Annotated in this window: 117 protein-coding genes and 1 tRNA gene (2 of these 118 only partly in view); 69 read left to right on the forward strand and 49 right to left on the reverse strand. The window is 59.7% G+C overall.

Annotated features, from left to right (window positions below; translation table 11 throughout):
• On the forward strand, nt 1–686 hold the end of the coding sequence (locus tag H096_RS30430; protein ID WP_033902910.1) for an arylsulfatase. Its footprint begins 901 nt before the window's first position; only the last 686 of its 1,587 coding nucleotides appear in the window; the start codon falls outside the window, past its left edge; its stop codon occupies nt 684–686.
• A gap of 58 nt (nt 687–744) precedes the next feature.
• Nucleotides 745–3,237: a fused MFS/spermidine synthase gene (locus tag H096_RS30435; protein ID WP_033902911.1), complete on the forward strand. Its 2,493-nt coding sequence runs from the start codon at nt 745–747 to the stop codon at nt 3,235–3,237.
• A 43-nt stretch (nt 3,238–3,280) separates the two neighbouring features.
• On the opposite strand, the gene H096_RS30440 is transcribed toward H096_RS30435, so the two are convergent.
• A complete protein-coding gene (locus H096_RS30440) occupies nt 3,281–3,949 on the reverse strand; it encodes a DUF3313 domain-containing protein (protein ID WP_033902912.1) in 669 nt (222 codons plus the stop codon).
• A 172-nt stretch (nt 3,950–4,121) separates the two neighbouring features.
• On the opposite strand from H096_RS30440, the gene H096_RS30445 reads away from it, so the two are divergent.
• Nucleotides 4,122–6,314, forward strand: coding sequence for a tetratricopeptide repeat protein (locus H096_RS30445; RefSeq protein ID WP_033902913.1), 2,193 nt, complete (start codon nt 4,122–4,124; stop codon nt 6,312–6,314).
• A gap of 20 nt (nt 6,315–6,334) precedes the next feature.
• Here H096_RS30445 and H096_RS30450 read toward each other — a convergent pair whose 3' ends face one another.
• Nucleotides 6,335–6,829, reverse strand: coding sequence for a hypothetical protein (locus H096_RS30450; RefSeq protein WP_033902914.1), 495 nt, complete (start codon nt 6,827–6,829; stop codon nt 6,335–6,337).
• 166 nt (nt 6,830–6,995) lie between these two features.
• Between H096_RS30450 and ccoN the strand changes: the two genes are divergently transcribed.
• From ccoN to H096_RS30465, 3 genes are all read left to right on the forward strand, one after another.
• A complete protein-coding gene (ccoN, locus tag H096_RS30455; protein ID WP_033902915.1) occupies nt 6,996–8,423 on the forward strand; it encodes a cytochrome-c oxidase, cbb3-type subunit I in 1,428 nt (475 codons plus the stop codon).
• Between the two features lies 1 nt (nt 8,424).
• Nucleotides 8,425–8,634 carry a cbb3-type cytochrome c oxidase subunit 3 gene (locus H096_RS30460; protein WP_033902916.1) on the forward strand — a complete coding sequence of 70 codons (210 nt, stop codon included), beginning with the start codon at nt 8,425–8,427 and terminating at the stop codon, nt 8,632–8,634.
• Nucleotides 8,635–8,724: 90 nt separating this feature from the next.
• Nucleotides 8,725–9,414 carry an aspartate/glutamate racemase family protein gene (locus H096_RS30465; RefSeq protein ID WP_033902917.1) on the forward strand — a complete coding sequence of 230 codons (690 nt, stop codon included), beginning with the start codon at nt 8,725–8,727 and terminating at the stop codon, nt 9,412–9,414.
• Here H096_RS30465 and H096_RS30470 read toward each other — a convergent pair.
• From H096_RS30470 to H096_RS30485, 4 genes are all read right to left on the reverse strand, one after another.
• Complete coding sequence (locus H096_RS30470; RefSeq protein ID WP_033902918.1) at nt 9,411–9,923, reverse strand: GNAT family N-acetyltransferase; 513 nt, start codon at nt 9,921–9,923, stop codon at nt 9,411–9,413. The genes H096_RS30465 and H096_RS30470 overlap by 4 nt on opposite strands.
• Nucleotides 9,924–9,984: 61 nt before the next feature.
• Complete coding sequence (locus H096_RS30475; RefSeq protein WP_033902919.1) at nt 9,985–11,049, reverse strand: DUF1176 domain-containing protein; 1,065 nt, start codon at nt 11,047–11,049, stop codon at nt 9,985–9,987.
• A gap of 54 nt (nt 11,050–11,103) precedes the next feature.
• Entirely contained in the window at nt 11,104–12,243 is a 1,140-nt protein-coding gene (locus H096_RS30480) for a glycerate kinase (protein ID WP_033902920.1), read from the reverse strand.
• A gap of 91 nt (nt 12,244–12,334) precedes the next feature.
• Complete coding sequence (locus tag H096_RS30485; RefSeq protein WP_033902921.1) at nt 12,335–13,441, reverse strand: sugar diacid recognition domain-containing protein; 1,107 nt, start codon at nt 13,439–13,441, stop codon at nt 12,335–12,337.
• Between the two features lie 162 nt (nt 13,442–13,603).
• Here H096_RS30485 and H096_RS30490 point away from each other — a divergent pair, with 162 nt between their 5' ends.
• Nucleotides 13,604–14,914, forward strand: a complete 1,311-nt coding sequence (locus H096_RS30490; RefSeq protein ID WP_016974773.1) for an MFS transporter — start codon at nt 13,604–13,606, stop codon at nt 14,912–14,914.
• 13 nt (nt 14,915–14,927) lie between these two features.
• Here the strand turns inward: H096_RS30490 and H096_RS30495 are convergent, their stop codons facing one another.
• Nucleotides 14,928–15,632, reverse strand: a complete 705-nt coding sequence (locus tag H096_RS30495) for an SDR family oxidoreductase (RefSeq protein ID WP_033902922.1) — start codon at nt 15,630–15,632, stop codon at nt 14,928–14,930.
• Between the two features lie 101 nt (nt 15,633–15,733).
• Here H096_RS30495 and H096_RS30500 point away from each other — a divergent pair, with 101 nt between their 5' ends.
• The 3 genes from H096_RS30500 (at nt 15,734) to rarD (ending at nt 18,866) form a co-directional block, all read left to right on the forward strand.
• Entirely contained in the window at nt 15,734–16,636 is a 903-nt protein-coding gene (locus H096_RS30500) for a LysR family transcriptional regulator (protein WP_033902923.1), read from the forward strand.
• A gap of 79 nt (nt 16,637–16,715) precedes the next feature.
• A complete protein-coding gene (locus H096_RS30505) occupies nt 16,716–17,726 on the forward strand; it encodes an aldo/keto reductase (protein WP_033902924.1) in 1,011 nt (336 codons plus the stop codon).
• A gap of 258 nt (nt 17,727–17,984) precedes the next feature.
• A complete protein-coding gene (rarD, locus tag H096_RS30510) occupies nt 17,985–18,866 on the forward strand; it encodes an EamA family transporter RarD (protein WP_033903036.1) in 882 nt (293 codons plus the stop codon).
• 55 nt (nt 18,867–18,921) lie between these two features.
• On the opposite strand, the gene hppD is transcribed toward rarD, so the two are convergent.
• Both hppD and H096_RS30520 read right to left on the reverse strand, forming a co-directional pair.
• Nucleotides 18,922–19,998 carry a 4-hydroxyphenylpyruvate dioxygenase gene (gene hppD, locus H096_RS30515; RefSeq protein WP_033902925.1) on the reverse strand — a complete coding sequence of 359 codons (1,077 nt, stop codon included), beginning with the start codon at nt 19,996–19,998 and terminating at the stop codon, nt 18,922–18,924.
• A gap of 245 nt (nt 19,999–20,243) precedes the next feature.
• Entirely contained in the window at nt 20,244–21,167 is a 924-nt protein-coding gene (locus H096_RS30520) for an EamA family transporter (protein WP_156487822.1), read from the reverse strand.
• A 77-nt stretch (nt 21,168–21,244) separates the two neighbouring features.
• On the opposite strand from H096_RS30520, the gene H096_RS30525 reads away from it, so the two are divergent.
• The 3 genes from H096_RS30525 to H096_RS30535 all read left to right on the forward strand — a co-directional run bounded on the left by H096_RS30525 (nt 21,245) and on the right by H096_RS30535 (nt 24,317).
• A complete protein-coding gene (locus H096_RS30525; protein WP_033902928.1) occupies nt 21,245–22,114 on the forward strand; it encodes a LysR family transcriptional regulator in 870 nt (289 codons plus the stop codon).
• 97 nt (nt 22,115–22,211) lie between these two features.
• Nucleotides 22,212–23,753: an EAL domain-containing protein gene (locus tag H096_RS30530; RefSeq protein ID WP_033902929.1), complete on the forward strand. Its 1,542-nt coding sequence runs from the start codon at nt 22,212–22,214 to the stop codon at nt 23,751–23,753.
• A 198-nt stretch (nt 23,754–23,951) separates the two neighbouring features.
• Nucleotides 23,952–24,317: a histone-like nucleoid-structuring protein, MvaT/MvaU family gene (locus H096_RS30535; RefSeq protein WP_033902930.1), complete on the forward strand. Its 366-nt coding sequence runs from the start codon at nt 23,952–23,954 to the stop codon at nt 24,315–24,317.
• Nucleotides 24,318–24,429: 112 nt separating this feature from the next.
• Here the strand turns inward: H096_RS30535 and H096_RS30540 are convergent, their stop codons facing one another.
• A complete protein-coding gene (locus tag H096_RS30540) occupies nt 24,430–24,966 on the reverse strand; it encodes a DUF4946 domain-containing protein (protein ID WP_033903037.1) in 537 nt (178 codons plus the stop codon).
• Between the two features lie 196 nt (nt 24,967–25,162).
• On the opposite strand from H096_RS30540, the gene gloA reads away from it, so the two are divergent.
• Nucleotides 25,163–25,684: a lactoylglutathione lyase gene (gene gloA, locus H096_RS30545; RefSeq protein ID WP_016974784.1), complete on the forward strand. Its 522-nt coding sequence runs from the start codon at nt 25,163–25,165 to the stop codon at nt 25,682–25,684.
• Nucleotides 25,685–25,734: 50 nt separating this feature from the next.
• Here gloA and ahpF read toward each other — a convergent pair whose 3' ends face one another.
• The 3 genes from ahpF to H096_RS30560 all read right to left on the reverse strand — a co-directional run bounded on the left by ahpF (nt 25,735) and on the right by H096_RS30560 (nt 29,064).
• On the reverse strand, nt 25,735–27,300 hold the full coding sequence (gene ahpF / locus H096_RS30550; protein ID WP_033902931.1) for an alkyl hydroperoxide reductase subunit F: 1,566 nt from the start codon (nt 27,298–27,300) through the stop codon (nt 25,735–25,737).
• Nucleotides 27,301–27,429: 129 nt separating this feature from the next.
• Nucleotides 27,430–27,993 carry an alkyl hydroperoxide reductase subunit C gene (ahpC, locus tag H096_RS30555; protein WP_010210361.1) on the reverse strand — a complete coding sequence of 188 codons (564 nt, stop codon included), beginning with the start codon at nt 27,991–27,993 and terminating at the stop codon, nt 27,430–27,432.
• A gap of 144 nt (nt 27,994–28,137) precedes the next feature.
• A complete protein-coding gene (locus tag H096_RS30560; RefSeq protein ID WP_033902932.1) occupies nt 28,138–29,064 on the reverse strand; it encodes a site-specific integrase in 927 nt (308 codons plus the stop codon).
• A gap of 170 nt (nt 29,065–29,234) precedes the next feature.
• Here H096_RS30560 and H096_RS30565 point away from each other — a divergent pair, with 170 nt between their 5' ends.
• Nucleotides 29,235–30,242, forward strand: coding sequence for a DNA-binding protein (locus tag H096_RS30565; protein ID WP_033902933.1), 1,008 nt, complete (start codon nt 29,235–29,237; stop codon nt 30,240–30,242).
• Here the strand turns inward: H096_RS30565 and gorA are convergent, their stop codons facing one another.
• Both gorA and galU read right to left on the reverse strand, forming a co-directional pair.
• Nucleotides 30,243–31,601 carry a glutathione-disulfide reductase gene (gorA, locus tag H096_RS30570; protein WP_033902934.1) on the reverse strand — a complete coding sequence of 453 codons (1,359 nt, stop codon included), beginning with the start codon at nt 31,599–31,601 and terminating at the stop codon, nt 30,243–30,245.
• A gap of 105 nt (nt 31,602–31,706) precedes the next feature.
• Nucleotides 31,707–32,546, reverse strand: a complete 840-nt coding sequence (gene galU, locus H096_RS30575) for a UTP--glucose-1-phosphate uridylyltransferase GalU (protein WP_028616217.1) — start codon at nt 32,544–32,546, stop codon at nt 31,707–31,709.
• A gap of 307 nt (nt 32,547–32,853) precedes the next feature.
• Between galU and H096_RS30580 the strand changes: the two genes are divergently transcribed.
• The 11 genes from H096_RS30580 to H096_RS30630 all read left to right on the forward strand — a co-directional run bounded on the left by H096_RS30580 (nt 32,854) and on the right by H096_RS30630 (nt 41,671).
• A complete protein-coding gene (locus H096_RS30580) occupies nt 32,854–33,039 on the forward strand; it encodes a hypothetical protein (protein WP_033902935.1) in 186 nt (61 codons plus the stop codon).
• Between the two features lie 509 nt (nt 33,040–33,548).
• On the forward strand, nt 33,549–34,070 hold the full coding sequence (locus H096_RS30585) for a fimbrial protein (RefSeq protein ID WP_033902936.1): 522 nt from the start codon (nt 33,549–33,551) through the stop codon (nt 34,068–34,070).
• Between the two features lie 50 nt (nt 34,071–34,120).
• On the forward strand, nt 34,121–34,678 hold the full coding sequence (locus H096_RS30590) for a fimbrial protein (protein WP_033902937.1): 558 nt from the start codon (nt 34,121–34,123) through the stop codon (nt 34,676–34,678).
• 19 nt (nt 34,679–34,697) lie between these two features.
• Nucleotides 34,698–37,301: an outer membrane usher protein gene (locus H096_RS30595; RefSeq protein ID WP_082461978.1), complete on the forward strand. Its 2,604-nt coding sequence runs from the start codon at nt 34,698–34,700 to the stop codon at nt 37,299–37,301.
• The gene (locus H096_RS30600) at nt 37,298–38,056 is read left to right on the forward strand and encodes a fimbria/pilus periplasmic chaperone (protein WP_033902938.1); all 759 of its coding nucleotides are present in this window, start codon (nt 37,298–37,300) and stop codon (nt 38,054–38,056) included. Before H096_RS30595 ends, H096_RS30600 begins: the two co-directional genes overlap by 4 nt.
• A 21-nt stretch (nt 38,057–38,077) precedes the next feature.
• Nucleotides 38,078–38,650 carry a fimbrial protein gene (locus H096_RS30605; RefSeq protein WP_033902939.1) on the forward strand — a complete coding sequence of 191 codons (573 nt, stop codon included), beginning with the start codon at nt 38,078–38,080 and terminating at the stop codon, nt 38,648–38,650.
• Between the two features lie 10 nt (nt 38,651–38,660).
• Entirely contained in the window at nt 38,661–39,155 is a 495-nt protein-coding gene (locus tag H096_RS30610) for a fimbrial protein (RefSeq protein WP_033902940.1), read from the forward strand.
• A 13-nt stretch (nt 39,156–39,168) separates the two neighbouring features.
• The gene (locus H096_RS30615; protein WP_033902941.1) at nt 39,169–39,648 is read left to right on the forward strand and encodes a fimbrial protein; all 480 of its coding nucleotides are present in this window, start codon (nt 39,169–39,171) and stop codon (nt 39,646–39,648) included.
• An 11-nt stretch (nt 39,649–39,659) separates the two neighbouring features.
• Nucleotides 39,660–40,208, forward strand: a complete 549-nt coding sequence (locus tag H096_RS30620) for a fimbrial protein (protein ID WP_033902942.1) — start codon at nt 39,660–39,662, stop codon at nt 40,206–40,208.
• A gap of 64 nt (nt 40,209–40,272) precedes the next feature.
• Nucleotides 40,273–41,244 carry a fimbrial protein gene (locus H096_RS30625; RefSeq protein WP_033902943.1) on the forward strand — a complete coding sequence of 324 codons (972 nt, stop codon included), beginning with the start codon at nt 40,273–40,275 and terminating at the stop codon, nt 41,242–41,244.
• Between the two features lie 145 nt (nt 41,245–41,389).
• On the forward strand, nt 41,390–41,671 hold the full coding sequence (locus H096_RS30630; RefSeq protein WP_033902944.1) for a hypothetical protein: 282 nt from the start codon (nt 41,390–41,392) through the stop codon (nt 41,669–41,671).
• A gap of 9 nt (nt 41,672–41,680) precedes the next feature.
• On the opposite strand, the gene H096_RS30635 is transcribed toward H096_RS30630, so the two are convergent.
• From H096_RS30635 to H096_RS30650, 4 genes are all read right to left on the reverse strand, one after another.
• Nucleotides 41,681–41,911 carry a hypothetical protein gene (locus H096_RS30635; RefSeq protein ID WP_033902945.1) on the reverse strand — a complete coding sequence of 77 codons (231 nt, stop codon included), beginning with the start codon at nt 41,909–41,911 and terminating at the stop codon, nt 41,681–41,683.
• Between the two features lie 76 nt (nt 41,912–41,987).
• Complete coding sequence (locus H096_RS30640) at nt 41,988–42,902, reverse strand: c-type cytochrome (protein WP_033902946.1); 915 nt, start codon at nt 42,900–42,902, stop codon at nt 41,988–41,990.
• Nucleotides 42,899–43,546: a c-type cytochrome gene (locus tag H096_RS30645; protein WP_033902947.1), complete on the reverse strand. Its 648-nt coding sequence runs from the start codon at nt 43,544–43,546 to the stop codon at nt 42,899–42,901. Before H096_RS30645 ends, H096_RS30640 begins: the two co-directional genes overlap by 4 nt.
• A gap of 175 nt (nt 43,547–43,721) precedes the next feature.
• Nucleotides 43,722–44,075: a hypothetical protein gene (locus H096_RS30650; protein WP_033902948.1), complete on the reverse strand. Its 354-nt coding sequence runs from the start codon at nt 44,073–44,075 to the stop codon at nt 43,722–43,724.
• Between the two features lie 214 nt (nt 44,076–44,289).
• On the opposite strand from H096_RS30650, the gene H096_RS30655 reads away from it, so the two are divergent.
• The 4 genes from H096_RS30655 (at nt 44,290) to ada (ending at nt 46,582) form a co-directional block, all read left to right on the forward strand.
• Nucleotides 44,290–44,592 (forward strand): DUF1883 domain-containing protein, encoded by a 303-nt coding sequence (locus H096_RS30655; protein ID WP_003191319.1) that lies wholly within the window; start codon nt 44,290–44,292, stop codon nt 44,590–44,592.
• Nucleotides 44,593–44,622: 30 nt separating this feature from the next.
• On the forward strand, nt 44,623–44,790 hold the full coding sequence (locus H096_RS34320; RefSeq protein ID WP_016974793.1) for a hypothetical protein: 168 nt from the start codon (nt 44,623–44,625) through the stop codon (nt 44,788–44,790).
• A gap of 4 nt (nt 44,791–44,794) precedes the next feature.
• Entirely contained in the window at nt 44,795–45,460 is a 666-nt protein-coding gene (alkB, locus tag H096_RS30660; protein WP_033902949.1) for a DNA oxidative demethylase AlkB, read from the forward strand.
• Between the two features lie 75 nt (nt 45,461–45,535).
• Nucleotides 45,536–46,582, forward strand: coding sequence for a bifunctional DNA-binding transcriptional regulator/O6-methylguanine-DNA methyltransferase Ada (gene ada, locus H096_RS30665; RefSeq protein ID WP_033902950.1), 1,047 nt, complete (start codon nt 45,536–45,538; stop codon nt 46,580–46,582).
• On the opposite strand, the gene H096_RS30670 is transcribed toward ada, so the two are convergent.
• Entirely contained in the window at nt 46,579–47,163 is a 585-nt protein-coding gene (locus H096_RS30670) for an ABATE domain-containing protein (RefSeq protein WP_241495549.1), read from the reverse strand. The two genes, ada and H096_RS30670, sit on opposite strands and share 4 nt — an antisense overlap.
• 167 nt (nt 47,164–47,330) lie before the next feature.
• Here H096_RS30670 and H096_RS30675 point away from each other — a divergent pair, with 167 nt between their 5' ends.
• The 8 genes from H096_RS30675 to H096_RS30710 all read left to right on the forward strand — a co-directional run bounded on the left by H096_RS30675 (nt 47,331) and on the right by H096_RS30710 (nt 55,655).
• A complete protein-coding gene (locus tag H096_RS30675) occupies nt 47,331–48,209 on the forward strand; it encodes an alpha/beta hydrolase (protein WP_191983031.1) in 879 nt (292 codons plus the stop codon).
• A 109-nt stretch (nt 48,210–48,318) separates the two neighbouring features.
• Entirely contained in the window at nt 48,319–49,380 is a 1,062-nt protein-coding gene (locus H096_RS30680; protein ID WP_033902953.1) for a nitronate monooxygenase, read from the forward strand.
• Nucleotides 49,381–49,493: 113 nt separating this feature from the next.
• Complete coding sequence (gene modA, locus H096_RS30685; RefSeq protein WP_016974799.1) at nt 49,494–50,252, forward strand: molybdate ABC transporter substrate-binding protein; 759 nt, start codon at nt 49,494–49,496, stop codon at nt 50,250–50,252.
• Nucleotides 50,253–50,933, forward strand: a complete 681-nt coding sequence (gene modB / locus H096_RS30690; protein ID WP_033902954.1) for a molybdate ABC transporter permease subunit — start codon at nt 50,253–50,255, stop codon at nt 50,931–50,933.
• A gap of 5 nt (nt 50,934–50,938) precedes the next feature.
• Nucleotides 50,939–52,018 (forward strand): molybdenum ABC transporter ATP-binding protein, encoded by a 1,080-nt coding sequence (modC, locus tag H096_RS30695; protein WP_033903039.1) that lies wholly within the window; start codon nt 50,939–50,941, stop codon nt 52,016–52,018.
• Between the two features lie 78 nt (nt 52,019–52,096).
• Nucleotides 52,097–53,134, forward strand: coding sequence for a DNA topoisomerase IB (locus H096_RS30700; protein ID WP_033902955.1), 1,038 nt, complete (start codon nt 52,097–52,099; stop codon nt 53,132–53,134).
• A 124-nt stretch (nt 53,135–53,258) separates the two neighbouring features.
• Nucleotides 53,259–54,881 carry an ATP-binding cassette domain-containing protein gene (locus H096_RS30705; protein ID WP_033902956.1) on the forward strand — a complete coding sequence of 541 codons (1,623 nt, stop codon included), beginning with the start codon at nt 53,259–53,261 and terminating at the stop codon, nt 54,879–54,881.
• Nucleotides 54,882–54,950: 69 nt separating this feature from the next.
• Nucleotides 54,951–55,655, forward strand: a complete 705-nt coding sequence (locus tag H096_RS30710; RefSeq protein WP_033902957.1) for a YoaK family protein — start codon at nt 54,951–54,953, stop codon at nt 55,653–55,655.
• Nucleotides 55,656–55,801: 146 nt separating this feature from the next.
• Here H096_RS30710 and H096_RS30715 read toward each other — a convergent pair whose 3' ends face one another.
• The 4 genes from H096_RS30715 to H096_RS30730 form a co-directional block, all read right to left on the reverse strand.
• Nucleotides 55,802–56,155 carry a hypothetical protein gene (locus H096_RS30715; protein ID WP_033902958.1) on the reverse strand — a complete coding sequence of 118 codons (354 nt, stop codon included), beginning with the start codon at nt 56,153–56,155 and terminating at the stop codon, nt 55,802–55,804.
• Between the two features lie 172 nt (nt 56,156–56,327).
• A complete protein-coding gene (locus H096_RS30720) occupies nt 56,328–56,639 on the reverse strand; it encodes an AzlD domain-containing protein (RefSeq protein WP_033902959.1) in 312 nt (103 codons plus the stop codon).
• Nucleotides 56,636–57,331: an AzlC family ABC transporter permease gene (locus H096_RS30725; RefSeq protein ID WP_033902960.1), complete on the reverse strand. Its 696-nt coding sequence runs from the start codon at nt 57,329–57,331 to the stop codon at nt 56,636–56,638. The genes H096_RS30720 and H096_RS30725 overlap by 4 nt, the downstream gene beginning before the upstream one ends.
• Nucleotides 57,332–57,402: 71 nt before the next feature.
• Nucleotides 57,403–57,618, reverse strand: a complete 216-nt coding sequence (locus tag H096_RS30730) for a hypothetical protein (RefSeq protein ID WP_005788169.1) — start codon at nt 57,616–57,618, stop codon at nt 57,403–57,405.
• A 177-nt stretch (nt 57,619–57,795) separates the two neighbouring features.
• On the opposite strand from H096_RS30730, the gene H096_RS30735 reads away from it, so the two are divergent.
• The 10 genes from H096_RS30735 to H096_RS30780 all read left to right on the forward strand — a co-directional run bounded on the left by H096_RS30735 (nt 57,796) and on the right by H096_RS30780 (nt 66,969).
• On the forward strand, nt 57,796–58,152 hold the full coding sequence (locus H096_RS30735; RefSeq protein WP_033902961.1) for a metalloregulator ArsR/SmtB family transcription factor: 357 nt from the start codon (nt 57,796–57,798) through the stop codon (nt 58,150–58,152).
• Nucleotides 58,153–58,171: 19 nt separating this feature from the next.
• Nucleotides 58,172–59,455 (forward strand): arsenic transporter, encoded by a 1,284-nt coding sequence (locus tag H096_RS30740; RefSeq protein WP_033902962.1) that lies wholly within the window; start codon nt 58,172–58,174, stop codon nt 59,453–59,455.
• Between the two features lie 2 nt (nt 59,456–59,457).
• Nucleotides 59,458–59,928 carry an arsenate reductase ArsC gene (locus H096_RS30745; RefSeq protein WP_033902963.1) on the forward strand — a complete coding sequence of 157 codons (471 nt, stop codon included), beginning with the start codon at nt 59,458–59,460 and terminating at the stop codon, nt 59,926–59,928.
• 11 nt (nt 59,929–59,939) lie between these two features.
• Nucleotides 59,940–60,626, forward strand: coding sequence for an arsenical resistance protein ArsH (arsH, locus tag H096_RS30750; RefSeq protein ID WP_033902965.1), 687 nt, complete (start codon nt 59,940–59,942; stop codon nt 60,624–60,626).
• Between the two features lie 50 nt (nt 60,627–60,676).
• On the forward strand, nt 60,677–61,468 hold the full coding sequence (locus tag H096_RS30755; RefSeq protein WP_033902966.1) for an AraC family transcriptional regulator: 792 nt from the start codon (nt 60,677–60,679) through the stop codon (nt 61,466–61,468).
• A 74-nt stretch (nt 61,469–61,542) separates the two neighbouring features.
• On the forward strand, nt 61,543–62,154 hold the full coding sequence (locus H096_RS30760; protein WP_033902967.1) for a LysE family transporter: 612 nt from the start codon (nt 61,543–61,545) through the stop codon (nt 62,152–62,154).
• Between the two features lie 318 nt (nt 62,155–62,472).
• Nucleotides 62,473–62,766 carry a hypothetical protein gene (locus H096_RS30765; RefSeq protein ID WP_033902968.1) on the forward strand — a complete coding sequence of 98 codons (294 nt, stop codon included), beginning with the start codon at nt 62,473–62,475 and terminating at the stop codon, nt 62,764–62,766.
• Nucleotides 62,767–63,001: 235 nt separating this feature from the next.
• Complete coding sequence (gene mgtA, locus H096_RS30770) at nt 63,002–65,716, forward strand: magnesium-translocating P-type ATPase (protein ID WP_033902969.1); 2,715 nt, start codon at nt 63,002–63,004, stop codon at nt 65,714–65,716.
• A 65-nt stretch (nt 65,717–65,781) separates the two neighbouring features.
• Nucleotides 65,782–66,129 (forward strand): DUF2493 domain-containing protein, encoded by a 348-nt coding sequence (locus H096_RS30775; protein ID WP_025999705.1) that lies wholly within the window; start codon nt 65,782–65,784, stop codon nt 66,127–66,129.
• 18 nt (nt 66,130–66,147) lie between these two features.
• Complete coding sequence (locus tag H096_RS30780) at nt 66,148–66,969, forward strand: hypothetical protein (RefSeq protein WP_033902970.1); 822 nt, start codon at nt 66,148–66,150, stop codon at nt 66,967–66,969.
• Here the strand turns inward: H096_RS30780 and H096_RS30785 are convergent.
• Nucleotides 66,966–67,655, reverse strand: a complete 690-nt coding sequence (locus H096_RS30785) for a tellurite resistance TerB family protein (RefSeq protein WP_033902972.1) — start codon at nt 67,653–67,655, stop codon at nt 66,966–66,968. The genes H096_RS30780 and H096_RS30785 overlap by 4 nt on opposite strands.
• A 125-nt stretch (nt 67,656–67,780) precedes the next feature.
• Here H096_RS30785 and H096_RS30790 point away from each other — a divergent pair, with 125 nt between their 5' ends.
• Nucleotides 67,781–68,308, forward strand: a complete 528-nt coding sequence (locus tag H096_RS30790) for a DinB family protein (RefSeq protein WP_033902974.1) — start codon at nt 67,781–67,783, stop codon at nt 68,306–68,308.
• On the opposite strand, the gene H096_RS30795 is transcribed toward H096_RS30790, so the two are convergent.
• Nucleotides 68,280–68,753 (reverse strand): GFA family protein, encoded by a 474-nt coding sequence (locus tag H096_RS30795; RefSeq protein WP_033902975.1) that lies wholly within the window; start codon nt 68,751–68,753, stop codon nt 68,280–68,282. The genes H096_RS30790 and H096_RS30795 overlap by 29 nt on opposite strands.
• 195 nt (nt 68,754–68,948) lie before the next feature.
• Between H096_RS30795 and H096_RS30800 the strand changes: the two genes are divergently transcribed.
• On the forward strand, nt 68,949–69,230 hold the full coding sequence (locus tag H096_RS30800; protein ID WP_028616250.1) for a hypothetical protein: 282 nt from the start codon (nt 68,949–68,951) through the stop codon (nt 69,228–69,230).
• Here H096_RS30800 and H096_RS30805 read toward each other — a convergent pair whose 3' ends face one another.
• From H096_RS30805 to H096_RS30820, 4 genes are all read right to left on the reverse strand, one after another.
• On the reverse strand, nt 69,231–69,878 hold the full coding sequence (locus H096_RS30805) for a DsbA family oxidoreductase (protein WP_033902977.1): 648 nt from the start codon (nt 69,876–69,878) through the stop codon (nt 69,231–69,233).
• Between the two features lie 172 nt (nt 69,879–70,050).
• Nucleotides 70,051–70,419, reverse strand: a complete 369-nt coding sequence (locus H096_RS30810; protein WP_061437024.1) for a hypothetical protein — start codon at nt 70,417–70,419, stop codon at nt 70,051–70,053.
• A 160-nt stretch (nt 70,420–70,579) separates the two neighbouring features.
• Nucleotides 70,580–72,025 carry an MFS transporter gene (locus H096_RS30815; RefSeq protein ID WP_033902979.1) on the reverse strand — a complete coding sequence of 482 codons (1,446 nt, stop codon included), beginning with the start codon at nt 72,023–72,025 and terminating at the stop codon, nt 70,580–70,582.
• A gap of 84 nt (nt 72,026–72,109) precedes the next feature.
• The gene (locus H096_RS30820; protein ID WP_033902981.1) at nt 72,110–72,583 is read right to left on the reverse strand and encodes a nuclear transport factor 2 family protein; all 474 of its coding nucleotides are present in this window, start codon (nt 72,581–72,583) and stop codon (nt 72,110–72,112) included.
• A 127-nt stretch (nt 72,584–72,710) separates the two neighbouring features.
• Between H096_RS30820 and H096_RS30825 the strand changes: the two genes are divergently transcribed.
• Nucleotides 72,711–73,565: a LysR family transcriptional regulator gene (locus H096_RS30825; RefSeq protein ID WP_033902983.1), complete on the forward strand. Its 855-nt coding sequence runs from the start codon at nt 72,711–72,713 to the stop codon at nt 73,563–73,565.
• Between the two features lie 91 nt (nt 73,566–73,656).
• Here the strand turns inward: H096_RS30825 and H096_RS30830 are convergent.
• Nucleotides 73,657–73,743 (reverse strand) — tRNA-Leu (locus tag H096_RS30830).
• Between the two features lie 214 nt (nt 73,744–73,957).
• Between H096_RS30830 and H096_RS33765 the strand changes: the two genes are divergently transcribed.
• The gene (locus H096_RS33765; RefSeq protein ID WP_191983032.1) at nt 73,958–74,212 is read left to right on the forward strand and encodes a hypothetical protein; all 255 of its coding nucleotides are present in this window, start codon (nt 73,958–73,960) and stop codon (nt 74,210–74,212) included.
• On the opposite strand, the gene H096_RS30835 is transcribed toward H096_RS33765, so the two are convergent.
• Nucleotides 74,172–74,501 carry a hypothetical protein gene (locus H096_RS30835; protein ID WP_033902984.1) on the reverse strand — a complete coding sequence of 110 codons (330 nt, stop codon included), beginning with the start codon at nt 74,499–74,501 and terminating at the stop codon, nt 74,172–74,174. The genes H096_RS33765 and H096_RS30835 overlap by 41 nt on opposite strands.
• A gap of 77 nt (nt 74,502–74,578) precedes the next feature.
• Here H096_RS30835 and H096_RS30840 point away from each other — a divergent pair, with 77 nt between their 5' ends.
• A complete protein-coding gene (locus H096_RS30840; RefSeq protein WP_033902986.1) occupies nt 74,579–75,184 on the forward strand; it encodes a cysteine hydrolase in 606 nt (201 codons plus the stop codon).
• A 53-nt stretch (nt 75,185–75,237) separates the two neighbouring features.
• On the opposite strand, the gene H096_RS30845 is transcribed toward H096_RS30840, so the two are convergent.
• From H096_RS30845 to pstS, 7 genes are all read right to left on the reverse strand, one after another.
• Nucleotides 75,238–75,654, reverse strand: a complete 417-nt coding sequence (locus H096_RS30845; protein WP_033902987.1) for a hypothetical protein — start codon at nt 75,652–75,654, stop codon at nt 75,238–75,240.
• A gap of 99 nt (nt 75,655–75,753) precedes the next feature.
• Nucleotides 75,754–76,347 (reverse strand): hypothetical protein, encoded by a 594-nt coding sequence (locus H096_RS30850; protein WP_033902988.1) that lies wholly within the window; start codon nt 76,345–76,347, stop codon nt 75,754–75,756.
• Nucleotides 76,347–77,045: a hypothetical protein gene (locus H096_RS30855; protein ID WP_033902989.1), complete on the reverse strand. Its 699-nt coding sequence runs from the start codon at nt 77,043–77,045 to the stop codon at nt 76,347–76,349. The genes H096_RS30850 and H096_RS30855 overlap by 1 nt, the downstream gene beginning before the upstream one ends.
• A gap of 27 nt (nt 77,046–77,072) precedes the next feature.
• A complete protein-coding gene (gene pstB, locus H096_RS30860; protein ID WP_033902990.1) occupies nt 77,073–77,834 on the reverse strand; it encodes a phosphate ABC transporter ATP-binding protein PstB in 762 nt (253 codons plus the stop codon).
• 76 nt (nt 77,835–77,910) lie between these two features.
• Nucleotides 77,911–78,804, reverse strand: coding sequence for a phosphate ABC transporter permease PstA (gene pstA, locus H096_RS30865; RefSeq protein WP_033902991.1), 894 nt, complete (start codon nt 78,802–78,804; stop codon nt 77,911–77,913).
• Nucleotides 78,804–79,769, reverse strand: coding sequence for a phosphate ABC transporter permease subunit PstC (gene pstC / locus H096_RS30870; protein WP_016978032.1), 966 nt, complete (start codon nt 79,767–79,769; stop codon nt 78,804–78,806). Before pstC ends, pstA begins: the two co-directional genes overlap by 1 nt.
• A gap of 73 nt (nt 79,770–79,842) precedes the next feature.
• A complete protein-coding gene (pstS, locus tag H096_RS30875) occupies nt 79,843–80,871 on the reverse strand; it encodes a phosphate ABC transporter substrate-binding protein PstS (protein ID WP_016978033.1) in 1,029 nt (342 codons plus the stop codon).
• Between the two features lie 186 nt (nt 80,872–81,057).
• Between pstS and ppk2 the strand changes: the two genes are divergently transcribed.
• Nucleotides 81,058–81,975: a polyphosphate kinase 2 gene (ppk2, locus tag H096_RS30880; RefSeq protein ID WP_025999860.1), complete on the forward strand. Its 918-nt coding sequence runs from the start codon at nt 81,058–81,060 to the stop codon at nt 81,973–81,975.
• On the opposite strand, the gene H096_RS30885 is transcribed toward ppk2, so the two are convergent.
• The 4 genes from H096_RS30885 to H096_RS30900 all read right to left on the reverse strand — a co-directional run bounded on the left by H096_RS30885 (nt 81,972) and on the right by H096_RS30900 (nt 86,912).
• Entirely contained in the window at nt 81,972–83,039 is a 1,068-nt protein-coding gene (locus H096_RS30885) for an acyl-CoA dehydrogenase family protein (RefSeq protein WP_033902992.1), read from the reverse strand. The genes ppk2 and H096_RS30885 overlap by 4 nt on opposite strands.
• A 67-nt stretch (nt 83,040–83,106) precedes the next feature.
• Nucleotides 83,107–83,880, reverse strand: coding sequence for a GNAT family N-acyltransferase (locus tag H096_RS30890; RefSeq protein ID WP_033902993.1), 774 nt, complete (start codon nt 83,878–83,880; stop codon nt 83,107–83,109).
• Nucleotides 83,881–84,003: 123 nt separating this feature from the next.
• On the reverse strand, nt 84,004–86,067 hold the full coding sequence (gene treS, locus H096_RS30895) for a maltose alpha-D-glucosyltransferase (RefSeq protein WP_033902994.1): 2,064 nt from the start codon (nt 86,065–86,067) through the stop codon (nt 84,004–84,006).
• 86 nt (nt 86,068–86,153) lie between these two features.
• Complete coding sequence (locus tag H096_RS30900; RefSeq protein ID WP_033902995.1) at nt 86,154–86,912, reverse strand: AraC family transcriptional regulator; 759 nt, start codon at nt 86,910–86,912, stop codon at nt 86,154–86,156.
• A gap of 186 nt (nt 86,913–87,098) precedes the next feature.
• Here H096_RS30900 and H096_RS30905 point away from each other — a divergent pair, with 186 nt between their 5' ends.
• From H096_RS30905 to H096_RS30960, 12 genes are all read left to right on the forward strand, one after another.
• Complete coding sequence (locus H096_RS30905; RefSeq protein WP_033902996.1) at nt 87,099–88,718, forward strand: APC family permease; 1,620 nt, start codon at nt 87,099–87,101, stop codon at nt 88,716–88,718.
• Between the two features lie 14 nt (nt 88,719–88,732).
• Nucleotides 88,733–89,659, forward strand: a complete 927-nt coding sequence (locus tag H096_RS30910; RefSeq protein ID WP_033902997.1) for a 4-hydroxyproline epimerase — start codon at nt 88,733–88,735, stop codon at nt 89,657–89,659.
• Nucleotides 89,660–89,701: 42 nt separating this feature from the next.
• Nucleotides 89,702–90,649 (forward strand): dihydrodipicolinate synthase family protein, encoded by a 948-nt coding sequence (locus tag H096_RS30915; RefSeq protein ID WP_033902998.1) that lies wholly within the window; start codon nt 89,702–89,704, stop codon nt 90,647–90,649.
• 61 nt (nt 90,650–90,710) lie between these two features.
• On the forward strand, nt 90,711–92,282 hold the full coding sequence (locus H096_RS30920) for an aldehyde dehydrogenase (NADP(+)) (RefSeq protein ID WP_033902999.1): 1,572 nt from the start codon (nt 90,711–90,713) through the stop codon (nt 92,280–92,282).
• A gap of 3 nt (nt 92,283–92,285) precedes the next feature.
• A complete protein-coding gene (locus tag H096_RS30925; RefSeq protein ID WP_033903000.1) occupies nt 92,286–93,524 on the forward strand; it encodes an FAD-dependent oxidoreductase in 1,239 nt (412 codons plus the stop codon).
• Between the two features lie 234 nt (nt 93,525–93,758).
• On the forward strand, nt 93,759–96,386 hold the full coding sequence (locus H096_RS30930) for a LuxR C-terminal-related transcriptional regulator (protein ID WP_241495550.1): 2,628 nt from the start codon (nt 93,759–93,761) through the stop codon (nt 96,384–96,386).
• Nucleotides 96,387–96,550: 164 nt separating this feature from the next.
• Entirely contained in the window at nt 96,551–98,629 is a 2,079-nt protein-coding gene (locus H096_RS30935) for a hydantoinase/oxoprolinase family protein (RefSeq protein ID WP_033903001.1), read from the forward strand.
• A gap of 12 nt (nt 98,630–98,641) precedes the next feature.
• Nucleotides 98,642–100,300, forward strand: a complete 1,659-nt coding sequence (locus tag H096_RS30940; RefSeq protein ID WP_033903002.1) for a hydantoinase B/oxoprolinase family protein — start codon at nt 98,642–98,644, stop codon at nt 100,298–100,300.
• Nucleotides 100,301–100,347: 47 nt separating this feature from the next.
• Nucleotides 100,348–101,238, forward strand: a complete 891-nt coding sequence (locus H096_RS30945) for a hypothetical protein (protein ID WP_033903003.1) — start codon at nt 100,348–100,350, stop codon at nt 101,236–101,238.
• Between the two features lie 32 nt (nt 101,239–101,270).
• Nucleotides 101,271–102,089 carry an aspartate/glutamate racemase family protein gene (locus tag H096_RS30950; RefSeq protein WP_033903004.1) on the forward strand — a complete coding sequence of 273 codons (819 nt, stop codon included), beginning with the start codon at nt 101,271–101,273 and terminating at the stop codon, nt 102,087–102,089.
• Nucleotides 102,090–102,109: 20 nt separating this feature from the next.
• Complete coding sequence (locus H096_RS30955) at nt 102,110–103,468, forward strand: MFS transporter (RefSeq protein WP_033903005.1); 1,359 nt, start codon at nt 102,110–102,112, stop codon at nt 103,466–103,468.
• Between the two features lie 150 nt (nt 103,469–103,618).
• On the forward strand, nt 103,619–105,550 hold the full coding sequence (locus H096_RS30960) for an avidin/streptavidin family protein (protein WP_033903006.1): 1,932 nt from the start codon (nt 103,619–103,621) through the stop codon (nt 105,548–105,550).
• 72 nt (nt 105,551–105,622) lie between these two features.
• Here H096_RS30960 and H096_RS30965 read toward each other — a convergent pair whose 3' ends face one another.
• The 5 genes from H096_RS30965 to H096_RS30980 form a co-directional block, all read right to left on the reverse strand.
• Nucleotides 105,623–106,537, reverse strand: coding sequence for an ADP-ribosylglycohydrolase family protein (locus H096_RS30965; protein WP_033903007.1), 915 nt, complete (start codon nt 106,535–106,537; stop codon nt 105,623–105,625).
• Between the two features lie 34 nt (nt 106,538–106,571).
• A complete protein-coding gene (locus H096_RS30970) occupies nt 106,572–107,579 on the reverse strand; it encodes a GlxA family transcriptional regulator (protein WP_033903008.1) in 1,008 nt (335 codons plus the stop codon).
• Nucleotides 107,580–107,893: 314 nt separating this feature from the next.
• On the reverse strand, nt 107,894–108,502 hold the full coding sequence (locus H096_RS30975; protein WP_033903009.1) for a LysE family translocator: 609 nt from the start codon (nt 108,500–108,502) through the stop codon (nt 107,894–107,896).
• 268 nt (nt 108,503–108,770) lie between these two features.
• On the reverse strand, nt 108,771–108,926 hold the full coding sequence (locus H096_RS34325) for a hypothetical protein (RefSeq protein WP_177074976.1): 156 nt from the start codon (nt 108,924–108,926) through the stop codon (nt 108,771–108,773).
• 123 nt (nt 108,927–109,049) lie between these two features.
• Nucleotides 109,050–109,514, reverse strand: a complete 465-nt coding sequence (locus H096_RS30980; RefSeq protein ID WP_033903010.1) for a hypothetical protein — start codon at nt 109,512–109,514, stop codon at nt 109,050–109,052.
• A 237-nt stretch (nt 109,515–109,751) separates the two neighbouring features.
• Here H096_RS30980 and H096_RS30985 point away from each other — a divergent pair, with 237 nt between their 5' ends.
• Nucleotides 109,752–110,552 carry a serine protease gene (locus H096_RS30985; protein WP_033903011.1) on the forward strand — a complete coding sequence of 267 codons (801 nt, stop codon included), beginning with the start codon at nt 109,752–109,754 and terminating at the stop codon, nt 110,550–110,552.
• Nucleotides 110,553–110,559: 7 nt separating this feature from the next.
• Here H096_RS30985 and H096_RS30990 read toward each other — a convergent pair whose 3' ends face one another.
• On the reverse strand, nt 110,560–111,270 hold the full coding sequence (locus H096_RS30990) for a CerR family C-terminal domain-containing protein (protein ID WP_033903012.1): 711 nt from the start codon (nt 111,268–111,270) through the stop codon (nt 110,560–110,562).
• Nucleotides 111,271–111,369: 99 nt separating this feature from the next.
• On the opposite strand from H096_RS30990, the gene H096_RS30995 reads away from it, so the two are divergent.
• Nucleotides 111,370–112,479: an HlyD family secretion protein gene (locus tag H096_RS30995; RefSeq protein ID WP_033903013.1), complete on the forward strand. Its 1,110-nt coding sequence runs from the start codon at nt 111,370–111,372 to the stop codon at nt 112,477–112,479.
• Nucleotides 112,472–112,900, forward strand: partial view of a DHA2 family efflux MFS transporter permease subunit gene (locus H096_RS31000; RefSeq protein ID WP_082461983.1) — the beginning only. Its footprint extends 1,140 nt past the window's final position; 429 of the gene's 1,569 nt are visible here — the first part of the coding sequence; it begins with the start codon at nt 112,472–112,474; its stop codon lies off the right edge, out of view. The genes H096_RS30995 and H096_RS31000 overlap by 8 nt, the downstream gene beginning before the upstream one ends.

A 112,900-nucleotide genomic window follows, 5' to 3' on the forward strand; every position in this document is an offset into this window, starting at 1 on the left:
TCTCTTGGCCGGACGCGGCGACGACGCCGTTCCGTAACGAGAAGAACTCCAACTGGGAAGGTGCCTATCGAGTGCCGGCGATGATTCGTTGGCCGGGCAAGATCAAGCCCGCCGAGGTCTCCAACGAGATGTTCTCGGGCATGGACTGGTTCCCCACGCTGCTGGCCGCAGCCGGTGACAGTGACGTGAAAGGCAAGTTGCTCAAGGGCTGGGCTCCCGTGACCGGAGGCAGCAACTTCAAGGTGCATCTGGATGGGTTCAACCAACTGCCCTACCTGACCGGCCAAGAACCGAAGGGCGCACGCGACGAGTTCTACTACTTCAACGATGACGGGGTCTTGGTGTCCGCGCGTTTTGGCAACTGGAAGGCGGTGTATTGCGAACAGCGGGCACCGGGTGGGTTCAAGGTGTGGAGCGAGCCGTTCGTGTGCCTGCGGGTGCCGAAGATCCTCAACCTGCGCATGGACCCTTATGAGCGGGCTGATGTGGTCTCCGATCAGTATTACGACTGGAGCACCAAAAACGTCTATCTGGTCGCGGTGGCGGTGACCAAATCGGCCAAGTTCCTCGAAACCTTTATCGAGTACCCGCCCAGCCAGAAACCGGCCAGCTTCAGTATCGACCAGATTCGAGCGGGCGTGGATGCGAAGATTGCCGAGAAGATGAAAGCGCAACCTGCGCCATAGTGATCCAAGGCCGCCCACTCGGGCGGCCTTCTTTAGGGTTGATAGAAGGTTCATCGCAATGTTGTCACGCACCGCCAGCAAGCCCATTGAAACCACCGCAACCCTCTCGATCCTGATCCCCGCCCTCCTCCTGTTCCTCTCCGGCGGTGCGGCCTTGGTGTATCAGGTGCTATGGATCAAGCAACTGTCCCTGGTGGTGGGCGTCGAGGTGTATGCAATTACCGCTGGCATCAGTGCGTTTTTTGCCGGGCTGGCATTGGGCGGCTGGCTGTTCGGACGTTTGGCGGACCGCTTCGCGCGGCCGCTGTTGTTGTATGCAGGTCTGGAATTACTGGTTGCTTTGCTCGGGGTGGGTGCAACGCTGGCCCTGGGCGTGGCGGCCGAACCGTTTGCCTGGTTGGAACACCGCATTGGCCTGCTGGCCTGGGCGTTGCCGTTTGCCCTGGTCGGGCTGCCGGCGGTGTTGATGGGCGGCACGTTGCCGGTACTGGTGCGCTCGCTGGGCATCGACGCCAAGGGCTTGAGCCAGGCGGGTGGACGCCTCTACGCGGCCAACACCGCCGGGGCGATTGTCGGGACGTTGCTCACGGCATTTGTATTGATTGCCCAGTTTGGCGTGCGCGGCAGTGCGCTGGTGGCGGCGGCGTTGAATCTGCTCGCTGCGGTGGGGGCAGTGTTGGCGGTGCGTCATCAAGCGCCTGTTGAGATCGCGCCGGCGCGCCTTGTGCAACCGGCGCGACTGGCATTGGTGCTGTACGCCATCGCCGGTGGCGTTGCCCTCGGGTATGAAGTGGTGTGGTCGCAGTCCATCGTGCAATTCATGAGTACCCGCACGTATGCGTTCGCCGTGGTACTTGCCACCTACCTCACCGGGTTGTTCATCGGCAGCCAGTTGATGTCAGGTCGTGTAGAACGTCTTCGCGATCCCTGGGGCGTGTTCGGCCTGCTGATCGCGGGTGCAGGCTTGGTGGCGCTGCTGGAAATCGCCCTGTTGGGGCGCTGGCTGGTACTGCTGCAAACCCAGGCTGAAGCACTGGTGCTGGGCCTGGGCGCAAGCGAACTGCCGGGCATGAGCGCACGTTTTGCGGTGGCGGCACTGTGCATCGTGTTTGTGCCGACCTTGCTGCTGGGCGCAGCGTTTCCCGTGGCGTTGCGCTTGAGTGTGGGCAATCGGCATGTCGGCCGTGACGTCGGCGCGGTGGTGGCCTTCAACACCTTGGGCGGGATTATCGGGGTGATGCTGTGCGGCTTTGTGCTGATCCCGTGGTTGGGGTTGGTACGGACCTTGGGCGTGTTGGCGGTGGTGGCTGGCGTCGTGGGGTATCTGGCGGTACGCCGTGGCCAGGGTGTTAAAAAAGGTCGGCGGCAAGCGGTGATTGCACTGGGGTTGGTGTCGCTGGCGGTCGCACTGCTGACCCCAATGGATCGCTTGGCCAAATTGCTGCCTGGTGCACGCAACGCCAGCCTGGCGTTTTACCAGGAAGGCCGTGGCGCGACGGTGGCAGTCGTTACCCAGGGCCAAGGAGCGCGGGCGTTTCAGCGGCTGTATATCCAGGGCGTCTCCAACACGGGAGACGCCATGCCGTCGCTGCGTTATATGCGGGTCCAGGCGCTGTTGCCGCTGCTGATTCACAACGCCGAGCCCAAGTCTGCACTGGTGATCGGCTTCGGCACCGGCATCACGGCGGGTGCGCTATTGCGCTATCCAGGCCTGGAACATCGGGTGGTCGCTGAACTCCTGCCAGCGGTGGTGCAAGCCGCCCCCTTGTTCAAAGGCAACTTCAATGCCGCCAGCGATCCAGGCATCGACTTGCGCTTGCGCGACGGTCGCCAGGAACTGCTGCGCAACCCGCAAGCCTACGACCTGATCACCCTGGAACCCCCGCCACCCTCCGCTGCCGGCGTGGTGAACCTGTATTCTCAGGACTTCTACCAATTAGCGGCCACGCGCCTCGAGAAAAACGGCTTGCTCGCCCAATGGCTGCCGCTGCCGACGCAAAACATCGACGACTCCCGCGCCTTGGTGCGCAGCTTCCTCAACGTGTTCCCGTACGCGTCGCTGTGGACCAGCGAGTTCCATGAGATGCTGCTGGTGGGCTCCCTGGAGCCGATCACCCTGGATGTACAACGCATACGCCAACGATTTGAGGATCAGGGCGTGCGCAGCGCCCTGGCGGACGTGGGTATCGATTCGGCGGCGACTCTGCTGGCAACCTGGGTCACTGATCGCCAGGGCCTTGAACGATTTGCCGGGGATACGTTGCCGGTCACCGACGATCAACCGCGCATTGAGTACGCGCCGTGGGTGCGCAGCAAGGAAATCACCCGCGTACTGCCGGCCTTGCTCGATCTGCGCGTGCCCGTGCCGCTGATCCATGCGGATGAGACTTTCGCTCGCACACTGGTTGCCGAGCAGCAACGCCTGATGCAGTTCTACCGCGCCAGCCTGCATGCCTACGACGGCGACCGGGATGCCTGGGGGCGGGATATGCGAGAGGTCATACGCTGGGACGGCGCCAATCCCTATTTCCGTTGGTTTGGCGGTCAGTGAAGCGGTGGTGAGGGCGCGTAGGCCCTCACCTCTTAAGGACTTTCTAGTGTTTGAGCTTGACGTATGACTGATGCAAGTCCGACGCCCAGCCGTCGATCACGCTTTTCACATCGTCGGCCTTCATTACCTGGGACTCATTGGCCAGCGGCTTGCCAGTGCCTTTGCGCACCACCTGAGCGATCACCTTGCCGTTGGCGCCGTCGAGGAACTGCGCCTCGGTGCCCAGGGTGGTTTCCTGGTCACGATGGCCGGACGCGGTGCTGACCGTCGCGACGACCAGCGCTACGGGGATGTATTCATACGGAGCAAGGCCTTCGGTCTTGCTGCTCACGGCGGTGATCGCCGCCCGCACGACGATGACACCCGGCCCGGGCGCATTGGCCAGCGGCAAGGATTTTTCCAGCTCACGCTTGAGCGCCTGGTTGTAATAGGTGTTGATGCCGTTCAGGGTGCTTTCCGGGATTTTCGCGGTGGCCTGGGGCTTGGGGTAGAACTGGGTCGGTTCGACGAACACCGCGTGGTAGCGGCTGAGGTCCAGCTTGGGATCGACCCAACGCATCACCTCGGCTCCCGAAGGCGACTTGGCTTCCTTGAGTTGGCTGTAGTCGGAGAGAAAGCCGGAGTACTCATCCGGTGAAGTGACCTTGCTGGCACAACCTGCCATGGCGACCGACGCCACGCACAGCGTGCTGATCATTAGCCTTAGTTTCATCATTGAACTCCCTGGCGATCATCATCGAAACAGTGAGCTGTAGGTATAGCCAATCCTGGGGAATTAACCTCATTTGCGCGGCCTGTTTGACAGACCAGCACCCAGCGTCAAAGCTGCACAGAGCTTAAGCGCGCCAATAGAGCGTCCACGCATCAAGACAACGGAAGTCGGAATGCCCAAGCCCAAAAAACAACACGCCGCGCCCCACCGTGAATCACCCCGTCGCTACCTCTACCCCGTTTTGATTGTGTTGCTGTTGTTGGCCATGGCAGGGGTCTGGTTCTTCCTGCAGGCCAGTACGCCTCGATTGCCGACGCCGGTGGTGGCCGCCAAGCCGGTGGTCATGCCCCCGGCCACCCAGGTCGATGAGCAGCAGTGCCAGGGCTGCCACCAGGCCCAGGCCAAGGATTGGCAAGGCTCGCACCATCAACTGGCGATGCAATTGGCCACGCCGCAGACCGTGCCGGCGGACTTCAACGATGCGAGCTTTACCGGCGAAGGTGAGACCACGCGGTTCTTCCGCCGGGGCGATGATTTCTGGGTCAACACACCAGGCAGCGACGGCAAGCTGGCCGACTTCAAGGTGGCCTACACCTTTGGCATCGCACCGTTACAGCAATACCTGATCGACGTCGGCGGCGGTCGCCTGCAAGCCCTCGGCGTGGCTTGGGATACCCCACAAAACCGCTGGTTTCACCTGTATCCCGGCCAGGGCGTGAACTTCAAGAACCCGCTGCACTGGAGCAAACCCAGCCAGAACGCCAACTTCATGTGCGTGGAATGCCACACCACTGGCTACAAACGTAATTTCGATGCACAGAACAACACCTTCGACAGTCAATGGAACAGCCTCGGTGTCGGCTGCCAGGCGTGCCATGGCCCGGCGTCCAACCACCTGCAATGGGCCGCGAAAAAAGGCGACCTGCTGCACGCAGGCTTCGCCGTGGACCTCAAAGACAAGGACGCCACCGTCGAACTGGAAACCTGCGCCCGCTGCCATGCACGCCGTGCGCCCCTGGGCGATGGCTATACCGTGGGCAAACGCCTGATGGACGACTACCTGCCCAGCGTGCTGACCCGTGAGCTGTATGCCCTGGACGGCAAAATCAAGGATGAGGTGTTCGAACACGGCTCCTTCGCTCAAAGCAAAATGGCCGAGAAAGGCGTGCGTTGCAGCAACTGCCATAACCCCCACAGCAATGAACTCAAGGCGCCAGGCAATGCGGTGTGCCTGCAATGCCATAACACCGCCGGCAAAACCTCGATCACCACAGTGGATGGGCGCGGGCTACAGGCCAAAAACTACGATTCTCCTGAACACACCGGTAAACCGGGCGCGTTCTGCGTTGACTGCCATATGCCAGGCAAAGTCTATATGGGCAACGACTTGCGTCATGACCACAGCTTCAGCATCCCTGCCGGGGCAAGGGATGTACTCAAGGCACCCACTTACGCCGAGAGCATGGTGTTGATTCGCGGCGGCCAAACCGGTGCGGCCCAGGCGCTGTATGACCAACTGGCTCGTAGCAATATACCGGCCATCCAACGCGCGACGCTGTTGGTCGAACTGCCCAACTATCCCAGTGAACAGGCATTGACACTGGCGACCAAGGACCTCCTCCACCCTGCCCCGCAAGTGCGGGAAAGTGCCGTGCGTGCCGTCAGCGCCCTGCTGCCGCCAGCGGAACGCGTCACCCTGTACGCGCCCTTGCTCAGGGATCCCGTGCGCGCCGTGCGGATCATTGCCGCGCGGGACCTGTTGAGCGTGCCCGGCCAAGGCCCCGCCTGGGACAGCGCCATTACTGAATATGAACAGGTGCAATCAAGCCTGCTCGAACGCGCCGAAGCCAACCTCAACCTGGCGATGCTCTACCAGGCCAGCGGCCGTGGCGACAAAGTGGAAGCGCAATTGCGCACGGCGCTGCTACGCGACCCGGATTTCTTCCCGGCGCTGGTCACCCTGGCGCAGTGGCTGGAAGCCAACGGCCGTACGCCAGAAGCACGCGGCCTGATTGCTGATGAGTTGGCCCGGCACCCAGACGCCGCACTGTTACAGCACACCCAGGGCTTGATGCTGATTCGCTCGGGCGACACGGCAAAAGCCATGCCCCACCTGCGCAACGCCGCCCGCCTGGAGTCTGCCAACGGTCAGTTCACCTTTGTGCTGGCGGTGGCGTTGCATGACAGCGGCCGTGTCGACGAAGCCTGCCAGCAACTGGAAAACCTGCTCAAGCGCCAGCCGTATCACCGTAATGCGCGGCTGTCGTTGATCCAGTACTACCTGGAAAACGGTCAGGAGCCCAAGGCGCAGGTAGTGATGCAACGTTGGAAAAAGCTCAACCCTGGTGATCCAGCGCTTAAATAAACTTGCCCACAACCGACAGTTCAGACACGTTCGCGTGGAATCAGGCTCTGCAACTGCGAGGCCAGGAAATTCGCGTCGAAGCCAAAGGTGTCCGGGTCTTTCAGGCCATTGGTCTTCTTCCACAACCAATCGTTTTTGTCCGCCGGCAGCACCAGCGAAACGCTGCCGTGGCGTGCAGCGGTCAAGCCCATGACCGATACGGAGATCAACCCGCCCACACCCATCACGTCCGGCACGAATTCCACCGGTTTACCGGTGATATTCACGGTTAGTTTCTCGGTCTTGAACGTCGATGTCTCCACCGGCACGCTGGGCCCGCTGGCGACATAGGCTTCACGATGCACCTCCAGCAAGCCGATCGTCTTCACCGGCGCAAGCCACTGCTCAATCTGGCCGAACAACTCATCGAGCTTTTGCGTCCAACGGGCTGACTGCACATCGAATTGCTGTTTTTTATGCGCTTCGCTGTCGGCGTAATGACGAAGCATCTCGCCCAGTTGCTGTACATCGTCCATTGCGGATTTCCTTGGGTGAGCCAGGTTGCGAAGCCTGATCATGGCAGATGCAGTCGTTCAACGTACGGCTTAAAACTGATCCGCAACAATGAGGTTTTACTGAGCCTGTTTTGTTTTGCCCACGCTTCCTACAGTGCCGCCACTTGGAACCGTGGGAGGACTGAGCATGAGCACAGCAACAATCGGGCAGGCCTATAACTATAAAGTCGTCCGCCAATTTGTTATCGCCACTATCGTCTGGGGCGTGGTGGGCATGGCCATGGGCGTGTGGATCGCCTCGCAACTGGTGTGGCCGGAAATGAACCTGGACCTGCCCTGGACCACCTTTGGCCGTTTGCGGCCCTTACACACCAGCCTGGTGATCTTCGGTTTTGCCGGCAGCGCGCAGTTTGCCGCCAGCTACTACGCGGTACAGCGCACCTGCCAGGTGCGCTTGTTTTCCGACAAGCTGGCAGCCTTTACCTTCTGGGGCTGGCAGTCAGTGATCGTGATCATGCTGATCAGCTTGCCGCTGGGCTACACCACCACCAAGGAATACGCCGAGATCGAGTTCTCCGGCGCGGTGTGGATGGCTGTGGTTTGGGTGGCCTATGCCATTGTGTTTTTCACCACCGTGGTGCGACGCAAAACCCAACATATTTACGTGGGCAACTGGTTTTTCGGCGCCTTTATCCTGGTGATCGCCATGTTGCACGTGGTCAACCACTTGGCGATCCCGGTGGATTGGTTCAAGTCGTACCCGGTGTATTCCGGGGCCACCGATGCGATGGTGCAGTGGTGGTACGGACACAACGCCGTAGGGTTTTTCCTGACCACCGGTTTTTTGGGGATGATGTATTACTTCGTGCCGAAACAAGTCGGACGCCCGGTGTACTCCTATCGTCTTTCCATCGTGCACTTCTGGGCGTTGATCACCCTGTATATCTGGGCTGGCCCGCATCACCTGCACTACACCGCCCTGCCGGATTGGGCGCAGTCATTGGGCATGGCCATGTCGCTGATTCTGCTGGCACCGAGCTGGGGCGGGATGATCAACGGCATGATGACCTTGTCCGGCGCCTGGCATAAGTTGCGCACCGACCCGATCCTGCGGTTCCTGGTGCTGTCCCTGGCGTTCTACGGCATGTCGACGTTCGAAGGGCCGATGATGGCGATCAAGACCGTCAACGCCCTGTCCCACTACACCGACTGGACCATCGGCCACGTACACGCCGGGGCCCTGGGATGGGTGGCGATGATCACCTTTGGCTCGCTGTACCACATGATCCCCAAAGTGTTCGGGCGCGAGCAGATGCACAGTGTGCCGCTGATCAACCTGCACTTCTGGCTCGCGACTATCGGCACCGTGCTGTACATCGCGTCGATGTGGGTCAACGGCATCACCCAAGGCCTGATGTGGCGGGCGGTCAACGATGACGGCACCCTCACCTATTCCTTTGTCGAAGCCTTGCAGGCCAGCCATCCGGGGTTTGTGGTGCGGTTTGCCGGGGGCGTGTTCTTTCTTACGGGGATGGTGCTGATGGCCTACAACACTTGGCGCACGGTGCGAGTCGCGGACGTGAAAATGGCGCAGCGCGATGCGCGGATCGCCTGAGATGTGGGGCCTGCTGATGGTGGTGTGCCTGTACGGCGCGGTGGAGTATTGCCTGCGCGGCCAGTCGGACAAAAGCCTGGACGACGCCAGCCTGATGCCCTTTGCCGATGACCCGGAGGTGGCGCGGCGCGTGGAGCGGGCGACCGGCAAGCGGATCAACGCGGTGGCACCGGAGGAAGCCAAGCCGGGTTGGATCAACCTGGACATGTGAAACTGCACCGGTCATTTCGCGGCCAACTGCGTATGACTAATCCCCGGCCGATGGGTAAGGTGAAGCGACTTTCGTTGTCAGGAGCATCGCATGCGCACCATCGGCCTTATCGGCGGCATGAGCTGGGAGTCCAGCGCCGAGTATTACCGCATCATCAACCAGCGCGTGCGCGACCAGCTCGGCCCGCTGCGCTCGGCGCAACTGTTGATGTACAGCGTGGACTTCGGTCCGGTGGAACAGGCCCAGCACGCCGGCCGTTGGGATGACACCGCGCTGATCCTCGAAGACGCCGCGCGCCGTCTGCAAGCCGGTGGCGCCGAGTGTGTGGTGCTGTGTACCAACACCATGCATTTGGTAGCGCCGCGCATTGAAGCGGCGGTGTCGATTCCGTTCCTGCACATCGCCGATGCGGCAGGTGCAGCGGCAGTAGAGGCCGGCACGCTGACCGTCGGCCTGCTCGGCACCGCGTTTACCATGGAGCAGGACTTCCTCAAATCGCGCCTGGCGGCCCAGGGCCTGACCGTGCTGGTGCCCGAGGCGGACGAGCGCCAAGCCGTGCACCGGATTATCTATGAGGAGTTGTGCGTCGGCGTGATCAGCGATGCGTCACGCAAGGTCTACCAAGCGGTGATCGAGTCCCTGGCCGCACGCGGCGCCCAGGCGATCATCCTCGGTTGCACGGAAATCAGCCTGTTGATCAAGCCCGAGCACAGCGACCTGCCGCTGCTGGACACCACCGAGCTGCATGCGCAGGCTGCGGTGGCGTTTGCCCTGGGCTAAGCCGACTGGCGCAGGCGCGCCATGCTGAGGGTGTCGACAAACTGGCCGTCACGCAGCGCGTAGTCGCGCAACACGCCTTCGACCTCAAAGCCGAACTTGCGGTACAGCCTCTGTGCCGCTTCGTTGTCGGCGTACACCGTGAGTTCCACCCGGCGCAGGTTCATCCAGTTGTCGGCCACGTCCAGCGCGGCCGTCAGCAGGCGCGAGCCAACCCCTTTGCCCTGCCACGCCGTGGCCACGCCCATGCCGAATGAACCGACATGGGCCTGGCGTACCCGCAGGTACTGTTCCAGGCCAAGCTGGCCGATCACCTCTCCACCGTGCAAGGCCACCAGTTGCAGGCGCCGCTCGTTGTCCTGTACCAGTTTATTACGCCACGCCTCGACCGACTGGAAAGGCATTTGCAGCACCTGACGGCACACGGCCGGTTCGTTATAGAGCGCAGCGACGCCTTCAAGGTGGGCCTCAGTGAAGCGCTGGATCACGATATGGGGCTCAGGTGTATGCATTGTGTTTCATCCTTTGAAAGACAAGTGGCCTGCCAGTGTAGAGGCGCTGTGGGCCCGATGGCTAGGGTGCTGGCATGGTCGTCCACAACGCTGGCCAATCACCGTAGCCGACGCCGGTGCAGCGCGGCATTCTGTGGAACTCGCTGAGCTGGAAACGCTTGCCATCGAACACCCAGGAAGCACCGCCGCCGCAATCCCCGATCCCACGCTGCTTGTAGAAATAACTCAGGGTCCCGGACGCTTCGTCATACCCGACCGAGCCTTGCAGCGCGGCGTCTTCCAGGGGCAGCGGCTGCAGGTCCATTGGCGTTTGCTTGTAAGGCGCCTGGCGCTCACGGCTGCTCACATCGAACTCGCAGTTATAGGCCGCACAGTCATAACGCGTCACCGTCATGGCCTGTTGCGCTGTCAGCGCGCCAACTTTTGCCTCGGGCTCGCCTTCCTCAGGCTTTACGGCCTGCAAGGCAGCAGCCACCAGACCCGTCTGCTCCTGGGCAGTCAGCGGCGGCGCCACTGCAAACTTGCGCAGCACCGGCACCGGCACGCGTGGCGCAACCTCACTGGCGGCGCCCTTTCCGGGCCGTGCCAGGGCCGTCACGTTGTCCACACGGCCCTGCACGGCATCCATCAACAGCAACGAAGCACTCAGGCCGCTGAGCGATACGTGGGCCGCCTCGTCGCCCGGTAACTGCAAACGCTGGCCATTGCGCAAGCGTTGCAACCAACGCCGCGCGGCCGCGTCCTCGATCACCCCGAAGGACTGCACCTCGGGGTCGCCGCCCTGGTCATCCAGCTCGACGTGCAAGTCCTGCGTCAGTTCCAGGCCCAGCGGCTTGCCATCCAGCAGCAAATCAGACAGGTCCACCTCCTCGCCTCGATGGTCAAAACGCAAACGCAGATACCCTTGAGGACCGGCCTGGTGCCAGAGGTGCAGGGTCAGCGAGCTGTAATCCTCTTCATTGACGCCGCTGGGCGCGCTGAGGGCGTGGCAATTACGCAGGTTGTCGCAACCGATGACCCATTGCTTGATCTCCCGCAGCAGCGGGACCGATTCGGTAGGAGGTTGAGCGAAGGCTGGGGCGGTGGCGCCTGCCAGAGACAGAGCCAGGAGTGCGGGGCGCAGCATAGGGACTCTCCGTGTCGAAAAAGGCGCGGATTGTCCCATGCCTGGGGTTTTACGTCAGCGCCGTGTTGCCACGCGCCACACCCGCGCAATATCCGCCGCCCGCTCCTGCAATAAACGCGGTGCCTCGTTGCATGCCTGTTCCAGGCTCATCGGGCCGCAAGGCAAGGCGAAGGCGGCGTCCACGCCGTGGGCGTACATCTGTTCGTAGCCATCGCCCAAGGTGCCGGCAATCACGATCACCGGTACGTTGTGTTGTTGGGCAATGCGTGCCACGCCAAACGGGGTTTTTCCGCGCAAGGTCTGGGCGTCGAAGCGGCCTTCGCCGGTGATCACCAGGTCGGCGCCACGTACGGCTTCGGCCAGGCCGACCAGCTCGGCCACCACCTCGACACCCGCGCGGAACTGCGCGCCCAGGAAGGCCTTGGCGGCGAAACCCAGGCCACCTGCAGCGCCGCTGCCAGGTTCGTCGCGTACATCGTTGGGCAGGACCTTGGCGCAGTGGTCGGCGAAGTGGCCGAGTGCAGCGTCCAGTTGTTGGACTTGCTCGGGGCTCGCGCCTTTTTGCGGGCCAAAAATCGCTGAGGCGCCGTGGGGGCCGCACAGCGGGTTGTTCACGTCGGCGGCGATTTCAAAGCGCACCTGGGCCAGGCGTGGGTCGAGGTTTTCAAGGTTGATCTGCGCCAGGCGGGCCAACGCCAGGCCACCGGGTGGCAGTGCTTGGTGTTCGGCATCGAACAGTTGCACGCCGAGCGCCTGCATCGCCCCTGCGCCGCCATCGTTGGTAGCACTGCCGCCAATCGCCAGGATGATGCGCCGGGCGCCCGCATCCAGGGCGGCGCGGATCAGTTCGCCGGTGCCATAGGTGGTGGTTTTGCACGCGTCGCGCTGGCCGGCCGGAACCAGTTGCAAGCCGCTGGCTTCAGCCATTTCGATGATTGCGGTGTGGCTGTCGGCCAACCAGCCCCAATGCGCTTCAACTGCGACACCCAGCGGGCCGCGTACGCTGTGGTGACGCAATTCGCCATTACAGGCGGCCAGCACCGAATCCACCGTACCTTCACCGCCATCCGCCATCGGGCACTGGATCAATTGCGCATCCGGCCAGACCTGGGCCAACCCGGCAGCAATGGCCTGGGCGACGCCTTCGGCACTCAGGCTATCCTTGAACGAGTCGGGGGCGATGATGATTTTCATGGGCTTTCTCCGGTTTTTATAACGCCCATGCTGCCAGTTGCCACGGCCGATGACGCCGGTCCGATGCACAAGTACCGCGGCGCTTTGTTGTTCATTCCGACAAAGGCTGGGGCAGCAGCTGTACGCCCAGGTAGAGCGCGAGCATGCCGTCCAGGGTCAAGGGGTCGACGCCACTGAGTTCGGCAATCCGTTCCATGCGGTAACGCAGGCTGTTGCGGTGAATACCCAGGGCATCGGCACAGGCCTGGCTTTGCCCGTCGTGTTCACACCAACTGCGCAATGTGGCTTGCAGCTGACCATTGCTGTCCTTGGCCAGCACTTTGCGCAAAGGGTTGAGCAGTTCGTCGAGCGCATCGTCATTGCGATGGCGCCAGAGCATCACGGGCAAGCGATAGCGATTGAGGGTCAACAGCCGCGACTGCGGCAGTACATCACGGCCATAGGCGAGCAGATCACCCACGCGTCGATAGCAACGGCGCAGCCCGGCCAGACCATCCGCTTGCCCGCCCACGGCGACACGCAGGATGTTCCAACCGAGACCTTCGAGTTTTTCCAGCAAACGCGGGTTGTCGACCGGCACTGCCGCTGGCCGGCACCACAGCAATGAGTATTGCGCCGAGCTGACACACCAGCTGTCCGGATAACGCGAGGTCAGCCAGGCACTCAGGGCTTCCGCCGATTGCCCTGCGCCCAGTTCAAACAGGTACGGCGTGCGTGCCAGTTGCGGCTTGAGCCCCAGTTGCTGCGCTTCGTCCACCAGGCGCGGCGAATCGCCAGCTTCCGCCAACAGCAAGGCCAGCAGATCATCACAACGCTGGCGCCGCCATTGTTGCTCGGCCTGCTGGTGGCGATGGCTGACCAGCATCTCGGCGGTCATGCGTACCAGTTCGGCGTACGTACGCAGGCCTTCGGGTTCGCCAGTGATGCCAAGCACGCCGATCAGGCGCCCGTCGTGCAGCAACGGCAGGTTGATGCCCGGTTGCACCCCCTTGAGGTGCTTGGCGGTCTGGCCGTCGATTTCCACTACGCGACCATTGGCCAGCACCAGTTGTGCGCCTTCATGGCGGGTGTTGATGCGCTCGGGCTCGCCGCTGCCGAGGATCAGGCCCTGGCTGTCCATGACGTTGACGTTGTAGGGCAGGATCGCCATGGTCCGATCGACGATATCCTGCGCCAGGTCATGATCCAGCTCGAACATGGGGCTAAATTCCTTGAAAGCGATGGGTTGTTCATAGGCACAGCGCAAAGCCGGGTTCGCTGTGCGCAAGCACAAAGACAGCAACCTGCCAGGTGGCTGAGACTCAGTGGGCGATCAACGTTACCCTCGCATCGCGAAAAATCATAATAAAGAGAGACTGCCATGTCACAGAGCGCCACGACCCCACTGGCCACCGATGACGATAAAAACGCCATCTACAAGCGCATTACCCTGCGCCTGATCCCCTTCATTTTCATCTGCTATCTGTTCAATTACCTCGACCGGGTAAACGTTGGCTTTGCCAAGTTGCAGATGCTCGATGCGTTGAAATTCAGCGAAACCGTATACGGCCTCGGTGCCGGGATCTTCTTCATCGGCTACGTGCTGTGTGGCGTACCGAGCAACCTGGCGCTGACCAAGTTCGGTCCACGGCGCTGGATTGCGTTGATGATGATCGTCTGGGGCACGCTGTCCACCTGCCTGCTGTTCGTCACCACGCCGACACACTTCTACACTTTGCGCCTGTTCACCGGTGCCGCCGAGGCGGGCTTCTTCCCCGGCGTGGTGCTGTACCTCTCGCAGTGGTTCCCGACCTTCCGCCGTGGGCGGATCATGGCGCTGTTCATGTCGGCGATCCCGGTTTCCGGGTTGCTCGGCAGCCCGTTCTCCGGCTGGATCCTCAACCACTTCGCCGCTGGCCAAGGCGGCCTCGCGGGCTGGCAGTGGATGTTCCTGCTGCAAGGTATTCCGACCGTCGTGCTGGGCGCCCTCGCCTACTTCCTGCTCAGCGACAGCTTTGCCAACGCCAAGTGGCTCAAGCCCCACGAACGCGCAGTACTGGAAGCCGATCAGGCGACCGACCTGGCGAACAAGCCGAAGACCACCACCGATTCCCTCGCGGAGGTGTTCAAGAACCCTGCCATCTGGGCGTTCGGCCTGATCTACTTCTGCATCCAGAGCGGCGTGTACGCCATCAACTTCTGGCTGCCGTCGATCATCAAGAACCTGGGGTTCAGCGATAACCTGGTGATCGGCTGGCTGAGTGCGATCCCTTACCTGCTGGCGGCAGTCTTCATGTTGCTGGTGGGCCGCTCCGCCGACTTGCGCAAGGAGCGTCGCTGGCACTTGGTGGTACCAATGCTGATGGGCGCTGTCGGCCTGGTGATCGCAGTGAACTTCGCGACCACACCGGCCATTGCGATCCTCGGCCTGACCATCGCCACCATGGGCGCCCTCACCGGCCTGCCGATGTTCTGGCCGGTGCCGACCGCCATGCTCAGTGCCGGCGCGGCGGCAGGTGGCCTGGCGTTGATCAACTCCATGGGCCAGATGGCCGGCTTCCTCAGCCCGTACATCGTCGGCTTCGTGAAGGATGCCACCGGGTCCACGGACGTGGCGTTGTACCTGCTGGCGGCGGTGATCGTGGCCGGTAGTGTGTTGGCGCTGCGAATGACGCGCACCCTGAAGGCTTAAAACGCTCCAGCCATCAGAGCAGACCGCCGCCGTCGATATCAATGACGGTGGCGGTCATAAAGCCATTTTCCATGACCAGTACATACCCCGCCGCAACCTCCTCCGCCTGCCCCACTCGCCCCACCGGCAGCGCACCGCCGGCCTTGGCAAACATCGCCAAGCGCTGATCGTCTGCAAGCCCGGCATAGGCCGGCGTATCAATCACCCCCGGACTGATCGCATTGACCCGGCGTGGCGCCAGTTCCTTGGCCAATTGCTTGACCAGCGCTTCGGTCGCAGCGTTGATACCGGTCTTGATGAATTGCCCCGCCACGGATTTACGCCCCAATTGCCCGGAGGTCAGGCTGATACTGCCGTGCTCGCTCAAAAATGGCAGTGCCAACTGGATGGCCCGCAGTGAGCCCCACAGTTTTACGTTGAAGTTTTCCTGGGCTTCGCTCAGGTCGGTTTCGATCAAGGTCTTGGCGCGCACGCTTGGCCCTGAGGTGTAGACCAAGTGATCAAAGCGCCCCACCGTTTCGAACAGACGTTGCAGGGAGGCCGCATCAGTGACGTCAACCGGCTCGCTGCGCAAGCCGTTTTCGACGCCGGACACCAAGCGCCGCCCGGCCAACACCACCTGCGCACCCCGCGCGGCAGCAGCCTTAGCCACGGCGGCACCGATGCCGCTGCTGCCGCCGATCACGATGACGGTTTTGCCATTGAGGGAAGAAGTCATGGAAGAGATTCCTGATTGAGAAAGTGAGTGTTTATCTTCCCAGCTTGGCAATCCGCGAAAAATCCCGGTAAAACGACAAGATCTTTAAAGGATTTTTACAAATGAGCTCGATCCTCGATCTTGAAGTCTTCGTGCGCACCGCCGATACCGGTAGCTTGTCCGCCGCCGCCCGTGGCCTGGGCTTGACGCCGGCGGCAGCGAGCATCGCCCTCAAGCGCCTGGAAACCCGCCTGGGTATTCGCTTGCTGGCACGCTCCACGCGCAGCATGCGCCTGACCGAGGAAGGCCGGCGTTACCTCGACAGCGTGCGCGTGGCACTGGCGGCGTTGTCCGAAGGCGAACAAGCGCTCAAACAGCAAAGCCAGGGCTTGAGTGGGTTGCTGCAACTGGCCGCGCCATCGGATTTCGGGCGCAATGTGGTGCTGGGCTGGCTGGACGAGTTCAAGGCGGAGCACCCGAATATCCGCCTGCAGTTGATGCTGAACGACAGCAATGCCGACCTGTTCCGCGAAACCGTGGACATCGCCCTGCGCTTTGGCGTGCCCCAGGACTCCAGCCTGGTTGCTTTGCCGATTGCCCCAGATCACCACCGCGTCGCCTGCGCCAGCCCCGCTTACCTGGCACGCCACGGCACACCGCGCGAGCCCATGGAATTGTCCGCGCACAGTACGCTGCGGTACATGCGCCAGGGCCAGGTGAGCAAGACGTGGCGGTTTCGCCAGGTTGATCAGCTACAGGAGGTGGAAGTCTCAGGTGATTTCCTCAGCAACGACGGAGAAATCGTCCGCCGTTGGGCGCTTGGCGGGCATGGTATCGCCTACAAGGCCAGGCTCGACGTGATCGGCGATATCGCGGCCGGTCGACTGGTGCCGCTGTTTGAGGATTGGCAAGGCGAGCCTGCCCCGTTCAACCTGATGTGCCCTCACCGCCTGCAGGTGTCGGAACGGGTGAAGGTGCTGCATCGATTTCTACAGGCACGTTGCCAGGCGTTGCTGGGTTCATGAAGAAACGCGCGCGGGGCTTGTCCCAGAGCGGCTGAGTCTGGTATTGCAGGGGTACATTTCCCGCCTTGAGGAGTTATCCATGATTTACCGCACATTGGGCCAGTCCGGGTTGAAGGTCAGCGCCTTGACCCTGGGCACCATGATGTTTGGCGAACAGACCAACACCGAGGACTCGCTGCGCATCATCGACAAGGCCTGGGACCAGGGCATCAATTTTATCGACACGGCGGACGTCTACACCGGTGGGCGTTCCGAGGAAATCGTCGGCGAAGCCATTGTGCGCAATCGCCAGGATTGGGTGGTGGCATCCAAGGTCGGCATCGGCCCGGCGGACGGCTTGCCCAACCGCAGCGGCTTGAGCCGCAAGCGTATTTTCAATGCGCTGGAAGCCAGCCTGACACGCCTCGATACCGACTACCTGGACATTTACTACCTGCACCGCGAAGACCACAACACGCCGCTGGAAGTGACGGTGTCGGCGATTGGCGACCTGATCCGCCAGGGCAAGATCCGTTATTGGGGCCTGTCCAATTATCGTGGCTGGCGCATTGCCGAGGTGATTCGTGTGGCGGAGCGCCTGGGCGTCGACAAGCCGGTGATCAGCCAACCGCTTTACAACATCGTCAACCGCCAGGCCGAGGTGGAGCAGATTACCGCGGCAGCCGCCTACGGCCTCGGCGTGGTGCCTTACAGCCCACTGGCCCGCGGCGTGCTCAGCGGTAAATACGCCCCGGACGTTACCCCCGAGGCCGGCAGCCGCGCGGCGCGCCAGGACAAACGCATCCTGGAAACCGAATGGCGTGTGGAGTCGCTGCGCATCGCCCAGCAGATCCAGCAGTACACCCAAGGACGTGGCGTAGGGATTGTTGAGTTTGCGATTGCCTGGGTATTGAACAACTCGGCGGTCAGTTCGGCGATTGTCGGGCCGCGTACCGAGGCGCAATGGGACGCTTACATCGGCGCGCTGGAGGTGAAGATCAGCGCAGAAGATGAGGCGTTTATCGATTCGCTGGTGACGCCAGGGCATTCGTCCACGCCGGGGTTCAATGATGTCGGGCATTTTGTATCGGGGCGTGTGGCGCACCTTTAAGCCTGAAAAACTGGTGTGGCGAGGGAGCTTGCTCCCGCTGGGTCGCGAAGCGGCCCCGGCTTTTTTGAAAGACTGGGGCTGCTACGCAGTCCAGCGGGAGCAAGCTCCCTCGCCACAAGGTTTGATCTGAACCGGTACTCCGCGATAAGCCCTCTGAAAAACGCCCCAAAACAGCGCAACCTTCTCCCGCCAAAAAGCTCCATAATCCCCTCCTGAAATTCCCCTTCTTTTGTATCAATGGTTTTTCGCGAGGACAGTGTGTCTAAAGGTGTTGTTTTATCGGTCTTGGCCTCGGTGCTGTTTGCCGTGATGTATTACTTCACGTCATTGCTCACGCCCTTGAGCGGCCTTGAGATTTTCGGCTGGCGCATGTTGCTGACCGTGCCGTGCATGACGATCTTCATGATCGTCAGCGGCGAATGGCGGCGCGTGTGGGAGTTGGTACAGCTGTTGGCGGCCAAGCCGCGTTTGATTGCGGGTGTGTTGTTGTCTTCCGCGTTGTTGGGTGTGCAATTGTGGCTGTTCATGTGGGCGCCGCTGAATGGGCGCAGTCTGGATGTGTCGGTGGGTTACTTCTTGTTGCCGCTGACCATGGTGCTGACCGGGCGCCTGGCGTGGGGTGAACAGCTGTCCTACCTGCAACGGATCGCCGTGTTTTTTGCCGCCCTCGGTGTACTCAACGAGTTGTACCAGGCCGGTGGATTCTCCTGGGCAACGCTGGTGGTGATCATTGGTTATCCGGTTTACTTCATCGTGCGCAAATACCTCAAGACCGACCATCTGGGCGGGCTCTGGCTGGATATGGCGCTGATGCTGCCGGTGGCCTGGTGGTTTGTGCAGAGTGGCGAGCAAGGCTTTGCGGTCATGGATGCCCACCCAAAACTGTACGCACTGATCCCGATGCTGGGGCTGATCAGTGCCTCGGCGCTGGTGAGCTACATCATCGCCAGCCGCTTGCTGGCGTTCAGCCTGTTCGGGTTGCTCAGCTACGTTGAGCCGGTCCTGCTGTTAGGCGTGGCGCTGATCTTGGGTGAAGGGATCAAGGGTGGCGAATGGTTCACCTACATCCCGATCTGGCTGGCGGTGATGGTGCTGGTGTTTGAAGGCTTCAAACACTTGGTGCGCCAACGCAAAGCCTGATGCGCAGGCAATAAAAAGCCCGGCCGGGGTCGCCCTCGGCCGGGCTTTTCTACGCTTAGTCGGCGGTCAATACACCACGACGCACTTGGTCGCGTTCGATGGACTCGAACAGCGCCTTGAAGTTGCCCTCGCCAAACCCATCATCGCCCTTGCGCTGGATGAATTCGAAGAACACCGGGCCCATCAGGGTTTCCGAGAAAATCTGCAGCAGCAGGCGCTTGTCGCCTTCAACTGAAGAACCGTCCAGCAGGATACCGCGTGCCTGTAATTGATCCACCGGCTCGCCGTGGTTCGGCAGGCGGCCTTCGAGCATTTCGTAATAGGTGTCCGGCGGTGCGGTCATGAAGCGCATGCCGATCTTCTTCAACGCGTCCCAGGTCTTGACCAGGTCGTCGGTGAGGAACGCCACGTGCTGGATGCCTTCGCCGTTGAACTGCATCAAAAACTCTTCGATCTGCCCCGCGCCCTTGGACGACTCTTCGTTGAGCGGGATGCGGATCATGCCGTCCGGCGCACTCATGGCCTTGGAGGTCAGGCCGGTGTATTCGCCCTTGATGTCGAAGTAGCGCGCTTCACGGAAGTTGAACAGTTTTTCGTAGAAGTTGGCCCAGTAGGCCATGCGACCGCGATAAACGTTGTGGGTCAGATGGTCGATGACCTTGAGGTTTGCACCGACCGGGTTGCGCTCCACGCCTTCGAGGTATACGAAGTCGATGTCATAGATCGAGCTGCCTTCGCCAAAACGGTCGATCAGGTACAGCGGCGCACCACCGATGCCCTTGATCGCCGGCAGGTTCAATTCCATCGGGCCGGTTTCGATATGGATCGGTTGGGCACCCAGTTCCAGGGCGCGGTTGTAGGCTTTTTGCGAGTCCTTGACGCGGAACGCCATGCCGCACACCGATGGGCCATGTTCGGCCGCAAAGTAGGAGGCGATGCTGTTGGGCTCGTTGTTGAGGATCAGGTTGATCTCGCCCTGGCGGTACAGGTGCACGTTCTTGGAGCGGTGGGTCGCGACTTTGGTAAAGCCCATGATCTCGAAGATCGGCTCCAGGGTGCCCGGCGTCGGCGACGCGAATTCGATGAATTCAAAGCCCATCAGGCCCATTGGGTTTTCGTATAGATCTGCCATGGTGGCACCTCATCATTCTTGTAATAGACACAGTATTAGTGGCGAGCAAGGATGAGGTTGCAGGGTGGCGCACAGGAAAGGCCTCGCACGCTGCGGGCGAGGAAGTCACCAAAGATGAGGGGGGAGCCGAGTAGCTTCATGGGGTCATCAGTCTCTGACGGCTTAGGCTTGCGTGAGCGCAAGTCCATATTCTTGTATGCGTAAATCGATTCTACACAGCGTAACCACGTTTGTCCGTACTCTTATCAAATCCCCATTGCCCTCGCGCGTGCAAGGGGTTTGTTGCACAGGTAGATGCCCAGCAGGATCAGCGCACCGCCGGTCAGCATGGAAAGGGTCAACTGTTCGTCCAGCAACAAGGCGCCACAGATCACCGCTGTCAGCGGATTCAGCGCGATGAAGACGCCGGAGCGCGTCGCGCCGATACGCCGGATGCCATCGTAGTAGCCGATATAGGCCAGCGCCGAACCCAGCACGCCGAGGTATATCAGGCTCAGCCCTTGCGCGAGATGCACGCGGCCCATCGCCTCCAGCGTAAAGCGCCCCATGACCAGTGTGGTGACGGTCAGCATGAGCGTGCCCAGCAGTATCGACCACGTAACCGTCTGCAGCGGCCCCAGGCTCTGATTCAAACCACGGGAAAACAGTGAGTAGATGCCCCACCCCGCGACACACCCGAATATCAGCACATCCCCACGCCAAGTGCTGGTTGCGTCGTTAAATACCTGGGGGTTGCGACTGACGATGACCACGGCGGCCCCCGCCAGACACAGCACGATCCCTGCGATTTTGCCGACACCGAGGCGCTCCTTGAACAACCACCAGGACGCCAGGCCGATCACCGCCGGGTTCAGCGCCACGATCAATGAAGCGCGCGACGCGTTGATGAACTGCAACCCGTAGAAGAAACACAGGTTGTAGAAAAAGATGCCGAAGAAACCCAGCATCGCCAGTTGCAGTAGCTGCCGAGGGTTTGGCCGGACCAACCGGATGCGTGCCAAGCCCAGGAAGGCCAGCAACGCCAGGCTGGCCAGCGCAAACCGCAGGCTGGCCGCCAGCAAAGGGTCGAGCGTCCCGCTCAGGTAGCGACCGGCCACAAAGGTGCCGCCCCAGATCATGGTGACGGCGGCCAGCTTCATATAAGTGATGCGATCTGAACTTGAATGCACGGGACAGGGCTCTGATGGCTTGAGAATGCCTGCATTCTTCTGGTAATACGGTGTCATCGTAAAATGAGTGATTGCTCATGACCCTGACTCAACTCGAAATCTTCTCACTCGTTGCCGAGCTGCAAGGCTTTACCAGCGCCGCGCACCGCCTCGGCATCAGCCAATCAGCGGTTTCCCACGCGATCAAAGGCCTGGAACAGGAACTGGGGGTGGCGCTGTTCAGGCGCCATCAGGCCCAGGTTGAACTCAGCGACATCGGCACACAGTTGCTGGGGCGTGCACGGGCGATGCTGGGGCTGGCCAACACGCTGCAACAGGAAGCGGCGGATGCGCGCGGCATGAAATGCGGGACACTGCGAATCGGCTCCTTTGGCCCCACCTCCTCGACCTACCTGCTGCCAAAGATCCTCAACCGGTTCCGCCTGGAGTATCCGGGCATTGAAGTCCACGTGGACGAAGGACCCGACAGGCAGGTCATCCAATGGCTCGACGAACGTAGGATCGATGTTGGTTTCGTGGTGCTCGACCAGGAACGCTTCGACACTTTCCCACTGTTCGAGGACCAGATGGTCGCACTGCTGCCGGCCGAGCATAAGCTGGCTGCCCGTGAACACGTGAGCCTCAAGGATTTGTGCAGCGATCCTTTCGCGCTGACCGAGGCCGGCTCTACTGAATTGGTGATGCGCCTGTTCAACCAGGCGCGGCTGACCCCGAAGGTACGTTATCGCTGTTCGCAATTGCTGAGCACCCTGGAGACCGTCAGCCGGGGTGATGCGGTCAGCGTGGTGGCACAGGCCTCATTGCCGGCTGGACGCGATCCTCGGTATGTACAGCGCGCATTATCTCCCCGTGTGCTGCGCCAAGTTGGCCTCGCCGTGCTCGATCGACGCCAGTCTTCCCCTGCTGCACTCGCCTTTATTCGCATTGCCCAAGGCCTGGAGCTATAGCGGCGCATACTGGCCAAATGGCTAGGCTCGCGAGCTTATTTCAGTCGAGCCATCTATCATCGACTCAATCTGATCCCTGTAACAGGCCGTTCACCCCATGCCCCTGACCGTCAACGGCCCGCGAAAACGCGCCACTCGCTACTTGATCACCTCGCTGAGTGCGCTGCTGCCGATTGCGCTTGGGGTCGTGATCCTGCACTGGCAAGCCGAACGTACCTTGCAGCAAAGCACGGCCCAGACCGCCCAGGAGGCGGTGCGCCAATTCGACCTGATGCTCGACAACACCGCACTTGCCGCCAAGGCCTTGCTGCCACTGGCGGGGCAACCCTGTGATAACGGCGCACAACTGGCCCTGCGCGAACAAGTCACACGTCGCCCGTTTGTGCGTGCGACCACCCTGTCCTGGCAAAAAAACATCTATTGCAGCTCGTTGTTTGGCAGCAACTACGAATCGCCGGTCAACCCGGATGATTACGTAGATGGCCGCTTATGGCTGATGAACGGCAACCCGGTGACACCCGATACCGCGCTGCTGGTCTACCGGTTGGTTGAGGGCGACAAGGCGGCTTTTGCGTCGATTGATGGCTACCACCTGACCAACGCCCTGCGCCTGATCAGCCGATACGCCCACCTGGTGCTGCAAGTGGGCCCCAATTGGCTCGGGGCTGATGGCAACGTGCATGACACTGCGGTGCCAGCGTTCGCAGTGGCCCACCATCACTTGGCGTCCGCACGCTATCACTACAGCGTCGACGCAGGCATGCCGGCCGGTGAAGTGTGGCGCTACATGCAGGCCCGATACCCGGCAATGTTCAGCCTGATCGTGTTTTTTGGCGTGCTGGCAGGCCTTTTGGCGCACTGGCTGCAAAAGCGCTCATCGGCGCCGACTCACGAATTGCAGCGGGCATTGGGCGCCAATGAATTCATTCCGTATTTCCAACCGGTGGTCCGAGGCGATACTCGCGAGTGGGCGGGATGTGAAGTGCTGATGCGCTGGCAACACCCTAAAGAAGGCCTGGTACGCCCTGACCTGTTTATCCCCCTGGCCGAGCATTCGGGCCTGATCGTACCGATGACCCGCGCCCTGCTGCGCCAGACCGCCGCGCAACTGGCGCCCCATGCGTCGCGCTTCAGTCCGGGGTTTCATATCGGCGTGAATATCACCGCACGCCATTGCCAGGATTTGGCCTTGGTGGATGACTGCCGTGAGTTTCTGGCCGCCTTTCCCGTGGGCCAGGTGACGTTGGTGCTGGAGTTGACCGAGCGCGAGCTGATCGTGCCCACTGACATTACCCGCCAGCTGTTCGACGCCCTGCATCAACTGGGGGTAATGATCGCTATTGATGACTTCGGCACCGGCCACTCCAGCCTGGGCTATTTGCGTAACTTCAATGTCGACTACTTGAAGATCGACCAGAGTTTTGTCGCCATGATCGGTGCAGATGCACTCTCGCGGCATATTCTCGACAGCATCATTGAACTGTCCGGCAAACTCGATTTGGGCATTGTTGCAGAAGGTGTGGAAACGCCTGAACAGTCCGATTACCTGGCCGCTCAAGGCGTGGATTTCCTGCAGGGTTACCTGTTTGGAAAGCCTTTGCCGTGCGATGAATTTATTAAATCACTGGCCAGCCATTGAATAGCCATGCACTACCTGCTCTGAAATAATGTTATTTAGACAAAAGACATGATTTACTCGTAGCAAATTAACTACTACAATTTTTCCAGCCTGTGCAGAACTCGCGGGACGGCTTCTTTCTTGAGTCGCCTTAAAGCGCTTGGCTTATAGCTTTGTCTGCAGTTGATATCAGCCAAACACACTATTGGAGTACCTATTTTGTCCAGACTCGCCGAATTTCGCGCAGCCGAAAAAGCCCTTCAAGAGCAGCTTGCCCAGCTGGAATCCCTGAAAAACGACGCCGGCCTGAAGAAAGAAATCGAATTCGAAGAAAAGCTCCAGGGCCTGATGAAGACCTACGGCAAAGGCCTGCGCGACATCATTTCCATCCTTGATCCAAACCCGGGCAAGTCCAGTGCTACTGCCGTCAGCGCACCAAAACAGCGCCGCGCACGTGTGGTCAAGGTTTACCAGAACCCGCACACTGGTGAGCTGATCGAAACCAAAGGTGGCAACCACCGCGGCCTCAAGGCCTGGAAAGAACAGTACGGTGCAGCCACTGTAGATTCCTGGCTTCGCGGCTGATTGCACGGCACTAACAAAGAGCCCCGCTTATGCGGGGCTTTTTTAATTCTGCGGTTCGAAAGCGAACTTAAATAACGTTTCATTATGTTCACAATCGACAGGCATTACACACTTAAAGTTTCAGGCTATCGCGCACCGAACTGACCTCATCCTTGCTTGCTTCGTACGCCTCGGCCTGCCCTGCGTATGAAAAAACATAGGCCTTATCGGCATCAACCGCGCCCACCAATGTTTGCGAAAGCACGTGACGCCCATTTTCGGTTATCACACAAGTAGTTTCCAACGCCTCAAGACGGCTCAATGTTGTAGGGTGCATCTTGCTGCACACACTTTGATAACCGCCCTGGGCAAAATCTTTCTGGATGGACTTGCGCATCTCCAGCAATACACCTTGAAGATTAACCTTATGCCCCGCTTCAATCGGTGTACCGGTCAACTCCATTACCATCAAGGTCGTGCCATTTTCATCATTCTTGATTGCACGCTGGCGCGACACCGCCTGGGGTTTAACAGGTGCTTCATCATCCGGTACCACCTCTTCAACCTGCCAGCCACTGGGCCAGTGAATTTCGGGGTCCGCCGCCAGTACGCAGGAACTGCCGACCAACAAACACACAGCGCTCAACAGCGGTTTACGAAATGCGATCATTGCGAAAAATACCCAAGGTTCAAGCGTCAAAGTTTGAGCCCCGGCGCCCCTGTGTCGCAAGGCCTGCATGGTCTTTTTCATTTGGCGCCTGGGGCGAGCCTTGCGTATCATGGACCGGCTGCACGGATGCCAGCCGCAAGCCAAGGAACCGCTCACATTTCAGAGCTGCGTTTGCCCCATTTTTTCTGGAGGGCCCATGAGCCTGCACGAACTGAACACTTTCCCGGGCGTTACCGCCCAACCGGACACCGCCACCACGAACTTCGTGTTCAACCACACCATGCTGCGGGTCAAGGACATCACCAAGTCGCTGGACTTCTACACCCGCGTCCTGGGTTTTTCCCTGGTTGAAAAGCGCGACTTCCCGGAAGCCGAATTCAGCCTGTACTTCCTGGCCCTGGTGGACAAATCCCAGATCCCGGCCGATGCCGCCGAGCGCACCCAGTGGATGAAGTCGATCCCAGGCATCCTGGAGCTGACCCACAACCACGGCACCGAAAACGATGCCGACTTTGCCTACCACAACGGTAATACCGACCCACGCGGTTTTGGCCATATTTGCATCTCGGTGCCGGATATCGTCGCTGCCTGCGAACGTTTCGAAGCCCTGGGCTGCGACTTCCAGAAGCGCCTGAGCGATGGCCGCATGAAGAGCCTGGCCTTCATCAAGGACCCGGACGCTTACTGGGTCGAGATTATCCAGCCTGCACCGCTGTAACGAAAAAACCCCATGATCACTCATGGGGTTTTTCATTTCCGTCTGCGGATTTACGCCGGGGCGGAAGTCCGGATCAAGTGATCGAAAGCACTCAGCGAAGCCTTGGCGCCCTCGCCCACTGCAATCACGATCTGCTTGTACGGCACCGTCGTCACGTCGCCGGCGGCGAATACGCCTGGCAGTGAAGTCTCACCCCGCGCATCGACGATAATCTCGCCGCGTGGCGTCAGTTCCACGGTGCCTTTGAGCCAATCGGTGTTGGGCAGCAAACCGATCTGTACAAAGATCCCTTCCAGCTCGATGGTCTTGAACTCGCCGCTGTCGCGATCCTTATACGCCAGGCCGGTGACTTTCTGGCCATCGCCTTTCACTTCGCTAGTCAACGCACTGGTGATCACGTCAACGTTCGGCAGGCTGTAGAGCTTGCGTTGCAGCACGGCGTCGGCGCGCAATTTGCTGTCGAACTCAAGCAAGGTCACGTGGCTGACGATACCGGCCAGGTCGATGGCCGCCTCAACGCCGGAGTTACCACCGCCGATCACCGCCACACGCTTGCCCTTGAACAGCGGACCGTCGCAGTGTGGGCAGAAGCACACGCCTTTAGCCTTGTATTCCTGCTCGCCCGGCACACCCATTTCGCGCCAGCGGGCGCCGGTGGCCAGGATCACGGTCTTGGACTTCAGGGTCGCACCGCTTTCAAAACGAATTTCGTGCAAGTCGCCGGCGTTTTTCGCAGGCACCAGGCTGCTGGCGCGCTGCAGGTTCATGATGTCCACGTCGTATTGACGCACGTGGGCTTCCAGTGCGCTGGCCAGTTTCGGCCCTTCGGTCTCTTGTACCGAGATGAAGTTCTCGATGGACATGGTGTCCAGCACTTGGCCGCCAAAACGCTCGGCAGCAACGCCGGTACGGATGCCTTTACGTGCAGCGTAGATCGCGGCCGCAGAACCGGCTGGGCCGCCGCCGACGACAAGTACATCAAAGGCGTCTTTGGCGCTGATTTTCTCGGCGGCTTTTTCAATGCCACTGGTGTCGAGCTTGGCAAGAATCTCTTCCAGGCCCATACGGCCCTGACCGAAGTTCACACCGTTCAAGTAAACACTCGGTACCGCCATGATCTGGCGCTCGTCGACTTCAGCCTGGAACAGCGCGCCGTCGATGGCGACGTGGCGGATGTTCGGGTTGAGCACGGCCATCAGGTTCAGCGCCTGGACCACGTCCGGGCAGTTCTGGCAGGACAGCGAGAAGTAAGTCTCGAAGCTGAACTCACCTTTGAGGGCGCGGATCTGTTCAACGACTTCGACACTGGCCTTCGACGGGTGGCCACCGACTTGCAGCAGGGCCAGCACCAACGAAGTGAATTCATGGCCCATCGGGATGCCAGCGAAACGCAGGCTGATCTCGGCACCTGGGCGGTTGATGGAGAACGACGGCTTGCGCGCATCATCACCATCGGTTTTCAGGGTAATCAGCGTCGTGAGGCTGACCACATCCTGCAAAAGGGCAAGCATTTCCTGGGATTTCGCACCGTCGTCGAGGGAGGCGACGATCTCGATCGGCTGGGTGACCCGTTCCAGGTATGACTTCAACTGAGCTTTAAGATTGGCGTCCAACATACGGGCGATTTCCTATAAATTTCGGTTTATTGCAGACAAAAAAACGCCCGAGCGAATCTCGCCCGGGCGTTTTTGGGGGCGGATGCAGCTTACTTCAGTGCGGAATACCGCCCTTGAGACTTCACAGACTTAGATCTTGCCGACCAGGTCCAGGGATGGAGCCAGGGTGGCTTCGCCTTCTTTCCACTTGGCTGGGCATACTTCGCCTGGGTGGGCAGCAACGTATTGAGCGGCCTTGATTTTGCGCAGCAGCTCGGAAGCGTCACGGCCAACACCGCCGTCGTTCAGCTCAACGATCTTGATCTGACCTTCTGGGTTGATCACGAAAGTACCGCGATCTGCCAGGCCAGCTTCTTCGATCAGTACGTCGAAGTTGCGGGAGATGGTCAGGGTTGGGTCGCCGATCATGGTGTACTGGATCTTGCCGATGGCTGGCGAAGTGTTGTGCCAGGCAGCGTGGGCGAAGTGGGTGTCGGTGGAAACGCTGTAGATCTCGACGCCCAGCTTCTGGAATTCGGCGTAGTTGTCAGCCAGGTCTTCCAGCTCGGTTGGGCAAACGAAGGTGAAGTCGGCTGGGTAGAAGAACACAACGGACCACTTGCCTTTCAGGTCGGCGTCGGACACATCGACGAAGTTGCCGTTTTTGTAGGCGGTAGCTTTGAACGGTTTTACTTGGCTGTTGATGATAGGCATCGTTGACTCTCCGTCAGGTTTGTAGAAGGGCTTAGTAAGTTGATGAGGTGAATCCTACCCACTCTCTCGACCGATGGCTCATTGGCAAACCTGATGCTGACGATTGGTTTTCCCTATCAGGTGACTGTATTAATAGAAGAAATCTCAAAGCAGCGGTTGCGTCGCCAGGGTCATGCCAAGAAAGGGCGTCGCTTCAACATAGCGCATGGCGGATTTCATGTCGCTCCAGCCGACGTAACTCATCAATGACTTCAAATCCCAGCCACTGCGGTGAGCCCACGTGGCAAACCCACGGCGCAGCGAGTGACTGGTGTAGTGCTCGGCGGGGATGCCGGCGCGCCTCAGCGCCTGGCGCAGCAACGGGATCACACTGTTGGGGTGCAACCCCTCCTCCCCCAGGTTGCCCCAACGATCAATGCCGCGAAACACCGGGCCACGCACCAATGCCGAGGCGCTGAGCCATTCGCTGTAGGCCTGCACCGGGCACAGGCGCAGCAACGCCGGGGTGTGATAGGTCTTGCCGAGGTTGTCACGGTCGCTTTTGCTGCGCGGCAGATACAGGCTGATCCCGGCACCGGGCGTCGCCTGCACATGCTCAATCTCGAGCCGACACAGTTCATCGCTGCGAAAGCCGCGCCAGAAGCCCAGCAGGATCAGTGCAGTGTCGCGCTTGGCGCGCAGTAGCCGAGGCAAGTCGTGGGCCGCCTCTTTCGCCTCGCTTTCAAGGGAGGCCACCACCTGTTCAAGGTGTTTGAGCTGCAACGGCTCGGCTTGCTTCTCCCGCACCGGATGCACGGCGCGAATGCCCTTGAGCACTTTGCGCACCACCGGCGCCTTGGTCGGGTCGGGAAAGCCTTGGCTCGTATGCCACTGCGCCAGTGCCGAAAGCCGTAGCTTCAGCGTGTTGACCGCCAAGACGCCGGCATGTGCCACCAGATAACGCGCCACGCTGTCGCTGGTCGCGGGCAGGAACCCTCCCCAGCTCACTTCGAAATGCTCGATGGCCGCACGGTAACTGCGTCGCGTGTTATCGCGGGTGGCGGCGTTGAGGTAACGATCCAAATCGCTCATTAAAGGCCTATTCGTACTGCTGGCGGTGGCTTTCGCGGGCCCAACCCGCATGACACGGGATAATACGCCAATATCCCATCTGTTAAATCATGAATTCAAACGATATTTTATTCATGATATAGTATGTATATACATAATACGTACCACAGTACTAAATCGACGGAGACCCCATGGCTCGCGGCGGCATTAATAAAGCAGTAGTTCAAACGGCACGCCTGGCGATCCTCGCTCGCGGCGAAAACCCCAGCATCGACGCTGTACGCATCGAAATGGGCAACACCGGCTCGAAAACCACGATTCATCGCTATCTGAAGGAGCTGGATGAGAGCGAAACCCGAGTCACCATCACCGAGGCCCCCATCGACGACGAGCTTGGCGAGCTGGTGGCGCGCCTGGCGCAACGCCTGAAGGACAAAGCCCAGGAGCCTATCGACCTGGCTTTGGCGCAGTTCGAGCAACAGAAAGGCGCCCTGCTCGCCCAGCTGGAGTCCCTTGATGAAACCCATGGTCAACTCAAGCAACAATTTGATATCCAGGCCGCCGCCCTGGCAGAAGAAAGCGCGGCCCTGCAAACCACCAGCACCAGCCTGCAGACCGAACAAACCCGTAACGCCGGGTTGAGCCAGGCGTGCAGTGATTACGAGCTACGGATCAACGACAAGGACGAGCAGATCCGTTCGCTGGAAGAAAAGCACCTGCACGCAAGGGACGCCTTGGAGCATTACCGTAATGCGATCAAGGAGCAGCGCGAGCAGGAACAGCGTCGCCATGAAGGCCAGTTGCAACAGGTACAGGCAGAATTGCGCCAGGCCCAGCAGAGCGTCATGGTGCGTCAGGATGAAATCACCCAACTGCATCGCGACAACGAGCGGCTGCTGATCGAGCATCGGATGACATCGAAAGAGTTGACGGCGCTGCAGGAACAATCCCGCAAAGACCAGGCCCAGCAGCTCAAGCTGAGCGAACAGGTGAGCCTGATTGACAGCGAGCGCACCCTGCTTCAGGAGCGCCTGCGCGTTGCCGTGCTGGAAAGTCAGTCACGCCAGGAAGCGTTGACCGAACACCAGCACTCCAACAAAACCCTGGAATTGGAACTGATCAAAGCCCAGGCCAGTATCGAGGCATTGCGCCTGGCGGCCGCCGTTGCGACGGCGCCAGAGGCAACGCCCGAACGCTGATCAGCCCGCCACAGGCGTGCGCATGGTGACGAACTCTTCCGCCGCCGTAGGGTGCACGCCGATGGTGTCGTCGAAATGCTGCTTGGTCGCGCCCGCCTTGAGCGCGATCGCCAGGCCCTGGACGATCTCGCCAGCATCCGGGCCGACCATGTGGCAACCCAGCACCTGGTCGGTGTCAGCGTCGACCACCAGCTTCATCAGGGTTTTTTCCTGGCACTCGGTCAGGGTCAGCTTCATTGGCCGGAAACGGCTTTCGAAGATCTGCACTTTATGGCCCTTCTCTTTCGCCTCTTCTTCAGTCAGGCCAACCGTGCCGATGTTGGGCAGGCTGAACACCGCCGTCGGGATCATGGCGTAATCCACCGGACGATACTGCTCAGGCTTGAACAGCCGACGCGCCACGGCCATGCCTTCGGCCAACGCAACAGGTGTCAGTTGCACGCGCCCGATCACGTCGCCGATGGCCAGGATTGACGATTCGGCGGTCTGGTACAGATCGTCCACTTCGACGAAACCACGCTTATCGAGCTTCACGCCGGTGCTTTCCAACCCAAGGTTGTCCAGCATCGGGCGGCGACCCGTGGCGTAGAACACACAGTCCGCTTCCAGCACGCGACCGTCTTTTAGCGTGGCTTTGAGGCTGCCATCGGCTTGCTTGTCGATACGCTCGATATCGGCATTGAATTGCAGGTCGAGGCCACGCTTGGTCAGCTCTTCTTTCAGATGTGTACGCACCGAACCGTCGAAGCCACGCAGGAACAAGTCACCGCGATACAGCAGGGTTGTCTGTGCGCCCAAGCCATGGAAAATCCCTGCGAACTCGACGGCAATATAGCCACCACCGACCACCAGTACACGCTTTGGTAATTCCTTGAGGAAGAACGCCTCATTGGAGCCGATAGCGTGTTCACGCCCTGGAATCTCCGGAATCTGCGGCCAGCCACCCGTCGCGATGAGGATGTGCTTGGCGGTAAAGCGCTCGCCATTGATCTCGACTTGATGCGCATCTACCAGGCGCGCATGCCCTTCATGCAGCGTCACACCACTGTTAACCAGCAGGTTGCGGTAGATGCCATTGAGGCGATTGATCTCGCGATCTTTATTGGCGATCAGAGTGGCCCAATCAAAATTCGCCTCGCCCAGTGACCAACCAAACCCGCTGGCCTGATCAAAATCCTCGGCAAAGTGTGCGCCATACACCAACAGTTTTTTCGGCACGCAGCCGACGTTGACGCAGGTACCACCCAGGTAGCGGCTTTCCGCCACGGCCACTTTGGCACCAAAGCCTGCGGCAAAACGCGCCGCACGAACACCGCCGGAACCGGCGCCAATCACATACAGGTCAAAATCGTAAGCCATTTCACTCTCCTCGGCAGGCAACCAGCATACCGACTTACATGGGGCTGAAAAACGAAAAAGCCACCCGAAGGTGGCTTTTTTGGAACAGGCCGCTTACAGCGTGAATCAGTAAGCCTTGCCAGTCTTGTAGAAGTGCTCGTAGCAGAAGTTGGTCGCCTCGATGTAGCCTTCAGCGCCACCGCAGTCGAAACGCTGGCCCTTGAACTTGTAGGCAATGACGCAGCCGTCTTTAGCTTGCTTGAGCAGAGCGTCGGTGATCTGGATTTCGCCGCCCTTGCCTGGCTCGGTTTCTTCGATCAACTTGAAGATGTCCGGGGTCAGGATGTAACGGCCGATGATCGCCAGGTTCGACGGGGCATCTTCCGGCGCTGGCTTTTCAACCATGTCACGTACGCGGATCAGGCCATCGCCGATTTCGTCGCCCGCGATCACGCCGTATTTGTTGGTTTCCTGTGGGTCCACTTCCTGGACTGCCACGATGGTGCAACGGTATTTCTTGTACAGATCAACCATCTGCTCCAGAACACCCTTGCCTTCCAGATTGACGCACAGGTCATCCGCCAGCACCACGGCGAACGGTTCGTCGCCGATCAGCGGGCGGCCAGTCAGGATGGCGTGGCCGAGGCCTTTCATCTGGGTCTGGCGGGTGTAAGAGAACGAGCACTCGTCCAGCAGCTTGCGGATGCCGACCAGGTATTTTTCCTTGTCGGTGCCCTTGATCTGGTTTTCCAGCTCATAGCTGATGTCAAAGTGGTCTTCCAGCGCGCGCTTACCACGGCCGGTCACGATGGAGATTTCGTTCAGACCGGCATCCAGTGCCTCTTCGACGCCGTACTGAATCAGTGGCTTGTTCACCACCGGCAGCATCTCTTTGGGCATGGCCTTGGTCGCTGGCAAGAAGCGAGTGCCGTAACCGGCTGCTGGGAACAAGCATTTCTTGATCATATGGGTCCTTACAAAGGGCTGTGCGTACGGAATTCGGCGCAGTCTAATCAGGCCGCAGTCACCTTACAATGGGTCCTGCTGGCGTTGCGATGTCATCATAGAGAAAAAATGTCGGCGTAAGTTCCGCTGGTCTCGCGAAGAGCCTCCACACCGGCACGGCAAAAACTGCCTGCACCTCAGGATTTCAAAGGGCTGCACCCTTTTTAGCACGCTTTTGCACCCAGGACACTGACCTAGAATAACCTGCGCGCACCTGCCGCATTTGGCGCTATCATTACGCCCTTGAATCACACCATGAGATTGATAGATGTCAGAACCAAAAGGCGTAAACGGCTACTTGATCACGAAGCGAGCGGACGGCTGGCACCTGATCAACTTCCACGGTGACAGCGTCGCCGGGGTCTTCCCCACCGAGAGCCAGGCGATCGCCGTGGCCGAAGTGTTTGTGGACGAAGCAGGCCATGCGTCGAGCAAACGACCGAAAACCAAGTAAGCTCTGCTGCCCTGTCATCAAGCCCCGTTCACCGGGGCTTTTTTGTGGGCGCTCATTTCATGCAAGCGGCCCGCTGAAACCGCGCCGTGGCCGTTACATAGCGACATCTATCGATGTTTGCATCATTAATCTCTGTAATTCTATTCTTACAGAAATCATAACGTTCAAAACACCCTCTCCCTTAATGATGGTAGTCCATCTCTTACAGCTAATTATTGTTTTTTGGCAAAATGCCATATCCCTCTTACACATCCTGACATAACCGGCTACGCAACTAGGCGAATCAGGCGACTTACTTTTGTCCACGCAAGCCCAACAATGGCCTGAGTTCGAACGCCGCTGAAACTTGCAATGCAAATAGTTGGAAAAATCAAATTCCTCCTCGCTGCAACTTGGTCGGCGTCGAACCAAATTCCCTGCGTGCGTTACATGTCAGTAATGAACGGTAGGTGCACACCTGCCTGCGGGGTTTCTTTATGACGTTCGTTAATATAGATGGGTCTTAGCTGATGAAAACTGAAATCAAAACTGCACTGTTGTCTATTGGGCTGCTGATGGGGTCGATGTCCGTCGCGCAAGCCGCAGATGGCACTATCACCTTCTTAGGATCGGTCCACTCAGGTGCTTGTTCTATCAAGCCAGACTCTGTCGATCAGTCCGTTCATCTGGGTGCAATCGCAAAACATCAATTGCAAACGGGAGGCAAGTCCGAAGCCCGCCGCGTATTGATCGAGCTTGAAGGTTGCGATCTCACCGGCCTGACCGACAACACCGTAACCACCACCTTCACGGCTGCGCCATCGTCCGTTGTTCCGGGTGCAATCGGCACCGTGGGTGGCGCGGGCAACATCGGCATCATGATGACCCACGGCAGCAAACTCGTTGAATTGGGTGTACCTACCACCCCTCAGGCCATCGTCGCTGGTGATAACACGTTGGAGTTCGGGGCCTACGTTCAAGGTGCAGCGACGGGCAACGTCGTGCCTGGCGATTTCAGTGCGACCACCAATTTCACCCTGGCTTATCAGTAAGCAATTCCCCCCCGCCACCAACGTGGCGGGGGAACTGATGGGAGATAACGGTGAAAACATTAATAAGCCTCGCAATTACCTCTTCGTTGGCGGTCATCAGCCCCGGGGTTGTCGCGAAGACATCCGGTCAGGGCGATGGAGTGGTCACGCTGGGTGGAGAAGTCATTGACTCGGCGTGCGGGCTGGAACTGGCGAGTGCCGACCAGTCCATCGAAATGCCACCCGAACCTATTGGCCGGCTTTTGCGCAATACGATCGGCGAGCCGCATCCCTTCCAACTGCGCCTGGTCAATTGCTCATTGACTCGCCCGGACCCTCTGCGCCCTGGGTTAACGCTGCCCGACTGGGAGCATCTGCGCGTGACATTTGACGGGGCCAGCGACCGGCAAGGCCGCTCATTCGCCGCCGCTGGGCTTTCCCAGGGGGTCGCATTTCATATCTGGGATTCGCTTGGCCAGGAGAGTGTTCCAGGTGAGCCGATGCCGCTGGTACCCCTGAATGAAGGCGACATGACCCTTCACTACACGGTCCGCCTGATCGGTAACGGATTGCAACTGATGCCTGGGGATCACCGCGCGGCAGTGCGGTTCAAGTTGGAATACTTCTGAACATTGATGGGTTGCTTTCATGTTGAATGCGTCGAAGATCAAACATTCGCTCTGCCCTACCCTGTTTGGAGGGTTGATATCCGTGGCGGGCACTGCATTGGGTGCAGGGGATATCGAGTTCAATACTGACGTTCTGGATCTGAGTGATCGCACTAATATTGACTTGTCCCAGTTTGCCCGCAGCGGCTTTATTCTGCCCGGCACTTATTCAATGGTGGTGCAACTAAACAACCAGCCACTGCCTGAACAATCCGTCGCATTTTACCCTCCCGATAACGATCCCAAAGGCAGTGAAGCCTGCTTGTCTCCCGCTATCGTGGAGCAATTGGGCCTGAAGGAATCCGGCGCCACTGAGTTGACTTGGTGGAAAGGCGGGGAATGCCTGGATATCCGGGCGCTGCCCGGCATGGAGGTAAGGGGTGACCTGACCACCAGCACGCTGAACATCAACCTGCCGCACGCTTACCTTGAGTACAGCGCGATCAACTGGGATCCGCCTTCACGTTGGGATGAAGGGATCCCTGGGCTGCTGCTCGACTACAACATGACGGCACAAACCAGCCACCAGAGGAATGACCGCACCCGCAACGACGTCAGCGGTAACGGCACGTTGGGAGCCAACGCCGGCGCTTGGCGCCTGAGGGCGGATTGGCAGGGCCGGGTCGACCAGGACCGCGAGGCGTCGGCCAGGCGTTCGCGTCTGGAATGGAGTCGTTACTATGCCTATCGCGCCATTCCATCGCTGAAGGCACGTCTGGTACTGGGAGAAAACTACCTGTATTCGGACCTGTTCGACAGCTTCCGTTTTACCGGCGCTGCACTCAACTCCGATCAGAGTCAACTGCCACCGAATCTTCGCGGTTATGCACCGGAGGTGGTCGGCGTCGCCAAGACCAATGCAAGAGTCATCATCAGCCAGCAGGGCCGCGTGCTGTATGAAACCCTGGTGGCCGCGGGACCTTTTCGTATCCAGGACCTGAATGACGCGGTGAGCGGCAAGCTCGACGTGCGGGTAGAGGAACAGGATGGTTCGGTCCACACCTCCCAGATCGATACCGCTGGCGTACCTTACCTCACTCGCCCTGGCCACATCCGTTACAAGGTCGCGGCGGGACGACCGTCCAATCTTCAATATGGCGCGGATGGCGACTTCTTCACTACCGGGGAGTTCTCATGGGGCGTCAGCAATGGTTGGTCGCTGTTTGGCGGCGCAATTACCGATAACAACTACCGCGCGTTATCGGTTGGGGTAGGTCGTGACTTGTTGTCATTCGGCGCCCTCTCGCTGGATGCAACCCAGGCCCAGGCCAATGTCTGGAATGACACACTGTCGGGCAAATCCTACCGCCTGCAATATTCGAAGCACTTCGAGCAGTACGACAGCCAGATAACCTTTGCTGGCTATCGGTTTTCTGAACAGAACTACTTGAGCATGAGCGAATACCTCGATGCGCGTCATTACGGCAGGAACGGTGAACTCGCCGGGCGCTACAGGTACGACGAATACACAGAAAGTTGGAAGCCTATTGGTGGCAGTAAAGCCTTGTATACCGCGACGATCAATAAGCAATTCCGCGATTTGGGCACCACCGTTTACTTGAGTTACAACAAACAGACTTATTGGGAACGCGCGGCCACGCAACGTTGGAACTTGGCGGTATCGCGTTACTTTAATCTTGGGACGGTCAAAAACATGAGCCTGTCCCTGAACATACACCGGACCCTGGACTACAACTACAAGGATAACGGCGTTGCATTGACCGTCAGCCTACCGTTGGGGAGGACCGGTACGTTGTCGATGGATGCCGATAGAACCCGTGGCGATAACGGTTTTTCAACGCGCTACAGTGATCGCCTGGATGAACGTAACGGCTACCAACTCAGTGCCAGTGACAAATCTGTCAGTGGTTACCTGAATCATATCGGTGACCAGGCGGACATCGATCTTGCGGCCAGTCAGCAAAGGGACGGCTACAGCACGTTGAGTGTGTCTGCGCGTGGCGGCGCTACGCTTACGCCCCAAGGGGCAGCCCTGCATCGGGCCAACAGCATGGGTGGCACTCGGCTGATGGTCGACACCGGCGGCGTGGCTGATGTTCCGGTGCGCGGTTACGGCGCACCGACACGCAGTAACGCCTTTGGCAAAGCAGTCATTTCCGACATTGGCAGCTATCAGCGGATGGCCGCGAGCGTCGACCTGGAAAGTTTGCCCAGCAATGTCGAAGCCACCCAATCCGTCACGCAACTCACACTGACCGAAGGCGCCATCGGCTATCGATCCTTGCCTGTGATTGCCGGCGAAAAAGCCATGGCTGTGCTGCGTCTGCCGGACGGCAGTGCACCGCCGTTCGGTGCGACGGTGAAGAACCTCAAACAACAAGACACCGGCATTGTGAATGATGGCGGCAACGTCTACCTGAGCGGTATCCAGCCTGGCGCTCAGATGACCGTCAGCTGGGGAGGTGCAGAGCGATGCACCCTCACCCTCCCTGCCGTGTTACCCGCTGATGCCTTGACTGACGCGCTGCAACTGGGCTGCCGAATGGTAGCCAATGATCAATCCCTGCCCGAGCAAGAAACGTTGACCGGGAAGCGTACCAATACGGAGAAAACATCCTCATGAAGCTGAATACGCGTCTTACCCAAGCCAGCGCGTGGCTGGCCCTGGTCTTGAGCCAGAGCTCCAACGCCGCGATTGGCCTGGATCGTACCCGAGTGATTTTTGATGGTGGCAAAGATGCCACCAGCGTAAGCATCACCAATAACAACACCCAGTTACCGTATCTGGCTCAGGGCTGGATCGAAGACGAAGCCGGTGAAAAAATCACCAGCCCCTTGATCGTGCTGCCGCCGGTCCAACGTGTGGAACCCGGCAAACAAAGCCAGGTAAAGGTTCAGGCGTTACCGGCGGCCAAATCGTTGCCCCAGGACCGAGAGACGGTCTACTACTTCAATTTGCGAGAAATTCCGCCACGCAGTGACAAAGCCAACACCCTGCAAATTGCGCTGCAGACCCGGATCAAACTGTTCTACCGGCCGCAAGCCATTGCGCCCAGCCAACAGGACTTGTCCACCCCCTGGCAGGAAAAACTCACCCTCACCCGCGATGGCGAGCGTTACCAGGTGAATAACCCGACGCCGTACTACGTGACGCTGGTGGATGCGCGCAGCACCAAGGACGGCAAGACCGTGTCGGGCTTCGAGCCACTGATGGTCCCACCAAAAGGCAAGTTGACCCTGGGCGTCACCGCCAAGGCGCTCGGCACCACCCCGCATCTGGCTTACGTAAATGATTACGGCGGACGTCCATTGATGGCCTTCACCTGCAGTGGCAACACCTGCACGGTGAATGCACAAACCTCCCCCTCAAATCAGTAGCACCAGCCGCTGGAGAACACCATGAAGTGGCACATTGTGAAGGGCTTAGGCGGACTGTTATTGGCCGCGCCATGGGTCGCACAGGCCGAGGACGTCGAGGGCATGAACGGGATGCTGAACATTTCCGGGAGCATGCATGAAATCCCCTGCGCGCTGGAGATGAATTCACTGCATCAAACCATCGACCTTGGCGCCGTATCAGCCAGCCAGCTGCAACGCCCCGGCGATCAAGCAAGGCCTGTGGCATTCCAATTGCGGTTTGCCGATTGCCAGCGCACCGCTGGCACCATCCGCAGCGAACGCACGGGCAACCTGACGTGGAGCGCCTTTCAACCGGTGCTGTCGGTCATGTTTGTTGCCCCTGCCGATGCCGATGACCCAAGGCTCGTCAAAGTGCAGGGCATAACAGGAATGGGCCTGCGCCTGGCCGACGCTCTGGGACGCGATGTACAGCTGGGATCGCGGGGTGAACCGCTGTTTTTGCCACTGGGCAGTAACACCCAGACCTGGACTGTTCAGCCCACACGCACCACCGCACCGCTGACCAGCGGCGCGTTTCGTGCCGTGGTGGATTTCAAGCTCAATTATGAGTAAGGGCGTGACAATGGCTAAGCCAACCGGCCCATGGGCCGTTCTTATCAGTGGCGGCCTGTTTTTGGCCGTCAGCCAGGGTGTCAAGGCCGACACCAACCTGACTATCCGTGCGGTGATTATCGCACCACCGCCCTGCGTGATTAACAGCGGCGCCACACTCGACGTGCCATTTGGTAATGACCTTCAAACCTCACGGATTGACGGCATCAATTATCGTCGGGGGGTGCCCTACACCGTCACCTGCAATTCACCTGTCAGCAACGCGATGAAGCTGGAACTCAAGGGCACGGCCGCTGCGTTTGACAATCGTGTGCTGATGACCCGCAAACCGGACCTGGGGGTAAAGCTGTTCGTGAATGGCGCTGATTGGCCAATCAATACCCCCGTGAACTTTACCCACCCGAACTTTCCGGTGGTACAGGCGGTGCCGGTCAAACGCGCGGGCAGCACCTTGACCGGAGGGGCCTTTGATGCGGCCGCCACCCTGGTGGTCGATTATCAATGAAGAGGAATAATCAATGACTGGTTGGCAGCAGCGAGCGTTGCTCGCCTTGTGCTCCCTGGGCCTTTGCGGTGGCGCGATGGCGAACCTGACGTTCAGCGGAACGCTGAATGAACCACCGCCTTGCACCATTGATGCAGGCAACACGATTGAAGTCGACTTTGGCGATGTGGGCGTAAAGCGCGTAGACGGCGTGAAGTACCGCAAAGCGGTGCCTTACACCATCAACTGTGGCGCAGCCACCCTGCCCTGGGCGCTGAAGTTGAGTGTCAACGGCACGCCGACGGCATTTGATGGCGCGGCGGTGCAAACCAACGTATCGGCGCTGGGGATTCGGCTCTTCCAGAACAACGTGCCATTTCCACTCAATACGCCAATGGACATCGTCCTCTCGTCTCCGCCGAGATTGGAAGTGGTGCCCATCAAACAACCGGGCGCAACCCTGCCCCCCGCACCGTTTTCAGCAGTGGCCACGCTGTTGGCTGAATACGAGTAGGAGCCGCGTCGATGCGACATGAAATGGATCATAAACGAGGGGCATGCGCCTGGCTGGCGTTACTGCTGAGCTTCGGACTGACGCCCAATGCGGATGCTGCGGACAACCTTCGCTTCAAGGGCAACCTGGTGGAAGAGGCCTGCACGATCCGCCCAGGCGACGACGCAATCACCCTGGAACTCTGGGACGTGACCAGCAAGCACCTCTACCTCAATACGCGCACCCAGGGAAGGGGCTTCAAGGTGCACCTGGAGAACTGCGACACCACGATTGGTGACACGGTCACCATCCTGCTCGGTGGCACGGAAAACGTGAAGCTGCCGGGGTTGTTCGCACTGGACGGTGGCAGCGGCGCAACGGGAATCGGCCTTGGCATAGAGACACCGGACAACAAGCCTTTCCCCGTGAATACCGTCAGCGACAAACAGGTGTTGAGCACTGGCAGCAACGTCATCGAGCTCAAAGCCTATGTGCAGGGCGAGCCGGATGCGATCAGGGATCAGACCATCGGGCACGGCCGGTACACGGTGACCTCGACTTTTACGCTGGACTATCCGTAACAGTCCCAGACAAAACTCAAATCTCTCCTGAGTAATTCCAGTAGAGAGGCAACGAGAGATCAACATGAAACGACTTTATGGCGCCATGGTGCTGCTTGCCTTGGTGGGTATTACAACAAATGTGAACGCTGCCCAGTGCCGGGTCAATGGCGGCCCGTGGCAACAAGTGGACACTGGCGGCACGCTGCCCCTAGAGGTTCCCGTAACCGTCCAATTAGGTTCTGACACAAGCCGCATCCTTCTGGAAGGCGTAAGGCTTGAGTGCAGATTCACGCCTTATCCGGGTTGGCCATCCCATTACGAAGACTACTGGTCAACATCGGTCCTAGCCGGGCCAGCCTGGACACCCGGTCCTAAATTTGTCAACCAGGGTACAGGTTTAAGAATAAACGGGGGGTACTACAACACCCCAGTACCGACCAACATTCGAATTGCAACCATGCCCAATAACGCCATCGGTGTTGCCGTCAACGTGACGCCTTACATCCTGAATCGCAACGATCCGGCGAACCCGATCAACGTCGTCATAAATGACATCCTTGGCACGTTGCGCCTGAGCCAGACAAACAATTATGACTCAGGTAGGGCAGGTCTTTCGCTCGTATACAGGGCCGCCAACAATTTCTCCATCTCTCCCTCAACCTGCACGATCAACAATAACAACCCCATTGAGGTCAACTTTGGCAACGTCCACCAACGACAAATCGGTACGGATCCGCTGACAACGCCTATCCAGAGCAACCGCAGGCTCACCTACTCATGCCCGAACGCCGGGATCACCACGCCTATCACCATCACTTATAAAGGCAACGCGACGTCGTTCGACAACCGCCTGCTGCTGATGACCAACCCGAATGTCGGCACAGCGATGGTCCGGGCGGGGTCTGCGGTGGCTGTGAACGGCAGGTTCCTGACCCAGATCACCAACAGTGTCGGAGGGGATGACGTGACGTTTTCCCTGGTTCAGCGACCGGGCTCGCTGCCTGCCGCGGGGCCTGTGACTGGGAGCGGCGTACTCGTGATGGGAGTTCCGTGACACAGAAAAACCGCTGAGGGCAAGAGCGCGCAGTTGCGAAGTGTATTTCTGTGACTGCGCACAGTGTGGCATTTCGCTATAATTCTGCGCCAACGCCCCACGACCGTGTCAGCGTCCCCTCCCACACCCTCGACGATGAACCCCTATGAACAAGTTTCTGGCACTGACTGCAGTCCTGGCGCTCGCCGGGTGCACCACCACGTCTGACGTCTACCTGAAAAACGGTGAGCAAGGCCTGACCATCGACTGTTCCGGCGAGGCCAATTCCTGGGCCAGTTGCTACGAAAAGGCCGACGCCTCATGTGCCGGCACCGGCTACCGTATCGTCGGCACCGAAGGCACGCCGTCGCTCCAGGAAAGTGACAAGACCCTGGGCAAGGACGTGGGCAACTTCAAAAGCCGCAGTGTGGTCGTCGTGTGCAAGTGAGCGTCATGCTCACAGCTGAATATCGGCAAACTTGATACCCAGGCCCCGGATGGTCTCCACCAGGTCATCCAGCCGCAGGAACGACTCGACTTCGTCCTGATCGTCCACCAGGAAAAAACTGCGGCCGCCGCTTTTTTTGAAAAATACGATCCACTCGCCCAAGTCGGCCGGGTTCTGGATGATGTGCGTCGCTGATATCTGGCCTTCGGCCTGGCGAGCCCTGACGTGTTCACGCTTCATGAATAACTTCCCAAAAAGACAAATGCCGCACAGACCGAGGGTTTGCGCGGCATTTTTGCATTGATCGGGTAACAGTTTAACGGATGCCCTGCCCGATCAACACGCCTTCTACGGTTTGGCCGTAGAGATTGACGCCGTCATTGGCGTGGAACTTGAGCCGGGTTTTCTCCACGGAACCGTCAACCAGGCGCGGATCCTGCGGCCGTTCATGGCTGTTGACATAGGCGGCCACGTCCCAGGCTTGCTGGTCACTCAAACTACCGCCCTTGCCCAGCGGCATGTTGTGCTTGATGAAGGACGCCGCCGTATTGATGCGGTGCATGCCCGCGCCCCAGTTGTAGGAGTCTTTACCCCACAACGGCGGCATCACATAGTGGTCACCGACCTTCTGGCCCTGCCCTTCGGCGCCATGGCAGACAGCGCATTGGCCTTCATAAACCTGGGCGCCCTGCCTCAAGTCGTAACCCTTGGCCGGTTGCGCAACGTCCGGATAGCCGCGCCCCGGCAATTCAACACCCAGTGGCGCCTTGCTCGCCAACCAATAAGCGTAAACCGAGAGCGCGGTGATCTCGGGGCTATCTGCGACTGGAGGTGTGCCGCCATTCATGCTGAACTGGAAGCAGCCCTGCAATCGCTCGGCAAAGGTGTTGACCTTGTCGTTTTTCTTCCGATAGGCCGGGTACATCGGGTAGGCAGCCCACAAGGGCGCCGAGTTGGCGAGGCGGCCCTGGTCCAGGTGGCAGTTGCTGCAGTTGAGTCCGTTACCGACATAGTTCGGCGCCAGACGTTTGGTATCCACGAACAGCGCGTAACCCTCCTTCACCAGCTTGCCGTAGGCGTTGTCGGGCAGTTCGCTTTCTTGAGGAGGCTGGAATGGGCTGGCCGCAGCGTGGCTGGCAGGTTGCAACTGCGATTGGTCCTCCATGGCGATCGTGGCGGCGTGGACCGAGGTTGGACCCAACAGGCCCAAGGCCAATATCAACGGGTTCATGGCTTGGCCTCCAGTTTCAGCGAGGCGAAATACTGGGCCACGCCCTGCACTTCTTCTGCCGTAAGGGACTTGGCGATGTGCCCCATCAAGTCATTCGGATCATTGTGGCGGGTGCCGCTTTGCCAAGCCGTCAACTGCGCTTCCAGGTAAGCGGCGGGTTGGCCGGCCAGGGGTGGGAACGCGTCGCCGACGCCTGTCCCTGCTGGGCCGTGGCAACTGGCGCACGCCGGAATCTGCCGCTCCCAGGCGCCCTGTTGTGCGAGCTTTTGGGCGGCGTTGATCGGCATTTCGCTGCGATAGACCACCTGGGGAACAGGAGCCGGCATTGCCGCCAGCACCTGGCTGACCGCCTCTATTTCGGCATCCGTGAGCGCATTCGCCAACGGTTGCATCACCGGATTCGTACGGCTGCCACTTTTAAAGTCTTCCAGCTGTTTGCGCACATACGTCGCGGGCAATCCCGCTAATCGGGGAAAGCCAGCTGCGGCCATCCCCGCGCCATCGGCACCATGACAGGCTATACAGGGCATGGCGCCCGGCTGCGAACCGCCCTCGGCAAAGATTTTTCTCCCCTCCAGCGCATGGGCATTGCCCAATAACAGCATCAGCGCACTGCCCATCAGTACTCGTTCCAGAGACATCATCACGGCTCCATTTTATAGTTATATGCTTAGACGCTTACGGCATAAGCCTACAAATGGTAGGGGAATGACCCCGTCGCGACAACTCCAAAAACACAGCGTAAAAAAAGCCCGGCATTACGCTTACGCGGCCAGGCTTTTTTATCGGATTGGAAGTCGCTGGGTTGAAGAGGCCAGATCAGCCGGAAATGCAGTCCTCGCCAGCCTTCTTCACATCACCCGGACGGATCGGCACATTGGACATGCTCTCGTAGAGCTTGATGCTGCTACCGCTGGAGCGCTCATCGATCTCGAAGATCGCTGAAGGGTCGGCGGAAAACTTCTGCGGCACAATCACCTGCACACCGCCATCCTTATGCGGTTCGATCTGCGACGGCCGACGGGTCGCAGAGAGTTTTTTCACCACACACGCGGCATATTCCTGGGGTTTCTTCCCGGAAATGACGGCCAGGGTCGGAGGGGTCTGCTTGATATCTGCAACCGAAGCACACCCACCAATCGCCAGGGCCAGAACCAACACACTCCACTTCATACACAAACCTCCGATAAAGACCCTACGACAGCGGGGATGGTAATTTTCTCCCGCCCACGTAGGATTTATCCCTGATAACTCGGTAAATAACTGTTTTAAATTGTCGACGTCATTGAAGACGGGCCGATAATAAACGCGCTGGGGCTGATAAACTCCATCTTAACCTACGTATCGTTCTGATTTTTCAGAAAAAGCCCTTCTGGAGCCCCCACCCATGAAATTCATCCACCAGCGTGAGCACCTCAACGAGGGCGACATTGTCGTCATCGAATGCTCGCAGACTTGTAATATTCGTCTGATGAGCGACGCGAATTTTCGTAGTTTCAAGAATGGCGGCCGTCATACCTATCACGGCGGTGCCTTCGATAAGTTTCCCGCCAAAATCACCGCACCGAGCACCGGGTTCTGGAACATTACCCTGGACGTCGTCACGCGCCGCGCCATCAGCGTGACCCGCAAACCCGCGTTGTCCCACAAGATCCGCATCGTGCGTCGCACCAGCTCCAAGCTGAGCTGAGCTGATCCGCACACTTCACAGGAAATAGCCGTGAACACCACTACAAAATACGTGATCAAGTACAAGCTCAACGGCGAACGCCGTTTTGAGTTCGCCCAACTGCAGACCAACAGCGTAGAAGAAGCCAAACAAGCCCTGGCGAAAATTCACGATGCCAGTGATGAAATCACCGACATCAATGTGAGCAAGGCGCTGTAAGCGGATGCCCGGCCCCACCGCTGACCTGTTTGCCGACGACGCCCTGCAGCAACCCCCAGGGCGTGAGCAAATTGGCGAGCAGTCCTACGTATTACGGGGCTATGCCCTACCTTGGATTGAGCACGTTCTGCCAGAACTACGGCGTGTTCTGGCTCAATCACCGTTCCGGCAAATGGTCACACCCGGCGGCTTTACCATGTCGGCGGCATTGAGCAGTTGCGGCGACCTGGGCTGGACCACCGACACCTCCGGCTACCGCTACTCGCCGCTCGACCCGCGCAGCCAACAGCCATGGCCGCAGATGCCAGACGTTTTGCGTCAATTGGCGGTGCAGGCGGCGGCAGAGGCCGGCTTTCCCGACTTTGCCCCCGACGCCTGCCTGATCAACCGCTATGTGCCTGGCGCCAAGATGTCGCTGCACCAGGACAAAAACGAACGTCGCTATAGCGAGCCGGTTGTATCCGTGTCACTCGGCTTGCCGGCGATTTTCCTGTTTGGCGGACATGAGCGCAGTGACAAAACCAGCAAAGTCTCGCTGTTCCACGGCGACGTGGTGGTGTGGGGCGGCGTGGACCGCTTGCGCTTCCACGGGGTGATGCCGATCAAGGAAGGCGTACATCCGGTCATGGGCCCGCAACGCATCAACCTCACGTTTCGCGCCGCCGGCTGATTTGACCGCAAGCTTCAGAGTGCCAGGTGTGCATGGCGCGATTAGTCTGAATGGAATCCGTCAAGAGTACCGAGCATGACCAACGAACAAGACCCCCGCTGGGCGGCCATCCTCGCCCGAGACCCCAAGGCCGATACGTTGTTCGTCTATGGTGTAAAAACCACCGGTGTGTACTGCCGCGCCAGCAGCGTTTCACGCTTGCCACGCCCTGAAAACATCGAGTTCTTCGACACCCCCGCGCAGGCCGAGGCCGCCGGGTATCGCGCCAGCAAACGCGTAAGCGCAGACCAGACCCAGTTGGTTGCGCACCATGCGCAACTGGTGGCGGACGCGTGCCGGCATATCGAACAGGCGGACACTGCGCCCAGCCTGCACGCGCTGGCTTCGCAAGCCAACCTGAGCCCGTTTCATTTTCATCGTGTGTTCAAAGCCGTCACCGGCCTGACCCCCAAGGGCTATGCCACTGCGCACCGTTCGCGCAAGGTACGCGATGGGCTCAAAGGCTCGCACTCGGTGACCGATGCCTTGTATGACGCAGGCTTCAACTCCAACAGCCGCTTTTATGAGTCGGCTGACCAGCTGCTTGGCATGAAACCCAGCGACTACAAAGCCGGAGGGACTAACTCGGCGATCCTGTTTGCCGTCGGGCAGTGCTCGCTGGGGGCGATTCTGGTGGCACAAAGTGCGCGTGGCGTGTGCGCGATTCTGCTGGGGGACGACCCTGACAAGCTGGTACGCGATCTTCAGGATCAATTTCCCAAGGCGGAACTGGTAGGCGCCGACCAGCGCTTCGAGCAGTTGGTCGCGCAGGTCGTGGGCTTTATCGAAGCGCCTGCGCTCGGCCTGGACCTGCCGTTGGACTTGCGCGGCACCGCATTTCAGGAGCGGGTGTGGCAAGCCTTGCGCGATATTCCAGCGGGAAGCACGGCCAGCTACGCGCAAATAGCCGCGCGAATCGGTGCGCCGAAGTCGTTCCGCGCGGTGGCTCAAGCCTGTGGCGCGAACAGCCTCGCGGTCGCCATTCCTTGCCACCGGGTGGTGCGCAGCAATGGCGACCTGTCGGGCTACCGCTGGGGTGTAGAACGTAAGCAGCAGTTGCTGGAGCGTGAGAGCAAGGCTTAACCCAACTTGCGCTTGCGAAACTCAGCAACTTTGTGTCGGTTGCCACACAGCGCCATGCTGCACCAACGGCGTTTATGCGCCTTGGTGCGGTCGTAGAACCACAACACGCATTCGGGATGTTCGCAGGTGCGGATCAGGTTGAAATCCCCGTCTACCAGCAAACGCGCTGCGGCTTCTGCAATCATCGAGAGAAATTGCTCCGGGGTCTGCTGCTTGCGCTGACGCTCAACGCGTAACTCCCCCGACGCCGGCCAAGCCAACTGCGGATGGCTGACGGCCTTGCGCAAAAAGCCATTCAGCGCGGCGGGATCGCCCCGCGTTCCCTCCTTGCGCGACTCCAGCAATACACGGATTACCTCGCGCAGTTCCCGGCCCACCCGAAGCAATGCGCCCGGTTCAAATGCAGGCACCTGCCCTTCCTTCACCCACTCCAGGCGCACCAGCCAACGCTCGACATCGGCATCGGACTGCCAGAAGTCGTGGGGTTGCGCGTCCACATTGGCGCGCGTGTTGAGCATGTCCAGCACCGGGTCATCGGCGAGGACATAAGGCTCAAGGGGGGCAGGGATAGTCATGGTCATTCCTCTTATAGGCGTCGACATAGTAACCGCTATCTAAGCACACGGATAGTTACACACGACAAAATTGAAACCTCTATAAATAGTTTGACAGGTTACTTATTTGAGCGCAGATTTCGAAAACGGTAACCCGTATATCCATCCAATCAAGTTACAAAGGCACCTTCATCATGACCACTCCAACCTCCGTCGTTCACTACCGCCATGTCGATGCCGACGGCGTAAGCATGTTCTACCGCGAAGCCGGCGACCCCTCGGCGCCGGTCATGTTGCTGCTGCATGGCTTCCCCAGTTCTTCGCATATGTACCGTGACCTGATCCCGTTGCTCGCTACGCGCTTTCGGGTAATCGCTCCGGATTTGCCGGGATTCGGTTTTACCGAGGTACCATCCGAGCGCGACTACCACTACAGCTTCGATAACCTGGCGATCACCGTCGGGCATTTTGTCGACGCGCTGGAATTGACGCGATACGCGTTGTACGTCTTCGACTACGGCGCACCCGTAGGTCTGCGCCTGGCAGTGGCACACCCTGAACGGGTCACCGCACTTGTCTCGCAAAACGGTAACGCCTACCTGGAAGGCCTGGGGGATGCCTGGGCACCGATTCGCGCCTATTGGGTCGAACCAAGCCAGGCCAACCGCGAGGTGATCCGCAATGCGGTCATCAGCCTTGAAGGCACGCGCTACCAATACCTGCACGGTGTCCATCAGCCCGAACTGGTTGCGCCGGAGTCCTACATGCTCGACGTACTGCTCATGCAGCGCCCCGGCAATGACGAGATCCAGTTGGACCTGTTCCTCGACTATCGCAACAACCTGACGCTGTACCCGGCGTTCCAGGCCTTCTTCAGGGCCAAACAGGTGCCGACGCTGGTGATCTGGGGCCAGAACGATCCGTTCTTCATCCCACCAGGGGCTCACGCCTACCAGACCGACAACCCGAACGCGGTGGTGGAGCTGCTCGACACCGGCCACTTCGCCCTGGAAACCCATGCGGCCCACATCGCCGAACGGATTCACGCGGTACTGGGCGACGCCATCAACTGATGGCACACCACGAAACGTGCCGTTCGTCCAGTGAATAAAACAGAGTGGCCGGGGCACATGGGCCCTGTTAAAACAGCGTAAAGCCTCACTAACGCTGGAGAGACATCCCATGAGCACCTGGCCAGACACCCGCATTATCGACCTGCTGGGGATCGAACTGCCCATCATCCAGGCGCCCATGGCCGTGGGTACGACCACGGCCATGGTCATCGAGGCCAGTAAAGCCGGGGCGCTGGGCTCATTGCCGGCGGCTGCACTGAGCCTCGCGCAATTGCGCGAAGCCCTGGCCGCCATCCGTGAGGCCAGCCCGCGCCCGATCAACGTCAACTTCTTCTGCCACCAACCGCCAGCCCCCGACGCTGCGCGTGATCGGCGCTGGAAGGACTTGCTGGAACCCTACTACCGCGAATTGGGTGCCGATTTTGAGGCGCCGACGCCCGTGTCCAACCGCGAACCGTTTAACGAAGCGGCTTGCCAAGTCATCGAGGAGTTCCGTCCCGAAATCGTCAGCTTTCACTTCGGCCTGCCGGAAAAAAACCTGCTGGATCGGGTAAAAGCCACGGGTGCGAAAGTGCTGTCCTCGGCCACCACCGTGGAAGAAGCAATCTGGCTGGAGCAGCACGGCTGCGACGCAATTATCGCCATGGGCAGTGAAGCGGGCGGCCATCGCGGCTTGTTTCTCAGCGATGACCTCAATACCCAGATCGGCCTGTTCGCCCTGCTGCCGCAAGTGGTTGACGCCGTGAGCGTGCCGGTGATTGCCGCCGGGGGCATCGGCGACGCACGCGGAATTGTCGCGGCCTTTGCCCTGGGTGCCTCGGCGGTGCAAATCGGTACGGCTTACCTGTTTACGCCTGAAGCCAATGTCACCCCTTCGCACCACCACGCACTTCGCCATGCCCAGGCCAGCGAAACCGCACTGACCAACCTGTTCACCGGTCGCCCGGCACGGGGCATCGTCAACCGTGTGATGCGTGAGTTGGGCGCAATCAACCCAGCAGCTCCGGCCTTCCCCACCTCCGGCGGCGCGTTGATACCGCTCAAAGCCAAGGATGAAGCAGGTTTCAGTAACCTGTGGTCTGGCCAGGCACTGCGCCTGGGCAAAGACACCACCACCTATGAGTTGACGCGTGAACTGGCGCAGCAGGCGCTGGCCAAACTCAACCCATAGAACCTGTGGCAACTTTGCACTGTACCGGCAATGGCCAACCGCTATATATTCCCATACATAGCGGTTAAGCCTTCTACCTATAACAAGCCGTACACCCTCAAAGGAGCTGCTTCATGACGATTCACGCCTCACGCCTGGCCATCCTGGTCGCTGCCCTCGCCTTCGGTTCGGCCCACGCCGATGAAGTCCAGGTGGCCGTCGCCGCCAACTTCACCGCACCGATCCAGGCGATTGCCGCCGATTTCGAAAAAGACACCGGCCACAAACTGGTCGCAGCCTACGGTGCCACCGGCCAGTTCTACACCCAGATCAAGAATGGCGCGCCGTTCGAAGTGTTCCTGAGCGCCGACGACACCACCCCGCAAAAGCTCGAAACCGAAGGCGACACCGTCAAAGGCTCGCGCTTCACCTACGCCGTCGGCACCCTGGCGCTGTGGTCGGCCAAGGAAGGTTACGTCGACGCCAAAGGTGAAGTGCTGAAGAAAAACGAGTTCAAGCACCTGTCGATTGCCAACCCGAAAGCCGCGCCATACGGCCTCGCCGCTACCCAAGTACTGGCCAAGGAAGGGCTGACCGAGAAGGTCAAAGACAAGATCGTCGAAGGCCAGAACATCACCCAGGCCTACCAGTTCGTGTCCACCGGCAACGCCGAGCTGGGCTTTGTGGCCTTGTCGCAGATCTACAAAGACGGCAAAGTCACCAGCGGTTCAGCGTGGATCGTTCCAGCAGCCATGCACGACCCGATCAAACAAGACGCAGTGATCCTCAACAAGGGCAAGGACAGTGCTGCTGCCAAGGCACTGGTTGACTACCTCAAGGGGCCTAAAGCTGCTGCTGTCATCAAGTCCTATGGTTACGAGCTGGCCAAGTAAATGCCGTTATCGAGTGCCGATTTTTCCGCTATCTGGTTGACCATCAAACTGGCGTCACTGACTACCGTGATCCTGCTGGTCATCGGCACTCCGATTGCCCTGTGGTTGTCGCGCACCCGCTCCTGGTGGCGCGGCCCCATTGGCGCCATCGTCGCGTTGCCGTTGGTGTTGCCACCGACGGTGATCGGTTTCTACCTGCTGTTGACCATGGGCCCTAATGGCTACTTCGGCCAGTTCACCCAATGGCTGGGCCTGGGCACCCTCACCTTCAGCTTCGCCGGGCTGGTCATTGGCTCGGTGATCTATTCCATGCCGTTTGTGGTGCAGCCGTTGCAAAACGCCTTCTCCGCCATCGGCACACGCCCGCTGGAAGTGGCCGCGACCTTGCGGGCCAATCCTTGGGACACATTCTTCACAGTGATTTTGCCCCTGGCGCGGCCAGGGTTTATCACCGCCTCCATCCTGGGTTTTGCGCACACCGTCGGAGAATTCGGCGTGGTGCTGATGATCGGCGGCAACATCCCGGACAAGACCCGGGTGGTGTCCGTGCAAATCTACGACCACGTGGAAGCCATGGAATATGCTCAGGCCCACTGGCTGGCCGGCTCGATGGTGGTGTTCGCGTTCCTGGTGTTGCTGGCGCTGTATTCCAGCCGTAAAACCAAGATGGGCTGGAGTTGATGTCGATGATTGATGTACGCCTGAAACTTGAGTACTCGGGCTTTGCCCTGGATGTGGACTTGCACTTGCCCGGTCGCGGTGTGACGGCGCTGTATGGGCATTCCGGTTCCGGCAAGACCACGTGCCTGCGTTGCATCGCCGGGCTGGAGCGCGCCGAAGACGGTTTTATCCAGATCAATGATGAAGTCTGGCAAGACAGTCGCAACAGGTTGTTCGTACCGCCCCATAAACGCGCGCTGGGCTACGTGTTTCAGGAGGCCAGCCTGTTCCCTCATCTGTCGGTGCGGGCCAACCTGGAGTTCGGCCTCAAGCGCATTCCTCGTCAGCAGCGCCGTGTGGATATGGCCCATGCCACCGAGTTGCTGGGCATCGGCCACCTGCTCGATCGCCATCCCCAGCACCTTTCCGGCGGTGAGCGCCAGCGCATCGGCATCGCCCGCGCCTTGCTCACCAGCCCCAGTCTGTTGTTGATGGACGAACCCCTGGCAGCCCTCGACAGCCAGCGCAAAAGCGAGATCCTGCCGTACCTCGAACGCCTGCACGATGAACTGGATATCCCGGTGCTGTACGTCAGCCATGCCCAGGATGAAGTAGCGCGCCTGGCCGACCACATCGTCTTGCTCAGCGACGGCAAGGCCCTGGCCAGCGGCCCCATCGGCGAAACCCTGGCGCGGCTCGACCTGCCCCTGGCGCTGGGTGACGATGCAGGGGTGGTGATCAACGGCGCGGTCAGCGCCTACGACGACCACTATCAGTTGCTCACCCTGCAACTGCCTGCCAGCGCCTTGCACATGCGTGTGGCCCATGCACCGCTGGCCGTGGGCAAAGCGTTGCGTATCAAGGTGCAAGCGCGGGATGTGAGCCTCAGCCTGCAAGCGGAGGAGCACAGCAGCATCCTCAACCGCTTGCCGGTGACGGTTACCCAGGAGATTTCGGCGGACAATAACGCCCACGTGCTGGTGCGACTGGACGCGGGTGGGACGCCGTTGCTGGCGCGCATCACGCGGTTCTCCCGCGACCAACTGCAACTGCACCCCGGCCAGAGTCTCTGGGCGCAAATCAAGGCCGTCGCGGTGTTGGCGTAAGCAACCTTTTGGCACGACCGCACACCGCTGCGGTCCATCAGACATACCGGCCTGATTTGTTGCCAAGGAACCCGCCTCATGTCCGACTCTGCGCTACCCCGCGACCTGCATTACGTTGACGACACCCAGCCCGGCATCCGCCGCAAGACGCTGCGGGGCAAGTTCCAGTATTTCGACCCCAAGGGTGAGCGCATCCACGACGCCGACGAGATCAAGCGCCTGAACGCCCTCGCCGTCCCGCCGGCTTACACTGACGTGTGGATCTGCGCCGACCCGCGCGGCCACCTGCAGGCCACCGGCCGCGACGCCCGTGGACGCAAGCAATACCGTTATCACCCGCGCTGGCGCGAAGTGCGGGACACCGACAAGTACTCGCGGCTGCAGGAATTTGGCAGTGCACTGCCGAAATTGCGCAAACAGCTCGAAGCGCAAATCGCCGAACCCGGATTTACCCGCGAAAAGGTGCTGGCCACCGTGGTGACGCTGCTCGACGCTACGCTGATCCGCGTCGGTAATACCCAGTACGCCCGCGACAACAAGTCCTATGGATTGACCACCCTGCGCACCCGCCATGTGGATGTCAAAGGCAGCGAAATCAAGTTCCAGTTTCGCGGCAAGAGCGGCGTCGAGCACCAAATCAGCGTTAAAGACCGGCGACTGGCAACCGTGGTCAAACGCTGCCTGGAATTGCCGGGCCAGAACCTGTTCCAGTACCTCGATGAAGACGGCGAGCGGCACACCGTCAGCTCCCACGACGTGAATGACTACCTGCACAGCCTCACCGGCGCTGACTTCACCGCCAAGGATTACCGCACCTGGGCCGGCACCGCCATGGCGCTGGCCGTGTTGCGGGAACTGGAGTGGCAGCCCGAGTCCGATGCCAAAAGACATGTTGTGTCGATGGTCAAGGGTGTCGCCAAACAGCTTGGAAACACCCCGGCGGTGTGCCGCAAGTGCTACATCCACCCTGCCGTGCTGGAGCATTTCAGCCTCGGCGAGCTTTCCAAGCTGCCCAAGCCGCGCATCCGCAAAGGGCTCAAGGCCGAAGAAGTAGCCTTAGCGATGTTTCTTGAGCAACTGGCGGCGCACTTGCCGAAAAAAGCCAAGACGGGTTAGGCTTTGCCTCCCTTCTGATCCGCAGGACGACCGCCGACGTGAACCACTAAGCCTTCCAAAATGTATCTGCAACGAGCCGCCTGGCGCGCTTGTTGGCCTGTCCGACATTTTTTTGGAGGTGCTGATGACTGACGTCAACCGGCTGCCCGTCCTTGTTTCCCTGCAACACTTGAGTTTCCAGTTCGCCAATGGCGAGACCTTGCTGGATGACCTGACCCTGTCCATCGATCACACACCCACCGGCATTGTGGGGCGCAATGGTCGCGGCAAAAGCATTCTCGCCCGGTTGATCGCCGGGCTGCTGCCACCCTCCTCCGGATCGCTGAATGGCCCTGGCCGTGTGATCTACGTGGCGCAGAGCATCACGGTTGCGCCAGGGGAGACGGTCGCCGATCTCACCGGGACCGCAGTGATATTGGCCGCCCTTGAACGCATGGTTCGAGGCGCCGCACGGATCGAAGATCTGGAGTTGATCGACGACCGTTGGGACCTGGCCGAGCGTTTGCGCAGCGCCCTGGATGGCGCGGGGCTGGCGCAGCTGTCCTTTGATACCCCTGCCGACCAACTCAGCGGCGGCCAGTTGGCCAGAGTCGCGATCATCGGTGCGCTGCTGGCCGCGCCGCCGTTGCTGGTGCTCGATGAGCCCACCAACCACCTCGACAGCGATGGTCGCGCCTGGCTGCTGCGTGTGCTCGACGCTTGGCGGGGCGGCCTGGTGGTGGTCAGCCATGATCGGCAATTGCTCAACGCCATGGCGCGCATCATTGAACTGTCGCCCCTCGGCGTAAACGTCTATGGCGGCAACTACGATGCCTATCGGCTGCAGCGTGATGCCGAACAACAGGCCGCCAGCGCCGCGCTCGACCATGCACGCCTGGAGCGCAGTCGCGAACGGCGGCGGCTGCAAAAAGACCACGACAGCCTGCAACGCAACGCCGCGCGCTCACGCAAGCATGCAGAAACCGCCAACGTCGACCGCTTCACCAAGGCGCGCTGGAAAGGTGCCGCCACCGAGATCGTCAGCACCGTGCGTAGCGCGCATTGGCAACATAAACACGAACTGGATGCCCAGGTGCGCCAGGCCTATGAACGGGTCGAAGATGAAACGCCGACCTTGTTGGCATTGCCCGCCTCAGCGGTGCCCAACGGGCGACAGGTGCTGTCGTTGGTGGACGCACAGTTACCGTGGCTGCCGTCGACCTGTCTGAATGTGCATCTTGCAGGTCCGGTGCGCGTCGCCGTACGTGGGCCCAACGGCTGCGGCAAGTCCACGTTGCTGAAGGTACTGGCCGGTCAATGGCTGGTCGTCGCGGGTGAATGCAACCTGCCTCTGCCCTGCGCCTACATCGATCAACACCTTGCGTTGCTGGACGATCAACGCTCCATCGTTGAACAGCTCAACCTGCTCGATACACCCCTGGCCGAAGCCGAACTGCGCACGCGCCTGGCGTTGCTGCAACTGGATGCCTTGCGCGTCACCCAACCCACCGGGCAACTCAGCGGCGGCGAACGCTTGAAAGCCGCGATGGCGATTGCCTTGTGGCGCGAAGTACCGGCGCAACTGCTGTTACTGGACGAACCGACCAACCATTTGGACCTGGAGTCGGTGATGGCTTTCGAGCAAGCGCTGCAAGGTTTCAATGGGGCGATGGTGGTGGTGTCCCATGACGCGACGTTCCTCCAATCGATCAAGCCCACCCATTTCCTGGATTGGCACGACACAGGTTGGTCGCTGGAGCCTGTCTGAGGTCATTGCACCGACGCGTAAAGCGTCCTACGGTAGTGGCCGGATAATCTCATCGAGGAACCCGACCCTATGCTGCCATCGCCTCGCAAGCCTTACGCCAATGCTGCACTCGCCCACCGACAGCGTTGGCGTGGCCGGGTCGGGCTGATGCTGGTGGCCAGTCTTTCAGTTCTGGCGGGGATGACCGATGCCATCGGCTTCATGGCGAGCGGCGACTTCGTTTCATTCATGAGCGGCAACACCACGCGCCTGGCGGTGGCGATCAGCGCGGGTGATCTTGGGCTGACCGGGCGGCTGTTGTTGCTAGTAGCAACATTTGTGGTCGGTAACGCACTGGGTGTGCTGGTCAGTCGACTCAGCCGTCGTCATGCCCTGCCTTTGCTGCTGTGTATTGCGGCGTTGTTGTGCGGTGCGGCATGGCTGCCTTTCGCTGACACACTGCTCGCGCTGCTGGCGGCAATCATTGCGATGGGCATGCTGAATGCGGCTGTGGAAGAGGTCAACGGTTTACCGGTGGGGCTGACTTATGTCACCGGCGCGCTTTCGCGTTTTGGTCGTGGGCTGGGACGCTGGTTGCTCGGAGAACGACGCACGGGCTGGCGCGTGCAGTTGATCCCATGGACCGGCATGTTCGTGGGCGCGGTGATTGGCGCATTGCTGGAGCAGCAGATGGGCTTGAAGGCGCTGATGGTCAGCGGCGTGTTGGCGGGTTTGTTGGGGTTGCTGTCACTGAAGATTCCCCGTCGCTGGCACCTGGGTTACATGCCGCGTTGAAGAAAAGGAGGGATGCTCGCCCGACGTTTAGGCCTCGACGTCCGTGTACTGGTAAAGAGCCATCATGTCGGGCGAGCGGGTGAATCATAAGCTAATGCCGGGCGGCTGTCGTGCCAGGCATTTCCTAAATCGACTAAGGCAATGGATTACAGGCAGGTCGCGAGTGCAGCCAAACGACGCTTGGCCGGCATATTGTCTTCTGTGGCGTAGTACTTGATGGAGGAGCCGGCACCCGCGCTTTGCACGTCGACGAAGTAATCGCCAGCGGTGGTGTAGACGGTGTAGCCGCCCGCCGCGATCGGCTCCTTGAAGCCACCGGCATCAACGCCGAACACGCTTTCGTCCTGCCAGCCGAACTGCACGCATTCGGCAACAACCAGGGTGGCCTTGTCCGAAGCCAGGGTCTTGTAGGGCGTGCCTGCGCGCGCTTCTTTCATCTTCGAACCCGCGCAACCGGCCAGGGCCGCCAATACCAGTGCGCCAATTACCACCTTGTGCATGCCATTGCTCCGTTGGAAAAAAACGCGACTGTACCATTGCCACAGTCTCTACTGACGGCTGTATGAACTTTGTTTCACTGTAAAGAGAGCAGGCGCCGCCTATAGTGGCGACGCTCATTTTTAGAAGTCTCCCTTCGGCCCGCTCTCCCGCGGGCTTTTTTTCGCCTGGGTTTTAGAGCAACCAGCGGAACAGATAGAACAACGCCATGCTCAGCAACACCGTGACCAGCACATTTCGCGTCCAGAACATCAACCCCACTGCGCTGATACCCGCCAACAGGTAGGGGTTGGCCGGACTGAGATTCAGATGATGGTCCGCCAGGAAAATGATCGGCCCGCAAATCGCCGTGAGCATGCCGGGCACGGCAAACCCAAGAAACTCCCGCGCGCCACGGTTGAGGCGCACCGGCAGGCGCGGCTCGATAAACAGGTAACGGTTGAGAAAGACCGCCAGGCCCATTATCACAATCATCAGGAAGATCATGGCTGCCCTACTCCCAATCGCTTGCAGGCGTAACCCGCGCTCATGCCCAACAGGCCGGACACCACCACCGCCGATTCCCAGTGCAGGAAGCTCAACCACACCGAAAACAGCAGTGAGACCGCCACGCAGACCACCGTGGGAATATCCCGCACCACCGGCGTGATCAACGCGATGAAGGTGGCGGCAATGGAAAACTCCAGCCCCAGTTGATCAAGGCCGGGAATGCTTTTGCCGAGCACAATGCCCGCCAGGGTGAACAGGTTCCAGGCGATGTAGAACGTCAGCCCGACGCCTAGCGCATACCAACGGTTAAAGGTCTCGCGGTCGTAGTGGTTGACCAGTGCGAAGAATTCGTCGGTCAACAGAAAGCCCAGGCTGACACGCCAGCGGGTCTTGAGGGGAGAAAGGATTGGCCGCAGGTGCATGCCATACAGCAGATGCTGGGAGGTCAGCAGCAAGGTGGTCAGCACGATGGAAATCAGGCTGGCGCCACTCTTGACCATCCCAATGGCAACCAGTTGCGCGGCACCGGCAAACACGATGGCGGATAAGCCCTGGGCTTCCAACGGGCTGAATTGCGCATCGATGGCCATGGAACCGGCCAGCAGGCCCCAAGGCGCGCAGGCCAGGGACAAGGGAATAACGGCAATGGCGCCACGAGCGAAGGCGTAATGAGGTAAGGCAGTAGGCATGGAAACGGCTCATCGACAGACAGTCGACAAGCATGCCAGCGCAACAACGAGCTTGTCTTGAACGATCTTGCTCAGGCGAGCCTGACCGACACCTGCTCCACCGAATCACGCGCTTCGCGCAACTCATAGGCATCCTGGTTGAGCCTGTGAATGGTATTGAGCAGACGCTGGCGCAGCACTTCATCGCCGAGTTTTTCGACGGCGCGCATCAGGTCGAACGCAGCGGTTTCGTTATTTTCCGCGACGGAATCGAGGGTCTTGCGCAGGTTGCGAGTGGCACGGGTCACGCGGGGTCTTCCTTCATCAGCAATGGGCAGGCACTTTAGGACATTCGTGTTTCATTTTAATTTCAAACACTTGTGGCGGATTTCAAGGCATTTGATCCATATCAATTGAAACAGGGTTTGACTGATACATATGGAAATACGTATATTCGGATAACCATATATATAAAGGCCTTGGCCATGTCGGACTCCCTCTCCCCGCCCACCCTCTTCAAATGCCTGGCCGATGCCACCCGTGCCCGCCTGACATTACTGATCCTGCGTGAAGGCGAACTTTGCGTGTGCGAACTGATCCATGCCTTGGACGACAGCCAGCCGAAAATCTCCCGGCACCTGGCGCAACTGCGCAGTTGCGGGTTGCTGCAGGACCGTCGTCAGGGTCAGTGGATCTACTACCGCATCAACCCCGCGTTGCCCGAGTGGGTGACGCAGGTGCTGCACACCACCTTGCAAGCCAACCAGCCATGGTTGCACAGCGACGCACAGCGTCTGGATGCAATGGGCGACAGACCACAACGGGCCAGCACTTGCTGCTGAGCCATCGGAGCCTTTATTCATGCTTGTCGCAATTGCCATTTTTATCTTCACCATCGTCCTGGTCATCTGGCAACCCAAGGGTCTGGGCGTTGGCTGGAGCGCCACGATGGGCGCGATCCTGGCCCTGGCCTGCGGCGTGATCAGCCTGGCTGACATTCCGGTGGTGTGGCACATCATCTGGAATGCTACGGGGACCTTTGTCGCGCTGATCATCATCAGCCTGTTGCTTGACGAAGCCGGCTTCTTCGCCTGGACCGCACTCCACGTCGCACGCTGGGGACGTGGACGTGGCCGACGCTTGTTTGCCTATATGGTGCTGCTCGGCGCCTTGGTCTCGGCGCTGTTCGCCAACGACGGCGCGGCACTGATCCTCACGCCCATCGTAATGTCGATGCTGCTGGCGCTGCGCTTTTCTCCGGCGGCCACCCTGGCGTTCGTCATGGGCGCAGGTTTTATCGCCGACACGGCGAGCCTGCCGCTGGTGGTGTCGAACCTGGTGAATATCGTCTCGGCGGATTACTTCAAGATCGGCTTCAACGAATACGCCGCCGTGATGGTCCCAGTGAACTTCGTCAGCGTTGCGGCCACACTGGCGGTGCTGCTGTGGTTCTTTCGTCGTGATATTCCGCAGACCTACGACCCGGCCGACCTCGCAGACCCTGCCAGTGCCATCCACGACCGCGCGACGTTCCGCGCCGGCTGGTGGGTGCTCGGCATCCTGCTAGTGGGCTGCTTTGCCCTGGAACCACTGGGTATCCCGATCAGCGCGATTTCCGCCGTGTGCGCCGTGCTCCTGCTGGTGATCGCCGCCAAGGGCCACAAGATCTCCACGCGTAAAGTGCTCAAAGAAGCACCGTGGCAGATCGTGATCTTTTCCCTCGGCATGTACCTGGTGGTCTACGGCTTGCGTAACGCCGGCCTCACCACCTACCTGGCCACCTGGCTCGACACTTTCGCCACTTACGGCGTGTGGGGCGCGGCCATGGGCACCGGCGTGCTGACGGCACTGCTGTCATCGGCGATGAACAACCTGCCGACCGTGTTGATCGGCGCGCTGTCCATCGAGTCCAGCCATGCCGTGGGCGTGGTCAAGGACGCGATGATCTACGCCAACGTGATCGGCAGCGACCTGGGCCCGAAAATCACCCCTATCGGCAGCCTCGCTACCTTGCTGTGGCTGCACATCCTGGCGCGCAAAGGCATCACCATCACCTGGGGCTACTACTTCAAGGTCGGCATTGTGCTGACCTTGCCGGTGCTGTTGATCACCCTCGCCGCCCTTGCCTTGCGACTGAGTATCTAACGATGAAAGTCCTGTTCATGTGTACCGCCAACAGCTGCCGCAGCATCTTGTCCGAAGCGATGTTCAATCACCTGGCGCCGGAAGGTTTCGAGGCGATCAGCTCCGGCAGCTTTCCCAAGGGCCAGGTCCTGCCGCGCAGCCTGAGCACCTTGCAGGCCGCCGGCATCAGCACCGACGGCTTGTACAGCAAGGGCAACGACGCGTTCGAAGACAGCCCGCCGGACGTGGTGATTACCGTATGCGACAAGGCCGCCGGCGAAGCGTGCCCGGTGTATTTCGGGCCAGCGGTAAAAGCGCACTGGGGGTTGGAAGACCCATCGGATGTACAGGGCGACGATGCGAGAGTGCAGGCGGCATTCGACGCCACGCTGAAGACCATTGCCACTCGCTGCCGGGCGTTTTTTATCCTGCCGTTTGCCGAACTCAGCCCAACTGAACTCAAGGCAGAACTCGCTCGAATTGCCGAGCTGTAATCGGAGGCCCCATGACCACCCTGCCCAACCTGGACCTGTCGCTGTTCCCGTCAAACGCGCACGGATCGTCCCAACCACCGCGTATCCTGCTGCTCTACGGATCGACCCGAGAGCGCTCGTTCAGCCGCCTGCTGGTGGAAGAAGCCGCGCGCCTGTTGCAGCACTTCGGCGCGCAAACGCGCATCTTCAACCCCAGCGGTTTACCACTGCCGGATGACGCCCCCAGCGATCACCCCAAGGTACAAGAACTGCTGGAACTGATGCAGTGGTCTGAAGGCCAGGTGTGGTGCTCGCCCGAGCGCCACGGTTCAATGTCAGCGGTGTTCAAGGCACAGCTCGACTGGGTGCCGCTGGCCCTTGGCGCGGTGCGCCCGACCCAAGGTAAAACCCTGGCGGTGATGCAGGTGTCCGGCGGCTCCCAGTCCTTCAATACGGTTAATCAGTTGCGCGTGCTGGGGCGCTGGATGCGCATGTTCACCATCCCCAATCAATCCTCGGTGCCCAAGGCCTTCATGGAGTTCGACGATCAGGACCGCATGAAACCTTCCACCCTGTACGACCGCGTGGTCGATGTAATGGAGGAACTGGTGAAGTTCACCTTGCTGCTGCGCGAACGCCCGGACCTGGTAGACCGCTATTCGGAGCGCAAGGAAAGCGCCGACGAACTCTCGCAGCGTGTCAATCAACGGTCGATTTGAGCCCGCTTGCCAGCGTATGCTCGTGCCTGTCTCCTGACCGAGTTGAATCGATGAGCGCCGTGCGACACGCCTGGCTGGGCCACTATGAAATCAGCAGCACCGCCTGCACCGGCCTGACCTTTGCCCGCCATAGCCATGATGAATGCGTGATCGGCGTGAACCTGCTGGGCGAAGAGAAAGTCTGGCTCGACCGTCGGGAATTCAACGCCGGGCCCGGCTCCATCACCTTGTACAACCCCGGCCAGATTCAGGGCGGCGGCGCGGCGGACGGCGCGCCCTGGCACTTTGTGAGCCTGTACGCCACGGCGGATCAATTAGCGGCGGACGTTGGGCTGGGGCACTTGGAGTTTGATCGTTCACTGTGCTTCCAACCCGACCTTGCGCTGCGACTGGCGACGGCGATCAAGGGCGCGTTGAGTAACGACACGCTGGTTCGCGAACTGAATGAAGAGGCGTTGGTGCTGCTGTTGGGGGAAGTGGTGAATATCAGCGGTGTGCGTCTGCCAGGCAGCACCGGCACCGGCAAGCCTCTGATCAGTCGCGCCCAGGAACTGCTTTCCGAGCAACTGCATCAACCCTTGACGCTGGACCACCTTGGCGCTGAAGTGGGCCTCTCCAAATTCCACCTGCTGCGCGCCTTCCAGAAAGAAACCGGGCTGACGCCCCGTGAGTGGGCCATGCAACTGCGCACGCGCCGCGCCAAGGGCCTATTGCGCAACGGCATGGCCGCTTCCGAGGTCGCTCATCAGCTGGGCTTTGCCGATCAAAGCCACCTCAATCGGCACTTTCGCTCCGCCTACGGCATCACGCCGGGCCTTTATCAAAACGCTGTTAAACGCTGAACAGCGCAATCTGGTCCAAGACACCGCCTCGGCTCATCCTCACACTGCCTGCCATCTCTTGAAGGAATGTGGGCATGTTGACGATCTTCTTTTACGCAGTGGTATTCGGTTTTGTGTTCTGCCTCTCACCCGGCGCGGTGTTGGCAGAGACTTTGCGCCGTGGCTTGCTGCACGGCTTCACACCGGCCCTGCTGGTGCAGTTTGGCTCACTGGTGGGCGATGCGGTGTGGGCAGTGATCGGCCTGACCGGGATCGCTTTGCTGATCCAACATGATGCCGTGCGCGTGCCGCTGACGGTGGTCTGTGCGGTGTACCTGGCCTGGCTCGGCATTCGCAGCCTGATCGACGCCTGGAAGCTACCTGAGTCAGACGATGCACCCGCCAGCACTCGGCAAAACGCACTGGCCACCGGGGCGGCGATCTCCCTGGCCAACCCGAAAAACATTGTTTACTGGGGCGCGTTGGGCAGCGCGTTGTCGGGCATCGTCGGCACCACGCCCAGCCACGGGCAGACGCTGATGTTCTTTGCCGGGTTCATGCTGGCGTCGGTGTTGTCGTGCTTTCTGATCGCGGGGCTGGTCAATATGTTGCGCCAGAACGCGTCACCGTTGTGGCAACGTATCAGTTATGGCACCTGTGGCGTGGTATTGATCTATCTGGCCGTTCTGGCCGCACAGGGTATCTAAAGTTATATACCCACTAACTTTCGAATGCCGATTATCTGAATGAACTCTGAACACCGGACAATTTAATTAATCATGCGTTGACATTTTGTAACCGTCTGAGTAGATTGCCCGTGCCTGCAACTGGGGCCTTTTTTAAACCTCACAAAAGAAGCCAATGGACACAGTATCTAGTCGCTGTCCGAGCACCGCTTACGCGGGCATCGGGCGCCAAACCCAGAATATGACAGGACTCGCCTCCCCGGTCCGGTAAGCTGCGCTAGAGCTCGATGCTCCACCGTAACTGCCTCGCCGGTCGCCTGTCCGGTCCCGAGGTGTGTTATGACCTTCCAAGCCTTTGTTTTGCCTGATGTACGCACACTAGCGGCCGCCCTGCGCGCCAAGCTGTGCCGTGAGCCCGTAGGCTTTTCCCCTACCCGCTCAGCGTTTGCTGCACCCTCCCCTCAAGTGCGCCCGGCCTACCCGCTGGCGCATTGGCGTATCTGCCCGGAAAGCGGCCAACTGGTGCAGCACTGGGATCACGCCGACCCTCAAGACCCGCAGAGACCCAAGGTTTCCAGCCTGGCACAGGCCAGCTTGATGCTCGGTCTTTATGTGAGCGCTCGCGCCGCCTGACCAGGCTGGAAACAGCAACTTCCTGATCCATATTCTGGAGTTCTTTATGAACACGTCCAGTAGTAGCCCGCTGCGCGCTAGTTAACTAACGCGCTGTAAGCGGGCGATATAGAAGTTATGTGAACACCTTATTTAAACCGATCGCGAAGTTAGCGACTCGGCATGCTTTCGCTCGCCTGTCTTCAGGTAAGTACCGGGTATGTTTTGTCGAAAATTGGCGACAGGAGTACAGACAATGAGCGCCGTAAAAAACCCGCCTCTGCACAAAAAGAATGGCACCGACGCCGACACCAAACTGTCGATGCGTGCCGCCCGCGAAGCCCACAACGGCCTGTCGGCCACCCTGGCGAACGTACGTGCCACCCAGGACGGCTTGACCGAACTGGACGCCTCCGCTCGCCTGCAACGCGAAGGCTACAACGAAGTCGCCCACGACAAGCCGCCTCACGCCATCGTCCAGTTCCTGCAGGCACTGAATAACCCCTTTATCTACGTGCTGCTGACACTGGCCGGTATCAGTTTCTTCACCGACTGCTGGCTGCCGATGCAGGAAGGCGAAGACGCCGACCCGACCAAAGTCATCATCATCATGACCATGGTGCTGCTCAGCAGCCTGTTGCGCTTCTGGCAGGAACACCGTTCGGCTAAATCTGCCGAAGCCCTGAAAGCCATGGTTCGCACCACGGCCACCGTGTTGCGCCGTGAGCAGGTAGGTTCGCAACCGACCCTGCGCGAAGTGCCGATGCGCGAACTGGTGGCCGGCGATATCGTGCAGCTGTCGGCCGGCGACATGATCCCGGCGGACATCCGCCTGATCGAATCCCGCGACCTGTTCATCAGCCAGGCCGTGCTGACCGGCGAAGCCTTGCCGGTGGAAAAGTACGACACCCTGGGTAATGTCACGCAGAAATCCGCCGGACCGGTGGTGGCCGACCAGGGCAACCTGCTGGACCTGCCGAACATTTGCTTCATGGGCACCAACGTGGTCAGTGGCCGTGCAAAAGCGGTGGTAGTCGCCACCGGGCCGCGCACCTACTTTGGCTCCCTGGCCAAGGCAATTGTCGGTTCGCGGGTGCAAACCGCGTTCGACCGCGGGGTAAACAGCGTCAGCTGGTTGCTGATCCGTTTCATGCTGGTGATGGTGCCGATCGTGTTCCTGCTCAACGGCTTCTCCAAGGGCGACTGGGGCGATGCCTTCCTGTTTGCCCTGGCGGTGGCCGTCGGCCTCACCCCGGAAATGCTGCCGATGATCGTCAGCGCCAACCTGGCCAAGGGCGCCACCGCCATGGCCAAGCGCAAAGTGGTGGTCAAGCGCCTCAACGCAATCCAGAACTTTGGTTCGATGGACGTGCTGTGCACCGACAAGACCGGCACCCTGACCCAGGACAAGATCATCCTCGAACATCACGTCAACGCCTTTGGTCAACGTGATGATGCGGTGCTGTCCCTGGCCTGGCTCAACAGCCATCACCAGAGCGGCATGAAGAACCTGATGGACCAGGCGGTGGTGGAGTTTTCGGAGCAGAACCCGAAGTTCAAGGTGCCGTTCGCCTACAGCAAGATCGATGAATTGCCGTTCGACTTCGTGCGTCGTCGCCTGTCGATCGTGGTCAAGGATGCCGCCGACGACCAACTGCTGGTGTGCAAAGGCGCTGTGGAAGAGATGCTGAGCATTTCCACTCACGTCATGGAGGCCGGCGCCGCCGTGCCGCTGGATGATCGTCGCCGTGAAGAACTGCTCGCGATTGCCAACGACTATAACGAAGACGGGTTCCGTGTGCTGGTGGTCGCCACCCGCCACATTCCTAAATCCATGGCACGTCAGCAGTACACCACTGCCGATGAGCGCAACCTGGTGATCCAGGGCTTCCTGACCTTCCTTGATCCACCGAAGGAAACTGCCGGCCCTGCGATTGCGGCACTGCAACAGATCGGCGTGGCGATCAAGGTACTGACCGGCGACAACGCCGTGGTCACCAGCAAGATCTGCCGCCAGGTCGGTCTCGATCCAGGCCAGCCGCTGCTGGGGGCTGAAATCGAAGCCATGGACGACGCCACGCTGCTGCGCCGTGTGGAAGAACGCACCGTGTTCGCCAAGCTGACACCGCTGCAGAAGTCACGCGCGCTCAAGGCGCTGCAAGCCAACGGCCACACTGTGGGTTTCCTGGGTGATGGGATCAACGATGCACCGGCACTGCGCGACGCCGACGTGGGTATCTCGGTCGACACGGCCACCGATATCGCCAAGGAATCGGCCGACATCATCCTGCTGGAAAAGAGCCTGATGGTGCTGGAAGAAGGCGTGCTCAAGGGCCGCGAAACCTTCGGCAATATCATGAAGTACCTGAACATGACCGCCAGCTCCAACTTCGGCAACGTGTTCTCGGTGCTGGTGGCCAGTGCATTCATCCCATTCCTGCCGATGCTGTCGATTCACCTGTTGCTGCAGAACCTGATGTACGACATCTCCCAGCTGGCTTTGCCGTGGGACAAGATGGACAAGGAGTACCTGGCCAAGCCGCGTAAGTGGGATGCGAAGAACATCGGCCGGTTCATGATCTGGATCGGGCCGACCTCGTCGATCTTCGACATCACCACCTTTGCGCTGATGTGGTTCGTGTTCGCGGCCAACAGTGTGGAAGTGCAGACCCTGTTCCAGTCCGGCTGGTTCATCGAGGGGCTGCTCTCGCAAACCCTGGTTGTGCACATGCTACGGACCCGTAAGATCCCGTTCTTCCAGAGCACCGCCGCGTGGCCGGTGTTGATGATGACCTGTGTGGTGATCGTGCTGGGGATCTACGTGCCGTTCTCGCCACTGGGCACCCTGGTCGGCCTGCAACCGCTGCCGCTGGCGTACTTCCCATGGCTGGTGGGCACCCTGCTCAGCTACTGCTGCGTGGCCCAACTGATGAAGACGATCTACATCCGCCGCTTCAAGCAGTGGTACTGATCTCCCCCGCCGTTTAAACGGTGGCGGTCGCCCGGCCGCCACCGTGCAACACAAGGAATCACCTTATGCGCGTCTTGATCTGTGCAGGTCGTCATTACGCCGACACCAAAATGTCCCGCCAAGTGCTGGACGCTTACCACCGCCTGCGCCCGGTGCAGGTATTGATCCACGGCGGCAACCAATTTCTCGGCAGCGACGTCGAGGAATGGGCGCGGGAATTGGGCATCGACGTGGTGCGCTACCCGCCCAACTGGCAACGCCACGGCAAGCAGGCGGAACGCCAGCGCAACCATTTCATGCTGACCGACAGCCGCCCAGACGTGGTCATCGCCCTGCCCGGCGGGGACGACACCTCTGAGCTGGTCTGCCAGGCCAAAGCCAGCGGCATTTCGGTGCTGACCGTAGAAAGCTGAATTCATGCGAGGTGCATCATGCACAAAAAACACACCCCACCACGCCAGGACGGGTTCGCCAAATACCGTGCGCGTCACTACCGAGATGCGCGTCATACTCTGTTGTTGCTGCCACCGGCCAAGCGTCGCGCGTTGCAACGTAACCTGATCTTTATCGGGCTGACCCTGGGCATCCTGTTGGCGATTGCCTTGCTGTCCAAGGCCAATGCGGCCGGTGGTTCGTACGTGGTCGATGACGGCGCGATCAATGCGCCGGGCGAATGCAATGTGGACGCCTGGCACACCGCCAACCGCCACGATGGCAGTACCCACACTGAAACGCTGTCGCCCGCCTGCACCTTTGCTGCGTTGCCTTCGGTGCAATGGGGCGCAGCCCTGTCCCGTGCCACCAGCGCAGACAAGGGCGAAACCCAAGTGAATCCACAGCTCAAGGCGCAAGTATGGTCGCGGGAAGATCTGGGGCTGGAAATGGCCGTGTCGGCCGGTGCGCACTTTGCACACGACCGTCAGCACGGCTTCGATGGCGCCGACTTCAATATCCCGTTGACGTGGCAACCGCTGGAACCCTTGCGGTTGAACCTGAATGCCGGTTGGTCCCACGCCTACAACGATGGCGACCAAAAACACCGTCTGACCTGGGGCACCGGCCTTGAGTACCACTTGGCCCATTCGTTGACCGTGATCGCCGAACGTTACGGCCAGGATGGCGGCGACCAGGCATGGCAGGCCGGGCCGAGGTTTCATTTCGGCGAGTTTGTCGACGTGGACCTGGTGGTCGGGCGCAGCCTGATCGGTGAGCGCGCGCAATGGCTCACCACCGGTGCCACGCTGCGATTCTAGGACTTGGCTTGTTGTTCCAGGTGCAGTTGCAATTGCGGGTCGATGTGCAACTGCCCCGCCAGGTCATCCAGATAGTTACGCTCGGCGTCCTGCTGATCGTCCACCAACATCACACTGGCCAGGTACACCTCGGCCGCCACAGCCGGGTCGCTGGCGAACTCGGCGAAATCCGCGGCATCCAAGGGCTTGGCGACTTCGGCGTCGAGCCACTGTTGCAGTTGCGGGTCGTCGGTATGGCGGCCCAGCTCACTGGAAATCAGCGCCTGTTCTTGCTCATCAATGCGCCCATCGGCTTTCGCGGCGGCAATCAAGGCACGTAATACCGCATGGCTGTGGGCTTCGGCTGCGGGGCCGTCGAGCTGGTCTACTGTCTGGAAGGCTTGCTGCGGCGCAGTGGCCTGCTGGCGTTGCCAGGCTTGGTAGGCCTGGAATGCCGCCATACCGAGTGAGGCCAACGCAGCGTAGTTCATCCCGCCGGAACGCCCTTGAGCGGGACGAGTGCCCGTGGCGCCACCCAACATGCCACCCAGCCCTCCCAATAAACCACCCAGACCGCCACCGGCTGATGCATTGCCTGTGCCGGCGCCCTTCAGTAACCCACCAAGCAGTCCACCCAGTCCGCCGGATGACGCACTGCCGCCTTGCCCGGCGCGCAGGAGTTGTTCGAGTAAATCGCTGGTGTTCATGGTGTCACCCTCCGAGGGCGCAGTGTTGGCGTCTATCAACCATAGCCCGACCTTGCCGGAACACCATGACCGCCGGGCGGTCCCGGCCTATCATGACGCTATCGCGACTTCGAGAGAAAACCCAAGTGAACCGGACTGAGCACATCGCACTGATGGCGAATTACAACCAGTGGATGAACCGCAAGCTCTATGACGCGGCCCTGACATTGACGGACGCGGAGCTGGCGATGGACCGACAGGCGTTTTTCGGCTCGATCCTCGGCACCCTGAACCACCTGGTGCTGGGCGATAGCGTCTGGCTCAAGCGTTTTGCGCAGCATCCAGCAGGCTTTTCAGCACTGGCTCCGATGCAGGCTGTTGCTACGCCTGCTGATCTCAAGCATCTGGCCTTCGCGGATATACGCGAGCTGGCAACCTATCGCACCTGGCTGGATCAATTGATCGTCGATTGGAGCCACACCGTGCAGGAGACCGACCTGGACCATCGCCTGCATTACAGCAACATGCGCGGCGTCACGGCCGATAAGGACTTCTTCAGCCTGCTCGTACACTTCTTCAATCACCAAACCCACCACCGGGGCCAGGCCACGACCTTGCTGACCCAGGCAGGCTTGGATGTGGGCACTACGGACTTGCTGGCGCTGATCGACTGAACTCGGCGTAGGCCTGCATCAAGCGCGCAAATTCCTGAGGCTCGGGCAGCTGCGCAAAGCTTTCCACCGCCGGAGTGGAGGCCCAAGGCAGCTTCTCGCGCGTCCAGGTCTCCATGAAAGGCACGTAACCGCTGGCGTTATCCAGCAAGGCGGCGCGCACGTTGACGAACTCATCGATGCCGTGGGGCCGCGTGAACAACCAGCTCATGCAATGGGGGCAGAAATAGTGGCGATCCACGCCCTGCATACCGCCGATCACAGGGCAACCCTGGATGACCGTGAAACCGCTGGCGGGAATCAATGCGCTCAGTGAGAACGCACTGGAAGACATCTTCTGGCAGCCGGTGCAGTGGCAAGCCATGGTGATCACCGGGGCGGCACTCACGCTGAAGCGCACACGCTCACAACGGCAACTGCCCTCGTATGGCAGGGTCTCGACGCTCATCATTGCTTCCTTATTCTTGATGGGTGGCCTGGCAGGTTAGCTTCAGGTGCCAGGCTTGAACAGGCCTGTAGCCAAAACCGAACGCTGTCTCATCGTTGGGGTCGTAACCCTAGGTGTCGAGGTTTTTACACCCCGCCCTCCCCGCGCGCATTGTGGGTCTGCCGATGCGCGTACCCCCAAGAAGGAGACGCTGACATGGTCATTCACTTCAAGGTTGCAGGTCACTTGGCCTGTGGCCACCACGGCACCAACCTCCCCTCCAGCACCGAGCTGAACCGGGTCAAATGCCGTACCTGTCGCAATACCGATGCCTATAAAGAGGCGCGCCGCACCCAGCGCAACGCCGCCCGCCGCGCCAATCGAAAAGCCAAGACTCAGACCCACGTTGACTGGCGCAGCGCGTGGACGCAGCGTCTTACCGACTTGCCTGGTTTGCAGCGTTTGCCACGCGGGTTCAGCGGTCAGCCGTTCGTGTAATCACGGCGCAACCGCTACTTGCCTGATGGCTTGTTCGTATTCCTCGACGGACTGTGAGCCAGCCACCAGGTGACGCCCATTCAGTACCATGGCCGGGACAGCGTTGATCCCGCGCCTGCGGTAAAAATCTTCAAGCTCACGGACTTCAACGGCGAACTCCCCACTGTCCAGCACCCCTTGAGCGCGTGCCGTGGAGAGCCCCGCCTCACCAGCAAGACGCACTAAGGTGTCGTGGCTGCTGATATTCTCCCCATCACTGAAATGCGCCTTGAACAGAATGTGCTTCAGTGCAACTTGGCGACCCTGCGCCACCGACCAATACAACAGACGGTGGGCGTCAAAGGAGTTGTAGAAGTGCGTACGCTTCGCCAAGTCGAACGTGAAGCCCAAGGCGTTACCGCGGTCGATCACCATGACATTACGCGCGGCGACTTCGGCAAAGGTGCGGCCATATTTACGCATCATGTGTTCGACAGCGTTTTCGCCCTCAGGCGGCATGTCCGGGTTCAGCTCGAAGGGTTTGAAGGTCAGCTCCACGGCAACTTCGCCCGCCAGGTTCGCGATGGCCTGTTGCAGCGCTAAAGCGCCGAGTGCACACCAAGGGCACATCACATCCGACACGAAGTCGATGCTGACAGGGCGAGTCACGATAGGGACTCCAACAGGTTATTGCGCCATTCGATGGTATTGAACAAGGGCATCAGTAATTCTCCAATTCGCGCCCTGCCGGGATGACAGAGCGGCGAATGGGAAGAACTCTAGGAGGTTGTACCGGATGAATAAATACAGGGGCAGGCACTTCATTTGTACTTCAGTGTAATCAGTTTGCCGATTGCTTAAAGGCCACGCTGCGATTGGTTAATATGCTTTCCAAATTGGCGGGCTCTACACTCACATGGGTTTTGCGCCTGATCTCTTCCAACCCCAGCTCTATCCGATAGTTGCAAAGATGATCAAAAAGCCTGTCGTGAGTTTCCGAAATCGCCGCCCCTTCATTTTTCGCGAACAGGATGTGAAGTACGGCCATCAAGGGGAGTGACAGGCACTCATCTGAATCATTTTCGAAAAAATCCTCCATCTGCGCGGATAACACCTCCAGCCACTGGTCGCTCAAGTTACAAGGCAGGGTCGACTCCGGCCCGTTTTGCATGACCTCTTTAGAGAATGATTTGAGCAGATCTTCACTCATGAGCAGTACCCTCATCTACCTATCTGGGAGCCTAAGATTTAACAACTCGGCAGAGGTCATTTGGAAGCAAAGTCAGCGTCTGAAGCGTCCTGATTTCTTGAGTGCTTTTTCGTACAGGCCTCGACGAATTCTTGAAGTCACAGCTAACTACTTGTTGAATTTACCTGACATGGCGGGGTGTGTAGGCGGCGGATCGCCAAGCGAGCGTAACGCCCAAGCCGGCACCAGCGGCCAGGCAAACGGCAATGCACAGGTTCGCAACGATGAAGGCGTGGGTGATCGCGGCTGGATCGGTGCGCGAACCGAGAACGGTATAGAACACCCCGCCAATTACGGCGACGCTGAGGGCCGTGCTGACTTGCAGGGTCGAACTGGCGATGCCGGCAATCATGCCCGAATAGGCCGGCGCAACGCTGCCGGTGACCATGCGCATCAACGTCGGCAGGGCCAGCCCTTGCCCCAGGCCAATCACAAACAGAGTCGCTCCCAGCCCCACCGGCGCCAGTGGCGCACCGACGGGTGTCGCAGCGATGAGCCAGACCAGCGCAAGCAACCCGATGGACTCCAGCGCCATGCCGAGCGGATTGACATAGCCGCCGAGTATGCGCCGCCCCAACGGGGTCAACAGGGGGCCGACCAGGAACCCTGCGCCAAATGGCAGGAACACCAAGCCGGCGCTCAGCGCAGAGGTGTGCAACGCCTGCTGCAGGTATACCGAAAACAACAGAAAGAACACGCCAATTGAGTAAAACAGCAATGCAACCAGCAGTGCGCGGCCCAACCTGGGGGCGGTCAACGCGGCGGGCGCAATCAGCGGCACGCCGCCGGAACGGCTCAGGTGAGTTTCATAGCGCCAGAACAACCGCGCCAATACCGGTACGGCAAGCAGCGACAACCAAGACCACCACGGCCAGCCTGCTTCCCTGCCCACGGTCAACGGTACGATGAGCGCGCCGAGGCAGGCAACCGACAACGCCATGCCGCCGAGGTCCAATTGCGTGGTATGACGCAATTTCACGTCCTTCAGCAGGGGAATGCCAAACAGCAAGACCAGCGCCGCCACCGGCAAGTTGACCAGGAAAATCGCCCGCCAGCCCAAACCCATGGGATCGAGGGAAATCAAGATGCCGCCCAGTGCCTGGCCGTTCACGGAGGCCAGGCCGAAGACAGCACCATATAAGCTGAGCGCGAGCGGCTTTTCCGACTCGGGAAAAATCGCCTGCACCGACGCCAGCGCCTGCGGGGCCATGACGGCGGCCGTGACGCCCTGCAAGGCGCGTCCGGCGACCAACACCCATGGCGACCCGGCAAAACCGCACAGCACCGAGGCGGCCGCAAAACCCACCAGGCCGCAAAGAAACACGCGGCCTCTGCCGTAGAGGTCCCCAAGCCGCCCTCCGGTGATCAGTGTCACTGCATACAGCGCGGCATACGAGGAAATGACTAGCTGCTCGGCGGAGGCCGAGCCGCCCAACGCGTCGCGGATCGACGGCAGTGCGACATTGACGATAAAAAAATCCAGCGGCGGCAGGAACGCGCCGACCAGCAAAACCGCAAACATCGCCCAGCGGCGTGTGTCAGGCTGGGAAATAGCAGTGCGCAACATGGACATACTCCCTACACAATCAATCGAGGCTGGGCTCTGCGTCATCCGCCCAATCAACGGCGCGCATCCCAAACGGCTGCGGGCTCAAATACCGCCGAACGTTTCCGAACCCGCGATGGGCTTCCAGTTTTCCAGTGGCGTCAGGAAGTGCAGCTCAAAGCGTCGCTTGGTAAACAGCCATTGGCCTTCGCGTCGTTCGAAGCAATCGTGATAAAGGCCGCTGACCTGCACCGGACCTTTTTCGATGTCATGAAACAAGCAGTCAGCTGCGACGGTTGCCGTGGCGACATCACCCTCGATACGAATCAGCGGGTTGGCCATCCAATGGTGCATGTGGGGCATCTTTCGCCAGCTGTTGTGTGCCATCGCGACAATACCCTCCGGGCCAGCGCCTTCGCCGAAGCCTGGCAGGTCCAGAACAGCGTCGGCATGCCAGATCGTGCGTAACAAGTCAGGGTCCAAGCGATCAAACGCGTTGGCGTAGGCAGAGATGAGTGATTCGATGGCCGCACGGCTTTCCAGGGCCTCCAGTCGAGCGGCCAGGGTTTCAAGGTTCATGCGGGTGTCCTTCTTTGGGTGCAGGAGTCAAGCCTGAAACGGCTTGCCCGCCATTGTGCGAGCCCAGGGGTTGCCGCGGGACTGCCATTACTGCATCTTCACTGTTCACTTTTGTACGGGGTAAACCATGGAATGGAATGACTTGCGCGTCTTCCTGTCCATCGCACGCGGCGGTTCGCTGGGTGCCGCCGCCAAGCTGTTGGGCGTCAGCCATCCCACCGTGGGGCGACGCCTGCACGTGTTGGAGCAGGCCGGTGGAGAGGTGTTTTTCCGCCGCACGGCGTCAGGGTTGGTATTGACCGACAGCGGTGAACGCATTTTCGAACTGGCAGAGGAAATGGAACGTAACGCGCTGGCAATCGAGCGACGCATCGCGGGCGAAAGCGCCCAGCTTGAAGGCCAGTTGCGGATCTCATCGGCGGACTGGTTCGCCAGTTATGTGCTAGGCCCCGTCCTGGGTGAACTCGCCCGGCGCCATCCCTTGATCGTGCCCGAGGTGATTGCAGGGCATCGCTTGTTCGATCTGACGCGCAGAGAAGCGGATATCGCATTCAGGATCGTCCCGTTCACCGAGCCCGACATCGTCCAACGACGGCTCGTTACGCTGAGCTACGGGCTGTACATGAGTGCCCAGGCGTCATTCCCACTGCAAACGGATGGTGAAGGCCTCGGACTGATCACCATGAACACTGCACAGGCGCATTATCCCGACGTCCTCTGGTTACAGGCGTCGTATCCGCGAGCCAGAACCGTGTTTACCAGCAGCAGCCGTACGGTTCAGGCGCAGATGTGTGGGCTCGGCCTAGGCGTAGCCGTGCTGCCCCGCGCACTGGGTGATCAATTGCCCGCGCTAAAACGAGTAGACACCGGCGAGGCGCCACCGGGCCGGGACATCTGGATGGGCTATCACCACGATATGCGACAGATGGACCGTCTTCGCGCGCTCGCCGACTTGGCAGACGAGATGATTGGGAGTGCCTGAGAAAGGACTCCCCGTGAAAACAAAAAAACCTGCACAAGGCAGGTTCTCTGTGGGTTTCAGCGACTTCCTGGAATGTCGTGAAACCAAATGATGGTGCCCGAACCCGGAATCGAACCGGGACGCCCTTACGAGCGGGGGATTTTAAGTCCCATGCGTCTACCAGTTTCGCCATTCGGGCGGTAGCGCGTGTTGCAGGGTTGGGAATATATAGATCCAGTCGCTTTGATGCAAGGTCGAAGGGCTGCTTTCTTGCCTCAGGAAGCCAGCAAAAAAGCTTGCTAGATCAGTGAGCTAGGCAAGCATCTGGAGGAAAACCCGCAAACTCATCCAACGCGATGAGCCCCCTGCTCTGTTATCGTGGCGTCCTCCCAACGCAATGGATGCACCGCAGAATGGACTCATGGAAGAGAGTGGTAATCGCCGCACTGGCATTGTTCGGCAATCCAGTCGCCGCCGCTGAAAACAACAACCCCTTTCAAGCCGCGCTCATGATCACTTCGGTTGCGCCGTTTTTACTGGTCTCAGGCGCCACCGTCTTGACCTCTGCCATTCCCGACCTGTTCAAGTTATCCAAAAGTTCGGCCGATGAGACCTCTCTCCCGGTAACTACTCAGCGACAGTTTCTGCCGCTGGCGCTGGTTTCTTGAGCGCCAGCGCCGGGTCGGGCACTTCGACCAAGCCCTTCTTCACATACTCAGCGGCGACGATTTTACGGATCAGGAAACAGTAGAGGATGGGCAGCCCGGCAATGGGAATCGCCGCCCAGGGCGGGCCTGCGAGAAAACCCAGCCCTAATGCCATAGCCCAGATCAGCAGGTGGCGCCAAAGGCCTGCGAAGAGCAGGTAGAGCGGGCCGAGAAACAAGACTGCCAATACCTGGAACGCATCGACTTCTTCGACCTGGTCACTCTCTGGATGTTTGAAATAGCGGGTCATTGCACTGTCCTTGTGGGGGATAATTCAGTGAATATACTCTGAAGGGTCAATCCCGTGACACCTCTCGGAGCCTCATCATGAATCCAAACGCCACCGCTCTTGTTCTGATCGAGTTCCAAAACGATTTCACCACCGCAGGTGGCGTGTTTCATGACGCCGTCAAAGACGTCATGCACCAGTCCGACATGCTGGCCAACACCGCAACGACCGTGCAACAGGCACGCGCGCTGGGCGTGAAGATCATTCACCTGCCGATCCAGTTCACTGAGGGCTACCCGGAACTGACGACGCGTGACTATGGAATCTTGAAGGGCGTTGCCGATGGCGCTGCTTTTCTTTCCGGCAGCTGGGGCGCCGAGATTACCGAGGCCATCAGCCGTGAAACCGGCGATATCCTCGTGGAAGGCAAGCGGGGGCTGGATGGCTTTGCCACCACCGGCCTGGACCTGGTACTGCGCAACAACGGCATCCAGAACCTGGTGGTGGCGGGATTCCTGACCAACTGCTGCGTCGAAGGCACCGTTCGATCAGGTTATGAGAAGGGTTATAACGTGGTGACGCTGGCCGACTGCACGGCAACGTTCACCGATGAACAGCAAAAAGCGGCTGAAAACTTCACGCTGTCGATGTTTTCGAAGGTGTTGCGGCATACCGAGTTTCTCGGTGCGTTGAGCGCCAAATAAGTAAAAAAGGGGGCGGCTGATTAATCAGCCGCCCCCTTTTTTTGCTTGCCCCATCAGGGCGTCTTGTTCAAATGGTCGATAACGGAAGCGCTTTTCCCTGTTTCGACATCACGGATATCGAAACTCCAGCGGTTCGACGACACGTTGCCGTAAAGACCATAGGTGCGACCACCCGCCAGTTCAACCGTCATTGCCAGGGGCGCTGTCTGGGCCTGCGCAGAGATGAACCGGGTGACTTGAAGTCTGTGCACCCCAGCTCCCAAGCGGTATTCGTTCTGGCGACTCAGCCAATACAGGGTCTGATCGTCATCGATCTTGAATATCGTCAGGTGCTTATCGAACTGCTGGATGGTGGCGACTTGGTCGACCGGCTTGCCTTCTGCACTGTTGTGTTCGTAATGAATACAGCCGGTCAGGGCCAGGCTGAACAACATCATCGCGAATAAGCGCAAAATAACATCATGTCGCATCGGTGGCCCTCCAAGGCTCAAGCACGGGGCGTGATGCTAATGGCATCCAGCCCCAGCAGCAACCTTCGCTGCGCCTTGGTTTGCACAGGATTCCGGCTTTTAGCCGTTCAACGTCAACCCTGGATAAACCCGAACCGGCATCTTGTGCCGCTGCGGTTGTTGCCGGGCAAGTTGTACCTGAACCTGTGCCACAGCCTCCAGCACACGTTGCGCCCATTGCTCGTCTTCCGGGTCAACCACTACCACGCGAAACCCGTGGTCGAAACCTTCAAGCTGCACGCCTTCGGAATCATCGACATGCAAGTCGATATCGAAAGCCGGTGGGAATTTTGACGGGGTGCTCGTCAGCCCACGGTCGGTCAGGGCCTGGCTATGTCGCACACTGTTGACCACGCCATCGACATGGATGCCATACAGCAACAACCAACGTCGGATGTAGGACGGCGTGCGGCCGGATGAGGTATAGACCCAGACGCTGCAACCCTGGCGACGCAGCTCACGGGTCAGAGAACGGGTGCCGCAGCGCAAGGGCTCACCCAACCAACGGTGCACACACGCCGGCAAGCGGCTGTGCTCGGTTGCACTGTGGTGCAGCTGACAGGCCAGTGTGTCGTCGATGTCGAACGAAATACGGATTCGCTGACGCTTGATGAACACACGCTTGATCGTGTCGAGCACTGGGTACCTTCCCATCATTGGCCCCCCTGGTGGGCGGGCGCTGGTGTGTCGCTCAGGAAAAACTCGGTTGGATCTGGAGCGTTATCTTCCAGGAACGCTGCGTATTTTTTCTTGATCTTGGGCAATTCGTACAACGCCATTACGCCATGCTTCGCGGAGTTGCGTATCACCGAGGACGGGTTGAAATAGCCCTCGGCGTTGTCCAGCGTCAGCACAAACGGTGGCAACCCCTCACGCATCAGCAGATAGCTGACGATCAGCGACCCACTGCGGTGATTGCCTTCAATGAACAACTGCGGCTTGCTCAGGACCCGCACGTAGACACCGGCTGCTCGCTTCCATACGGATTCGTTATGGTGCTTGCAATACCAGTTATACAAATCCTTGATGCCACCTTCGACATTGTTGAAAAAGTGCACTTCGGTCGCCGCCAGGTGCTGCGCGTATTCCTGCCGGCGCACCGGGTCTTTGCCACAGAGCACCGTGGCATTGATCTCCAGCATCAGATTCAATTGCTGGAGGTCGAACAGGTCGACACCGCGCGCAACATAGTCGTCAATCAGGGCATAACCTTCAAGCACATTCTGCAGCACTTCGTCTGTCAGCGGGTCGCGTGGCTCGGTAAAGTCCTGGCTAAGCTGGGCAAAACGGCCCTGTACCTTGCGCAGGGCGCGTTCAATCGCGGCCAGATCAAGACGACGTGTTGCAGTCATTGGCAATCCTGAAAAACGATGCATGGGTCAGCTGAATTTGCCGCTGATGTAGTCCCCGGTCATTTGCTCACGCGGGTTTTCGAAGATCTGCGCGGTGGCGCCCATTTCCACCAGATAACCGGTGCGGGTGCCCTGGGAGATGTCCACCGAGAAAAACGCGGTGGTATCGGCCACACGGATCGCCTGCTGCATGTTGTGGGTGACCAGCGCGATGGTGTAATCCTTTTTCAACTCGACCATCAGCTCTTCGACACGACGGGTGGCGATGGGGTCGAGCGCCGAGCAAGGTTCGTCCAACAACAGCACTTCCGGCTCGGTGGCAATTGCGCGAGCAATACACAGACGTTGCTGCTGGCCGCCGGAGAGCGACAGGCCGCTGACCTTGAGCTTGTCCTTGACTTCATCCCACAACGCGGCGCCTTGCAGCGCGTGCTTGACGCGATCACCCAAGTCGCCTTTGTAGCGGTTCAGGCGCAGGCCAAAGGCCACGTTGTCAAAGATGCTCATCGAAAACGGGTTCGGCTGCTGGAACACCATGCCGATGTAACGGCGTACGACGACGGGATCAACGCCCTTGCCGTACACGTCCTGGCCGAGGAAATGCACGTGGCCTTCGAAGCGGAAGCCTTTGACCAGGTCGTTCATGCGGTTGAGGCTACGCAGCACAGTCGATTTGCCGCAGCCGGACGGGCCGATGAAGCCGGTAATCTTGTTTTTCTCGATTGGCACATGGCTATCACGCACCGCCATGAAGTTGCCGTAGAAAATCTTGTCCAGCTTGCAGTCCATGACCACAGGCGCCTGGGTGACAAACGGAGCGGCTTTTTGCGCAGTTGAGACGTTCAAAATTCAGGTGCTCCCGTTCTTAGTACTTGGGCTTGCCGAAAATACGGCTCACGATATTCACGACCAGCACGATCATTACCAGCACCAACGAGGCCGCCCAGGCGAGCTCAAGCTGGTTGTCGAAAGGCATGCCGGAGAAGTTGTAAATCAACACGGCCAGGGACGCCGTCGGATTCATGACCGCCAGGCTGCCGTCGTGGTAGATCCAGTAGTTACTGAACAGCGCGGTGAACAACAGCGGTGCGGTTTCGCCGGCAGCACGTGCGACTGCGAGCATCACGCCGGTCAGGATCGCGGGCATGCCGGTAGGCAAGACGATTTTCCAGATCACCTGCGAACGGGTGCAGCCCATGCCGTAGGCCGCGTCCTTCATGATCTTGGGCACCATCTTCATCGACTCTTCAGCCGTCAGCACCACGATCGGCAGCATCAGTACCGCCAATGCCACGCCACCTGCTGGAGCCGAGTAAGTCCCGGTCGTCATCACCACCAGGGCGTAGGCAAACACACCCGCCAGGATCGATGGCAAACCGGTAAGCATCTTGGCGGCGAAGCGCGAAGCGTTCGCCAACTTGCTGTCCGGGCCCAGTTCAGCGAGGAAAACCGCAGCCAGAATGCCGACCGGCACGGCGATGGCGGCAGCGATACCGACCATCACGAACGTACCGGCCATGGCGTTACCGAAGCCACCGCCGGTCTCGAAACCGGTGGGCGGCAGTTCAGTGAACACTTCCAGGCTCAGGCGTGCGCCACCTCGGGTGATCAGCATGTAGAGCACGGAAATCAGCGGCACGCTGGCCAGCAACGCGCCGAACCACACCAGGGTGGTCAGCACCAGGCTGCGCAAGGCACGGCCTTCGAACCGGCGTTGCAGGCTCGGCATGGCGGTGATGGGCGTAGAGAGATCAGTCATTACTTGGTACCCCGCTGGGCGTAGACCATGATCATCGAACCGATGATGTTCACCAGCAGCGTGATAAACATCAGCACCAGTGCGGCGTACATCAACACTTCGATCTCGTTCGGGCCAGCTTCGGGGAAGTTCAGCGCCAACAAGGCGGCCAGGGTATTGGCCGGTGCAAACAACGAAAGCGAGATGTTGTTCGCGTTACCCACCAACATGGCCAGGGCCATGGTTTCACCCAAGGCGCGACCCAGGCCGAGTACCAGTGAACCGAAGATGCCGGTGGCGGCAGAGGGCACCATCACCTTGAGAATCGCTTCCCAGTGAGTGGTGCCCATACCGTAGGCGGCTTGCTTGGTTTTCATCGGCACACCGGTGAGGGCGTCCTGAGACACGGCGGCAATGGTTGGCAAAATCATGATTGCCAGCACCAGCGCCGCTGGCAGCAGGCCCGGCCCGCTGAGGGACGTGCCGAAAAACGGAATCCAGCCCAGTTCAGTGTTCAGCCACGCAGTCAGCGGGCGGATAGCCGGGATCACTACATAAATGCCCCAGAGGCCGTAGACCACGCTGGGAATGGCGGCGAGCAATTCAACGATGGTGCGAAACACCGCCGCGAGTTTTGCCGGCAGGAAATCCTGGGTGAGAAAAATCGCCATGCTGACGCCGAAAAAGCCTGCGATCAGCAACGCGATAAGGGCGCTGTAAAGCGTGCCCCAAATAGCTGGCAGAATGCCGTACTTGCCTTGGTTAACGTCCCAGACACTGCCGAACAGCACATCAAAACCGTGCTTTTCCATGCCGGGAAGTGCCTTGCGCCCTACTTCGAAGACCAGCGCGAAAACCAGCGCCAGCACCAGCACTACGCCTATGCGTGCAAGTGCACGGAAGGTGCGGTCAACCAGGAAGTCCTTCGTAGAAGGTGGCTGGCACGCAGAATCCGGGTTAACCGGTACGACAAAAGGTGTGTTCATTGGCTATTTCCGGAACAAGGGGGAAACGCTCCCGGCATGGCTGACAACCCATACCGAGAGCGGCCTGGCGGCCTTACTGGATGTTGGCGGAAGCTTTGCGAACTTGATCGACAACCGATGGAGGCAGTGGGATGTAGCCCATCGAGTCGGCGATTTTCTGACCTTCGGTCAGGCTGTACTCGACCATTTCACGCATGGCCTTGGCTTTGGCTGGGTTGCCGTTGTCCTTGCGGAAGATCATCCAGGTGTAGGAAGTGATCGGGTAGGACTTGGCACCATCCGGATCCGGCAGCCAGGCCACCAGGCTTTCCGGCATTTTCACCGCCGCCAGGGCTTCGGCGCCGCTTTCGGCGTTAGGTACAACGTATTTGCCGGCCTTGTTCTGCAGCTGGGCAAAGTCAACCTTGGCCAGTTTGGCGAAGCCGTATTCGATGTAGCCAATCGCGCCTGGGGTCTGACGCACAGTGGCGGTCACACCGTCGTTTTTCGGCGATTTGATGAACTTGTCGCTGGCTGGCCAGTTGACGGTGTTGCCTTCGCCCAGGTCTTTCTGGAACTCAGGGTTGATCGCGGCCAAGTGCTTGGTGAACACCGCGGTGGTGCCGCTGGAGTCTGCACGCACGACAACAGTGATCGGCATGTCAGGCAGTTTCAGGCCTGGGTTGGCGGCGGCGATCTTGGGATCGTTCCACTTGGTGATCTTGCCCAGGAAGATGTTGGAGTACACATCGCGTGGCAATTTGAGTTCTTTAGGATTGCCCGGCAGGTTGAACGCCAACACGATTTCCCCAGCGGTCATCGGCAGCAGTTGCGCGCCTTCGGCCACCTTGGCGATGTCTTCGTCTTTCATGGCCGAGTCGCTGGCGGCGAAGTCGACGGTTTTGTTCAGGAAGTCCTGTACACCCGCACCGCTACCTTTGGATTGGTAATCAACGGTGACACCCTCGGTTTTCTTGCTGAAATCCTTGAACCAGGTGAGGTAGATCGGGGCTGGGAAACTCGCACCGGAACCGGTGAGGCGGATGCTCTCGGCAGCAAACACCGAGGTGGCACTGAGAGAAACCGCAACGGCGAGTGCAGCAGACTTCATCAGACGTTTCATTCAGGAAAATCCTTGTGAATTACGGGCTCGGGAACTCTGCAACATTCTTGTTACGGTTTTATGAACGTGGAGTGGCAAAACGCCTGGTTGTCCCCCTCTCCCACCGCAATCACGGTATTTGATGTCATTGGTTAGTAACAAAATGCGACTAAGACTTTGCCATCCCCCACCACGCGAGTTCCACCCATGTCCTCAATAGAAGATGCCTTGATGCAGCGCATCCATCGTGAATTGCTGGATCACAGTGACGAAGAGCTGGAACTGGAATTATCCGAAGATGGGCACGACCTCAACGCGCTGTTTGACGAGCACGTCGGTGAAAGCGCCGAAAAAGCCGCGCGCAGGATTTATTTCAGCGAACTGTTCCGCCTGCAGGGCGAACTGGTGAAATTGCAGAGTTGGGTGGTCAAGACCGGTCACAAAGTGGTGATCCTGTTCGAAGGGCGCGATGCTGCCGGCAAAGGCGGTGTGATCAAACGCATCACCCAGCGCCTGAACCCGAGGGTCTGCCGAGTGGCCGCCCTGCCCGCGCCGAATGACCGAGAACAGACTCAGTGGTATTTCCAGCGCTACGTTTCACACCTGCCGGCCGCCGGCGAAATCGTGCTGTTCGACCGCAGCTGGTACAACCGCGCTGGCGTCGAGCAGGTCATGGGGTTCTGCAACGCGGACCAGTACGAAGAGTTCTTCCGCACCGTGCCGGAGTTCGAGCGCATGCTCGCCCGTTCCGGCATTCAGTTGATCAAGTATTGGTTTTCCATTTCCGACCAGGAACAGCACCTGCGCTTTCTTAGCCGTATTCACGACCCGCTCAAGCAATGGAAGCTCAGCCCCATGGACCTGGAGTCGCGTCGGCGCTGGGAGGCCTATACCAAGGCCAAGGAAATCATGCTCGAACGCACCCACATCGCCGAAGCGCCGTGGTGGGTGGTGCAGGCGGATGACAAGAAAAAAGCCCGGCTCAACTGCATCCACCACCTGCTCGGGCAGATGCCATATGAAGAAGTCGAGCTGCCGGTGATCGAACTGCCGCAGCGGGTGCGGCAGGAGGACTACTCCCGTAGCCCGACGCCACCGGAACTCATCGTGCCGCAACTCTATTAACTGAGCTGCTCACACAGGAACGGCACACTGGCGAGCCGTGAGGTGGGGTGAAACGCCAGTACCCGCGTCGCCACCAACAGGTAAGCGACTTCCTCGGAGGACATGAACGCCATGCCACCGAGGATTTCGAAGGCGCGGGTACTGATGCGGTTGATCGCCTCTTGCACGGCAAACCGCGTGGCTTGCGCGCGTGCCAGGTCTGCGCGCAGGAACCGGTTCTGGTCGATGGCAACCGCCAGGCCGCGTATCGCCATCGTGGCGCCCTGCAGATCAATCAGCAGCATTGCGCGATCATCCTGCGAGCCTTTGTTGCATGCCAATGCCCTCGACGCCAACGCAGACGCCATGCCCAGGTAGGACGCCGACGCAAGCAACTGGAACCAGATCGCAAACAAGTGCTCACCCGTGCCCTGCTGCACATCGTCCAGTTGGTTATCCACGGCCTTGCTGAAATACATCATCGCCTCTGGCACCAACAGCTTGTCGAAGATCACTTCATGGCTGTCGGCTGCTTGTAAATGCGGCACCGACCAGAACTTTTTCCGCTGGATATTCGGGTCACCCGCCAACCCCAGGCCGATGCCGATATGGGTCTGGCCTTGCGGGTCGACGTAGTTGACGCCAAAGCTGATCGCGTCAAAGTGATGGGTCATCGTGCAGGGCTTCTTGCTGCCGCTCACTCGATAACCATCGGCTGTTTTTTCTACGGACAGCGTGGACTCCAGGATATTGGCGTGTGCCCGCCCCTCGGCAAAACCCGACGCGACCAACAGGTTGTCGCGAGCGACCACGCCGAGCATTCCCTGGATATCGGGAAAGAAGCGACTCGCCGCCATCATGCCGGCCACCGTGTGATGGTGCATGGTCATCATCACGGCCAATGAAGGGCAATGGGCGCCAACCCAGGTGTGTACCTGGGCCAGGTTGACTGCGCTGATCCCTCCACCGCCAAGTTCCTTGGCGATGGAAAGTCCTGGCGCGCCGACTGTTTTAAACAACGTGGCCAGTTGTTTGGACTCGCCACGTTCTAGTTCAATCAGTGAGGCCGCTTCAAGAACAGGCACCAGTTCAGGAATACAGGCTAAAACGGTATCTCTTTCTTCACTCAGAAACATAGTAAACGAACCCTTGTTATTGTTTAGGCTTTAAGTAATGTCGCGCATAACGACTGTCCAACTTCGACAGTGGCAATAACATAAAGAAGTCCGCCACATTGAATTCCTTATCCCACGCCGGTGCACCACAGACCCAGCCACCACTGCGCAAGTAACCTTTAAGCAACGGCGGGACGCGCGGCACATGTCCGGGCTCGAACGCTTCCAGGGGAAAAGGGATATGGGGCGTTACGCGATAGTCGGCGGGCGCTCGATTTTCTGCGGTAAAGCCTCGATACAACGCCGCCGCATCATGGCCACCATCGGACAGGCTCACGCTCGCGCAACCCATCAGATGGTCACAGCCCTCACGCTCCATATACTTCGCAAGACCTGACCACAACAGCATGATCACACTGCCGCTGCGGTATTCGGGGTGGACACAGGCATGCCCGGCTTCAACGGTCCTGGCGCGCAATGACGCTAGCCCACTGAGATCAAACTCCCTCTCCGAGTAGTAGTGCCCCATGCGCTGTGCAGCGGCCGGGCCCATCAGGCGGTAGGCGCCCACCACGGCTGAAGTCTTGGCGTCGCGGACCAGTAAGTGGTCGCAGTAGTCGTCAAACTCGTCAGTATTCAACGCCTCAGGGTTTGCAAGTTCAGACCATTTAAAAGTTTCGGTAAAGACACGATAACGCAGGCGTTGCACCTCACGTATTTCTTCTTGCCGAGTGGCGAGACTGACCACTAACCCTGCACGCGGAAGTTGTGCAGTTGAATGTTCTTCACTGGATACCGACGGAGATCGCATTCCTGTTCCTTTGAGTCGCCATACGCGTAAGAGGCAAGTAGTGAGCAGGACACTAACATGCGACTTTATGCAGGCAACGTAAGGAAACTCCGAAACAAGTTGCGATCTTTATGGTGGGTAAAGTTACTGTGGTGAACTACTCACCACCCGCAACGCCAACCCCTCGTACGCATCCAGGGTAATGGTGAATTCCCCCTCCGCCGTCAGGTCGCCTTCCACACGCTCATTGATGATGTCCACTACCATCCCGGCAGCAATATCCGATAGATGCAGGGTTTCAATGATCGGCGTCGCACCAAAATTCAGTGCAGTGATTTGCGTGCCTTTGCCGGCCGGCAATTCATGCACCATTACCAGCAGCGCCGAGTTTTCAACCTCCGGCACCAGAATCTGGCGGCTGGCGGCGATGTCATAGGCACGGCGCACCGCGAGGATTTTCTGCAGTTGCGAAGAAAAGGATTCGGGGTCCTGCAACTGGCTGTTCAAGCTGCCGTAAAGGCTTTTCGAGCGTGGCATGTGGCCAGCCGAAAGCGCTGCGTCCGGGTTCAAATCCACCAGGTCATACGCGCCGCGATGAATCCAACGGGTGTCGCCATCCTGCATCAAGTGCTCGACCTCTTCGGCCGCCAGCGGCAGCGCGCCCACCAAGTCCCAACCCGACAAGGCAAACACCCCAGGCTGCATGGCGTTGTACATCACCAGCAGCAAATGGATCTGGCGGATCTGCCGGATGTCAGCTTCGGTGATCGCCTCCAGATCACGAATGCCCAGCGCCGCCGTGATGATGCTGGCCGTGGTGCACGACACGCCATTGGTCACAAACTTGAGGTTATACGGCGCATGCTCACCGGCCAGGCGCTCGTACATCTGCTCGCGAATGTGCTCGCGCAGGATATTGCCGGGAAAGGTCTGGCCCTGGTACAGGAAGGTGTCATGGGCGTGTAACGTCCAGAAGTGCACCAACTCCAGGGTCAGCTCATCGTGGTTCTGCAACGCATGGATCAGCGAACCGGGGTCGATACCTTGGCGGTGCATTTCACGCAACATCAGGCGCAGGAACTCGGCGTCGCCCATTAGCAGTGCATGCTGGTACGCCGGACGGGTGATGAAGTCATAGGACAGGTCGGCGCCACCATGGGACATGGAAGCGATGTCATCCACGGTGAGGTTCAACTCCTGGAAACTGAAACCGCCGGCCTTGCGAATCGCGCCGCCGAGCAACTGGTTGCCGGTGATCGACAGCGGATGGCTCTCGGACCAGGCCGTGCCGTCCAGCTTGCGCTCCACACCAAGAAAACCGTTGGCGTCCAGGCGCAGGATCTTCGCGCCCATCACGTCGATGGCGTGCAGCGCATCACCGATGATCATCTGCTGCGCGGCAAAGGTCGGGTCCAGCCAATTCAGCGATGGCTGGCCTTCCTTGAAGTAATGCAGGTACACCCAGCGACGCGGCTTGCCATCCACACCGAGCACCACGTCTGTCGCGCTCCAGTCGGTTTCCTTGACGCCGGGCTCGAAGAAGATCACCCGCTGCAACTGGCCGACGATGTAGTGTTTGTCACGCAACGCATCGACCTGGACGGGGCTGAGGTTTTGCGCGTCACGGCCCTCAGCGACGTCGGGCAGCAGCGCCCAGTCCTCCTCGCGGATTTCGACCATGTGGTACAGGCCGGGATAGTCCTCGTAGGCCATCTCGGCCAGCCGGAAATCCGCGCCCTTGCCGGTGTGGGACGGGATCACATCGTCGATGATCACCGCATTGTGCGCCGCCGCCATGCGCGTCAACGCCTGCAACTGCGCCTCGGTGCCCAACTCCGGGTCGATCTCGAAGCTGATGCGGTCGAAATTGCCGTCGATGGTCGGTGTGTGCTGCGTGCCCTTCAGGCCGCCGGACTTTTTCAATGGGCCATTGTGGATGCCCTGGATGCCGATCTTCGACAACGCCTGCCACAGCGCCTCATCCCCCAACGCCTCCAACACCGTGCCGCCCTCACGGGTCACAATCGAGGCCGGGTACGCGGTGAACCACACGGACGACAGGGCCGAAGCATCACGGGGCCGCGTCTGCGCGTAAGGCTGCTGCCACAACCGGCCCTGGCCCGAATAGAGCTTGGCGCGCTGGCGTGCCGCGTGCAGCATCGATTGTTCCACCAGCCAGTTCACATGGTTGTTTTCAGCCGCCGTCATATGCCTGATCCCTGTTGTCGTCCAAAGGTTGCTCGTAAGCATAGGAGCCACAACCGGGGCCATTCGTTGCATTGCAATGTGGGCGACTACGCCAACTGCCGATACTGCCTCGGCGTAAACCCCGTCGACGCCTTGAATTGGCGGGTAAACGCACTGTGGTCGGTGTACCCGCATTGCAGCGCCACTTCGGTGATCGGCAGGTCGGTGTGCAACAGCCGGTGCGCCTGCTCCAGACGCACTTTCTGGATCATCTGCCGTGGCGTGAGGTGGAACACGCGCTTGCAGTAGCGCTCCAGCTGCGCCACCGAAATGCCGGCGATCCGGGTCAATTCACCCAGGGTCACGCGGCGGTTGAAGTGTGCGCGGATATGGGCGTCCACGGCGGCCAGGCGCTGGTACGCCGGGTGGCTTTCGCTGGCGGTTTGCAGGTCGACCGAGATACCTGCCAGGCCGATGATCGCCCCTGTGTGGCTGTACAGCGGCCACTTGTGGGTCAGGCACCAGCCGGGTTCGCGGGTGCCGTACAAGTGCAGTTCCAGCTGATCTTCCAGCACAAAGCCCTGCTCCAGCACGCGCCGGTCCTGTTCGGTGTAGCCCGGCCCCAATTGCGCGGGAAAGACTTCGGCACTGGTCTTGCCCAGCAGCGGTTGCAGTTGCTTGAGGCCGCAGCGCTGCACCAGGGTGCGGTTGGCGAGCACATAGCGGGCCTGGGTGTCCTTGATGAAAATCGCGGCATTGGGGATCACGTCCAGCATCGGCAATAGCTGCGCGACACTGCCCAATAACTGTTCGATGTCTTGGGGGTTGCTCCCTTGGCAAAGGGTCGCAAACGCGTTCTGCAGCATGACGGTTGATCCCCGCTGGTGGCCTGACGGATAGCAGATTGCCCGATGCCCGGAGCCCTGTCGAGCAAGCAAAACTGTGCTGATTTCGTCATCGATGCCGGCAAAAAACATCAATCGCGCCGCCGTTCATGCGTTCACTGTATGGCCACTGCATGCCTATCCAATAACTCACAAGAAGGCGACGCTATGTCAGCTCAAGGCAAGTTCAAGAAACAGCTTTCCCTGATGGACCTGACCTTTATCGGGTTGGGTGCCATCTTTGGTTCGGGCTGGTTGTTTGCAGCCAGCCATGTATCTGCAATCGCAGGCCCAGCGGGCATTATTTCCTGGCTCATCGGCGGTTTCGCGGTGCTGCTGCTGGGCATTGTGTACTGCGAACTGGGCGCCGCATTGCCCCGCGCCGGCGGCGTGGTGCGCTACCCGGTCTACTCCCATGGCCCACTGCTGGGCTACCTGATGGGCTTCATCACCCTGATCGCGTTTTCCAGCCTGGTGGCCATTGAAGTGGTCGCCTCGCGGCAATACGCAGCGGCGTGGTTTCCGGAGCTGACCAAGGCCGGTTCCAGCGACCCGACCACCCTCGGCTGGCTGGTGCAATTCGCCCTGCTGTGCCTGTTCTTCGTGCTCAATTACCGCAGCGTGAAGACCTTCGCCATCGCCAATAACCTGGTCAGCGTCTTCAAGTTTATCGTGCCGCTGCTGGTGATCGGTGTGCTGTTCACCTTCTTCAAACCGGCGAACTTCCAGGTGCAGGGTTTTGCGCCGTTCGGGCTGTCGGGCATCGAAATGGCGGTGTCGGCCGGTGGGGTGATTTTTGCCTACCTGGGCCTGACCCCGATCATCTCGGTGGCCAGTGAAGTGAAGAACCCGCAGCGCACGATTCCGATTGCCTTGATCCTTTCGGTGTTGTTGTCGACCGCCATCTACGTGCTGCTGCAAACCGCCTTCCTCGGTGGCGTGCCCACGGAAATGCTCGCCAATGGCTGGGCCGGGATCAGCAAGGAACTGGCGCTGCCTTATCGGGATATCGCCCTGGCGCTGGGCGTGGGTTGGTTGGCCTACCTGGTGGTGGCCGACGCGGTGATCTCACCCAGTGGCTGCGGCAATATCTACATGAACGCCACCCCTCGCGTGGTGTATGGCTGGGCGCAGACCGGCACGTTCTTCAAGATTTTCACGCGTATCGATGAGAAGTCCGGCATTCCACGCCCGGCGCTGTGGCTGACCTTTGGTTTGTCGGTGTTCTGGACCCTACCGTTTCCGTCCTGGGAAGCGCTGATCAATGTGGTGTCTGCGGCGCTGATCCTCAGCTACGCCGTGGCCCCAGTGACTGTCGCCGCGCTACGTCGCAATGCCCCGCAGATGGCGCGGCCGTTCCGGGTCAAGGGCATGGCGGTGCTGGGTCCGCTGTCGTTCATCATCGCCGCGCTGATCGTGTACTGGTCCGGCTGGAGCACGGTGTCCTGGCTGCTCGGCCTGCAGATCCTCATGTTCGTGGTGTACCTGCTGTGCGCACGCTGGGTGCCGACTGCGCACCTCAATATCAAACAACAAGTGCGCTCGTCTGCCTGGCTGATCGGCTTCTATGCGGTGACCATCCTGCTGTCCAAGCTTGGCAGTTTTGGCGGCATCGGCGTGATCAGCCACCCGCTCGACACGATTGTCGTCGCCGTTTGCGCACTCGGCATTTACTACTGGGGCGCCGCCACTGGCGTACCGGCTCACCTGGTACGGCTGGAACACGAAGCCGATGAAAGCGAAGCGGTCGATGAACCTCACGCCCCGCTGACACCCGCGACTTACTGATTCAGGAGCCTTTTATGAAGCGACTGCATGTGATCGACTCCCACACCGGCGGCGAACCGACGCGCCTGGTCATGAGCGGTTTCCCGGCGCTGAGCGGCGCCACGATTGCCGATCAATTGCACAGCCTGCGCACCGAGCATGATCACTGGCGCCGTGCCTGCCTGCTGGAGCCACGTGGCAACGATGTATTGGTCGGCGCACTGTATTGCGAACCCGTGACGCCAGGCGCGATCTGCGGCGTGATCTTCTTCAACAACGCCGGTTACCTCGGCATGTGCGGCCACGGCACCATCGGCCTGGTCGCGTCGCTGCACCACTTGGGGCGTATCCAGCCCGGCGTGCACGCCATCGACACGCCTGTCGGTCCAGTGGAGGCCACGCTGCACACAGACGGCAGCGTGACGCTGTGCAATGTGCCCGCCTACCGCCTGAGCACACAGGTGCCAGTGGAGGTGCCAGGGCATGGCGTGGTCTACGGCGATATCGCCTGGGGCGGCAACTGGTTTTTCCTGGTGTCGGACCATGGCCAACGCTTGCAGATGGACAACGTGGATGCGCTTACCGACTACACCTGGGCGATGCTCAAGGCCCTGGAGGATCAAGGCATTCACGGTGCGGATGGCGCGCTGATCGACCACATCGAACTGTTCGCCGATGACGACCTTGCCGACAGCCGCAACTTCGTGATGTGCCCCGGCAAGGCCTACGACCGCTCACCCTGCGGCACCGGCACCAGCGCCAAGCTGGCCTGCCTGGCCGCCGATGAAAAACTCAAGCCCGGTGAAATCTGGACCCAAGCCAGCATCACCGGCAGCCAATTCGAAGGCCGCTATGAATGGGACGGCGAGCGCGTGCGGCCCTTCATCACTGGCAGCGCCTACATGACCGCCGACAGCACCTTACTGATCGACGAGCGCGACCCGTTTGCCTGGGGCATCTAAGCCCTTCCCTGTTTGTACTGAACGTTCCAAGGAGTTAGAACAATGAGCGACAACATCTTCACCGGCTGCATCCCCGCCCTGATGACCCCGTGCACCGCCGAGCGCAAACCGGACTTCGACGCCCTGGTCGCCAAAGGCCGGGAATTGATCGATATCGGCATGAGCGCCGCGGTGTACTGCGGCTCCATGGGCGACTGGCCGTTGCTCACCGAGGCCGAACGCCAGGAAGGCGTGGCACGCCTGGTGGCGGCCGGTGTACCGACCATCGTCGGCACCGGTGCGGTCAACAGCCGTGAAGCCGTGGCCCATGCCGCCCACGCCGCCAAAGTCGGCGCCCATGGCCTGATGGTGATTCCGCGCGTACTGTCCCGTGGTGCCTCCGCTACCGCACAGAAGGCGCACTTCTCGGCCATCCTCAAGGCTGCGCCAAACCTGCCGGCGGTGATCTACAACAGCCCCTACTACGGCTTCGCCACCCGCGCTGACCTGTTTTTTGAACTGCGCCGCGAACACCCGAACCTGATTGGCTTCAAGGAATTTGGCGGCGGCGCCGACCTGCGCTATGCCGCCGAACACATCACCTCCCAGGACGATAACGTGACCTTGATGGTCGGCGTGGACACCCAGGTGGTGCACGGCTTCGTCAACTGCAACGCCACCGGCGCCATCACCGGTATCGGCAACGCCCTGCCTCGGGAAGTGCTGCAACTGGTGGCCTTGAGCAAAAAAGCCGCCAAGGGCGATGCCAAGGCCCGTCGCCAGGCCCGAGAGCTGGAGGCCGCGCTGGCAGTACTGTCGTCCTTCGACGAAGGCTGCGACCTGGTGCTGTATTACAAGCACTTGATGGTGCTCAACGGTGATACAGGCTACGCCCTGCACTTCAATGAAACGGATGTGCTCAGCGATGCCCAGCGCCGTTATGCCGAGAACCAGTACGCGCTGTTCCGCCAGTGGTACGCCAACTGGTCGGCGGAACAGAACGTCGCGTGACCCCCTTGCGCGCCGCTGCGGTTCTCGCAGCGGCCAACCCCTTTTCTACCAGGACGACCCCATGACTCTGACGGGCAAAATGCTGATCGGTCAGCAACTCATTTCCGGAAACCGCGAGGCGATCCGGGCGATCAATCCCGCCACCGATACCCCCATGGAACCGGCCTATCCAGGCGGCGACGGCGAACAGGTGGCCCAGGCGTGTGCCTTGGCGTGGGCGGCGTTTGATAAGTACCGCGAAACGTCGCTGGAGGCGCGTGCCAGCTTTCTTGAAGCCATCGCCACGCAGATCGAAGCCCTGGGTGATGAGCTGATCGAACGTGCCGTTGCCGAAACCGGCCTGCCCCACGCGCGCATCCAAGGCGAACGCGGGCGCACCTGCGGCCAACTGCGCACCTTTGCTCGCACCGTACGCGCCGGGGAATGGCTGGATGTGCGGGTGGACCCTTCACAGCCGCAACGCCAGCCACTGCCTCGTCCAGACCTGCGCCAGCGCCATATCGCGCTGGGCCCGGTGGCCGTGTTCGGTGCGAGCAATTTCCCCCTGGCGTTTTCCGTAGCCGGTGGCGACACCGCCTCCGCGCTGGCCGCCGGTTGCCCAGTGGTGGTCAAGGCCCATGGCGCGCATCCGGGCACCAGTGAACTGGTGGGCCGGGCGGTGGCGCAGGCAGTCAAGGCTTGTGGCTTGCCCGAAGGCGTGTTTTCGCTGTTGTACGGTTCGGGACGCGAGGTGGGGATTGCGCTGGTCACCGATCCGCGCATCAAGGCGGTTGGTTTCACCGGCTCGCGCAGCGGTGGCGTGGCGTTGACCCAAGCGGCGCAGGCCCGGCCCGAGCCGATTCCGGTGTATGCGGAGATGAGTTCGATCAATCCGGTGTATCTGTTCCCAGCCGCACTCACCACACGCGGTGAAGCGTTGGCGAAAGGCTTTGTGGCGTCGCTGACTCAGGGTGCCGGGCAGTTTTGCACCAACCCAGGTTTGGTGATCGCCGTACAAGGGCCCGCGCTGGATCGTTTTATCGGCACGGCCAGTGAAATGCTGCCCAACTGTGCAGCGCAGACCATGCTGACCCCCGGCATTTTCAGTGCCTTCGATGCAGGCGTGGCCGCACTGACAGAGCACGCCAAAGTGGCGGCAAAGGGATTGCCAGCAGAAGGCCCCAACAGAGGCCAAGCCCACCTGTTCGTGACTCAGGCCAAGGATTTTTTAGCCAATGAACACCTGCAAGCCGAAGTCTTCGGCGCCGCTTCATTGATCGTCGTATGCGCCAATAACGAAGAGGTGCACCAGGTGTCCGAACACCTGGAGGGCCAACTGACCGCCACCCTGCAGATGGATGACGACGATCTGCCAAGCGCCAAGGCCCTGCTGCCGGTGCTTGAGCGCAAGGCCGGTCGCTTGCTGGTCAACGGCTGGCCGACGGGTGTGGAAGTCTGTGATGCCATGGTGCATGGCGGCCCCTTCCCTGCCACGTCAGATTCGCGCAGCACCTCGGTGGGCACGGCGGCGATCCAACGGTTTTTGCGACCGGTGTGTTATCAGGACTTCCCCGATGCGCTGTTGCCTGCTGCACTCCAGCACGGCAACCCGTTGCTGCTGCGGCGCCTGCTCGATGGCCAGAGGGAGGCGTAGGCCATGTCCGATGCGGATATCGTCGTGGTCGGCGCCGGCATTATCGGCGTCGCCTGCGCGCTGCAACTGGCGCGTCAGGGCCAGCAAGTGCGGGTAGTCGACCCGCAGGAACCCGGCATGGGCGCGTCCTATGGCAACGCCGGGCACTTGGCGACCGAACAGGTGTTCCCCATTGCCGACCTGTCGATCCTCAAGCGCTTGCCCGGCATGCTGCTGGACCCCATGGGCCCGCTGCGCCTGGATTGGAAATACCTGCCGCACGCCCTACCCTGGTTCGCGCGTTTGCTGCTGAACCTGCGCCCGGCGAGTTATCAGCGCACGGTCGCGGGTATCCGTACGCTCAATGAAGGTAGCCTGGGTGCGTGGCAGCGCCTGCTGCACAGCATCGGGCAGCCGGAGTTGTTGCGTGAGGATGGTTCGCTGCTGGTATTTGAGCGTACGGAATCACGGGAAGCGCTCAATGCCTTGCAGCAGCGCATGCAACAGCAGCAGGTGCCGGTGGCGTTCTGGTCCGGCGATGCCATACGCCAGGCTGCACCGCAGTTGAGCGACAACATTCAGGGCGGGCTGTTTTTTCCCGGCACCGGGCACTTCCTGGATCCCTACCACGTGGTCTGCGAACTGGTATGTGCGGCCAAGGCCAGCGGCGTGCAGTTTCTTAAACGCCACGTGCTGGATGGCCGCGTCGACGCACAGGGCGTGTCACTCACCACTGACCAGGGACCGCTGTCCGCGCGCCAGGTGCTGATCGCCTGCGGCGCCCACTCGGCCAAACTGACCGCGGCCCTGACCGGCAAGAAAGTCCCGCTGGACACCGAGCGCGGCTACCACCTGATGCTGCCCCATGAACACCATCGCCTGCCGTTTGCCGTCACTTCCCTGGAACGAAAATTCATCATGACCCCCATGACCGACGGCCTGCGCCTGGCCGGCACGGTGGAATTCGCCGGCCTCGATCGCCCGGCGAATATGGAGCGCGCCTGGCAGTTGCATCGGTTGAGCCAGGGGTTGTTTCGCGAGGACCTGAGTGCAGAAGGTGCAACGCCGTGGATGGGGTTCCGGCCGTCGTTGCCGGATTCATTGCCCGTGATTGATCGGGTGTGTGATGGGAAGGTGCTGCTTGCGTTTGGGCATCAGCATCTGGGGTTGACGCAGGCGGCGGTGACGGCGGAATGGGTTGGGGAGTTGGCATTACCAACGAATAAGCCGACGCCCATACAGTATCGACTGAGCCGATTTTAACGAATGAATGAAGAATCAGAGACGTCCTACATGACGCGTAGGACATACTCTATCGTTTTAATGAGTACCTCTGAAAGGCGGATTTCAGCGGGTTATAACGCATTGACGATGCGCTTCCCCAAGGAACGGGCTCGCTGGTCTTTGGGCTCATAAACATTACGTGACGATTCTGCGCTTTATCGCCGAAACACAGCTGTTAAATCAGAAGCGGCCCCTCCGGATGAGACCGCGACCGTGAAAAAACAACTATCGACTGCCACAGTGAGCGGTTGGTGCTGGGTTGGCAAACTGACACCGCCGTTGTTACTGCTGACATCCTTGCCTCGACAGCCGCTGCTTGATGCGTTCCATGCACGAATCAAAGGTCCATTGACTCTGGTGGTCGCACCCGCTGGGTACGGCAAGACGACGCTCCTCATGCAGTGGCGTCAATCCCTCTTATCAACTGCGAGGCCCGCCGTCATTGCCTGGCTTTCATTGGATGAGGCCGACAGTGACCCCAATCGCTTCCTGTCGTATCTAATCCTTACGCTGGACCGTGCAGGGCTTGATCTTGGACATTTGGTGCGGCTTGCTCACGACCAGTCACTGGATGCTCAACCGCACCGCACGATTACTGCCCTGCTCCACGCAATTGCCAGGGAAAATAGACAGGTCACGTTGTTTCTTGACGATTATCACGTGGCGGCTACCCCGCAACTCAACGTCATCGTACAGGCTCTGCTTGAACAGGCTGCCCCGTGGATGGAATGGGTGGTGGCTGTACGCATTCGCCCTGACTGGCCGCTGACGCAATGGAAGGCCAATGGTTGGGTGCACGAAGTCTCGGCACACGCCTTGATGCTTACGAAGGCAGAAACCGCAGCCATACTAGGGCCCGATATTCCGCCCGCCGAACTCGCTCACCTACATGATAAAACCGAAGGCTGGGCAGTAGCCGTGCAGCTGGCACGCCTGTGGCGGACCAACGGCGATACTTCGTTGAATAGCCTCGCTGCGTTCTCGGGACGCGTCACCGATATTGCTGATTACCTGACGGGACAAGTGGTGCAACGCTTATCCGCAGTGTGCCAGGCTTTTTTGCGCGACATGGCGCTTCTGGAGCGCTTCAACGCCGAGTTGGCCGATTCGGTACGTGAACGTCACGACAGCGCACAGTTACTGAGGCAACTGGCCCACCTCGATGCTCTATTGGTGCCGTTGGATGCCAGCCGTCAGTGGTTTCGCTTCCACCGGTTGCTGCAGGACTTTCTCAAACAGAGCATTGATGCAAGTGCCGCGCGGGACATTCACTATGCAGCTGCACAATGGTTGGCTGAAGAAAAGGACTGGATTCAGGCGGTCGCTTATGCGCTACGTGCCCGTGATACGCGACTGGCAGTGGATCTGGTCGTACGTGCCGGCAGCTGGAAAGTAGTGCTTTTCCACGGTATTCGTTACGCCCAAAGCCTGCTGCAGCAGTTTGACAAACAAACCCTGGGGGCCGAGCCGGATCTTCTATTACTCCAAGCGTACTTGCACGCCAAGCTAGGCGAGCACGCGCTTGCAGGCCAATCACTCGGCCTCGTCCAAGACAGAACCCGCAATGATCAACGTCTGGCAGGCGACTTTCATGTGGTTCAGACCCTCGCTTGCGCCTATGTGGACTGCTTTGATCTACCTCAATACGACGGCATCCCAAGCGAAAACCTGCTGGCCATCGGCACACTTGAGTGTGTACATGCCTTGCAGGCATTGACCGAGGGCCAACTGCCGCTGGCCCTGCGGATCATTCGTTCGGCACACATCAAGATGCGTCTGATCGCCTGCCCGCGGGGTGAAAACTATTGCCGGGTTCATGAGGCACAGGTGCTGGCACTGGCGGGTGATATTCCGGCGTCAGCGCAGATGGTTGAAAATGCATTGGTCGTCGCCGTCAACCAGTTCGGCAACGAAAGCTCAGTACGGGCGCTGGTAGGTTGTCTCAAGGCACAGCACCTGTATTGGCAAGGTGACTGGACCGAGGTCATGCCTTGGGTGCGTGATGGCTGGACCTCTCTGGAACACACCGATGGTTGGCTGGACATCGCGGCAGGGACTGCTGAGGTGGCTTGGCGCACAGTGCTGCGAACCCAAGGCATGCAGCCGGCGCTGCTCGAGCTGGAGCATGTGTCACAGCTCGCCATTGCGCGAAATTGGCGAAGGCTGGAGCAATTGGTTGGAGCCTGGCGTGTGGATCTTCTGGTGCAAGCAGGATTTCTGTCTCAGGCCCGTCAAGAATCATTGGCTGCGCACCTGGAAAGTGCCGCGGACAACGCCCGGGACTGGCGCAACCAAGAAGCATCAATGCTGGCATTGGCCAAACTGCAGTTTGCAACAGGCGCTTCCAGTGCGGCGCTCAACCGACTCGTACAAGGAGCACGCAGCTTGCAGCACAGCGGCTTGCAAATGCCTGCGTGGCGCCTGCAAGTACTGACACTGACGGCGTTTGGCAAGGGGCATGCTATCGAGCACGACGCCACGCTTGCATCAATTCCTGAACAGCTATTACCAGGCCTGTTACTGGAGGCCGGGCCCTGTTTGCTGCCTGCATTGGAAGCCTGTGTCGATATCAATGGACGCCTGACCGCAATCATCACTCGGCTGCGCGGTTGGCGTGCCCATCCCGTTCGCTCACGCATGCCCTTTAGCGCAAAGGAGACGCAAATCCTGTCTCTGCTCGTCGAAGGTCAAACTAACAAAGCGATTGCCCAGGGTATGGATATTTCCGAAAACACCGTGAAATTCCACCTCAAACACATATTTTCCAAACTGCGCGTCGATAACCGGACATCAGCCATAGCGGCGGCTTTGCGACTTGGCGTAGTGGGTCCCCCGCATTAGTCACCAACCTACCCGGATGGGTAGTCGCTATGCGCCCTGCCGCCCAGACCTACCCGCGCCGCGCATAGCCGTCAGCTGACGGCCCGCCCTAGCATCCATGAACACCAGAGAGAAGCCCTCTTCTGGCTAAAAAACTCAAATACAGCAGGAGATGCCCTGTGGGAATGGACGGCAAAACAGTGCGTGTAGCCACCGACGTCGGCGGTACTTTCACCGACCTTGTGTACTTCGAAAACGATCCCGCCACCGGTGAACAGCAGATTCGTACCGCCAAAGTCGACACCACTCCGCCGAACTTTGCGCAAGGTGTACTCAACGTTATCCGTAAAGCCGACGTCGACTTGAGCACCGTGGATTTCCTGGCCCACGGCACCACGGTGGTGATCAATGCGCTGACCGAGCGCCGGGGGGTCAAGACCGGATTGATCACCACCCAAGGCTTTCGAGATGTGCTGGAAATCGCCCGCGCCAATCGCCCGGATTACTTCAACCTCAAATGGGTCAAACCTGCGCCCTTTGTGCCGCGCTACTTGCGCCGCGAAGTATCCGGACGTCTGCACACCAACGGACAAGAGCGGGAACCTCTGGATCTCTCACAAATCGGCGGGATACTCGACGCTTTCCGCGCCGACGGCGTAGAAGCCATAGCAATCTGCCTGCTGCATGCCTACGCCAACCCCGTCCATGAACAAGCGGTTCTGGCGCTGATACGCGAGCTCTGGCCAGACGTCTCTGTAGTCGCTTCCCATCAGATCACCCGCGAATGGCGCGAGTATGAACGCTCAAGCACTACCGTGCTGTCAGCCTACGTTCAGCCCATTGCTGCACGCTACCTCGACGATCTGGCAAACGGTTTGCGCGAAGGCGGCTACAAAGCCCCGCTGTACATCATGCAGTCCAACTGTGGCGTCGACAGTGTGCAGCACGCCAGGGATATTCCGATCACCATGGTCGAATCCGGTCCAGCCAGTGGTTTCTGGGCGGCGGCCGAACTGGGACGAATGATCAACGAGCCTAACGTGTTAGGGCTGGATATTGGCGGAACAACGGCAAAATGCGCCTTGATCCGCAACGGGCAAGTGACGATCAAGACCGATTACTGGATTGAGCGCAACCGCACCAACGCTGGCTACCCGATAATGGTGCCCGTGGTCGACCTGGTGGAAATTGGCAATGGTGGTGGATCCATCGCCTGGGTCGACGATTTCGACAAGCTGCACGTCGGGCCTCAGTCTGCTGGCGCTACGCCAGGGCCCGCGGCCTACGGCAACGGTGGGACGCAAATTACTACGACCGACGCCAACTTGATGCTTGGGCGCATCAATCCGGATTACTTCTGCGGCGGCAACGTGAAGGCTGACCTGCCAGCGGTATCGCAGGGCCTGAACGCTCTAAGCCAGCGCCTGCAATTGTCGGCGGATGAGGTGGCGCGCGGCATCGTGCGGTTGGCCAACGACAATATGGTCAATGCGTTGAAGCTGGTTTCGCTGAGCCGTGGGCACGACCCACGAGAGCTGACGTTGATGGCGTTTGGTGGCGGTGGCGCTATGCACGCTGTGGCCTTGGCCCAGGAGCTAGGCGTCAAGAAGGTCATCGTGCCGCGCAGCGCTTCGGTGTTTTCCGCCTGGGGAATGACGCTCTCGGATTTGCGCCGTGACCTGTTTATCAATCGCTTTGTGGAAACCTCAGACTGCAACACGCTTGAGCAAGCGCAGCAGTTTCTCGAAGGACTGATGCACTCCGCCCGTGAGCAATTCGTCGCAGAATCAATTCCCCCGCAGCACGTCGAGCTCCACGTGCACTGCAAACTGCGTTACCAGAATCAGGAGCACTCCGTCGAGGTACTGCTCAACCCACACGAGCGTCTGAACGCAGATTGGGCAGTCATCGAGCAACGCTTTCATGGCGCTTACGAGCAGCACTACACCTACCGTCTGGAAGCCCCGCTGGAGATCATCGGTTTCCACCTGATTGCCGTCGCCCAGATCGGCAAGCTACAGCCGCAGGCACAACCCATCAGCGGTCGACCGGTAAGCGAAGCCTGTAAAGGAATGCGGTTGGTGGACTACGCCCAGGAGGGTATCCACGAAGCATTCCTCTACGACTACGACTTACTTGAGCCCCAAATGACCTTTTCGGGTCCGGCCATCGTTGAGGACGCCGGCACCACGGTGGTGGTGCACCCCGGAAACCGGGTGCACGTGGATCGCCTTGGCAACCTGCACATCATGATCAACGGCTGAAGGAGCATTGCTATGAATACCCTCGACATCTTCACCCGCGACATCATCCAGAACTCACTCCAGGCGATTGCCGACGAGATGTTCAGCGCAATGCGTAACGCTGCAATGAGCCCGGTGATCTATGAAGTGCTGGACATGGGCACAGGCATCACCGACGCCCAAGGCGAGATCGCCAGTTCGGGTGCAGGCATTCCGGCATTTGTGGGCGTACTGGACAAGGCGGTAAAAAAAATCCTGCTGCATCATCCCCAGACCAGCGACATCGAGGATGGCGATGTTTTCATCAGCAACGACCCCCACGACGGCGCTGTTACCCATCTGAACGACGTAGTGCTGGCCATGCCCGTATTTGCCAACGGCCAGTTGGTCGCCTGGACCGCCAACATAGCCCATTGGAACGATGTCGGCGGCAGAGTACCCGGCTCGCTCTCCACAGACGCCACGGATATCTTTCAAGAAGGCCTGCGTCTGGCGTCGGTCAAGCTGATCAGCAAAGGGCAACCAATCCGCTCGGTATTACAGATTTTACACGCCAACACGCGCATGCCGGACTTTATGGAGGGTGACCTGTGGGCCGGCGTGGCCGCCGTGCGTAACGGTGCGAAGCGTTTGCGCGAATTGAACGACAAGTACGGCAGCGCACTGTTTTTGCTAGCGATGAAAGACTTCATGGACCTGGGCGAGAAGGTCTCGCTCAAGGCGCTGGCTACATTGCCTGCCGGCCAGTTCAGCCTAGAGGAAGTGCAAGACGATGGCAGCGTGTTCAAGGTGCGCATCGATATCCGCGACACCGAACTGGTGATTGATCTGCGCGAAAACCCCGACCAATGCCTTGGGCCGACCAACTTGAGCCGCGACGGTGCAGTGGTTGCGGCGCAGATGGCTTTCAAGGCACTCACCGCCCCCCAAGGTATTACCAATGGCGGCACCTTTCGCCCCCTCAGAGTGCTGACTCGACCCGGCTCATTGTTCGATGCCCAATTGCCGGCCGCTGAAGGCTTCTATTTCGAGAACCTGATTCGGGTTCATGACCTGATCCTGTGCTGCCTGGCACAGCAGTTCCCGGACCGTTTGCCTGCCGGCAATTTCGCCTCGGTGTGTGCCACGATCATTGGCGGCGTTCACCCGGAAACAGGGCGCATGTTCACTTTGGTTGAGCCGGAAATCGGCGGCTGGGGCGCCGATTCTAGTCGCGACGGCAACAATGCCGTGTATTCCGGACTGCATGGAGAAACCTACAACTGCCCTGTTGAAGTCTGTGAGGCGCGCTATGGGCTGTATGTCGAACAGCTTGCGCTGAATGACGAACCGGGTGGGCATGGCCAGTTCCGTGGCGGCCGTGGCATCTGTATCGACTATCGGATTCTCGCGGATGGCAGCTTCATGACCTGCGGCTATACCCGCTCGGTCATACCGCCTTGGGGACTGGAGCAAGGTGCAGAAGGAACACCCAATTACGTAGAAGTCGTCAGCAAGGATGGCGAGCGCCAGCGCTACAGCATGGCCAGCGGTATCACCTTGAATGCCGGTGATCTGGTCAAGGTGCGCACCGGTGCAGGCGGCGGTTATGGCTGCGCGCGCCAACGTGATCCAGCCGCAGTACGCGATGATCTGAAGAACGGTTATGTCGATGCCGCATCCGCACATTCAGTGTACGGCCTGACGATCTGACACGGACCTTCAGCCCTCAAGAACAACAACAAAAAGAGAGCATTACCATGAACCTGAATCACTCATCTCGTCTATGGGTAGCGCCCACGCTTGCCTGTTTTTTGGGTATCACCGCCCCGGCACAAGGCGAACAATTCATCGGTTTCGCCCAACCAGGCGAACCAGGGAAGTGGGCGTTGGAATCGTTCCCTGTGTTCAGTCGGACCACGAATGGCGACGTGCGCGCAGGCAGCAATACGGTACTGGCGTACTTCTCCGAAACCGGGTTTACCGGAACGCAGCGCGACCAGCTGCAGTTTTGGGTCGGTGCCGACGCCGGCTATACCGGCAGCAACGCCTCTCGCAACAACGGTGCCTGGGGAGTTGCCTCGCCAAACCTGGGCCTGGCCTATTACTACAACGTGGTTGAACCCACCAGTGCGTATGGCGCTGACGACTTCACCACCTTCTGGGTTAACCCTACGCTTTCTCTGGAGTTTCCCAACGGTAACGATGAGGGGTCTGGTTACGGTGCCTTTGCCAACCGCTACGGGGCCAGCTTCAGCGTGGCCAATTACCTGCGCGTCGGACGGTTTGCTGCCACGTTTACCCCCGTTGGCATCCACTACGCCTCGCGCAACCGCCACAGCACCGACCTGGGCGATGGCAACCCGGTCAACCTGCGTGGCGGTATCAGTTTCTGGCTGGCGGACATTGCCGCCGGATATCTGGTGACCGATGACTTATGGCTTGGCCTGCATCACTCCTACCACATCAACAACCGCTCGGCGTCGGATTTCAAAGAGTCCCGTGAAGGCAAGATCGGCCCAGCGATGACCTACACAGGCTTTTCCAAACAGAAGTTCTATCTGTCGGCAAACCTGAACTTCGATTACTACCACAGCGACAACCTGCCCTATTCCAATAGCTTGACCATGGCCCTGGTGAAGTTTTTCTAGGGCCATTCAGCCCATCTATCGAGGAATACCGTATGGACAGCAACTTCCACATCGCGCCGCAAGACATGCCAGTAACCGTGCGCTGGCTCAACCCTATTGGTTGCCCGACATTCGATGAGCCAATTGCTCACCTGTTGCACAGCATCAAACAGCCTTCCACCCAGGTGGAAGTGGTGTCTTTTGACATGCCCCACAGCCCTACTCACTTGGAATATCGCGCTTACGAGGCGCTCACCTACGAACGCACCGTGCGCATCGCCCGCGATTGCGCACGGGAGGGTGTGGACGCCTTGGTGCTTGGCTGTTTTTACGACCCGGCATTGGAAGATGCCCGAGAAATTTCCGGAGAAACGCTAGTGGTTGCGCCCTGTCAGGCGAGCTTGCAAGTGGTAGAACACCTGGCGAACCGTTTTTCGATCATTGTTGGCCGCACTAAGTGGATCGAACAGATGCGTGCCCGCGTGCAAGGCTACGGCGCGGGCGACCGGTTAGCGTCGTTGAGGCCGCTGGGCATGGGCGTAGATGAGTTCCAGCTAGATCACGCCGTGACCCGCCGCAAGATCATCGAACAGGCCCATCGCGCCGTTGAAGACGATGGCGCCGAGGCAATCATCCTGGGCTGTACTATCGAATTTGGTTTCTTCGAGGAGGTACAGCGTGAAGTTGGCGTGCCCGTGATAGACCCGGTGGTGGCGGCCTTTAAAGTGGCCGAATCCATGGCAGGCATGAAGCGCAGATTTGGTTGGCGACCGAGTCGGGTAGGCAGCTGCGAGCCCCCTCCAGAAGCTGAGATTCAACGATTTGGTCTGTTCCAGGGCCCTGCGCCCATTGGCAACCGTATAAAAGCCTGACTTCCAAAAGGATAGCCGCCATGAGTGATAGACCCTCCACGTTCCACCCGGAACAATCCATACCGGGGGCAGGTGCGCGCAGTCACAACGTAGGGGATGTCTTTAAGGACGTCCCCCTGACGCGCACGCACCTGCAATGCTGCCTGGTGTTGTTTTTTGTGTTTGCGATTGAAGCGTGGGAGATGATGATCATCGTCTACACCTCACCCTTGATTGCAGCCGAGTTTTCCCTGGATGCACTTGCCGTAGGCCACCTGATCAGCGCCATGTTCATCGGCATGCTGGTGGGGGCGCTGGCGTGGGGCAAAGTGGCCGAACGTATCGGCCGCAAGCGCGCGATTGTCTGGAGCCTGGGCAGCTATGGCGTGATCTCCCTGGCAAGCGCGTTTGCGCCTGACTATTCGACGCTGTACGCCCTCCGTTTGCTCTCCGGCGTCGCTGCAGTCGGAATGATGGTGGTGACGTTTGCTCACTTTCAGGAGCTGTTGCCTGTTCGCCACCGCGGTGCGTTGACGGTGTTTCTCGCTTCTGGCTGGCCGATCGGAATGCTACTCGCACTGGGCGCCACGGTGTGGCTGCTCCCTTACGGATGGCGGGCGATTATCGTGTTGAGTTCACTCGGTGGCTTATGGGCAATTGCGGTGGCACGCTGGGTGCCAGAATCACCGTATTGGCTTGCGTCGATGGGTAGACAAGCAGACGCCAGAGCGACAATTGATACGCTGAGTCAAGGCAAGGTGCAACTTCCGGAAAGTTGTACATTACAAGTGGATCGCAGCGTATCGGGCAGCCAACGAGAGTTGTTCAGCCGCGCACTGCTCAAAGTCAGCCTGCTGCAGATTACCGTCAACTTCACATTTTCCTGGGGGTATTGGGGCTTGCAGACCTGGTTGCCCACATTGCTCCAGCAGCGTGGGCTGAGCCTGCCTCAAAGCTACGGTTTTATTGCCCTGTCTGCACTGTGCATGATTCCAGGATATGTCGCCGCATCATATCTGACGGGACGTTTCGGGCGTAAAAAAGTCATCGTCGCCTTTATCAGCGCATCCGTGCTGGCAGGCTACGGCTTCGCCAATGCACACACCCTCGAAATGCTCTACGTGAGCAACTTTGCCCTGGCATTTTTCAGCCTGGGTGCTTGGGGCGTATGGGGAGCCTGGATCGGTGAGTTGTACCCCACACCACTGCGCACGGTCGGCTACGGCTGGGCTATTTTCGCGCAACGCGTGGCAAATGTGCTGGCTCCATCGCTGATCGGAGCGCTGATTGCCCTTGGATCATCGTTCAACCTGACGACCACTATCATCAATGCGTTTCTACTGGTCACGGTAATACTCGTCGTATTCATCCCCGAAACAGAGGGCAAAGCATTGAGCTAGTGCCGTCTTGCCTGATTGCCGAGTCCGACGGATCTCATCGTCGGCATCTGGCAGCCATCGGCCCCAAAGTCAGGCTGAATAGGAAATCGCACATTGCAGGGTTCCTGACGTGGTTCAGGGGCCTGCATGCCTTTCAAGGATGGAGTTGTCATGGACAGTAAAGAACCAGTACCAAGCAAACTGATATTCCCTATGCAACGGGGACCTTTTCAGAATAATGGGGCCTCGCCCTGGTATTGCACTATCAGACTCGGTACGCCCGCCCAGTCGCTCAAGTTTTCCCTCGACTCGGGCACTAATATGAGTTGGGTCACCTCGACCCTTTGTCCTGCCGAACAGTGTGTGCATTCTGGAGGTGGCCGTTTTGATATCGAGGCTTCCAGCACCTTTGCTTTTACTGACTGCGTGCGTCGGCCCTACAGTTTTGGGCCGTGGGGCACGATGCAGGTGGAGTCAGCCTCAGACATACTGACCTTGCCTAACGATGCACGCCTCGACAGCGAACTTTTTCTTGCAGCGGCGTACGAGGGTGACCAATTCAAGGCGCTGGACTGGGATGGGGGCCTGGGCCTGCCGTGCAGCAGCGCCTATGTGGAGGGCCGCAGCTCATTTGTGTTCCAGACGTTAATGCGCGAAGGCCAACTTGACCCCGCCCAGCCTTTCGTCGCGTTTGACTGGGATGCAGTGAGACACAGTGGAAGCTGTCAAATGGGTGCTATCGACCCATCTAAAGCACAAGGCCCCCACCTGTTCTTACCCTGGTCTGTTTATAACGCGTTACCTGGAGTGGAATACATCTGGTCAACCGAATTGAAATCCTATTCAGTCGGTTCAGAAAAACTGCGTTCCAATATCAAGTTCGCTCTCGACTCTGGCTCATCGCAGTTCAAAGGTGACTCTGCGCTCATGCGCGAAACACTTGCTCGTATCGCTCAAGGCAACCAACCTGACATCCTGCTGGAGTTCGCGGACGGGCAAATGACGCTTGGCAGCGACCTCTATAACTGCCGGGTTGAAGCAGGGCCGCAACAGGGCCAAACAGTTCCTCAGTTCGCACCACTGGGCCTGACCGATCTGGTATTGGTAGGTTCGTTGGTCATGGAGTACTGCTACACCCTCTATGAGTATCAAGTGGTGAAATGCAATCGCGAGGTTTATTCACTGGCGCCTGTGGGAGTCTGGCTATTCAATCGCCCGGAAGGTCCACAGATCATTACGCGGTCTTCGTCGAAGCCCTTCATGCCTGGCGCGAGGGCGGTAGGCGACAGAAAGCTCACCCTGCCGGGCCCCGCTTTCGAAACGGCCACGGTCGCTGGAGCCTGGCGAAACGACTATGGCTCGGTGATGACTCTGGCAGTGGCAGGGCAGCAAATCACCGGCACTTATCGATCTTCGACCGGCTCAACGGGTGAGTATTCAGTCATAGGATGCCTATCAGGCTCAGACGCCTCACGCGCTAAAACTCAGCCGCTGGCTATGGCGATTGAATGGCATGACCTTGGCGACGGAACCCAGGACCCCAGTTGGAACTGGGCCTCGGGTTTAAGTGGACAGCTGAGTGTGACGGACCAAGGCGATGTGCTCACATTGAATCACGTGCTGGTCGCGACCAGCGACTTTGCGGAGTTGGCTCGTCAGGGCAGTTATATCGACAAGTTGGTTTACAGGCGGCTCGAACCGCAAGCCCCTAGCAGGCCGAATGCCAACATCGAACCCTTGTCCATTGAAAACAACTTGGCTGGGCAGTGGGTCGCGGCTGAAGGATCTTCGTTAGTACTGAGTGTTCACAGCGACAGCAAAAAGCGCTTTGGTATTGTCCAGGGTTCCTTCAAAGGTCGGGAGGCCAGCGCCGAGGTCACTGGCTTCACTGATATCAATGCGTTGCAGAGTACAATCTCGCTTCAATCCGTTAGCCTTACCGTCGCCATCCATCATGACAACACAGTTTGCACACTGATTGGCACCTTAGATTTGGTGGCCGACATACTGAGCCTGCTGATACTGACTAGCTCGGCTATCGCTCCCGGACAGGCTTACTTGGCGACACAGATTTCATCTCTGCATTTCAAGCGGATTTCATGAGTAAGGCGCTAATTCTCGGCCTCTTCGGTGAGTGGCTATAAGGCTGCTCCGCAGCCTGCTCGCTACAGGAAGCTAGTTGTTCTCTGCAGCGGATTTGAGCAATGCATCAGCCATATCCTCAATATCATTACGCATGCAAAGCTTCTCCAGCCAGCCCTGCGGAATACCTTGCACACCATAATGCGCACCGGCCAATTGACCAACAATGGCGGCCGTGGTGTCGGCGTCGTCGCCCAGGTTAGCGGCCGCCAACACGGCATCGGCGAAGTTGCCTGTTTGCAGTACGCACCACAGCGCAGCCTCTAATGACGCCACGGCGTAACCGGTGCCGTTGATCTGCGCACGGGTCTTGTTGCAATACTCTCCTTGGGCAATCGCCACGACTTGGGGTGCGCAAAGGCCGGCGCATGAGACGCTTAACAGGTCGTCTTTCGTCGCGCCATTCAGGGCATTACTGATCGCCCGTGCCAGCACCACGCAGCACTCGATTGCCTCTTGAGCGCCATGCGTCGTACGAGAACTTTGACGGGAAAAATCGTCGATTTGGTGAACGTCAGGGAAGTAAAACAACACAATCGGCGCGAGACGCATCAGCGAGCCATTGCCGGCGGAAAAAGGATCGGTAGGACCTGCAAACGGATCACCGTGTGCCTCATAAGCGGTCAGCGCCGAACGCACCGTCATGCCGATATCAAAGCATTCGCCCGTGGAGCTCAAGTAGCCCCACTTCCACCAGTTCAAATACCGGCCCATCTGGTCGGCTGCGTCGAATCCACCTTTGCGCAGCAGACTTTCGGCCAAACACAGCGCCATTGAGGTGTCATCCGTCCATTGGCCCGGCTTCAGGCTAAACGGACCTCCACCCACCATGTCGATGAGCGGTGTGAATGTGCCGCGAGACATGAATTCAACTGTCGTGCCCACTGCATCGCCGCACGCCAGGCCCAGCAAACTACCGCGATAACGATCCAACAGCGTCAGAGGCATAATCCTTCCTTGAAAAAGTCAGTCAGTCACCACTTTACTTGACCAACCGCTTCTCCTTGGAGGGGCGATATCCGAAATACGAGCTATAGCATTTGCTGAAATGACTCGGCGACACAAACCCACACGCCACCAGCACCTCCACCTGAGACAATTCGGTGTGCTGCAACAGCCGCCGCGCTTCGGTCACGCGCAGTTCCATGTAGTAGCGCTGCGGCGTGGTGCCCAGTTGCTCCTTGAACAAGCGCTCCAACTGGCGCCGGGACCGGCCAGCGTAGACGGCGAGTTGGTCCAGCTCCAGGGGCTCTTCCAGGTTGGCGTCCATCAGCTTCACCACTTCACGCAGGGGCGCGCTGACGCTGACGTTTTCGGTGGGTTTGATGCGCCGATAGCGGGATTCTTCAAAGGCCAGGATGTCTTCGATCCCTTCGACCAGTGCCTTGTCATGCAAGCCCTTGATCCAGTCCAGCGCCATGTGGAAGGCACCGGACGGACTTGAGGCAGTCAGGCGGTCGCGGTCGATCACGTAGGGTTCGCTGGTGACGTGGGTAGCCTTGGACACTTCTGCCAGTGCCGGGCGATGTTCTGGGTGGATGGCGCAGCGATAGCCTTGCAACAGACCGGCACGGCCAAGGAACCAGGCGCCATTCCACAGCCCCGCGAGGTTGATGCCCTGTTCAGCGGCCGTGCGCAGCAGATGGATGAAGTCTTCGCTGGCCTTGAGTTCCGTGCGAAAACCGCCGCAGATCACCAGCATCTCCAGGTCTTGCAGCGCTGCCACGTCCAGGCGTGCATCCGGGCGGATCACCAGGCCAAGGTCGCTGATGACTTCGCCATCATCACAACCGAACGTACGCGCGGAAAACAGATCGGGACGCAGCAGGTTGGCGGTGACGAACGTGTCCAGGGTCTGGGTGAAGGCCGGCAGTGAGAAGTGTTCGAGCAACAGGAAGCCGACGCGGGTGACCGCCGCCGGCTCCGAGGTTTCGTTGAGGTAGCGCAGGTTCTTGCCTTTCATGCCGCCGCTGAATTGACGTCTTTCCATCGAGGGTTGGCCCACTCTTATTGTTGATGCAATGGGCGTCATCTTAGGGGCAAATGCGTCGGCTGTCTCAGACCCTGATCTTGAAAAAACCACAAGCGAGCAAAGCCCCCGGCTAAACAGGGCCAGTCGCATCTGATACGGTTTTTTCTTTGCTATCTGCGTCTGTATCGAAACGCCGCCTGGGCGGACAATAGCGCCATCCCTACTCCCTTCCCTCTGGAGGCCTTATGACCAAGATGGCACTTTTCCTGTTCGGCTTTTTGGTGTTGACCATCGGCATCGGCCTGCTGGCGACCATCTCGCCGGTCTGACAGTCAGCCGGCGAACAGCATCGGGTACAACGACAGCACCAGCAACGCCGCCATCGACCCGTTGAACAGCCGCAACCAGCGCGGCTCACGCAACACATTGCGCAAGCCGCTGCCGCATCCGACCCACACACAGACGCTGGGCAGGTTGACCACGGCAAACACCAGCGCAATCACCAGCACATTGGTGACATAACCTTCGGCCGGCGTATAGGTAGTGATCGCCCCCAGCGCCATGATCCAGGCCTTGGGGTTCACCCACTGGAACGCCGCCGCGCCGAGGAAGGTCATGGGCTTGCCCTGCACATCAGGGTTGTCGGACATGCCGCCCGCCGTTGCGATCTTCCACGCCAGGTACAACAGGTAGGCCGCGCCCACGTAACGCAGCACTGTGTACGCCCACGGAAATATCTTGAACACCTCGCCCAGCCCCAGGCCCACTGAAATCACCAGCAGCATGAAGCCGATGCTGATCCCCAGTGCATGGGGCATCGACCGGCGGAACCCGAAGTTCACGCCCGAAGCGAGCAACATGGTGTTATTGGGTCCTGGCGTGATCGAGGACACGAAGGCGAACAGCACAAAGGCTGATAACAGGCTGGTAGACATGAACATGTGCGGCATCCAAACGCAGAGGTATGCCAGCGACAGTAGAGGGTAATGCGCCGCCCCGCCCCGTACAGCCAAGGTGCGATTGAGGCATACACTTTTTTGCCACGATTTTCACAAAGCTTTCACAGGCAGGCGCCTAGGGTGACTCCAGCTCCTAATGAACATCCTTTTTAGCCCGCGCTCCCCACGCGGGCTTTTCTTTGCCTGGCATTTGTGACGGGCAAAAAAAGAGGCAAGCCATTGCGCATGGCTTGCCTCTCACATCTGCCCGTTAGCGCGGGCCGCCGCCTGGCCCACCGCCCTGGCCGTGTCCGCCACCGTGACCACCGCCACCACCACCTCCCGGTGGCATGAACATCCAGCAGCCCGACAGGGTCGACAACAGCGCGATTACCACCGCTGCCTTGGTTAGATAACTCAACTTCATGACCACACTCTCTTACTTGACGAGATTGACTTCTCACAGGGTAAGACAGCGCCAACTCAAGTGCGTCACGGTTATCGTGTAACCTGATGGTAGGGTTTGTAAGCCAGGTGGTACAAGGTGCCGTCAGTTCTGCGGACGTTGCTTGGTGGAGTCCAGTTCGGCTTTTTTACCGGTGCTGATTTCAGTGATTTGCGCCGACTTGGCGATCGCAAAATCGAAGGTATCCTGCATCTTGGCAATGGCATCGGTGGCGGTGCCCTTCAGCCCGCCGTTGGCCGCCCAGTCGAAGTTCCACACGCCCGAGAGATTATCGGCGCCGGGTACGTCGTGGGTTTCGATGGCGGTGAATACATCGGGGTGACGCTCCATGTACTTGGCCGCATCAGAGACCTCAGCCGGCACTTTGCCGGAGGCATTGTTGGCCAGTTGGGTCAGTTCCTGCTTGGTGATGGCCGACTTGCCGGTCTGGCGCATGTAGTCGGCAATGACCTTGCTGGACTTGGCGATGTTCAACTTGTCGTCGAACACCGAAGGTGATGCTTTAGGCGTATTTGCCCCGCTGCCGGCGGGCGTTACGGTAGTAGACATCGGCGCTGCTCCCCTGGTGGAACGAATGAAGTCGTCGTGCTGACGACAGCCCGAAGCAGACGTTAGCATGGGCAATGGGCCATTAATCCTGCGCTTCACAACAATTCACAAGGAGCCGCGACATCACTCCAAGCGCCATTGCGAAAGATCACTCAACTTTCTCGGCCTCTTCTGATTTCCCGCGCATCTACGCCTATGCGCTACTTGGGCACTTCACAACCACCCATGGAAGTCGCCATGCTCAACCGAAGCCGTTGCCTTGCGTTAACACTGATGGACCGTTTCCTGCGCGGCATTTGGGCCATCGCCATTCTGATGTTCCCGATGTTCGCAGCGGCAGTTGTAGGCGGCGCCGATGCGACGGATGGCCGCTACCCGTTTATGGCGACGCTGCAATTCAAGGCGTCCGGCGAGACCCCGCTTGAGCGCCATGGTTGCGGCGCTGCGCTGGTCGCGCCTGACTGGGTGCTGACCGCTGCACACTGCCTGGTAAACACCCAGCCGTCAGACGTAGAAGTGATCCTGGGGCGCACCCAACTGAGCAATACCTTGCAAGGGCAGACAGTGGGTGTAAAACGCATTGCCCTCCATCCTGAATTCCTCCGCTCGTTGACCCTCGATGTCGCACTCCTCAAACTTGACCGCACCATCACCGGCATTCAGCCCATTGCTATTGTGACGCGCGGGGAAACGCTAGAGGAGCGCATCAAGCGTCCAACAGTCCTCGGCTGGGGTAACACGGCGCGCAGCCCGGCGCCAGATGTACGCCCGGACCACCTGCAACGCGCACGATTGCCCAGGATGCCGGACGCGCAATGCACGTCACTCGCGCCGAGCGTGAACCTGCAGAACACCTTTTGTATCGAGGCTGACGGTTTGATACCGGACAGCGGCGACTCGGGCAGCCCCGTCTTTGTAAAGCACCCCAAGCGAGGTTTTGTGCAACTGGGCGTTGTCAGCCAAGGGGTCCTGATTGCCCGGTTGTCCAACCCAAAGATTGCTGATTTTATTCGCGAGACGCTGAACGAATCGCCGTGAACGAGCGCTACTTCGTGGTCTGATCCCGCTGCCGTGCCAGCCCCTCCAGCGTAAACCGCGCCTGGGTCAGCACCACCTGACGCACCAGCTCCATTTCCTTCTGATTCACCTCGGTCCAGTTCAACGCCGCCAGCAACTTGGGCTTTTGCACGCGAAATGCGAGTCCCTGGGTGAACAGCGCCATGGAATGGATCACTGTGCGTTCATCCTCCACCGCAAAACCGGACAGGCGCGCGATCAGCAACCGGATCACTCGGCCGATGCGCGCCTTGAAATGCTCATCGAACGCCCGTGTCGCGCTGGGCGGGCACAACCCGGCCTGGTGGCGATCCATGAATGCACGCCAGACCGTGGTTTGCGGGCTGTCCTGGATGGTCGAAACCACCGTACCCAAAATGCCCAAAGAGGCATCGATCAGCGCGTTGTCACCTGAATCGGCGTCCGCCAGCGCGCTTTCTGCAGCCTCCACGGACGGCGACATCTTGCCCCACAACAGCGTGATCAAGTGTTCGACACACGCCAGGTACACGCCTTCCTTGCCATCGAAGTAGTACTGGATCGCAGGGGCGTTGACGCCGGCAGCCGTGGCGATATCGCGGGTCGACGCGCCATCGTAGCCACGCTCGCCAAACACCCCGACCGCCGCCTCGATGATGCGTGCCCGGGTTTCTTCGCCGCGCTGGTAGCCACCCTCGGCAGCCGGTTTATGTCGTGCCATGTGCAACTCCATTCGAATACCGGACCAAAATATACCAGTTGACAAAAATTCGCGAAAAAAGGAATTTATTCCACCTGTTATAAATCTGGAGTGACCTCGATGTCGGCTGCACCTCCCTCCCCTCAGGTCATGCCTGAAGAAACCGTTAACGGTCAACGCGGCAAGGCCCGTCGCATCCTGCTTTCACTGGCCGGCATCGCCGTGCTGGTGGGTGTTTCGTGGGCCGCCTGGTGGTGGATCACCGGGCGTTTTATCGAGACCACTGACGACGCCTACTTGCAAGCCGACAGCATCAGCGTGGCGCCCAAGATCAACGGCTATGTGGCCGAGGTGCTGGTGAGCGACAACCAGAACGTCAGGCGCGGCGATGTGCTGGTACGCCTGGATGCGCGCAAATACCAGGCGGTGAGTGACGAAGCGTCGGCCACCATCGCCGCACGCAATGCCGACTTCGCCAAGGCCAAGGCCGATCTGGTGCAACAGGACTCGACCATCGCCGAAGCCCGCGCCCAGTTGCAGGGCGCCGAAGCCGATGCGCGACACGCCCAGACCGAAGTGGCCCGTTACGCACCGCTGGCCCGCTCCGGTGCCGAGCCGGAAGAGCGCCTGGCCCAATTGAACAACCAACTGGCCCAAGCCCGCAGCACCGTGGCGGCCAAACAGGCGGCACTGCGCTCCAGCCAGACTCGCTACGGCACGCTGCAGGCCCAGCTCAAGCAAGCCCAGGCGCAACTGGGCGTGGCCAAGGCCAGCGAAGCGCAAAGCCAACTGGACGTAGACGACGCCGTGATCCGCAGCCCGCTTGACGGTCGCGTGGCCGACCGTGGCGTGCGTGTGGGCCAGTACGTACAGCCCGGTACGCGTCTGCTGACCGTGGTGCCGATCAGCGCGATCTACCTGACCGCCAACTATAAGGAAACCCAGATCGGCGCCATGCGCCCCGGCCAGACGGTTACCGTGCACGTGGACGCCCTGCCCGGCCGCGACCTGCAAGGCCACATCGATAGCCTGGCCCCCGGCACCGGCGCGCAGTTCTCCTTGCTGCCACCGTCGAACGCCACCGGTAACTTCACCAAGATCGTACAACGCGTGCCGGTGCGCATTGCCCTGGACGTGCCGGACGACCTGCGCGCCGCGCTGATGCCCGGCTTGTCGGCCACGGTGGACGTCGACACGCGCACCCACGGCGCGGACGCCAACCATGGCTGAGGCGATCATGCCCGCGGTGGCTGCCGAGAAACCGCGCAACGCCTCGCTGACCGACTGGATCGCCGTCGCCGCCGGGGCATTGGGCGCGTTGCTCGCCACTCTCGACGTGTCGATCACCAACTCGGCCTTGCCGCAGATCCAGGGCCAGATCGGCGCCACCGGCACCGAAGGCACCTGGATCGCCACCGGCTACCTGATGTCGGAAATCGTCATGATCCCCCTCGCCGCCTGGCTGACACGGGTGTTCGGCCTGCGCCGGTTCTTGATCGGCACAGCGCTGATGTTCACCCTGTTTTCGATGTTCTGCGGCCTGTCCACCAGCCTCGGCGCGATGATCGCCGGGCGCATCGGCCAGGGCTTTGCCGGTGGCGCGATGATCCCCACCGCGCAGACCATCGTGCGCACCCGCCTGCCGCCACAC

The organism is Pseudomonas sp. FH1, assembly GCF_000510895.2.
Classification (GTDB): Bacteria; Pseudomonadota; Gammaproteobacteria; order Pseudomonadales; family Pseudomonadaceae; genus Aquipseudomonas; species Aquipseudomonas azotoformans_A.

Excerpts from the sequence above, each read along its gene's own strand:
- H096_RS30825 (WP_033902983.1), top strand. The coding sequence starts at position 72,711 with ATGGAATGGAATGACTTGCGCGTCTTCCTGTCCATCGCACGCGGCGGT.
- H096_RS30925 (WP_033903000.1), top strand. The coding sequence starts at position 92,286 with ATGTCCGATGCGGATATCGTCGTGGTCGGCGCCGGCATTATCGGCGTC.
- H096_RS30585 (WP_033902936.1), top strand. The coding sequence starts at position 33,549 with ATGAAAACTGAAATCAAAACTGCACTGTTGTCTATTGGGCTGCTGATG.
- H096_RS30595 (WP_082461978.1), top strand. The coding sequence starts at position 34,698 with ATGTTGAATGCGTCGAAGATCAAACATTCGCTCTGCCCTACCCTGTTT.
- H096_RS30710 (WP_033902957.1), top strand. The coding sequence starts at position 54,951 with ATGCTGCCATCGCCTCGCAAGCCTTACGCCAATGCTGCACTCGCCCAC.
- pstC (WP_016978032.1), bottom strand. The coding sequence starts at position 79,769 with ATGAACACACCTTTTGTCGTACCGGTTAACCCGGATTCTGCGTGCCAG.
- H096_RS30900 (WP_033902995.1), bottom strand. The coding sequence starts at position 86,912 with ATGCTGCAGAACGCGTTTGCGACCCTTTGCCAAGGGAGCAACCCCCAA.
- H096_RS30530 (WP_033902929.1), top strand. The coding sequence starts at position 22,212 with ATGCCCCTGACCGTCAACGGCCCGCGAAAACGCGCCACTCGCTACTTG.
- gloA (WP_016974784.1), top strand. The coding sequence starts at position 25,163 with ATGAGCCTGCACGAACTGAACACTTTCCCGGGCGTTACCGCCCAACCG.
- H096_RS30625 (WP_033902943.1), top strand. The coding sequence starts at position 40,273 with ATGAAACGACTTTATGGCGCCATGGTGCTGCTTGCCTTGGTGGGTATT.
- galU (WP_028616217.1), bottom strand. The coding sequence starts at position 32,546 with ATGATCAAGAAATGCTTGTTCCCAGCAGCCGGTTACGGCACTCGCTTC.
- H096_RS30470 (WP_033902918.1), bottom strand. The coding sequence starts at position 9,923 with ATGCATACACCTGAGCCCCATATCGTGATCCAGCGCTTCACTGAGGCC.
- H096_RS30940 (WP_033903002.1), top strand. The coding sequence starts at position 98,642 with ATGAATACCCTCGACATCTTCACCCGCGACATCATCCAGAACTCACTC.
- H096_RS30725 (WP_033902960.1), bottom strand. The coding sequence starts at position 57,331 with ATGCCTACTGCCTTACCTCATTACGCCTTCGCTCGTGGCGCCATTGCC.
- ahpF (WP_033902931.1), bottom strand. The coding sequence starts at position 27,300 with ATGTTGGACGCCAATCTTAAAGCTCAGTTGAAGTCATACCTGGAACGG.
- H096_RS30890 (WP_033902993.1), bottom strand. The coding sequence starts at position 83,880 with ATGCGATCTCCGTCGGTATCCAGTGAAGAACATTCAACTGCACAACTT.
- H096_RS30620 (WP_033902942.1), top strand. The coding sequence starts at position 39,660 with ATGCGACATGAAATGGATCATAAACGAGGGGCATGCGCCTGGCTGGCG.
- H096_RS30645 (WP_033902947.1), bottom strand. The coding sequence starts at position 43,546 with ATGATGTCTCTGGAACGAGTACTGATGGGCAGTGCGCTGATGCTGTTA.
- alkB (WP_033902949.1), top strand. The coding sequence starts at position 44,795 with ATGCCCGGCCCCACCGCTGACCTGTTTGCCGACGACGCCCTGCAGCAA.
- ccoN (WP_033902915.1), top strand. The coding sequence starts at position 6,996 with ATGAGCACAGCAACAATCGGGCAGGCCTATAACTATAAAGTCGTCCGC.
- gorA (WP_033902934.1), bottom strand. The coding sequence starts at position 31,601 with ATGGCTTACGATTTTGACCTGTATGTGATTGGCGCCGGTTCCGGCGGT.
- H096_RS33765 (WP_191983032.1), top strand. The coding sequence starts at position 73,958 with ATGGACTCATGGAAGAGAGTGGTAATCGCCGCACTGGCATTGTTCGGC.
- H096_RS30850 (WP_033902988.1), bottom strand. The coding sequence starts at position 76,347 with ATGGGAAGGTACCCAGTGCTCGACACGATCAAGCGTGTGTTCATCAAG.
- H096_RS30795 (WP_033902975.1), bottom strand. The coding sequence starts at position 68,753 with ATGAGCGTCGAGACCCTGCCATACGAGGGCAGTTGCCGTTGTGAGCGT.
- H096_RS30955 (WP_033903005.1), top strand. The coding sequence starts at position 102,110 with ATGAGTGATAGACCCTCCACGTTCCACCCGGAACAATCCATACCGGGG.
- ppk2 (WP_025999860.1), top strand. The coding sequence starts at position 81,058 with ATGTCCTCAATAGAAGATGCCTTGATGCAGCGCATCCATCGTGAATTG.
- H096_RS30700 (WP_033902955.1), top strand. The coding sequence starts at position 52,097 with ATGTCCGACTCTGCGCTACCCCGCGACCTGCATTACGTTGACGACACC.
- H096_RS30440 (WP_033902912.1), bottom strand. The coding sequence starts at position 3,949 with ATGAAACTAAGGCTAATGATCAGCACGCTGTGCGTGGCGTCGGTCGCC.
- H096_RS30480 (WP_033902920.1), bottom strand. The coding sequence starts at position 12,243 with ATGAAAATCATCATCGCCCCCGACTCGTTCAAGGATAGCCTGAGTGCC.
- H096_RS30845 (WP_033902987.1), bottom strand. The coding sequence starts at position 75,654 with ATGCGACATGATGTTATTTTGCGCTTATTCGCGATGATGTTGTTCAGC.
- modA (WP_016974799.1), top strand. The coding sequence starts at position 49,494 with ATGACGATTCACGCCTCACGCCTGGCCATCCTGGTCGCTGCCCTCGCC.
- H096_RS30905 (WP_033902996.1), top strand. The coding sequence starts at position 87,099 with ATGTCAGCTCAAGGCAAGTTCAAGAAACAGCTTTCCCTGATGGACCTG.
- H096_RS30800 (WP_028616250.1), top strand. The coding sequence starts at position 68,949 with ATGGTCATTCACTTCAAGGTTGCAGGTCACTTGGCCTGTGGCCACCAC.
- arsH (WP_033902965.1), top strand. The coding sequence starts at position 59,940 with ATGACCACCCTGCCCAACCTGGACCTGTCGCTGTTCCCGTCAAACGCG.
- H096_RS30950 (WP_033903004.1), top strand. The coding sequence starts at position 101,271 with ATGGACAGCAACTTCCACATCGCGCCGCAAGACATGCCAGTAACCGTG.
- H096_RS30505 (WP_033902924.1), top strand. The coding sequence starts at position 16,716 with ATGATTTACCGCACATTGGGCCAGTCCGGGTTGAAGGTCAGCGCCTTG.
- H096_RS30815 (WP_033902979.1), bottom strand. The coding sequence starts at position 72,025 with ATGTTGCGCACTGCTATTTCCCAGCCTGACACACGCCGCTGGGCGATG.
- H096_RS30810 (WP_061437024.1), bottom strand. The coding sequence starts at position 70,419 with ATGAGTGAAGATCTGCTCAAATCATTCTCTAAAGAGGTCATGCAAAAC.
- H096_RS30655 (WP_003191319.1), top strand. The coding sequence starts at position 44,290 with ATGAAATTCATCCACCAGCGTGAGCACCTCAACGAGGGCGACATTGTC.
- H096_RS30525 (WP_033902928.1), top strand. The coding sequence starts at position 21,245 with ATGACCCTGACTCAACTCGAAATCTTCTCACTCGTTGCCGAGCTGCAA.
- H096_RS30490 (WP_016974773.1), top strand. The coding sequence starts at position 13,604 with ATGTCACAGAGCGCCACGACCCCACTGGCCACCGATGACGATAAAAAC.
- H096_RS30920 (WP_033902999.1), top strand. The coding sequence starts at position 90,711 with ATGACTCTGACGGGCAAAATGCTGATCGGTCAGCAACTCATTTCCGGA.
- H096_RS30475 (WP_033902919.1), bottom strand. The coding sequence starts at position 11,049 with ATGCTGCGCCCCGCACTCCTGGCTCTGTCTCTGGCAGGCGCCACCGCC.
- ahpC (WP_010210361.1), bottom strand. The coding sequence starts at position 27,993 with ATGCCTATCATCAACAGCCAAGTAAAACCGTTCAAAGCTACCGCCTAC.
- H096_RS30835 (WP_033902984.1), bottom strand. The coding sequence starts at position 74,501 with ATGACCCGCTATTTCAAACATCCAGAGAGTGACCAGGTCGAAGAAGTC.
- H096_RS30715 (WP_033902958.1), bottom strand. The coding sequence starts at position 56,155 with ATGCACAAGGTGGTAATTGGCGCACTGGTATTGGCGGCCCTGGCCGGT.
- H096_RS30560 (WP_033902932.1), bottom strand. The coding sequence starts at position 29,064 with ATGAGCGATTTGGATCGTTACCTCAACGCCGCCACCCGCGATAACACG.
- modC (WP_033903039.1), top strand. The coding sequence starts at position 50,939 with ATGATTGATGTACGCCTGAAACTTGAGTACTCGGGCTTTGCCCTGGAT.
- H096_RS30705 (WP_033902956.1), top strand. The coding sequence starts at position 53,259 with ATGACTGACGTCAACCGGCTGCCCGTCCTTGTTTCCCTGCAACACTTG.
- H096_RS30765 (WP_033902968.1), top strand. The coding sequence starts at position 62,473 with ATGACCTTCCAAGCCTTTGTTTTGCCTGATGTACGCACACTAGCGGCC.
- H096_RS30435 (WP_033902911.1), top strand. The coding sequence starts at position 745 with ATGTTGTCACGCACCGCCAGCAAGCCCATTGAAACCACCGCAACCCTC.
- H096_RS30630 (WP_033902944.1), top strand. The coding sequence starts at position 41,390 with ATGAACAAGTTTCTGGCACTGACTGCAGTCCTGGCGCTCGCCGGGTGC.
- H096_RS30995 (WP_033903013.1), top strand. The coding sequence starts at position 111,370 with ATGTCGGCTGCACCTCCCTCCCCTCAGGTCATGCCTGAAGAAACCGTT.
- H096_RS30910 (WP_033902997.1), top strand. The coding sequence starts at position 88,733 with ATGAAGCGACTGCATGTGATCGACTCCCACACCGGCGGCGAACCGACG.
- treS (WP_033902994.1), bottom strand. The coding sequence starts at position 86,067 with ATGACGGCGGCTGAAAACAACCATGTGAACTGGCTGGTGGAACAATCG.
- H096_RS30650 (WP_033902948.1), bottom strand. The coding sequence starts at position 44,075 with ATGAAGTGGAGTGTGTTGGTTCTGGCCCTGGCGATTGGTGGGTGTGCT.
- H096_RS30755 (WP_033902966.1), top strand. The coding sequence starts at position 60,677 with ATGAGCGCCGTGCGACACGCCTGGCTGGGCCACTATGAAATCAGCAGC.
- H096_RS30485 (WP_033902921.1), bottom strand. The coding sequence starts at position 13,441 with ATGTTCGAGCTGGATCATGACCTGGCGCAGGATATCGTCGATCGGACC.
- H096_RS30540 (WP_033903037.1), bottom strand. The coding sequence starts at position 24,966 with ATGATCGCATTTCGTAAACCGCTGTTGAGCGCTGTGTGTTTGTTGGTC.
- H096_RS30735 (WP_033902961.1), top strand. The coding sequence starts at position 57,796 with ATGTCGGACTCCCTCTCCCCGCCCACCCTCTTCAAATGCCTGGCCGAT.
- H096_RS30785 (WP_033902972.1), bottom strand. The coding sequence starts at position 67,655 with ATGAACACCAGCGATTTACTCGAACAACTCCTGCGCGCCGGGCAAGGC.
- H096_RS30615 (WP_033902941.1), top strand. The coding sequence starts at position 39,169 with ATGACTGGTTGGCAGCAGCGAGCGTTGCTCGCCTTGTGCTCCCTGGGC.
- H096_RS30640 (WP_033902946.1), bottom strand. The coding sequence starts at position 42,902 with ATGAACCCGTTGATATTGGCCTTGGGCCTGTTGGGTCCAACCTCGGTC.
- modB (WP_033902954.1), top strand. The coding sequence starts at position 50,253 with ATGCCGTTATCGAGTGCCGATTTTTCCGCTATCTGGTTGACCATCAAA.
- H096_RS30980 (WP_033903010.1), bottom strand. The coding sequence starts at position 109,514 with ATGTCTACTACCGTAACGCCCGCCGGCAGCGGGGCAAATACGCCTAAA.
- H096_RS30915 (WP_033902998.1), top strand. The coding sequence starts at position 89,702 with ATGAGCGACAACATCTTCACCGGCTGCATCCCCGCCCTGATGACCCCG.
- H096_RS30675 (WP_191983031.1), top strand. The coding sequence starts at position 47,331 with ATGACCACTCCAACCTCCGTCGTTCACTACCGCCATGTCGATGCCGAC.
- pstS (WP_016978033.1), bottom strand. The coding sequence starts at position 80,871 with ATGAAACGTCTGATGAAGTCTGCTGCACTCGCCGTTGCGGTTTCTCTC.
- H096_RS30495 (WP_033902922.1), bottom strand. The coding sequence starts at position 15,632 with ATGACTTCTTCCCTCAATGGCAAAACCGTCATCGTGATCGGCGGCAGC.
- H096_RS30635 (WP_033902945.1), bottom strand. The coding sequence starts at position 41,911 with ATGAAGCGTGAACACGTCAGGGCTCGCCAGGCCGAAGGCCAGATATCA.
- H096_RS30500 (WP_033902923.1), top strand. The coding sequence starts at position 15,734 with ATGAGCTCGATCCTCGATCTTGAAGTCTTCGTGCGCACCGCCGATACC.
- H096_RS30780 (WP_033902970.1), top strand. The coding sequence starts at position 66,148 with ATGCACAAAAAACACACCCCACCACGCCAGGACGGGTTCGCCAAATAC.
- H096_RS30580 (WP_033902935.1), top strand. The coding sequence starts at position 32,854 with ATGTCAGAACCAAAAGGCGTAAACGGCTACTTGATCACGAAGCGAGCG.
- H096_RS30565 (WP_033902933.1), top strand. The coding sequence starts at position 29,235 with ATGGCTCGCGGCGGCATTAATAAAGCAGTAGTTCAAACGGCACGCCTG.
- pstA (WP_033902991.1), bottom strand. The coding sequence starts at position 78,804 with ATGACTGATCTCTCTACGCCCATCACCGCCATGCCGAGCCTGCAACGC.
- H096_RS30945 (WP_033903003.1), top strand. The coding sequence starts at position 100,348 with ATGAACCTGAATCACTCATCTCGTCTATGGGTAGCGCCCACGCTTGCC.
- mgtA (WP_033902969.1), top strand. The coding sequence starts at position 63,002 with ATGAGCGCCGTAAAAAACCCGCCTCTGCACAAAAAGAATGGCACCGAC.
- H096_RS30960 (WP_033903006.1), top strand. The coding sequence starts at position 103,619 with ATGGACAGTAAAGAACCAGTACCAAGCAAACTGATATTCCCTATGCAA.
- H096_RS30985 (WP_033903011.1), top strand. The coding sequence starts at position 109,752 with ATGCTCAACCGAAGCCGTTGCCTTGCGTTAACACTGATGGACCGTTTC.
- H096_RS30855 (WP_033902989.1), bottom strand. The coding sequence starts at position 77,045 with ATGACTGCAACACGTCGTCTTGATCTGGCCGCGATTGAACGCGCCCTG.
- H096_RS30460 (WP_033902916.1), top strand. The coding sequence starts at position 8,425 with ATGTGGGGCCTGCTGATGGTGGTGTGCCTGTACGGCGCGGTGGAGTAT.
- H096_RS30720 (WP_033902959.1), bottom strand. The coding sequence starts at position 56,639 with ATGATCTTCCTGATGATTGTGATAATGGGCCTGGCGGTCTTTCTCAAC.
- H096_RS30990 (WP_033903012.1), bottom strand. The coding sequence starts at position 111,270 with ATGGCACGACATAAACCGGCTGCCGAGGGTGGCTACCAGCGCGGCGAA.
- H096_RS30975 (WP_033903009.1), bottom strand. The coding sequence starts at position 108,502 with ATGTTCATGTCTACCAGCCTGTTATCAGCCTTTGTGCTGTTCGCCTTC.
- ada (WP_033902950.1), top strand. The coding sequence starts at position 45,536 with ATGACCAACGAACAAGACCCCCGCTGGGCGGCCATCCTCGCCCGAGAC.
- H096_RS30760 (WP_033902967.1), top strand. The coding sequence starts at position 61,543 with ATGTTGACGATCTTCTTTTACGCAGTGGTATTCGGTTTTGTGTTCTGC.
- H096_RS30670 (WP_241495549.1), bottom strand. The coding sequence starts at position 47,163 with ATGACCATGACTATCCCTGCCCCCCTTGAGCCTTATGTCCTCGCCGAT.
- H096_RS30450 (WP_033902914.1), bottom strand. The coding sequence starts at position 6,829 with ATGGACGATGTACAGCAACTGGGCGAGATGCTTCGTCATTACGCCGAC.
- H096_RS30605 (WP_033902939.1), top strand. The coding sequence starts at position 38,078 with ATGAAGTGGCACATTGTGAAGGGCTTAGGCGGACTGTTATTGGCCGCG.
- H096_RS34325 (WP_177074976.1), bottom strand. The coding sequence starts at position 108,926 with ATGAAGTTGAGTTATCTAACCAAGGCAGCGGTGGTAATCGCGCTGTTG.
- H096_RS30465 (WP_033902917.1), top strand. The coding sequence starts at position 8,725 with ATGCGCACCATCGGCCTTATCGGCGGCATGAGCTGGGAGTCCAGCGCC.
- H096_RS30775 (WP_025999705.1), top strand. The coding sequence starts at position 65,782 with ATGCGCGTCTTGATCTGTGCAGGTCGTCATTACGCCGACACCAAAATG.
- H096_RS30820 (WP_033902981.1), bottom strand. The coding sequence starts at position 72,583 with ATGAACCTTGAAACCCTGGCCGCTCGACTGGAGGCCCTGGAAAGCCGT.
- H096_RS30970 (WP_033903008.1), bottom strand. The coding sequence starts at position 107,579 with ATGGAAAGACGTCAATTCAGCGGCGGCATGAAAGGCAAGAACCTGCGC.
- H096_RS30740 (WP_033902962.1), top strand. The coding sequence starts at position 58,172 with ATGCTTGTCGCAATTGCCATTTTTATCTTCACCATCGTCCTGGTCATC.
- H096_RS30445 (WP_033902913.1), top strand. The coding sequence starts at position 4,122 with ATGCCCAAGCCCAAAAAACAACACGCCGCGCCCCACCGTGAATCACCC.
- H096_RS30935 (WP_033903001.1), top strand. The coding sequence starts at position 96,551 with ATGGACGGCAAAACAGTGCGTGTAGCCACCGACGTCGGCGGTACTTTC.
- H096_RS30840 (WP_033902986.1), top strand. The coding sequence starts at position 74,579 with ATGAATCCAAACGCCACCGCTCTTGTTCTGATCGAGTTCCAAAACGAT.
- H096_RS30600 (WP_033902938.1), top strand. The coding sequence starts at position 37,298 with ATGAAGCTGAATACGCGTCTTACCCAAGCCAGCGCGTGGCTGGCCCTG.
- H096_RS30610 (WP_033902940.1), top strand. The coding sequence starts at position 38,661 with ATGGCTAAGCCAACCGGCCCATGGGCCGTTCTTATCAGTGGCGGCCTG.
- H096_RS30965 (WP_033903007.1), bottom strand. The coding sequence starts at position 106,537 with ATGCCTCTGACGCTGTTGGATCGTTATCGCGGTAGTTTGCTGGGCCTG.
- hppD (WP_033902925.1), bottom strand. The coding sequence starts at position 19,998 with ATGGCAGATCTATACGAAAACCCAATGGGCCTGATGGGCTTTGAATTC.
- H096_RS30745 (WP_033902963.1), top strand. The coding sequence starts at position 59,458 with ATGAAAGTCCTGTTCATGTGTACCGCCAACAGCTGCCGCAGCATCTTG.
- H096_RS30680 (WP_033902953.1), top strand. The coding sequence starts at position 48,319 with ATGAGCACCTGGCCAGACACCCGCATTATCGACCTGCTGGGGATCGAA.
- pstB (WP_033902990.1), bottom strand. The coding sequence starts at position 77,834 with ATGGACTGCAAGCTGGACAAGATTTTCTACGGCAACTTCATGGCGGTG.